Annotated in this window: 99 protein-coding genes and 2 pseudogenes (2 of these 101 running past the window's edge); 65 read left to right on the top strand and 36 right to left on the bottom strand. The window is 64.5% G+C overall.

The window, feature by feature from the left end:
* Both AC1DVS_RS15290 and AC1DVS_RS15285 read left to right on the top strand, forming a co-directional pair.
* A protein-coding gene (locus AC1DVS_RS15290; protein ID WP_478024370.1) for a mechanosensitive ion channel family protein crosses the window boundary here: on the top strand, window positions 1-482 show its end. It extends 784 nt beyond the left edge of the window; only the last 482 of its 1,266 coding nucleotides appear in the window; its start codon lies off the left edge, out of view; the stop codon is at window positions 480-482.
* Window positions 483-704: 222 nt separating this feature from the next.
* Window positions 705-1,460 (top strand): TorF family putative porin, encoded by a 756-nt coding sequence (locus AC1DVS_RS15285; RefSeq protein ID WP_478024368.1) that lies wholly within the window; start codon window positions 705-707, stop codon window positions 1,458-1,460.
* A 77-nt stretch (window positions 1,461-1,537) separates the two neighbouring features.
* Here AC1DVS_RS15285 and AC1DVS_RS15280 read toward each other — a convergent pair whose 3' ends face one another.
* Genes AC1DVS_RS15280 through ileS form a run of 6 tightly spaced genes read right to left on the bottom strand, consistent with a single transcriptional unit; the run spans window position 1,538 to window position 8,653 of the window.
* The gene (locus AC1DVS_RS15280) at window positions 1,538-3,079 is read right to left on the bottom strand and encodes an ATP-binding cassette domain-containing protein (protein ID WP_478024366.1); all 1,542 of its coding nucleotides are present in this window, start codon (window positions 3,077-3,079) and stop codon (window positions 1,538-1,540) included.
* Window positions 3,076-3,858, bottom strand: a complete 783-nt coding sequence (locus AC1DVS_RS15275) for an ABC transporter permease (protein ID WP_478024364.1) — start codon at window positions 3,856-3,858, stop codon at window positions 3,076-3,078. Before AC1DVS_RS15275 ends, AC1DVS_RS15280 begins: the two co-directional genes overlap by 4 nt.
* Window positions 3,855-4,769 carry an ABC transporter permease gene (locus AC1DVS_RS15270; protein ID WP_478024363.1) on the bottom strand — a complete coding sequence of 305 codons (915 nt, stop codon included), beginning with the start codon at window positions 4,767-4,769 and terminating at the stop codon, window positions 3,855-3,857. The genes AC1DVS_RS15275 and AC1DVS_RS15270 overlap by 4 nt, the downstream gene beginning before the upstream one ends.
* 23 nt (window positions 4,770-4,792) lie before the next feature.
* The gene (locus tag AC1DVS_RS15265) at window positions 4,793-5,203 is read right to left on the bottom strand and encodes a DUF3035 domain-containing protein (RefSeq protein WP_478024361.1); all 411 of its coding nucleotides are present in this window, start codon (window positions 5,201-5,203) and stop codon (window positions 4,793-4,795) included.
* Window positions 5,196-5,714 (bottom strand): signal peptidase II, encoded by a 519-nt coding sequence (gene lspA, locus AC1DVS_RS15260; RefSeq protein WP_478024360.1) that lies wholly within the window; start codon window positions 5,712-5,714, stop codon window positions 5,196-5,198. Before lspA ends, AC1DVS_RS15265 begins: the two co-directional genes overlap by 8 nt.
* Window positions 5,714-8,653, bottom strand: a complete 2,940-nt coding sequence (ileS, locus tag AC1DVS_RS15255) for an isoleucine--tRNA ligase (protein ID WP_478024359.1) — start codon at window positions 8,651-8,653, stop codon at window positions 5,714-5,716. The genes lspA and ileS overlap by 1 nt, the downstream gene beginning before the upstream one ends.
* Window positions 8,654-8,965: 312 nt before the next feature.
* Between ileS and AC1DVS_RS15250 the strand changes: the two genes are divergently transcribed.
* Entirely contained in the window at window positions 8,966-9,202 is a 237-nt protein-coding gene (locus AC1DVS_RS15250) for a hypothetical protein (protein ID WP_478024357.1), read from the top strand.
* Between the two features lie 15 nt (window positions 9,203-9,217).
* Here AC1DVS_RS15250 and AC1DVS_RS15245 read toward each other — a convergent pair whose 3' ends face one another.
* The 3 genes from AC1DVS_RS15245 to AC1DVS_RS15235 form a co-directional block, all read right to left on the bottom strand.
* Window positions 9,218-9,778, bottom strand: a complete 561-nt coding sequence (locus tag AC1DVS_RS15245) for an N-acetyltransferase family protein (protein ID WP_478024355.1) — start codon at window positions 9,776-9,778, stop codon at window positions 9,218-9,220.
* Entirely contained in the window at window positions 9,775-11,661 is a 1,887-nt protein-coding gene (sppA, locus tag AC1DVS_RS15240) for a signal peptide peptidase SppA (protein ID WP_478024354.1), read from the bottom strand. The genes AC1DVS_RS15245 and sppA overlap by 4 nt, the downstream gene beginning before the upstream one ends.
* Window positions 11,662-11,943: 282 nt before the next feature.
* Entirely contained in the window at window positions 11,944-13,194 is a 1,251-nt protein-coding gene (locus tag AC1DVS_RS15235; protein WP_478024352.1) for a DUF763 domain-containing protein, read from the bottom strand.
* A 224-nt stretch (window positions 13,195-13,418) separates the two neighbouring features.
* Here AC1DVS_RS15235 and groES point away from each other — a divergent pair, with 224 nt between their 5' ends.
* The 6 genes from groES (at window position 13,419) to pepF (ending at window position 20,481) form a co-directional block, all read left to right on the top strand.
* Window positions 13,419-13,706 carry a co-chaperone GroES gene (gene groES, locus AC1DVS_RS15230; RefSeq protein ID WP_478024350.1) on the top strand — a complete coding sequence of 96 codons (288 nt, stop codon included), beginning with the start codon at window positions 13,419-13,421 and terminating at the stop codon, window positions 13,704-13,706.
* Between the two features lie 83 nt (window positions 13,707-13,789).
* Window positions 13,790-15,436, top strand: coding sequence for a chaperonin GroEL (gene groL, locus AC1DVS_RS15225; RefSeq protein WP_478024349.1), 1,647 nt, complete (start codon window positions 13,790-13,792; stop codon window positions 15,434-15,436).
* A gap of 184 nt (window positions 15,437-15,620) precedes the next feature.
* Window positions 15,621-16,220, top strand: coding sequence for a Uma2 family endonuclease (locus tag AC1DVS_RS15220; protein WP_478024347.1), 600 nt, complete (start codon window positions 15,621-15,623; stop codon window positions 16,218-16,220).
* 14 nt (window positions 16,221-16,234) lie between these two features.
* On the top strand, window positions 16,235-16,819 hold the full coding sequence (locus tag AC1DVS_RS15215; RefSeq protein WP_478024346.1) for a glutathione S-transferase N-terminal domain-containing protein: 585 nt from the start codon (window positions 16,235-16,237) through the stop codon (window positions 16,817-16,819).
* Window positions 16,820-16,838: 19 nt separating this feature from the next.
* Window positions 16,839-18,530, top strand: a complete 1,692-nt coding sequence (locus tag AC1DVS_RS15210; RefSeq protein WP_478024345.1) for a DUF6311 domain-containing protein — start codon at window positions 16,839-16,841, stop codon at window positions 18,528-18,530.
* 79 nt (window positions 18,531-18,609) lie between these two features.
* Complete coding sequence (pepF, locus tag AC1DVS_RS15205; protein WP_478024344.1) at window positions 18,610-20,481, top strand: oligoendopeptidase F; 1,872 nt, start codon at window positions 18,610-18,612, stop codon at window positions 20,479-20,481.
* A 131-nt stretch (window positions 20,482-20,612) separates the two neighbouring features.
* On the opposite strand, the gene AC1DVS_RS15200 is transcribed toward pepF, so the two are convergent.
* Both AC1DVS_RS15200 and AC1DVS_RS15195 read right to left on the bottom strand, forming a co-directional pair.
* Window positions 20,613-21,563 carry a bifunctional helix-turn-helix transcriptional regulator/GNAT family N-acetyltransferase gene (locus AC1DVS_RS15200; RefSeq protein ID WP_478024342.1) on the bottom strand — a complete coding sequence of 317 codons (951 nt, stop codon included), beginning with the start codon at window positions 21,561-21,563 and terminating at the stop codon, window positions 20,613-20,615.
* A 208-nt stretch (window positions 21,564-21,771) separates the two neighbouring features.
* On the bottom strand, window positions 21,772-22,824 hold the full coding sequence (locus AC1DVS_RS15195; protein WP_478024341.1) for a mannose-1-phosphate guanylyltransferase/mannose-6-phosphate isomerase: 1,053 nt from the start codon (window positions 22,822-22,824) through the stop codon (window positions 21,772-21,774).
* Window positions 22,825-23,005: 181 nt separating this feature from the next.
* Between AC1DVS_RS15195 and AC1DVS_RS15190 the strand changes: the two genes are divergently transcribed.
* The 9 genes from AC1DVS_RS15190 to AC1DVS_RS15150 all read left to right on the top strand — a co-directional run bounded on the left by AC1DVS_RS15190 (window position 23,006) and on the right by AC1DVS_RS15150 (window position 36,301).
* Entirely contained in the window at window positions 23,006-24,394 is a 1,389-nt protein-coding gene (locus AC1DVS_RS15190) for a TIGR03013 family XrtA/PEP-CTERM system glycosyltransferase (RefSeq protein ID WP_478024339.1), read from the top strand.
* Window positions 24,395-24,398: 4 nt separating this feature from the next.
* Window positions 24,399-26,459, top strand: a complete 2,061-nt coding sequence (gene prsK, locus AC1DVS_RS15185; protein ID WP_478024337.1) for an XrtA/PEP-CTERM system histidine kinase PrsK — start codon at window positions 24,399-24,401, stop codon at window positions 26,457-26,459.
* A complete protein-coding gene (gene prsR / locus AC1DVS_RS15180) occupies window positions 26,456-27,814 on the top strand; it encodes a PEP-CTERM-box response regulator transcription factor (RefSeq protein WP_478024336.1) in 1,359 nt (452 codons plus the stop codon). Before prsK ends, prsR begins: the two co-directional genes overlap by 4 nt.
* 34 nt (window positions 27,815-27,848) lie before the next feature.
* Window positions 27,849-29,882 (top strand): tetratricopeptide repeat protein, encoded by a 2,034-nt coding sequence (locus tag AC1DVS_RS15175; RefSeq protein ID WP_478024334.1) that lies wholly within the window; start codon window positions 27,849-27,851, stop codon window positions 29,880-29,882.
* A 44-nt stretch (window positions 29,883-29,926) separates the two neighbouring features.
* A complete protein-coding gene (locus AC1DVS_RS15170; protein ID WP_478024332.1) occupies window positions 29,927-30,745 on the top strand; it encodes an ATP-binding protein in 819 nt (272 codons plus the stop codon).
* A 62-nt stretch (window positions 30,746-30,807) separates the two neighbouring features.
* Window positions 30,808-31,821, top strand: coding sequence for a sensor histidine kinase (locus AC1DVS_RS15165; RefSeq protein ID WP_478024331.1), 1,014 nt, complete (start codon window positions 30,808-30,810; stop codon window positions 31,819-31,821).
* A gap of 105 nt (window positions 31,822-31,926) precedes the next feature.
* Window positions 31,927-33,411 (top strand): hypothetical protein, encoded by a 1,485-nt coding sequence (locus tag AC1DVS_RS15160; RefSeq protein ID WP_478024329.1) that lies wholly within the window; start codon window positions 31,927-31,929, stop codon window positions 33,409-33,411.
* On the top strand, window positions 33,408-33,794 hold the full coding sequence (locus AC1DVS_RS15155) for a hypothetical protein (RefSeq protein ID WP_478024328.1): 387 nt from the start codon (window positions 33,408-33,410) through the stop codon (window positions 33,792-33,794). Before AC1DVS_RS15160 ends, AC1DVS_RS15155 begins: the two co-directional genes overlap by 4 nt.
* Entirely contained in the window at window positions 33,794-36,301 is a 2,508-nt protein-coding gene (locus AC1DVS_RS15150; RefSeq protein ID WP_478024326.1) for an Hsp70 family protein, read from the top strand. The genes AC1DVS_RS15155 and AC1DVS_RS15150 overlap by 1 nt, the downstream gene beginning before the upstream one ends.
* On the opposite strand, the gene AC1DVS_RS15145 is transcribed toward AC1DVS_RS15150, so the two are convergent.
* Window positions 36,298-38,079, bottom strand: coding sequence for an ABC-F family ATP-binding cassette domain-containing protein (locus tag AC1DVS_RS15145; protein ID WP_478024325.1), 1,782 nt, complete (start codon window positions 38,077-38,079; stop codon window positions 36,298-36,300). The two genes, AC1DVS_RS15150 and AC1DVS_RS15145, sit on opposite strands and share 4 nt — an antisense overlap.
* A 120-nt stretch (window positions 38,080-38,199) precedes the next feature.
* Between AC1DVS_RS15145 and AC1DVS_RS15140 the strand changes: the two genes are divergently transcribed.
* From AC1DVS_RS15140 to AC1DVS_RS15130, 3 genes are all read left to right on the top strand, one after another.
* Complete coding sequence (locus tag AC1DVS_RS15140) at window positions 38,200-38,505, top strand: PepSY domain-containing protein (protein WP_478024323.1); 306 nt, start codon at window positions 38,200-38,202, stop codon at window positions 38,503-38,505.
* Between the two features lie 38 nt (window positions 38,506-38,543).
* Window positions 38,544-39,209, top strand: a complete 666-nt coding sequence (locus AC1DVS_RS15135; RefSeq protein WP_332720422.1) for a response regulator transcription factor — start codon at window positions 38,544-38,546, stop codon at window positions 39,207-39,209.
* A 149-nt stretch (window positions 39,210-39,358) separates the two neighbouring features.
* Window positions 39,359-40,666 carry a sensor histidine kinase gene (locus AC1DVS_RS15130; RefSeq protein ID WP_478024464.1) on the top strand — a complete coding sequence of 436 codons (1,308 nt, stop codon included), beginning with the start codon at window positions 39,359-39,361 and terminating at the stop codon, window positions 40,664-40,666.
* Window positions 40,667-40,830: 164 nt separating this feature from the next.
* Here the strand turns inward: AC1DVS_RS15130 and AC1DVS_RS15125 are convergent, their stop codons facing one another.
* Together AC1DVS_RS15125 and AC1DVS_RS15120 are read right to left on the bottom strand one after the other, a co-directional pair.
* Complete coding sequence (locus tag AC1DVS_RS15125) at window positions 40,831-41,829, bottom strand: LLM class flavin-dependent oxidoreductase (RefSeq protein WP_478024322.1); 999 nt, start codon at window positions 41,827-41,829, stop codon at window positions 40,831-40,833.
* Window positions 41,830-41,869: 40 nt separating this feature from the next.
* On the bottom strand, window positions 41,870-44,119 hold the full coding sequence (locus AC1DVS_RS15120) for a S8 family peptidase (protein WP_478024320.1): 2,250 nt from the start codon (window positions 44,117-44,119) through the stop codon (window positions 41,870-41,872).
* Between the two features lie 242 nt (window positions 44,120-44,361).
* Between AC1DVS_RS15120 and AC1DVS_RS15115 the strand changes: the two genes are divergently transcribed.
* From AC1DVS_RS15115 to AC1DVS_RS15090, 6 genes are all read left to right on the top strand, one after another.
* On the top strand, window positions 44,362-45,027 hold the full coding sequence (locus AC1DVS_RS15115; RefSeq protein ID WP_478024318.1) for a pyrimidine 5'-nucleotidase: 666 nt from the start codon (window positions 44,362-44,364) through the stop codon (window positions 45,025-45,027).
* Entirely contained in the window at window positions 45,024-45,848 is an 825-nt protein-coding gene (dapD, locus tag AC1DVS_RS15110; protein WP_478024316.1) for a 2,3,4,5-tetrahydropyridine-2,6-dicarboxylate N-succinyltransferase, read from the top strand. Before AC1DVS_RS15115 ends, dapD begins: the two co-directional genes overlap by 4 nt.
* A 99-nt stretch (window positions 45,849-45,947) precedes the next feature.
* A complete protein-coding gene (glpX, locus tag AC1DVS_RS15105; protein ID WP_478024315.1) occupies window positions 45,948-46,916 on the top strand; it encodes a class II fructose-bisphosphatase in 969 nt (322 codons plus the stop codon).
* Window positions 46,917-47,101: 185 nt separating this feature from the next.
* The gene (locus AC1DVS_RS15100) at window positions 47,102-48,418 is read left to right on the top strand and encodes a methyl-accepting chemotaxis protein (RefSeq protein WP_478024313.1); all 1,317 of its coding nucleotides are present in this window, start codon (window positions 47,102-47,104) and stop codon (window positions 48,416-48,418) included.
* 257 nt (window positions 48,419-48,675) lie between these two features.
* Entirely contained in the window at window positions 48,676-50,373 is a 1,698-nt protein-coding gene (locus AC1DVS_RS15095) for a hypothetical protein (protein WP_478024312.1), read from the top strand.
* Between the two features lie 66 nt (window positions 50,374-50,439).
* A complete protein-coding gene (locus AC1DVS_RS15090; RefSeq protein WP_478024310.1) occupies window positions 50,440-50,856 on the top strand; it encodes a hypothetical protein in 417 nt (138 codons plus the stop codon).
* Window positions 50,857-50,859: 3 nt separating this feature from the next.
* Here the strand turns inward: AC1DVS_RS15090 and AC1DVS_RS15085 are convergent, their stop codons facing one another.
* On the bottom strand, window positions 50,860-51,771 hold the full coding sequence (locus AC1DVS_RS15085; protein ID WP_478024462.1) for an MBL fold metallo-hydrolase: 912 nt from the start codon (window positions 51,769-51,771) through the stop codon (window positions 50,860-50,862).
* Between AC1DVS_RS15085 and AC1DVS_RS15080 the strand changes: the two genes are divergently transcribed.
* Together AC1DVS_RS15080 and AC1DVS_RS15075 are read left to right on the top strand one after the other, a co-directional pair.
* The gene (locus AC1DVS_RS15080) at window positions 51,673-51,906 is read left to right on the top strand and encodes a hypothetical protein (RefSeq protein WP_478024470.1); all 234 of its coding nucleotides are present in this window, start codon (window positions 51,673-51,675) and stop codon (window positions 51,904-51,906) included. The genes AC1DVS_RS15085 and AC1DVS_RS15080 overlap by 99 nt on opposite strands.
* A gap of 120 nt (window positions 51,907-52,026) precedes the next feature.
* Window positions 52,027-53,898, top strand: coding sequence for a CocE/NonD family hydrolase (locus tag AC1DVS_RS15075; protein ID WP_478024309.1), 1,872 nt, complete (start codon window positions 52,027-52,029; stop codon window positions 53,896-53,898).
* Here the strand turns inward: AC1DVS_RS15075 and AC1DVS_RS15070 are convergent.
* The 5 genes from AC1DVS_RS15070 to AC1DVS_RS15050 all read right to left on the bottom strand — a co-directional run bounded on the left by AC1DVS_RS15070 (window position 53,895) and on the right by AC1DVS_RS15050 (window position 60,689).
* On the bottom strand, window positions 53,895-54,662 hold the full coding sequence (locus tag AC1DVS_RS15070) for an ABC transporter permease (RefSeq protein ID WP_478024308.1): 768 nt from the start codon (window positions 54,660-54,662) through the stop codon (window positions 53,895-53,897). The two genes, AC1DVS_RS15075 and AC1DVS_RS15070, sit on opposite strands and share 4 nt — an antisense overlap.
* Window positions 54,659-55,600: an ABC transporter ATP-binding protein gene (locus AC1DVS_RS15065; protein ID WP_478024306.1), complete on the bottom strand. Its 942-nt coding sequence runs from the start codon at window positions 55,598-55,600 to the stop codon at window positions 54,659-54,661. The genes AC1DVS_RS15070 and AC1DVS_RS15065 overlap by 4 nt, the downstream gene beginning before the upstream one ends.
* A gap of 66 nt (window positions 55,601-55,666) precedes the next feature.
* Window positions 55,667-56,434, bottom strand: coding sequence for a DsbA family protein (locus tag AC1DVS_RS15060; RefSeq protein WP_478024305.1), 768 nt, complete (start codon window positions 56,432-56,434; stop codon window positions 55,667-55,669).
* On the bottom strand, window positions 56,431-57,786 hold the full coding sequence (locus AC1DVS_RS15055; protein ID WP_478024304.1) for a M48 family metalloprotease: 1,356 nt from the start codon (window positions 57,784-57,786) through the stop codon (window positions 56,431-56,433). Before AC1DVS_RS15055 ends, AC1DVS_RS15060 begins: the two co-directional genes overlap by 4 nt.
* A 155-nt stretch (window positions 57,787-57,941) precedes the next feature.
* Window positions 57,942-60,689, bottom strand: coding sequence for an Rne/Rng family ribonuclease (locus AC1DVS_RS15050; RefSeq protein ID WP_478024303.1), 2,748 nt, complete (start codon window positions 60,687-60,689; stop codon window positions 57,942-57,944).
* A gap of 480 nt (window positions 60,690-61,169) precedes the next feature.
* Between AC1DVS_RS15050 and AC1DVS_RS15045 the strand changes: the two genes are divergently transcribed.
* Window positions 61,170-62,426, top strand: coding sequence for an N-acetylmuramoyl-L-alanine amidase family protein (locus AC1DVS_RS15045; RefSeq protein WP_478024302.1), 1,257 nt, complete (start codon window positions 61,170-61,172; stop codon window positions 62,424-62,426).
* Window positions 62,427-62,635: 209 nt separating this feature from the next.
* Here the strand turns inward: AC1DVS_RS15045 and AC1DVS_RS15040 are convergent, their stop codons facing one another.
* Complete coding sequence (locus AC1DVS_RS15040) at window positions 62,636-63,175, bottom strand: hypothetical protein (RefSeq protein WP_478024300.1); 540 nt, start codon at window positions 63,173-63,175, stop codon at window positions 62,636-62,638.
* Between the two features lie 35 nt (window positions 63,176-63,210).
* Window positions 63,211-63,855 (bottom strand): hypothetical protein, encoded by a 645-nt coding sequence (locus tag AC1DVS_RS15035; RefSeq protein WP_478024299.1) that lies wholly within the window; start codon window positions 63,853-63,855, stop codon window positions 63,211-63,213.
* Window positions 63,856-64,214: 359 nt separating this feature from the next.
* Here AC1DVS_RS15035 and AC1DVS_RS15030 point away from each other — a divergent pair, with 359 nt between their 5' ends.
* The 6 genes from AC1DVS_RS15030 (at window position 64,215) to AC1DVS_RS15005 (ending at window position 69,804) form a co-directional block, all read left to right on the top strand.
* The gene (locus AC1DVS_RS15030; protein ID WP_478024297.1) at window positions 64,215-64,601 is read left to right on the top strand and encodes a BlaI/MecI/CopY family transcriptional regulator; all 387 of its coding nucleotides are present in this window, start codon (window positions 64,215-64,217) and stop codon (window positions 64,599-64,601) included.
* A 13-nt stretch (window positions 64,602-64,614) separates the two neighbouring features.
* Window positions 64,615-66,270 (top strand): M56 family metallopeptidase, encoded by a 1,656-nt coding sequence (locus AC1DVS_RS15025; protein WP_478024296.1) that lies wholly within the window; start codon window positions 64,615-64,617, stop codon window positions 66,268-66,270.
* Window positions 66,271-66,440: 170 nt separating this feature from the next.
* Window positions 66,441-67,745 carry an acetamidase/formamidase family protein gene (locus AC1DVS_RS15020; protein ID WP_478024295.1) on the top strand — a complete coding sequence of 435 codons (1,305 nt, stop codon included), beginning with the start codon at window positions 66,441-66,443 and terminating at the stop codon, window positions 67,743-67,745.
* Window positions 67,742-68,188: a helix-turn-helix domain-containing protein gene (locus AC1DVS_RS15015; RefSeq protein WP_478024293.1), complete on the top strand. Its 447-nt coding sequence runs from the start codon at window positions 67,742-67,744 to the stop codon at window positions 68,186-68,188. The genes AC1DVS_RS15020 and AC1DVS_RS15015 overlap by 4 nt, the downstream gene beginning before the upstream one ends.
* A gap of 311 nt (window positions 68,189-68,499) precedes the next feature.
* Entirely contained in the window at window positions 68,500-69,156 is a 657-nt protein-coding gene (locus AC1DVS_RS15010; RefSeq protein ID WP_478024292.1) for an immunity protein Imm33 domain-containing protein, read from the top strand.
* 180 nt (window positions 69,157-69,336) lie between these two features.
* The gene (locus tag AC1DVS_RS15005) at window positions 69,337-69,804 is read left to right on the top strand and encodes a hypothetical protein (RefSeq protein ID WP_478024290.1); all 468 of its coding nucleotides are present in this window, start codon (window positions 69,337-69,339) and stop codon (window positions 69,802-69,804) included.
* Window positions 69,805-69,921: 117 nt separating this feature from the next.
* Here AC1DVS_RS15005 and AC1DVS_RS15000 read toward each other — a convergent pair whose 3' ends face one another.
* Window positions 69,922-70,875: an amidohydrolase family protein gene (locus AC1DVS_RS15000; protein ID WP_478024288.1), complete on the bottom strand. Its 954-nt coding sequence runs from the start codon at window positions 70,873-70,875 to the stop codon at window positions 69,922-69,924.
* Between the two features lie 470 nt (window positions 70,876-71,345).
* On the opposite strand from AC1DVS_RS15000, the gene AC1DVS_RS14995 reads away from it, so the two are divergent.
* From AC1DVS_RS14995 to AC1DVS_RS14950, 10 genes and pseudogenes are all read left to right on the top strand, one after another.
* Entirely contained in the window at window positions 71,346-73,871 is a 2,526-nt protein-coding gene (locus AC1DVS_RS14995; protein ID WP_478024286.1) for a penicillin-binding protein 1A, read from the top strand.
* A gap of 134 nt (window positions 73,872-74,005) precedes the next feature.
* On the top strand, window positions 74,006-75,133 hold the full coding sequence (gene prfB / locus AC1DVS_RS14990) for a peptide chain release factor 2 (RefSeq protein WP_478024284.1): 1,128 nt from the start codon (window positions 74,006-74,008) through the stop codon (window positions 75,131-75,133).
* 41 nt (window positions 75,134-75,174) lie between these two features.
* Window positions 75,175-75,855, top strand: coding sequence for a class I SAM-dependent methyltransferase (locus AC1DVS_RS14985; RefSeq protein ID WP_478024460.1), 681 nt, complete (start codon window positions 75,175-75,177; stop codon window positions 75,853-75,855).
* The gene (locus tag AC1DVS_RS14980) at window positions 75,855-76,649 is read left to right on the top strand and encodes a thymidylate synthase (protein ID WP_478024283.1); all 795 of its coding nucleotides are present in this window, start codon (window positions 75,855-75,857) and stop codon (window positions 76,647-76,649) included. Before AC1DVS_RS14985 ends, AC1DVS_RS14980 begins: the two co-directional genes overlap by 1 nt.
* Window positions 76,646-77,116: a dihydrofolate reductase gene (locus AC1DVS_RS14975; protein ID WP_478024281.1), complete on the top strand. Its 471-nt coding sequence runs from the start codon at window positions 76,646-76,648 to the stop codon at window positions 77,114-77,116. The genes AC1DVS_RS14980 and AC1DVS_RS14975 overlap by 4 nt, the downstream gene beginning before the upstream one ends.
* A 117-nt stretch (window positions 77,117-77,233) precedes the next feature.
* Window positions 77,234-78,392: pseudogene (locus AC1DVS_RS14970) on the top strand (dipeptidase).
* 33 nt (window positions 78,393-78,425) lie between these two features.
* A complete protein-coding gene (locus AC1DVS_RS14965; RefSeq protein ID WP_478024279.1) occupies window positions 78,426-79,355 on the top strand; it encodes a bifunctional riboflavin kinase/FAD synthetase in 930 nt (309 codons plus the stop codon).
* A 395-nt stretch (window positions 79,356-79,750) separates the two neighbouring features.
* Complete coding sequence (locus tag AC1DVS_RS14960; RefSeq protein WP_478024277.1) at window positions 79,751-80,029, top strand: hypothetical protein; 279 nt, start codon at window positions 79,751-79,753, stop codon at window positions 80,027-80,029.
* Window positions 80,030-80,125: 96 nt separating this feature from the next.
* Window positions 80,126-80,443: a glycine zipper 2TM domain-containing protein gene (locus AC1DVS_RS14955; protein WP_478024276.1), complete on the top strand. Its 318-nt coding sequence runs from the start codon at window positions 80,126-80,128 to the stop codon at window positions 80,441-80,443.
* A gap of 87 nt (window positions 80,444-80,530) precedes the next feature.
* A complete protein-coding gene (locus tag AC1DVS_RS14950) occupies window positions 80,531-80,956 on the top strand; it encodes an OsmC family protein (RefSeq protein ID WP_478024274.1) in 426 nt (141 codons plus the stop codon).
* Window positions 80,957-80,997: 41 nt separating this feature from the next.
* On the opposite strand, the gene AC1DVS_RS14945 is transcribed toward AC1DVS_RS14950, so the two are convergent.
* Entirely contained in the window at window positions 80,998-81,219 is a 222-nt protein-coding gene (locus AC1DVS_RS14945; protein WP_478024273.1) for a hypothetical protein, read from the bottom strand.
* A 139-nt stretch (window positions 81,220-81,358) separates the two neighbouring features.
* On the opposite strand from AC1DVS_RS14945, the gene AC1DVS_RS14940 reads away from it, so the two are divergent.
* The 4 genes from AC1DVS_RS14940 (at window position 81,359) to AC1DVS_RS14925 (ending at window position 86,691) form a co-directional block, all read left to right on the top strand.
* Window positions 81,359-82,147, top strand: coding sequence for a hypothetical protein (locus AC1DVS_RS14940; RefSeq protein WP_478024271.1), 789 nt, complete (start codon window positions 81,359-81,361; stop codon window positions 82,145-82,147).
* A 226-nt stretch (window positions 82,148-82,373) separates the two neighbouring features.
* Window positions 82,374-82,754: a fluoride efflux transporter CrcB gene (gene crcB, locus AC1DVS_RS14935; RefSeq protein ID WP_478024270.1), complete on the top strand. Its 381-nt coding sequence runs from the start codon at window positions 82,374-82,376 to the stop codon at window positions 82,752-82,754.
* A complete protein-coding gene (locus AC1DVS_RS14930) occupies window positions 82,751-83,866 on the top strand; it encodes an RluA family pseudouridine synthase (RefSeq protein WP_478024268.1) in 1,116 nt (371 codons plus the stop codon). Before crcB ends, AC1DVS_RS14930 begins: the two co-directional genes overlap by 4 nt.
* Window positions 83,867-84,417: 551 nt before the next feature.
* A complete protein-coding gene (locus tag AC1DVS_RS14925; RefSeq protein WP_478024266.1) occupies window positions 84,418-86,691 on the top strand; it encodes a M10 family metallopeptidase C-terminal domain-containing protein in 2,274 nt (757 codons plus the stop codon).
* 247 nt (window positions 86,692-86,938) lie between these two features.
* On the opposite strand, the gene AC1DVS_RS14920 is transcribed toward AC1DVS_RS14925, so the two are convergent.
* Window positions 86,939-87,526 carry a TetR/AcrR family transcriptional regulator gene (locus AC1DVS_RS14920; RefSeq protein WP_478024265.1) on the bottom strand — a complete coding sequence of 196 codons (588 nt, stop codon included), beginning with the start codon at window positions 87,524-87,526 and terminating at the stop codon, window positions 86,939-86,941.
* Between the two features lie 104 nt (window positions 87,527-87,630).
* On the opposite strand from AC1DVS_RS14920, the gene AC1DVS_RS14915 reads away from it, so the two are divergent.
* The 5 genes from AC1DVS_RS14915 (at window position 87,631) to AC1DVS_RS14895 (ending at window position 93,472) form a co-directional block, all read left to right on the top strand.
* Window positions 87,631-88,017 carry a nuclear transport factor 2 family protein gene (locus tag AC1DVS_RS14915; protein ID WP_478024459.1) on the top strand — a complete coding sequence of 129 codons (387 nt, stop codon included), beginning with the start codon at window positions 87,631-87,633 and terminating at the stop codon, window positions 88,015-88,017.
* A 94-nt stretch (window positions 88,018-88,111) separates the two neighbouring features.
* A complete protein-coding gene (locus tag AC1DVS_RS14910) occupies window positions 88,112-89,110 on the top strand; it encodes an alpha/beta fold hydrolase (RefSeq protein WP_478024264.1) in 999 nt (332 codons plus the stop codon).
* Window positions 89,111-89,150: 40 nt separating this feature from the next.
* Window positions 89,151-89,798, top strand: a complete 648-nt coding sequence (locus tag AC1DVS_RS14905) for a glutathione S-transferase family protein (protein WP_478024262.1) — start codon at window positions 89,151-89,153, stop codon at window positions 89,796-89,798.
* A 10-nt stretch (window positions 89,799-89,808) separates the two neighbouring features.
* Window positions 89,809-90,225, top strand: coding sequence for an NAD(+)--rifampin ADP-ribosyltransferase (arr, locus tag AC1DVS_RS14900; RefSeq protein WP_478024260.1), 417 nt, complete (start codon window positions 89,809-89,811; stop codon window positions 90,223-90,225).
* A gap of 274 nt (window positions 90,226-90,499) precedes the next feature.
* Window positions 90,500-93,472 (top strand): TonB-dependent receptor plug domain-containing protein, encoded by a 2,973-nt coding sequence (locus AC1DVS_RS14895; protein WP_478024258.1) that lies wholly within the window; start codon window positions 90,500-90,502, stop codon window positions 93,470-93,472.
* 175 nt (window positions 93,473-93,647) lie between these two features.
* On the opposite strand, the gene AC1DVS_RS14890 is transcribed toward AC1DVS_RS14895, so the two are convergent.
* The 4 genes and pseudogenes from AC1DVS_RS14890 to AC1DVS_RS14875 form a co-directional block, all read right to left on the bottom strand.
* The gene (locus AC1DVS_RS14890) at window positions 93,648-94,376 is read right to left on the bottom strand and encodes a carbonic anhydrase family protein (RefSeq protein WP_478024257.1); all 729 of its coding nucleotides are present in this window, start codon (window positions 94,374-94,376) and stop codon (window positions 93,648-93,650) included.
* 158 nt (window positions 94,377-94,534) lie between these two features.
* Window positions 94,535-96,490 carry a sialate O-acetylesterase gene (locus AC1DVS_RS14885; RefSeq protein ID WP_478024255.1) on the bottom strand — a complete coding sequence of 652 codons (1,956 nt, stop codon included), beginning with the start codon at window positions 96,488-96,490 and terminating at the stop codon, window positions 94,535-94,537.
* Between the two features lie 115 nt (window positions 96,491-96,605).
* Window positions 96,606-97,651: pseudogene (locus AC1DVS_RS14880) on the bottom strand (lactonase family protein).
* Window positions 97,651-98,391, bottom strand: a complete 741-nt coding sequence (locus AC1DVS_RS14875; RefSeq protein ID WP_478024254.1) for an SDR family oxidoreductase — start codon at window positions 98,389-98,391, stop codon at window positions 97,651-97,653. Before AC1DVS_RS14875 ends, AC1DVS_RS14880 begins: the two are co-directional and overlap by 1 nt.
* 170 nt (window positions 98,392-98,561) lie before the next feature.
* Here AC1DVS_RS14875 and AC1DVS_RS14870 point away from each other — a divergent pair, with 170 nt between their 5' ends.
* Entirely contained in the window at window positions 98,562-99,314 is a 753-nt protein-coding gene (locus AC1DVS_RS14870) for an SDR family oxidoreductase (protein WP_478024253.1), read from the top strand.
* Here AC1DVS_RS14870 and AC1DVS_RS14865 read toward each other — a convergent pair.
* The 5 genes from AC1DVS_RS14865 to AC1DVS_RS14845 all read right to left on the bottom strand — a co-directional run bounded on the left by AC1DVS_RS14865 (window position 99,308) and on the right by AC1DVS_RS14845 (window position 104,561).
* Window positions 99,308-100,795, bottom strand: a complete 1,488-nt coding sequence (locus AC1DVS_RS14865) for a DUF4403 family protein (RefSeq protein WP_478024251.1) — start codon at window positions 100,793-100,795, stop codon at window positions 99,308-99,310. The two genes, AC1DVS_RS14870 and AC1DVS_RS14865, sit on opposite strands and share 7 nt — an antisense overlap.
* 128 nt (window positions 100,796-100,923) lie before the next feature.
* Window positions 100,924-102,213: a GGDEF domain-containing protein gene (locus tag AC1DVS_RS14860; RefSeq protein WP_478024249.1), complete on the bottom strand. Its 1,290-nt coding sequence runs from the start codon at window positions 102,211-102,213 to the stop codon at window positions 100,924-100,926.
* A 125-nt stretch (window positions 102,214-102,338) separates the two neighbouring features.
* Complete coding sequence (locus tag AC1DVS_RS14855) at window positions 102,339-102,818, bottom strand: SRPBCC domain-containing protein (protein ID WP_478024248.1); 480 nt, start codon at window positions 102,816-102,818, stop codon at window positions 102,339-102,341.
* A gap of 1 nt (window position 102,819) precedes the next feature.
* Window positions 102,820-103,167 carry an ArsR/SmtB family transcription factor gene (locus tag AC1DVS_RS14850; RefSeq protein ID WP_478024247.1) on the bottom strand — a complete coding sequence of 116 codons (348 nt, stop codon included), beginning with the start codon at window positions 103,165-103,167 and terminating at the stop codon, window positions 102,820-102,822.
* A 110-nt stretch (window positions 103,168-103,277) separates the two neighbouring features.
* Window positions 103,278-104,561, bottom strand: a complete 1,284-nt coding sequence (locus AC1DVS_RS14845) for an epoxide hydrolase family protein (RefSeq protein WP_478024245.1) — start codon at window positions 104,559-104,561, stop codon at window positions 103,278-103,280.
* Window positions 104,562-104,750: 189 nt separating this feature from the next.
* On the opposite strand from AC1DVS_RS14845, the gene AC1DVS_RS14840 reads away from it, so the two are divergent.
* Window positions 104,751-105,662, top strand: a complete 912-nt coding sequence (locus AC1DVS_RS14840; protein ID WP_478024244.1) for a helix-turn-helix transcriptional regulator — start codon at window positions 104,751-104,753, stop codon at window positions 105,660-105,662.
* An 84-nt stretch (window positions 105,663-105,746) separates the two neighbouring features.
* Entirely contained in the window at window positions 105,747-107,384 is a 1,638-nt protein-coding gene (locus tag AC1DVS_RS14835; protein WP_478024242.1) for a GMC family oxidoreductase, read from the top strand.
* 70 nt (window positions 107,385-107,454) lie between these two features.
* Here AC1DVS_RS14835 and AC1DVS_RS14830 read toward each other — a convergent pair whose 3' ends face one another.
* A complete protein-coding gene (locus tag AC1DVS_RS14830) occupies window positions 107,455-108,366 on the bottom strand; it encodes an alpha/beta fold hydrolase (protein ID WP_478024240.1) in 912 nt (303 codons plus the stop codon).
* A 152-nt stretch (window positions 108,367-108,518) separates the two neighbouring features.
* On the opposite strand from AC1DVS_RS14830, the gene AC1DVS_RS14825 reads away from it, so the two are divergent.
* From AC1DVS_RS14825 to AC1DVS_RS14810, 4 genes are read left to right on the top strand one after another with little or no spacing between them, the layout of a single operon-like run.
* Entirely contained in the window at window positions 108,519-109,430 is a 912-nt protein-coding gene (locus tag AC1DVS_RS14825) for an ABC transporter ATP-binding protein (RefSeq protein WP_478024238.1), read from the top strand.
* Complete coding sequence (locus tag AC1DVS_RS14820; protein WP_478024236.1) at window positions 109,427-110,176, top strand: ABC transporter permease; 750 nt, start codon at window positions 109,427-109,429, stop codon at window positions 110,174-110,176. Before AC1DVS_RS14825 ends, AC1DVS_RS14820 begins: the two co-directional genes overlap by 4 nt.
* 32 nt (window positions 110,177-110,208) lie before the next feature.
* Complete coding sequence (locus AC1DVS_RS14815) at window positions 110,209-111,303, top strand: sensor histidine kinase (RefSeq protein ID WP_478024234.1); 1,095 nt, start codon at window positions 110,209-110,211, stop codon at window positions 111,301-111,303.
* Window positions 111,300-111,902 carry a response regulator transcription factor gene (locus tag AC1DVS_RS14810; RefSeq protein WP_478024232.1) on the top strand — a complete coding sequence of 201 codons (603 nt, stop codon included), beginning with the start codon at window positions 111,300-111,302 and terminating at the stop codon, window positions 111,900-111,902. The genes AC1DVS_RS14815 and AC1DVS_RS14810 overlap by 4 nt, the downstream gene beginning before the upstream one ends.
* A 43-nt stretch (window positions 111,903-111,945) precedes the next feature.
* On the opposite strand, the gene AC1DVS_RS14805 is transcribed toward AC1DVS_RS14810, so the two are convergent.
* Window positions 111,946-112,689: a hypothetical protein gene (locus AC1DVS_RS14805; RefSeq protein ID WP_478024231.1), complete on the bottom strand. Its 744-nt coding sequence runs from the start codon at window positions 112,687-112,689 to the stop codon at window positions 111,946-111,948.
* Between the two features lie 212 nt (window positions 112,690-112,901).
* Here AC1DVS_RS14805 and AC1DVS_RS14800 point away from each other — a divergent pair, with 212 nt between their 5' ends.
* The 3 genes in view from AC1DVS_RS14800 to AC1DVS_RS14790 are tightly spaced (each overlapping or abutting the next) and all read left to right on the top strand, a layout consistent with a single transcriptional unit that may run on beyond the window.
* Window positions 112,902-113,501, top strand: a complete 600-nt coding sequence (locus AC1DVS_RS14800) for an FMN-binding negative transcriptional regulator (protein WP_478024229.1) — start codon at window positions 112,902-112,904, stop codon at window positions 113,499-113,501.
* Complete coding sequence (locus AC1DVS_RS14795; RefSeq protein WP_478024227.1) at window positions 113,498-114,160, top strand: HAD-IA family hydrolase; 663 nt, start codon at window positions 113,498-113,500, stop codon at window positions 114,158-114,160. Before AC1DVS_RS14800 ends, AC1DVS_RS14795 begins: the two co-directional genes overlap by 4 nt.
* On the top strand, window positions 114,157-114,310 hold the 5' portion of the coding sequence (locus AC1DVS_RS14790; protein WP_478024226.1) for a hypothetical protein. It continues 68 nt past the right edge of the window; 154 of the gene's 222 nt are visible here — the first part of the coding sequence; it begins with the start codon at window positions 114,157-114,159; the stop codon falls past the right edge of the window. Before AC1DVS_RS14795 ends, AC1DVS_RS14790 begins: the two co-directional genes overlap by 4 nt.

Raw genomic sequence — 114,310 nt, 5'->3', positions numbered from 1 at the left:
TGATGGACCGCTCGATCAAACCCGGCGACGTGATCGTGGTCGGCGAGAGCTTCGGCTGGGTCAACCGGATCGGCATCCGCGCCGTCTCGGTCCTGACACGCGACGGCAAGGAACATCTGATTCCGAACGAGAATCTGATGACCAATGAAGTCGAAAACTGGTCCTATACCGATCGCAACGTCCGAATCCGAATTCCGCTGGCGGTCGGCTATGGCTGCGACCTGAAACTTGCTCAGGCATTGATGCTGCGCGCGGCGAGTGAAAGCCCGCGCGTGCTGGACAGCCCCAAGCCGAATGTCTGGCTCACCGCCTTTGGCGAGAGCGGCGTCGAGCATGAGATTCTCGCCTGGATCAGCGATCCCGAGGGCGGTGTCGGCAGCGTCCGCTCGGATGTGCTCAACCGGGTCTGGTGGCTGTTCAAGGAACATGGAATCGAGATCCCGTTCCCGCAGCGTGAAGTGCATATTCGGGCCGAAAAATAGGCGCTGAGTGCGCGTGCCGTAACGGCACAGACTGTTGCGCACGTGCAACATGCTGCGCAAACCATGCGCGGCATGACAGAATTAAGTTGTGCGTTGCAGCGCGTTTCGGCAATCTTAGTTTACCGAACGGATCAAGCGGCGCGGGAAGCTTCGGCTTTCGACAGATGCCCCAGTCCGTCGGCTGCAGGTGGGGACCCGATTTTTCTTTCGAAAGGGACACCCATGCGTTTTTCCACGATCAGCCTCAGTGCGCTGATGCTCGCCGCCACCGCAACGCCGGCTTTCGCCGACGATGGCCCGACGGCGCCGCCGCCAGAGTTCACGGTAACGGGCGGTGCCACCGTCGTTACCGATTACCGTTTCCGCGGTGTTTCGCAGACCAACAAGAAAGTCGCCGTGCAGGGCACTTTCACTGTCACGCATTCTTCCGGGTTTTATGTGAGCGCCTGGGGCTCCACGATCGATGATTATATCGCAGCGGGCAGCGATCAGGAGCTCGATCTGATCGCGGGCTACTCGCATACCTTTGCGAACGGCATCAAACTCGATGGCGGCGTCCTCTATTATTACTATCCGGGCGGCGGCCATGCGAAGACCGATTTCTTCGAGCCTTATGTCGATATCTCGGCGACCATGGGCCCAGTCACGGGTAAACTGACCGCAAACTATGCGCCGAAGTCGAACGCGTTGTCGGTGGGCTTTGGCAAGGAGGACAATCTGTACCTTGCCGGGGACCTGTCGGCAGCCATTCCGAAAACGCCGATCAGCCTCACCGCGCATCTTGGCCACACCTTCGGTCCCAGCTACCTCGTCCCCGACGCCAGCAAGGGTTATACCGACTGGAATCTTGGGGCCAGCGTCACCTGGAACCATCTCACCTTCGGTGTGACCTATGTCGATACGAACAAGGACGTGTTCCTCGGCAACCGTAACCTCACGGGCTCGGGTGTCGTAGGCTCGGTCGGCGTAAGCTTCTAAGCGACTTTCGGCTGGGTCCGACAGGACCCACGCAATCGCGACACGGAAGGGGGTGGCATTGCCGCCCCCTTTTCGTTTCAATTGCTGGCTGCGATCAGCGCACGCGCCGCTGTCGATTCAGGGGCCGCAATCACCTGCAACGACGGCCCCTCCTCTACGATGCGCCCGGCCTCCATCACCGCGATGCGGTGGCAGAGCCGACGCGCGACCGCGATGTCGTGCGTGATCAGCAGGATCGCCAGCCCGCGTTCGCGCTGCAGTCGCTCAAGCAGATCGAGGATGCGCCCGGCGACCAGCACGTCCAGCGCCGATGTCGCCTCGTCCAGGATCAGCAAATCGGGCGCTGCCACCAGCGCTCGGGCGATCGCAACGCGCTGCGCCTGACCGCCCGACAGTTCCGCCGGGCGGCGATCCGCGAATTCCGCGCCGAGCTCGACCGTTTCAAGCGCAGCAATGGCGCGAGCCGCGCGATCTGCCGACGTAAATTCGGGCATCAGATAGCGCAACGGCTCCGCGACACTGTCCGCCGCGCGCCATTGCGGATCGAGGCTCGCAACCGGATCCTGGAACACCGCCTGCATGCCCGCCCGATGCTCGCGGCGCATTCGATGCCTTGGCGGCAGCGCCTCGCCGCGCCACAAAACCACGCCGCTGTCGCACGACCCGATCCGCCCGATCGCCCGCGCCAGGGTCGATTTGCCCGAGCCAGACGCACCGACGATCGCCAGCGCCTCGCCTTCCGCAATCGCCAGCGATGCGCCCGCCACTGCGGCAACGCGACCGCCTCGCCATCCTCGCGCCCGGAAACTCACGCCAATATCGCTCGCCTCGAGCAGCGGACCGCCCGCTGGCGGAAGCTTCGGTGCGGGATCATTGAGCCGCGGGCTTGCCGCAATCAGCGCGCGCGCGGTCTCGCTCGTCGGCTGAGCGAGCAGGGCGGCCGCCTCGCCCATTTCAGCCACACGGCCAGCTTCAAGCACCACGATTCGATCCGCATAGCGCTCGACCAGCGACAGGTCATGGCTCACCAGCAACAGCCCCATGCCCCTGTCGCGCAGCCGCGCCAGCACCTCCATGATCGCGTGGCGTAGATCGGCATCGAGCGCACTGGTCGGCTCGTCGGCGATCACCAGCTCTGGCTCGTGTGCGATGGCCGCCGCGATCAGGACGCGCTGGCGCTCGCCGCCTGACAGCCGATGCGGATAGCTGCGCAGCACGCCTGGCTTGTGCAACCCGACCTGGTCGAGCAGACCTTCAAGCGCGCGCGTGTCTGGACGCGGGCCGCCGGTCTGTGTCGCTGCCTCCAAGAGTTGCTGTCCGATGGTGAGGTGCGGCGTGAGCGACGAGAGCGGGTTCTGGAAAACGAAGCCGACGCGCGCACGCAAGGGACGAAGCGCCGGCTCCGGCAAGCCGACCAGCTCGCTCCCGCCCAGACGCGCCGAACCGCTGGCGATGCCCCTGCTCAGGCCGAAGGGCGCCAGGCAGCTCATGCTCTTGCCCGACCCTGAAGCGCCGACCAGCGCGGTGCATCGACCAGGCTCGACGCTAAAGCTTATATCCTCGACAACGGACTGACCGCCGATCCGAACCCCCAGCCGCTCGACTGAATAAAGCGTCATCGCGCCAGCCGATCGCGCAGCCGCTCGCCGAGCGTCGTCAGCGCGAGGATCAGCCCGACCAGCACCCCGCCGGGCACGAGCAGGGCGAGGGGCGCAACATCCATGTCCTCCGCCCCGTCATGCACAAGAATACCCAGCGACGTCAGCGGCTCCTGCACCCCGAGCCCGAGGAAGGAGAGGAAGCTCTCGACCATCACCACCTGCGGCACCGTCAGCACGAGATAGGCAAGCGCGACGCCGGCCACATTCGGCAGGATGTGGCGCAGGAGGATCGCCCCAGAGGGAGCTCCCGCCACCTCGGCCGCAAGCACATAGGGACGGTGGCGCAGTGCCATCACCTGCCCGCGCACGACCCGCGCCATCGTCAGCCATTCGACCGCACCGATGCCGAGAAAGACGAGCACGATCGACCGCCCGAACGCGACCATCAGCAGAATAACGACGAACATGAAGGGCAGCGCGTAAAGCGCATCGACAACCCGCATCATCGCCTCGTCGACGCGTCCGCCGGCCCAGCCGGCAATCGCACCCCAGGCTGCGCCGATCAGCAAGGCGACCAACGCCGCCGCAGCCGCGACGGCGAGCGTGATGCGCGTGCCGATCATTGTGCGCGCGAGCAAATCTCGCCCGACGCTGTCAGTGCCGAGCAAATGGCCATGGGTGAAGGGCGCCGCGCGAACATGGCCCCAGTCAATCTGGTCATAGCCCCAGGGCAGCATCACGGGCAGCAACAGGGCCGCGAGCGCAACCGTGACGATCGTCCATCCCGCGATCCTCATCCGCGCACGCGGGGATCGAGCCAGCCATAAGCAAGATCGGCGAGCAGGTTGAAGAGCAGGATCAGCGCTGCGTAGAGTATCACCACGCCCAGGACGAGCGGGTAGTCGCGGTTGAGCGCGCCCTGGACGAAGTAGCGGCCGAGGCCGGGCAGTCCGAACACAGTCTCGATAACGACTGCGCCGGTCAGCAAGCCCGCCGCGGCCGGGCCGAGATAACTCACCACCGGCGCCAGCGCCGGGCGTAGCGCATGCCGCAGCAATATGCTGCGCGGCGAAAGCCCGCGTGCCCGGGCGGCCAGCACATGATCCTGCGCCAGGGCGACCGCGAGCCCGGCCCGCGCCAGCCGGGCGATCGCACCCGCCACCGGCAATGCGAGGGCAATAACCGGGAGCACGAGCGAGGTGGCACCGTCCAGCCCAGATACCGGCAGCCATTGCAGCCATAATGCGAAGACGAGCGCCAGTGCTGGCCCGGTGACGAAGGTGGGGATCGCGGTCAGCAATGTCGCCTTGACCATGATGATGCGGTCGACGAGCCCGCCGGCATGAGTCCCCGCCACCACCGCGCCGCCGATCCCGAGGCATAGCGCCAGCACCAGCGCCAGCCCGCCAAGCGTAAGCGAGACCGGCAGGCCCTGCGCGATCAGCGCGCCGACCGTGAAATCCTTATAGACGAGCGAGGGCCCGAAATCCCCGGTCAGCACGCCGCCCAGATAACGCGCCGCCTGTTCGGGCAGCGGCTTGTCGAGGCCGTAAGCGGCGGCAAATGCAGCGCGCGTGGCGGGGTCGAGCGGGCGCTCGGCATCGAACGGGCTGCCCGGCGCCGCGCGCATCAGCACGAACGAGAGGAGGATAACCGCGAGGAGCGTGGGGATCGCCGTCGCGAGCCTGCGAATCAGGATCGCGCGCATGTCCGCCGCCCCTGTTCAGCGGCTCACTTGGCCGTGGTTTTGGCGTCCTGGCCGTCGCCTGGCGGAGCGGCGACGATGTCGCGGGTGGTCGAGCCCTTGTCGACGACATTGGTGCCCGGATCGCCGACAGCCGAGCGAATGCCGGGATCGGCAACGTCAGCGCCTGCCGCGGTGATCGTCGCGCTCTCGGACGCGCTGCGCTGCGACGGGCCGCCGAACAGGGCGTCGAGCGCCTGGGCGTTGGGGCTCACGTCATTGGCGCGCGCGGCGCCGGGCTGGGGCGGGGTCAGCGCGAAATCGGGCGGAATCATCAGGGGCGCCTGACGACCGACCGCGAACTCGTCGGGCCTCGCATGTTCCCGGCCGCCATGGGCGCAGCCGGATAGCAGGACGGCGAGGCCGAGCCCGGTTGCGATCGACACCAACTTACGCATTCATATTCTCCACTGAAGCACGCCCTGCCCGGGGCTTGTCGCGCACAAGAAGCGCTCGCACAAGCAGGATGAGCACGCCTACCGTAATCGCCGCATCCGCGACATTGAAGACCAAAAAGGGCCGCCACTCGCCAAAGTGCAGATCGGCGAAGTCGACCACATAGCCGAACCGCACCCGATCGAGGATATTGCCGATCGCGCCACCGAGCACGAGGCCGAGCCCGACCTGGTCCTGGCGATTGGGTTCGCGGAACATCCACACAAGCACGCCGACCGCGATCGCGGCCGTCAGCGCCACCAGGCCCCAGCGCATCGCCTCGGTATCGGCGTGAAGCATTCCCAGCGACACGCCGTGATTCGCGACGAAGCGCAGCGTGAAGATGGAATTGATCTCCCGCCCCTCGCCCATCTCGTTCAGGCCAAGGCTGTTGGTGATGCCATATTTCGCCGCCTGATCCGCGATGAACAGGATCGCGCCGGTTACCAATCCAACGACAGGAAGCTTACGCATCAGGAAACGACCTTGGTGCAGCGATCGCAAAGGGCACCATCCTGCACGACTTCGGGCAGGAGGCGCCAGCAGCGGCCGCATTTGTGGAACTCAGTGCGGGTAACGGACACGGCATCGCCCGCCCTCACCTTGGCGACAATGAAAATCTCGGCGAGCGCCTCAGGGGTCAAGGCCGATTTCGGGACGGTCACTTCGGCCTCGAGGCTGGAGCGCACAATCTTGTCGCGGCGCAGCGGTTCGATCGCCTCGGTCACTGCCTCGCGCAGGGCCCGCACATCGGACCAACTCGTCGCCACCGCATCGTCGCCGGGCAGCTTGGGCAATTCAGGCCATTCGAGGAAATGGACCGAGCCGTCCTCGCTCGGGAAACGCGCCTGCCACACTTCCTCGGCCGTGAAGCACAGGATCGGCGCTGCGTAGCGGACCAGCGCATGGAACAGCACATCAAGCACCGTGCGATACGCCCGCCGCTTCGGATCGGTCGGCGCGTCGCAATAGAGGCTGTCTTTGCGGATGTCGAAGAAGAAGGACGACAGGTCCTCAGCCGCGAAATCCGTCAGCAGCCGCAAATAGCGGTTGAACTCGTAATTCTCCGTCGCCGCCTTCAGCTCGACATCGAGCTGGCCGAGCAGGTGGAGCACATAAAGTTCGAGCTCGGGCATATGCCGCGTGTCGACCTTCTCTGCGTCGGTGAAGCCATCGAGTGCGCCGAGCATGTAGCGGAAGGTGTTGCGCAGCTTGCGATAGGCGTCGGAGGTGGTGTTCAGCACCTCTTTGCCGATCCGCACATCCTCGAAATAGTCGGTCTGCGCGACCCACATGCGCAGGATATCGGCGCCCGATTCCTCGATGATCTTGAGTGGATCAACGACATTCTTGAGACTCTTCGACATCTTCTTGCCGTTCGAGTCGAGCGCGAAGCCGTGAGTCAGGACAGCATCATAAGGCGCACGGCCGCGGGTGCCGGCGCTTTCGAGCAAGGACGACTGGAACCAGCCGCGATGCTGGTCCGAGCCTTCGAGATACAGGTTCGCGCGCGTGCCCTCGCCGTACCGCGCCTCGATCACAAAGGCGTGAGTCGAGCCGCTGTCGAACCAGACATCGAGAATGTCGTTCTGTGGTTGCCATTCGGCGAGATCGTAGTCGGGCCCGAGCAGTGCCTGATGATCGGCGGTGAACCACGCGTCCGCGCCGCCTTCCTCGAACGCCGCGACGATGCGCGCGTTGACCGCGGGGTCAGCGAGGTAATTTGGGACGGGATCGAACAGCGTCTTCTTTTCGACATAGAGCGCGATCGGTACGCCCCAGGCGCGCTGGCGCGAGATCACCCAGTCGGGCCGCCCCTCGACCATCGCACGGATGCGGTTCTGCGAACGCGCCGGCACCCAGCGCGTCCGCTCGATCGCGTCGAGCGCGATCTCCCGCAGCGTCGGCGCGTTGCCGATGCCGTGCCCGAGAACCGGCGCGAAGCCGACATCGACGCCGAGTTCGATCGGCTCGGCAACCGCCTGGTGCCGCTGCGTCTGGTCCATCGGGATGAACCATTGCGGCGTCGCCCGGAAGATCACTTTCGCCTTGGAGCGCCAGCTATGCGGATAGCTGTGCGCGAAATCGTCCGATGCCGCGAGCAGCGCCCCGGCCTCGCGCAGATCGCTGCAGATCGGCCCGTCCGAGGCGACGAACTTCTTGTTGATGACGCTCCCCTGCCCGCCCAGCCACAGCCAGTCGAGCCGGTACATGCCGGCACCATCGACTGCGAACACCGGATCGATGCCGTGCGCTTTACACAGCAGGAAATCGTCCTCGCCGTGATCGGGGGCCATATGGACCAGACCGGTACCGGCGTCAGTGGTGACAAAATCGCCGGGCAGGAAAGGACGGGGTTTCGCGAAGAAGCCACCAAGCTTGTGCATCGGGTGGCGGGCGATAGCGCCGGCGAGGTCGGAGCCCTTGCCTGTCCAGATAGGCTTGAACGGAGTCTCATCCGGCGTGAAGGAAGTCCTCCCTCGGAAGTCATCGCGCTGACCGCGATCGAAAAGCTCGGCAGCGACGACCACGACGCCTTCCCAAACAGTCTTCAGGTTTTCCGAGGTAGCGGGCAATGCCTTGTCAATCAGCGCATGCTGCCGGCCTTTATAGGCTACGTAATCAATCTCAGGCCCATAGCTCAGCGCCTGGTTCACCGGGATCGTCCACGGCGTCGTCGTCCAGATCACCGCATAAGCGCCGACCAGTTCCGGCGCGTTCGGCGCCTCGACGATCTCGAATGCGACGTCGATCTGCGTCGACACCACATCCTCATATTCCACCTCGGCCTCGGCCAGAGCGGTCTTCTCGACCGGCGACCACATCACCGGCTTGGCGCCGCGATACAGCTGGCCGCTCTCGGCGAACTTGAGCAACTCGCCGACGATCGCCGCCTCGGCGTCGAACTTCATGGTGAGGTACGGGTCTTCCCAATCGCCCATCACCCCGAGCCGCTTGAACTGCTCGCGCTGCACCGCCACCCATTTCTCGGCATAAGCGCGGCATTCGGCGCGGAACTGGGCGACCGGCACCTGATCCTTGTCGAGCTTCTTCTCTTTATACTGCTTCTCGACCTGCCATTCGATCGGCAGACCATGGCAATCCCAGCCGGGTACATAAGGCGCGTCCTTGCCGAGCAGGGACTGGCTGCGGACGATGATGTCCTTCAGCACCTTGTTCATCGCATGGCCCATATGGATGTCGCCATTGGCGTAGGGCGGGCCGTCATGCAGGATGAAGCGCTCGCGGCCCTTCCGCTGCTCGCGCAGGCGATCATACAGGCCAAGCTTTGCCCAATGCTCGAGAATCGCCGGTTCCTTCGCGGCGAGGCCGGCCTTCATGGGAAAGTCGGTCTTCGGCAGGAAGACGGTATCGCGATAATCTTGCGCGGCGGGGGCGGGTGTATCAGTCATAAGTGGCCGGGCTTTAGACGAGAGGATGGTCCGTTGCTAGGTCGCTGGTGGCAACATGGGCCTTGCTCCTTTCGTGCATGGTCGGCTGGAGCGGAAACGGCCGGCACGGGAGATATGGGACGCCAGCGCATCTAATTCCTGGACCTTCGCGCCAACCGTGCAGTGTCTATAATCATTCTGGTACAATTACTTAATGGATTTATCCACTCCGAGGACGAAGGCTCCTGCCGCCCCTAATGTGCGATTAGGTGCGATTCGCGGGAACGACATCGGCGACCCGCACGTATTCGTCTCGGGAGTATAAAATAATCTATGTTAATCGAGGACGACATCGCCATCCTCGCGCGGGTAATGATGGCGCTTGGTGACGGGTGCCAGAAAGCGATCGATGACAACATCACCAGGGCTCTGGGCGCTCACCAGTGGGACGAAATGAGCAAATGGCACCGCGTGCGCGCGCGCGTCGCCCGCATGCAACTGCAAATGACCCGGGAAGACGCGGTGGATTTCGGAAACGCGCGCCCGATCCCCGGCGCTGCGCGGTCGTAACTCCACGCCCCGTTCTCAGTCCCGTACGATCCCGGTTTCGCTGAACGGTTTCGGCTCAACCGGCGGGATCTTCGCCGGGTTCAGCGCGCACTGCCAATAGCCGACGTCGATCCACCGGCCCTGTTTGTAGCCGACTTCGCGCAGCACGCCCGTCCGCCTGAAACCAACCGATTCGTGAAGCCGGATCGAATGATCATTGGGTAGGGCGATCGCGCCGATCGCATGAGTGAAGCCCTGCGCCCGCAGCGTATCGATCAGCGCATCATAGAGCTGGCGGCCATTGCCCTGCCCCTGAGTGCCGCTAGCGAGATAGATCGAAGTCTCGACGACATATTGATAGGCCGGCCGATCGCGGAACTTAGTCGCATAGGCATAGCCGAGCACCCCGCCCTGCTCGTCGCCATTGGTCACCACCAGCCAGGGATAGAGCCCCTCAGACGCGGCCATACGAGTCCGCATCGCCCGGGCATCAGGCGGCTCGAGTTCGAAAGAGACAGTGCCGGTCTCGACATAGGGCGCATAGATCGCCGCAATCGCGGCAGCATCTTCGGGTCGCGCAGCGCGGATCGCAATCATTGCGCCGCCCGTGCCAGGACGAAGTCCATCAACCTGATGTCCGAACGAGATGCGGTCGGGCCACCCAGGCTGGCGCATTCGAGGCACCGCGCCTGAATCGCCGAACCGGTGCCGATCCGCTTCACATCGCCCAGCGCACGCGCGAAGATCGCGCGGCGCTCGGCGGCGATCCGGCTAAAGGCGTCGTCGCCCTCGCTGCTCGCATTGTCGCCATCATCATCCGAGCGCCCGAGGCGCTCGACCAGCTTGCCGAGCCAGTTGGGCTTCTTCTCGAGATATTCGGCATGGACATCCTCAGGCTTGAGGCCAGCCCGCCGGGCCGCTTCGGCGATCGCATCCTTCACCCCACCGAACCGGTCGACCAGCCCGAGCTGGTGCGCGGTGCCGCCGTCCCACACCCGGCCCTGGCCGATCTCGTCGACTCGCGCCAGGCTGAGCTTGCGCGCCTGCGAGACGCGCGTGATGAACTCGCGATAGCCATTCTCGATGCCGGCCTGGAAAATCGCATCGGTCTGGGCATTGGTGCCGCCAACCACGTCCGGCTGGCCGGAGAGCGGCGTTGTCTTCACCCCATCCGTGGTGATGCCGAGCTTCTTTAGTGTGTTCTCGAAGGTCGGGATGATGCCGAAAATACCGATCGATCCGGTGATCGTGGTCGGCTCGGCGAAGATCACATCGCCAGCGGTCGACACCCAATAGCCGCCCGACGCGGCAAGGCTGCCCATCGAGATGACGATCGGCAGCTTCTGCGCCTTCGCCTCGGCAATCGCACGCCGCATGTCTTCGGACGCAAGCGCCGAACCGCCCGGCGAATCGATCCGGACGACCAGGGCCTTCAGCTTCTTGTTGGCGAGGCCATCGAGCAGCAGCTTGTCGACTGTGTCGGCGCCGACATTGCCGCCCTTCGATTTGCCGTCGACGATGTCACCAGCAATCGTCAGCACGCCGATCGCGTCGCCGCCGGTCGGCAGCGGATTGGCCTCGACATAGGATTCATATTTGATCGTGTTGAAGGTGCCGACCGGCTTGCTGCTGTCGGAGCCCGCTATCTCGGCGACACGCTTGCCGAAATCGAGCCGGTTACCGAGCCTGTCAACCAGCCCCGCATCGAAATTGGCTTTGGCGACATCCCCCTGCGCGGCGGCGACGACCTTGTCGGGCTGTGTCAGGAAATCGGCGAACTTCGCCTTGGGCCGCGCCTTGTGGATCGCGTCCTGCCACTGCGCGAACAGCACGCCGTAGAGTTTGACATTTTCTTCCTTGGCTTCGGGCGAGGCTTCGGTGCGGGTATAGGGCTCGACATAGGATTTATATTTGCCGACCCGGTAGATGTGCGCGTTGACGCCGAGCTTGTCGATCAGCCCCTTGTAATAGAGCTGCGATCCGCCCGGGCCCATGAACAGCGTGCCGCCCATCGGATTCATCCAGATCTCGCTGGCATTGGCGGCGAGGCGATAGCCCGAATCAGTATAGGCGGTGGCATAAGCCAGCACCTGCTTGTGGGCGTCACGCACGGCGCGCACCGCATTCGCCACCTCGTCGACCGCCGCCGGATAGCCGCCGCCGAAAGAATCGAGATCCAGCACCACTACCTTCACCCGGTCGTCGGTCTTGGCCTTTTCAAGCGCACGCACCAGGTCGCGCAGTCGGAACTGGTGCCCCGGCGCATTGCCGCTGAGCGTCGCAAAAGGTTCCGCCTCCTCGGGCTGCTCGACGATCTGGCCGTCGAGCTTGAGCAGCAGCGCCCCGTCGCGGATCGTGGCCGGGCTCGGTTTCGCCGAGAGCACGCCGAAGATCAGCCCGAAGAACAGCAGCATCGCGATCAGGACGAGCGCGTCCTTGATGCCGACCAGAATCTTCCAGGCGCCCCGAACCAGTTTCACCGTATAGTCCCCTGCTCACGCAATTGAGCCAGCGACGCTAGAGCATGGGAAGGCATGAGTAAACTTCTGTACTAGGCGGGCAATACAGGTTGGCCTTCTTTCCCCCTCCCGCTTGCGGGAGGGGTCGGGGGTGGGCTCGCGCTATCCGCGAATGCTCCGCTCGTGGAGGTCGGGCGCCCACCCCCAGCCCAGTTTCAGACCGGTCAGGCTCCCAGCCTGACCTGAACGATGCGGGGCATCGTTCACCTGAAACTCGCAAGCGGGAGGGGGAAGAAGATTCGATCACGCGACTTCCGCAGCACCCGAACAAGGCGGCTCCCAACCAAACACGCTCCGCCCGCCATAATCATGCGACCGCCGCCGCTCCTCAGCCAGGAAAGCCGGAAACGAGGGCCCCGTCGCATGCGCCTCGAGCCGCCGCGCCTCGGCATCGAGGCGGCGGATCGCCCCCAGCCTCTCCTCATTCCCCAGCTTCGCCCCGGCAACAGCTGCCTTCATGACGGCAATGGTCTGATCATAGACCTTGATCGGCACCGGATAGGGATGGCGATCCTTGCCGCCATGCGCGAGCGAGAAGCGCGCCGGGTCGGCAAAGCGGCAGGGCGCGCCGTGGACGACCTCAGCCACCATCGCCAGCGATCGCACCGTCCGGGCGCCGACGCCTGGCACCAGCAGCAATTCGGGGAAGTCTTTGGGCCCGCATTCAGCCGCAGCGGCGAGCGTGCCGTGCAGGCGCCGCAGCATCACATCGGCCGGCCGCACGTCATGGTGGCCCGGCATGACGAGGTGCGGCAACTCCGCCTGGGCGGGCGCCGACGCATCCCGGCCATCGATCGCGGCGACTTCGCGTATGATCCGATCCGGACCCAGATCGCGCAGCAGATCGAGCTGAACGCCGCGCGAGGCCCGGGCGCGGACATCCGTGAGGTTGACGATATTGCCCTGCCCCCGCCCCTCGATCGCGGCGTGCGGCGCCTCGACGAAATCGGTCAGCCCTTCGGACGACCAGTGATAGCGGCGCGCCTGGCGGCTATCCTCGTTCATGCCCTGCTGGATGACGACCCATTGGCCGTCATCGGCGATAATGAACCCGTGCAGATACAGCTGGAAACCGTCCTGCACCGCGGCGCTGTCGACCTTCGCGACAAGCCGGCTGGTCCTGGCGAGCCCGGCACCATCGAGCCCGACCCGCTCGCCGATCGCCACCAGTTCCTGCGGCGTCCGGCGCGACTGCTTGCCGCGCCCGCCGCAGACATGCAGGCCGAGCTCGCCCGACAGCGGCGCAAGGCCACGCTTCAGCGCGCCGATCACGCTGGTGGTGATGCCGGACGAATGCCAGTCCATCCCCATCACCGCGCCGAACGACTGGAACCAGAAAGGATGGGCCAGCCGCCGCAACAGCTCGTCGCGGCCATAATGATGGACGATCGCCTCCGAGATGACCGCGCCGAGGCGTGCCATGCGGCTGCTCAGCCAGGGCGGCACATGTCCGCCATGCAGGGGAAGGTCAGCGCTGCCGCCACGTCTGGCCATAGCTGTGGTCCACGGGAACGAATAAGGAACAAGCTGCTACCAGACTGGTGCGCCGGCCGCTATACTGGCGCCGCATCAACCATGTTAGGTTCATTCGGGCGACTTTTATTCGCGCCCAAACCGTTGACGAACGCGGGCCGCAATCGCATATGCGCATCGCTGGCACTCACTTCGGGTGAGTGCTAACAACGATTCACGAACACCATCAGAAGGGACAAGCGCGCATGAATTTTCGTCCGTTGCACGACCGCGTCCTCGTTCGCCGGGTAGAGGCGGAAGAGAAGACTGCAGGCGGGATCATCATCCCGGAAACCGCCAAGGAAAAGCCGCAGGAAGGCGAAGTCGTCGCCGCCGGCTCGGGCGCCCGCGCCGATGACGGCTCGATCACCCCGCTGGACGTCAAGGCCGGCGACAAGATCCTGTTCGGCAAATGGTCCGGCACCGAGGTGAAGATCGACGGTGAAGACCTGCTGATCATGAAGGAATCCGACATCCTTGGGATTGTTGGCTGACGCCAACGGGCTCGGGCATCGTTGCCTAAGCCAGCCCCGAGAACGATTTCTCTCAACCCATTCTATTTCAAGGAATAAACAACATGGCAGCGAAAGACGTCAAGTTTTCGCGTGACGCGCGTGAGCGCATTCTCCGCGGTGTCGACATTCTCGCCGACGCAGTGAAGGTCACGCTTGGCCCCAAGGGCCGCAACGTCGTGATCGACAAGTCGTACGGCGCGCCGCGCATCACCAAGGACGGCGTTACCGTCGCCAAGGAGATCGAGCTCAAGGACAAGTTCGAGAACATGGGTGCGCAGATGCTGCGCGAAGTGGCCTCGAAGACCAACGACGTCGCCGGCGACGGCACCACCACCGCGACCGTTCTCGCTCAGGCGATCGTTCGCGAGGGCATGAAGTCGGTTGCCGCCGGCATGAACCCGATGGATCTGAAGCGCGGCATCGATCTCGCCGTCATCAAGGTCGTCGAGGACCTCAAGGCGCGTTCCAAGCCGGTCGCCGGCACCAAGGAAATCGCCCAGGTCGGCATCATCTCGGCAAACGGCGACACCGTCGTCGGCGAGAAGATCGCTGAAGCGATGGAGCGCGTCGGCAAGGAAGGCGTGATCACCGTCGAGGAAGCCAAGGGTCTCGAGTTCGAGCTCGATGTCGTCGAAGGCATGCAGTTCGACCGCGGCTATCTCTCGCCCTACTTCATCACCAATCCGGAGAAGATGTCGGTCGAGCTCAACGATCCGTACATCCTGATCCACGAGAAGAAGCTGTCGAACCTGCAGGCGATGCTCCCGATCCTGGAAGCCGTCGTTCAGTCGGGCCGTCCGCTCCTGATCATCGCCGAGGACATCGAGGGCGAGGCTCTGGCCACGCTCGTCGTCAACAAGCTGCGCGGCGGCCTCAAGGTCGCAGCCGTCAAGGCGCCTGGCTTCGGCGATCGCCGCAAGGCGATGCTCGAGGACATCGCGATCCTGACCAAGGGCGAGATGATCTCCGAGGATCTCGGCATCAAGCTCGAGAGCGTCACGATCGGCATGCTCGGCACCGCCAAGCGCGTCACGATCGACAAGGACAACACCACCATCGTCGATGGTGCTGGCGACCATGAAGCGATCAAGGGCCGCACCGATGCGATCCGTCAGCAGATCGAGAACACCACCAGCGATTACGACAAGGAGAAGCTCCAGGAGCGTCTTGCCAAGCTCGCCGGCGGCGTTGCCGTGATCAAGGTTGGCGGTTCGACCGAGGTTGAAGTCAAGGAGCGCAAGGACCGCGTCGACGACGCTCTCCACGCAACCCGCGCAGCAGTCGAAGAGGGCATCGTCCCCGGCGGCGGCACGGCTCTCCTCTATGCCACCAAGGCACTTGAGGGCATGAAGGGCGCGAACGACGACCAGACCCGCGGCATCGATATCGTCCGTAAGGCGCTCTACGCGCCGGTTCGCCAGATTGCGGCGAATGCGGGCCATGACGGTGCGGTCATCTCGGGCAAGCTGCTCGACGGCAACGATCCGACGCTCGGCTTCAATGCGCAGACCGACCAGTATGAGAACCTCGTCGAGAGCGGCGTGATCGACCCGACCAAGGTCGTCCGCACCGCCCTCCAGGACGCGGCCTCGGTCTCGGGCCTGCTCATCACGACCGAAGCGGCCGTGTCCGAGCTGCCGGAAGACAAGCCCGCCATGCCCATGGGCGGCGGCGGCGGCATGGGCGGCATGGGCGGAATGGATTTTTGATTTCGGACGGGAGCAGCGAAAGCTGCTCCCGACACGAAATCAAAACGGACGGCGGGTCGGCGGCAATCCGCCGAACCCGTCCGACGAAAGCGCGGGCTTTGCCCGCGCCGGAATTCCAGACCTACTCAGCCAACAAGCTGGAACATCGAAAGGCCGGGGGAGCGATCCCCCGGCCCTTTGTTTGTTGAACCCATCGCGGTATATCGGGGCGAACGAGGTGCCGGTGCGACACAATCCGCTCTATCAGCCCATTACAGTCGATCAGTTCTTCTCGATCGATTTCGGCACGGACCGCAAATTCGAGCTGGTCGATGGCGTCATCCAGATGGTGGCCGACCACACGTCAGCACGCGCGCGGGTCGCCGCGAATATCCTCAGTTTTCTCGGCCAGAAACTTCGCGGGACAGGGTGTCGTCCGTACAGTTCGACTTTGGGCGTGCGGGTGGACGAGACCAATCTCTGCTATCCGGATATCAGCGTTTATGGCGATAATCCGGGCTCTTCTGATAACGATTCCGCTCGCGTGCTGAACAATCCGATCGCTATTTTTGAGGCCCTGCCGACATCCAGCAGCAAGGAAAGTCCGAGCAGGAAAGTCGCGGAATATCGTCAGCTGGAGTCAGTGGACACAATCGTGTTCATCGATCCGCACAATGAATTGACCCGGGTCCTCCAACGGCTAGGGCCAGGTTCATGGCGCAACGACATGTTCGCGCAGCATGACATCGAACTCCCGGCGCTCGGAATCGTCATCCCGCACGCCGAAATCTTCGCCCGCGACTGAACAGGAATACCGCGATGAAGCTCTATTACACCCCCGGCGCCTGCAGCCTGGCCGACCATATCGCGCTCCACGAGGCTGGCCTCTCTTTCGACTGCGAGAAGGTCGATCTCCGAGCCAAGACGACCGAGACCGGTGCGGATTATTGGCAGATCAATCCCAAGGGCTATGTCCCGGCGCTGACGCTCGACAGCGGCGAGACCCTTTCCGAGAATATCGCGATCCTCGACTGGATTGCCGGGCAGGCGCCGCAACTCGCGCCGGGCGGCGCGATGGGGCACACGCATCTGCTCGAGGCGCTGGCCTATATCTCGACCGAGCTCCACAAGAACTACAAGCCGTTCTTCGCCGGCGGTAGCGACGAGGACAAGGCCAGGGCCGGCGAGATCATCACCAAACGTCTGCAGTATCTCGCGGACACCATGGCAGGCGATTATCTGTTCGGCGCCGATATGAGCGTGGCCGACTCCTATCTGTTCGTCATGCTGCTCTGGGCACGCAAGAACGGCATCACCATTCCCGAGGCGCTTGGGCCGTTCCTCGCCCGCATGATGGCGCGCCCGGCGGTGAAGACCGCAATGACGCATGAGGGACTGATCTGAGCCGGCTCGAACGCCGGCAATGATGCCGACCGCAACCTGGCCGCGCTGGCCGGCCAGCTTCCCCCGCGCGCCCAAGTCCCCGCTCGCCCGCCGCCTGCTCTTCTGGGTCGTCCCCTGGCTGGTGCTGAGCCTGACGATCTTCGCGAGCTGGCTATACCTCGCCGTACTCGATCCGACCCGCGTCGGCTGGCTCCTCGATGGCAATGATCACGGCCAGGGAGCGATCGGCCTCGCCGCCTATCTGCGCGCGCCGCCGCCCTGGCCGTCGCTCCATTCCTCGATGCTGATGGCGCCGCAGGGCCTGTCGGTCGCGCTGACCGACAGCAATCCGCTGCTCGCCTTGCTGCTCCGTCCCTTTGCCGCGATCCTGCCGGTCGGCATCCAGTATTTCGGCCTGTGGCTGTTCGCCTGCATCCTCCTCCACACCGGTTTCGCCGCAGCGCTGGTGCGCCGTTACGCACCCAACCCGCTGACGACCTGGATCGGCGCCGCGCTGCTGACTCTGATGCCGGTGCTGCTCGCCCGCTTCGGCCATGTGAATCTCTGCGCCCAGTGGCTGATCCTCTGGGCATTGTGGATCTTCATCGATGACAGGCGGTCGCGGATGCCCGGCTGGTGGGTCGCGATCATCGTCACCGCGGCACTCATCCACCCTTATCTGCTGGTGATGGTCGCTGCCATCTGGGCAAGCGCGATGCTCCGCCAGGTCGTGCAGGCACCGGACATGAAGGCACGCTTCGCGATGATCAGCGACGTCGCCATGGTCGTGGCGCCAATGCTGATCATCCCGCAATTGCTCGGGCTGGTGGGTGAGCCGGTCATGGCGACCGGCTCCTATGGCGGCTTCGCGATGTCGCTCGACGGGCTGTGGAACCCGAACGAGCCCGTCTATTCCGCGCTCATCCCGGCAAAGTCGCTCGATCATTCGCAGGGGCTGGAGGGGATGAACTATCTCGGCGCCGGCCTGCTCGCGCTCGCGCTGGTGGCTTTGGTCTGGCGACTGCGCCACCGCACCGCGCGACCGGACGCCCCATCGCTCCGCTGGTCGATCTGGCTGGTGCCGGCATTCGCCGCGATTACCATCATCGCGGTGATGCCGCATCTCATCTGGCGCGGTCAGATCATCGCGACCCTGCCCATGCCCGACCTGATGCCAAAGCTGCTCGATCCGATCCGCGCCGCTGGCCGCATGTTCTGGCCGGTCGATTATGTCATCGCGCTCGTCGCCATCGCCATCGTCTGCCGGATGCGCTTCGGCATTTTCGTGCTCGGCGCGGCGCTCCTGCTCCAGATCGTCGATCTCGCGCCGCTGTTCGCCTATTCGCGAGGAAGCTCGGTCGCAGCCAACGACCCGCGTGCCTATCGCCGCACGGTCGATCCGCGCTGGGACGCGCTGATCGCCAGCGCCGACATGATCGAGTTCGAGCCACCCCAGCCCTATCGCGACCTCGCGCTGCTCGAGGAGATCACCTGGCGCGCGGTCGTCGCCGGCCGGCCGGTGCGCTATTTCTACGCCTCGCGCGAACCCGTTGCCGTCAAGCACCGCCTCGAGGCCGACAGTTTCGCCTTCGCCACCGGCCAGCGCGATCCGCGCCGCCTCTACGTCCTGCTCGACGGCTGGGCACCGCCGAGCCTCGCCGGCCGGGTAACGAAAATCGACGGCGTCTCGATCATCGCGCCGGGTGGGGCCAATGACTTGAGGCAGAAGTGACCTAGAATCCTGACACACCCCCTTCCCCCGGAGCGGGAAGCGCGACACTATGCTGGCATAACCGCCTTTGGGGAATCACATGACCGACCTCACGCGCCGCGAGACGATCGCAGCCGCAGCCACGCTTGCCACGCTCGCCACGGCAATGCCCGCCTGGGCTCAGGACAAGGCGACCGCCGCCGATGTTGCCGCCTGGGATCTGAGCGACCTTTATCCGAACGACGCCGCCTGGGATGCGGCGCGCAAGAAGATGCTCGCCGATATTCCGGGCCTGCTGAAATACAAGGGCACACTCGGCACCAGCGCAGACGCGCTCGCCGCCGCCCTCGTCGCGCAGTCCGATCTCGGCCGCACCGCCGGCCGCATCTACACCTATATCAGCCTCAAGGCCGATGAGGATGTGCGCGTCGCCGACAGCCAGGAGAAGCAGGCCCAGGCGATCGACATGTACACCGCGTTCGGCGAGGCCACCTCCTGGGTCGCGCCCGAATTGCTCGCGCTCGGCGCCGCGAAGATCGACGGCTTCGTCGCCTCGAACCAGATCCTCAAGACGCGCTTCGATTTCTACCTCGCCGATATCGTCCGCCAGGCCGAGCACACCCTGTCGCCCGAAGGCGAGATATTGCTCGCGGGGACGGGAGCGCCCTTTGCCGGCGCACGCGACATTCGCGAGCAGCTCGTCGCCTCCGACATTCCCTGGCCGACCGTCACGCTGTCGACCGGCAAGAAGGTCAGGCTCGACGATCAGGCCTATACGCTAAACCGCGATGCCCCCAACCGCGCTGACCGCAAGCTCGTCTTCGACACGTTCTGGGCTGAATATGGTGCGTTCAAAAGCTCGCTCGGCGCCGCCTATCTCAGCCATGTGAAAGCCGACATCTTCCGCAAGAAAGCGCGGAAATATCCGACCTCGCTCGCCATGTATCTGTCGGGCAACAATGTGCCGGAAGGCGTGTACCGCACGCTGGTCGCCGAAACCAACACCGGCCTGCCCGAGCTCCACCGTTATTTCGAGCTGCGTCGCAAGATGCTCAAGCTGCCCGACATGGCCTATTACGACATCTATCCGCCGTTGGTTCAGCTCGACAAGAAAGTGACGGTGCCCGAGATGCGCCCGATCGTGATCGAGGCGCTGAAGCCGCTCGGCCCGGAATATGGCGCGATGTTCGCCAAGGCGTCCGCCGGCAAATGGATGGACCCGCTGCCGCGCCCGGGCAAGAAATCAGGCGCCTATATGAATCCCGGCGCCGCCTATGACGTCCACCCCTATCTGCTGCTCAATCTCGGCGAGAATTACGACGGGATGACGACCTATGCGCATGAATGGGGCCATGCGATGCACACTTTGCTGGCGAACAAGAACCAGCTTTACGACAAGTCGGATTATCCGATCTTCCTCGCCGAGATCGCCTCGACCTGCAACGAGCAGCTCCTCGCCGCCTATATGGTCAAGCAGGCCAAGTCGAAGGAGGAGAAGCTCTTCTATCTCGGCCAGCAGCTCGAGGCGATGCGCGGCACTTTCTACCGCCAGGCGATGTTCGCTGAGTTCGAGCTCGAAGTGCATGACAAGGCGGAAGCCGGCGACGGCCTGTCAGGCGAGAAGCTGACGGCGATCTATCTCGATCTGCTCAAGCGCTATCATGGGCCAAAGGTCGCGATCGACCCGGCCTATGCGGCTGAATGGGCCTATATCCCGCATTTCTACACCAGCTTCTATGTCTACCAATATGCGACCTGCATCTCGGCCGCGTCCTATTTCGCCCGCGCGATCCTGAAGGGCGGCGCGAAGGAGCGCGACAATTACCTGACCGTGCTCAAGGCGGGCGGCTCGGACTATCCGGTCGAAATCCTGAAGCGCGCTGGCCTCGATATGGCGGGCCCCGCGCCATACCAGGCGATCATCGCGACCTTCAGGGACACGCTCGACCAGGCGGAAGCGCTGATGGGGTGACCGCGCCCTAACTCCACCGTCACCCCGGACTTGTTCCGGGGTCCATGGCTCCGCGCACACAACGCTTGAAGCTCTTGCGGAAACATGGATGCCGGAACCAGTCCGGCATGACGGTGGGGGACTGGGTCGGCCTAAGCCGGTCGGTACAGCATCGCCACATCGCACCGCTCATAACGCGCGCCATTCTCGCGCATCACGCCATCGTCGTGCACGAAGCCGAGCTTCTCGTAGAGATGAATGGCGGCCGCGCTCTTGCGGTTGCTGAGCAGATACATCGTCTCGGCCCCCATGTCCGCCGCGCGGGCGATCATCGCGCGGAGCAGGAACTCCCCGGCCTTGCGCCCTCGCGCAGATGCCAGCACGCCCATCTTGGTCAGTTCGAACCGCGCAGGGCCGGTCTTCTGCAGCGCGCAGGTGCCGACCACGCCCAGCCCCTCCGCCGCGACGAACAGGATGTCGCCACCCGCATCGATGATCCGCTCGCGCGGATTTTCGAGCACGTCGCGGTCGGTCTGCTCGAGCTTGTACATCGCCTCAATCCACTCGGCATTGATGTCGTGAAAATGATGCGCCAGCGAATCGTCATAGCGCAGGATCGTCAGGCCGAGATCGGCGGCACGCCGATCCAGCGGCTTTTCGTCCAGCGCGCGCTCGATCGCCGCGATCTGCGTGAGCAGCGGTCCCGACAAAGGCTCGCACATCGCGGCCACCGCCATGTCGATGCGGGGCCAGACCTCGCGCTTGGAAATGTCCATCGCCGTCTCGCCGGCTATAGTCAGAGAGACCTTCTTCTGCCGTTGGTCACGGCCTTCCCGCTTCATCTCGACAAGGCCGAGCTCGACCAGGCGCGCGACATTGCGGGTAACGCCCGGCTGGCTGATGGCGAGCGCGTCCGCGATTTCCCCCACCGTGAGAGCACCGCGCCGTGCGACCACGGCGAGGATCGGATATTGGCTGGGCTGGATCGGAAGGCCGGACTGAGTGGCCACGCACAGGACCTCGCTCTGCATCCGCTCGGCCAGGCGTTTCAGCCGCGTCCCGAGAAAGAGATGCCCGAGTTCAGCTACGATATCGCCCGCCACTGCCTGCCTCCATCGATCTACATACCGCGTTATATAACACGGTATGAATGATGCAAGCGCTGTCCGTCGGGGCGAATTATGTCACACAGGCACGAAAGCTCGCCCGGAAAATGGCCGCCCAAGAGATTGATATAATTTCGCTAATTTTTTAGGCCGTGAGAAAAAGGGGGCCTAGGGGTGTGACATAATTCGCCAACAGGAAAGCGCCCTACCCCTTCATCGCCTCGATCAGTTTCTTGACCTCCTGGCTGCGGCCGCGCGGCAAGATCAGCACATCATTGCCGCTCGCCACCACGATCAGGTCCTCCACCCCGACCGTCGCAATGCGGATGCCGTCGGACCGGATCAGGCAGTTCACCGTGTCGATCGCGATCACCTCGCCGTGATGGGCATTGCCGTCGTCATCCACGTCGCTGATCCCGTGCAGCGCATCCCAGCTGCCGACATCGCTCCAGCCCATATCCACAGGCACCACCGCGACATGGTCGGCCTTTTCCATCACAGCGACGTCGATTGATTCGGCGGGCGACGCGGCAAAGGCGTCCATGTCCGGAAACACCCGCCGATTTTCGGTCCGCGCCTTCTCCATCGCCTGCCGGCAGGCGACGAGCATCTCGGGCGCATGCGCCGCAAGGGCACCGAGATAGATATCGGCGCGGAACAGGAAGATGCCGCCATTCCAGGCATGGTCGCCGGCCGCGAGCATTGCCTCGGCCCGGTCGCGCGGCGGCTTCTCGACGAATTTGGCGACGCGGTGGACGCCGTTCGATATCTCGGCCCCGATATGGATCCAGCCATAGCCAGTCTCGGGCGCATGCGGATCGATCCCGAAGGTGACGAGCCAGCCCTCGGCGACCAGCGGCATCGCGGCATGGATGGCATCGTGAAACGCGGAAACATCAGTGATGACATGGTCGGACGGCATCACCAGCAGCGCATCGGAGCCACCGCCCGCCGCAATCGCGGCAAGCGCGATCGCCGGCGCGGTGTTGCGGCCCATCGGCTCGAGTATCAGTGCCTGCGCCGAGGCCTCGACCGCCGCCAGTTGCTCCTCGACCATGTCGGCATGCCGCGCATTGGCGACGACGATCGGTGCGGCGAAGCGCTCGCCAACCGCACGCTTGGCGGTCAGCTGGAGCATGGTTTCCTCGGCGGTCAGCGCCAGCATCTGTTTGGGCCGTTCGGGCGTCGACATCGGCCATAGACGCGTGCCCGATCCGCCCGACAGGATGACAGGGATGATCGGCTTGGAAAGCGGCATGCATAACCTCCTGTGATGGACCATCTCTAGGGGACGAGTGGCGGCATAGAAACCGTCAAAGGATCATTCCGCTCCACGAAGTTCAACCTTCACCCGCGTTCAACCTTTTTTTGTCAATTTCTGCGACAGCCGCCCGGCATGTCGGGAATGTTTACACATGGCCGCTAAGGGCTGAGCTACGATGGTCAGGCTGTTCAAACATTATATTCCGAATGCCGTGCTCCTGCTCGGACTGTTCGATCTCATCCTGCTCCTTGTCGCGGGCGAGTTCGGCTGGACGACGCGCGCACACCAGATCGGCATGGCCATCCCGCCGACCTCGACCCGAATCCCCCAATTGCTGACCTTCGCCGCGACGATCGAGCTCGCGATGATCTCGGTCGGGGTCTATGGCGCCGCGTCGCTCCAGTCGCTGCGCCATGCAACCGCCCGCCTCGTGGTCGCGATCTCGCTCGGCGTGATCTTCCTCAGCGCGATCCTGTTCATCATGCCGGGCATCGCCTTGTGGCGCTCAAACCTGCTCTATTCGATGGGCATCGCGGTCGCCTTGCTGATCGTCCTGCGCATCCTGCTCGGCAAGACGCTGGGCGGCCAGGTGTTCAAGCGCCGCGTGGTCGTGCTCGGTGCAGGCGCCCGCGCCGCGCGACTGAAGGCGCTTGCATCGACTCCAGGCGCCGGCTTCGTCGTGGTCGGCTACGTCTCGATGAGCGAATCCGCCCGCGTCATCCCCGAGGCGATCGCGCGTGACGCGATCTACAATCTTGCTGACCATGTCGTGCTGCTCAACGCCAGCGAAGTGGTGCTCGCGCTCGAAGAACGCCGCAACGCGCTTCCCCTCAAGGATCTGCTGCGGATCAAGACTACCGGCGTCCATGTCAACGAGATATCGAGCTTCCTCGAGCGCGAAACCGGCCGCGTCGACCTGCAGAGCGTCAATCCGAGCTGGCTGATCTTCTCGGACGGCTTCTCGTCCGGCCGAATGCTGTCGAGCCTGTTCAAGCGGCTGTTCGACATCACCGCCAGCCTCGCCCTGCTGACTATCACTTTGCCGCTGATCCTGATCACCGCGCTCGCGGTAAAGCTCGAAAGCAAGGGCCCGGCCTTTTACCGCCAGCGCCGGGTCGGCCTGTACGGCGTCGGCTTCGACGTGATCAAACTGCGCTCGATGCGGCAGGATGCCGAAGTCGACGGCAAGGCGGTCTGGGCCGAGAAGGACGATCCGCGCATCACCCGGATCGGCCGGATCATCCGCAAATGCCGCATCGACGAGCTGCCCCAGACCTGGTCGGTTCTGAAGGGCGAGATGAGCTTTGTCGGCCCGCGCCCCGAGCGCCCGCAATTCGTCGAGGATCTCGAGCAGCAGCTCAATTATTACGCCGAGCGCCATATGGTGAAGCCGGGCATCACCGGCTGGGCGCAGATCAACTATCCCTATGGCGCCTCGATCGACGATTCGCGCCAGAAGCTCGAATATGATCTCTATTACGCCAAGAATTATTCGCCCTTTCTCGACCTGCTGATCCTCCTCCAGACGATCCGCGTCGTACTGTGGCCGGAAGGGGCGCGCTGAGGCGATGCAGGGGACCATCATCCTCTGGAGCCACGCGCTGGTTGCCCTGCTCTTCGCCGGCGTCGCGCTGACCCGGCTGCACGAGGCCGGCACCGCCTTGCCGCGGCTCACCTTCGTCGTCGCGCTCGGCGTCACCGCGCTCTGGGCCCTGGCCGTAGCCGGGATCGGCGCCACTGATCTCGTAACCCATGTCGCCGAAAGCGCCCGAGACCTTGCCTGGCTCGGCTTCATGTTCGCGCTCGTCCGCCGCGACCGCGACGCGCCCGAAACCCGGGCAGTCGCGATCATCTACGGCGTCGTCGGGGTGATCGTCATCGCCGGCGCCGGCCTCGCCGTAGCCGAGGGCACGATCCACCATAGCAGCGTGCCCGCGCTCGCGACCGTCAGCGTGTTGTTGCGGACCATGGTCGCGATCAGCGCGCTCGTACTGGTCAACCATCTCTATTCAGCGGTCGTGCCCAATGATCGTGGTGGTATCCGGCTCGCCGTGATCGGGCTTGCGGCGATGTGGAGCATCGATCTGCTGCTCTACGCGACTGCCTATCTGATCGGGAACCCGCCGACTGCGCTCATCGCCGGGCGCGGCATCGTCATGGCGTTCGCCGCCCCGATCTTCGCGGTCGCGGTGCAGCGCAACGGCGACTGGACGCTGCGGCTCTCACGCACGGTCGCCTGGCAGACCGTCTCCTTCGCCGCGACCCTGCTCTACGCAGTCGCCATGCTCGCCGGGACAAGCGCGATCGCTGCCTTTGGCGGCGGCAGCGCGCGCGTACTGCAGACCGCGTTCGTGTTCGGATCGACCGCTGCGGTGCTGACCGTGCTGTCCTCTCCCTGGCTGCGCGCCTGGGCAAAGGTGAAGCTCGCCAAGCATTTCTTCAGCCACCGCTATGATTACCGCGCTGAATGGACTCGCTTCACCGATACGCTCGGCAAGCCGGGCGAAGGCGCCGCGCCGCTCGATGAGCGGATCGTGAAAGCGGTCGCCGACCTGACCGATTCGCCCGCAGGCCTGTTGCTGGTGCCGGATGGCCCCGGGCTCGGCATCGGCGCGAGCTGGAACTGGGCACGAGAAGGCCTGCCGCAATCAGGCAGCGACGAGACGCTCCCCGCCTATCTCGGCCAGACCGGCCGGATCGTCGAGCTCGATGCAGTGCGCGGCGAAAAGACCAGCGCCGAGGAAATCGCGGTGGTTCCCCTGTGGATGGCCAACGAGGCCAATGCCTGGGCGCTGGTTCCGCTGGTCCATCTCGACCGGCTGCTCGGCGTGATCCTGCTCGCCCGGCCACCGTTCGACCGCGCGCTCGATTGGGAGGATTTCGACCTGCTCCGCATCGCCGGCCGCCAGGTCGCGAGCTATCTCGCCGAGGCGCGAGCGCAGGAAGCGCTTTCCGACGCCCAGCGCTTCGATGAATTCAACCGCCGCTTCGCTTTCATTATGCACGACATCAAGAATCTGGTGAGCCAATTGACCCTCGTAGCCCGCAATGCCGAACGCCATGCCGAAAATCCGGAGTTTCGCGCCGACATGATCGCGACCCTGCAGGATTCGGCCGGGCGCATGAACGATCTGCTCGCCCGCCTGTCGCAACATAATACCGGCAGGCCCGAGGAGCTGCGCGCGATCGAATTGCTGCCTTTGGTCGAGCGCGTCGCAGCGCGGCGCCAGGGCCAGCACCCGATCGCGGTGGTCTGCGACGCGCGGGCGCTGGCGCTCGCCGATCCGACGCGACTGGAGCAATTGCTCGGCCACCTCGTCCAGAATGCGGTTGAGGCAAGCGCCCCGTCCGAGCCGGTATTGATGGTCGTGATGGACGAGGGAAGTCACATGGCGATCGACGTGATCGACCAGGGCTGCGGCATGACGGCGGCCTTTATCCGCGAGAAGCTGTTCAAGCCCTTCGTCTCCTCCAAGCCCGGCGGCTTCGGCATCGGCGCATTCGAGGCGCGCCAGCTCGCCCAGGCGATGGGCGGCGGCGTCGAGGTGACGAGCCGAGAGGGCGAGGGTACCCGCTTCCGGGTGCTGCTTCCCACCCCCGACCATGTTGTGATGGAGCACGCGGCATGAACGGCGAGATCAAGCCAAAACTGCTGATCATCGAGGATGATCTCGGCCTGCAGCGGCAATTGCGCTGGGCCTATGAGGATTATGACGTGGTCGTCGCCGGCGACCGCGCCTCTGCGCTCGACATGATCCGCGCCGAGGAGCCGGCGGTGGTCACGCTCGATCTCGGCCTGCCACCAGATCCCGACGGCGTGACCGAAGGTTTTGCGACCCTCGAGGCGATCCTCGCGCTCAAGCCCGACACCAAGGTGATCGTCGCCTCCGGCCACGGCGCCCGCACCAGCGCGCTGAAGGCGATCGGCGACGGCGCCTGGGATTTCTATGCCAAGCCGATTGATATCGATGCGCTCGGCCTGATCGTGGCGCGCGCTTTCCATGTCCATGCGCTCGAGGCCGAGAATCGCCGTCTCGCCGAGCGCCAGGACGGTGACACGGCGCTCGGCGGCATGATCACCGCGTCCCCTGAGATGCTCAAGGTCACCCGCACGATCGAGCGCGTCGCCGGCGCTGACGTGTCGGTGATGCTGCTTGGCGCGAGCGGGACCGGCAAGGAGCTGCTCGCCCGCGGGCTGCACGACACCAGCCGGCGCAGCAAGGGCGCCTTCGTTGCGATCAACTGCGCAGCGATCCCCGATACGCTGCTCGAAAGCGAGTTGTTCGGTCATGAAAAGGGCGCCTTCACCGGCGCTGTGAAAACAACCGAAGGCAAGATCGAGCAGGCGCATGGCGGCACTTTGTTCCTCGACGAAGTCGGCGATATCCCGCTGCCCTTGCAGGTGAAGCTGCTCCGCTTCCTGCAGGAGCGGGTGATCGAGCGGATCGGCGGCCGCAAGGCGATCCCGGTCGACACCCGGATCGTCTGCGCAACTCACCAGAATATCGATGCAATGGTCGCCGAGGGCCGTTTCCGCGAGGATCTTTATTACCGGCTCGCCGAGATCGTCGTCCGAATCCCCTCGCTTGCCGAGCGGCCCGGCGATGCCGGCCTGCTCGCCCGCCATTTCCTCAAGAAATATGCGCGGACGATGAACCCGGGCGTCACTGGCCTGTCGCCCGAGGCGCGCACGGCAATCGACGGCTGGGGCTGGCCGGGCAATGTCCGCGAACTCGAAAACCGGATGAAGCGAGCCGTCATCATGGCCGAGGGCAAGCTCGTTACCGCCGCCGATCTCGATCTGCCCGGCGAGGCCGACGATATGCCGCTCAATCTGCGCGCCGCCCGCGAAACCGCCGATCGCAAGGCAATCCGCCACGCACTCGCCCGTGCCGAGGGCAATATCTCGAACACCGCCAAGCTGCTCGGGGTGAGCCGCCCCACGCTGTACGATCTGCTCAAGAGCTATGATCTCCATGCGTAGGTCTCGCGAAGCTTTCTTTCAGGCAAGGCGATGGGTGATCGGAGCGGGAGTTTCGATCCTCTCAGCCGTCCTGCTTGTCCTGGCCGTTACCGCGCCCGCTCACGCGGACGCGGACGCCGCCGATGCCCGCACTGAACTCGCGCAAAGCCTCGGCCTGTTCCAGGCCGGCAATATCAGCGCGGCGCGCCTGCATGCGCAGGCAGCGATCAAGGCCGATCCGGGCTGGGGCCTTGCCCATGCGGTGCTCGCCCGGATCTATCTCGCGCTCGGCGACGGCGTTGCCGCCGAGGGCGAGCTTGGCCGCGCCAAGGATGCCGGCTTCGATATCGAACGCGCGCATCAGCTCTATGCCCATGCCTGGTTGCTTCAGGGCGACCCCAAGCGCGCCGTGACCGAAGCGGCAAAGACGCAACCACGCTTTGCCGGCTATGCCATGCGTGTCACCGCCCGCGCGCTCGCTGCCCAGGGCGATCTGCCCGGCGCCCAGCAGATGCTCGCAAAGTTGCTCGCGGTCGCGCCGAACGACGGCCCGGCCTGGTCCGATCTCGGCCGCGTCCGGTATAATTCAGGCGACATCGCCGGCGCGATCGACGCAGCGACCAGGGCGATCAATCTCGACGCCAACAATATCGAAGCGCTGACCCTGCGCGGCGAGCTGGTGCGCGGCCAATATGGCCTCGTCGCGGCCTTGCCCTGGTTCGAGGCGGCGCTGAAGCACGACGCGTATTATTTTCCCGCGCTGATCGAATATGCCGGCACGCTGGGCGATGCCGGCCGCTATTCCGATATGCTCGAGGCGACCCGCAAGGCGCTCGCCGCCCAGCCAAACAACCCCCAGGCCTATTATCTCCAGGCCGTGCTCGCCGCCCGTGCCGGCAAATATGATCTCGCCCAGTCGCTGATGGAGCGCACCGCCGGCAAGCTCGACGGGCTGCCCGGTGCACTGCTGCTCGGCGGCATGCTCTCCTATCAGGCCGGCGCCTATGAACAGGCGATCGGGCAATGGCGCGGCCTGGTCGGCCGCCAGCCCATGAACATCACTGCGCGCCGGCTGCTCGGGGCTGCGCTGCTCCGCTCGGGCGACGCCAAGGGAGCGCTCGATGCCCTGCGCCCGGTGGCACTGCGCGGCGACGCCGACAGCTACACCCTGTCATTGGTCGGCCGCGCCTTCGAACGCACCGGCGAGCGGGACTGGTCGGGCAAGTTCCTCGATCGCGCTGCGTGGCCCGTGCGCGAGGGATCTGCCCCGTTCGGCACTGATGACAGCCTGCCGGTCCTGACCAGCGCAGCCAACCAGTCGCCCGACGACCCGGTGCTGCGGCTTGGCTATCTGCGGGGCTTGGTCGATGCCGGCGACACCAATGCAGCGCTCGCTCAGGCCCAGAAGCTGGCGAGCGACCGTCCCGGCGCGCCCGCCGCCTGGCTCGCGGTCGGTGATGTGCTGATGGCGATGGGGCGCAACGCCGATGCCGCAGCTGCCTATCGCCGCGCCGCCGATATCCATTTCGACCAGCCGACCATGCTCCGCACCGTCGATGCGCTCGATCGCGCCGGCCACCGCCCGGAAGCATCCAACGTGCTCGCGCTGTTCCTGTCGCAGAACCCGCAGGATATCGCCGGCCAGCGGCTCGCGGCGCATTGGCAAATGGCGAATGACGACTGGGATAGCGCGATCGACACGCTGGAAGGGCTGCGCAGCCAGATCGGCAACCGCGACGCGGCTTTGCTGGCCGAGCTCGCTTATGCCTATATCGGCGATGACGATGCCGATACCGGGCTCGTCTATGCCAAGGCGGCTTACCGCCTTGCCCCGATGAGCCCCGCCGCGACCGATGCCTATGGCTGGGCGCTCTACCAGCTGGGCGAGAACGGCCCCTCGCTGCAACTGCTCGAAAAGGCCGCCTCGATCGCACCCGGACATGCCATGCTGCGCTGGCATCTCGGCCAGGCCTATGCCGATCTCGGCCGCAAACCCGAGGCGGTGGCACAGATCAAGGCAGCGCTCGCCGATCCGGCCTTTGACGATCGCGATGCGGCGACAGCGGCGCTGAAGACGCTGGGAGCCTGATTGCCGGCTTGCCAGAACGACGCGCGGCAGTAACAGGCACAGGCATGACCGACCCGCTTGCCCGCATCGCAGACGCGCTGGACCGCCTCGCGCCGCCCGCGCCTGAGTCGGCCGATCCACGCGCGCATCCGGCCTATATCTGGCGCGGCGACACGCTCGTCGCAGCCCGCGATTTCCGGGCACTCCCGCTTGAGCAACTGCGCGAGATTGACCTGCAAAAAGCGGCCCTGCTCGCCAATCTCGAACGCCTCGCCGCAGGCGCCGCAGCTCATGACGTGCTGCTCTGGGGCGCGCGCGGCACCGGCAAGTCGGCGCTGGTGAAGAGCGCTGTGGCCTCAGTCCAGGCGGCTGGCGGCGATCTCGCGCTGATCGAAGTGGTGACGACCCGCCTCGACACCCTCTCCACGCTGTTCGCCGCGATCGCGCCCGTCCCCCGCGCCTTTATCCTGTTCATCGACGATCTCGGCTTCGACGCTGCCGGCGATGCCCGCGCGCTCCGCTCGATGCTCGAAGGCGGCGCCGAGGCGCGGCCGGCCAATGCGCGGCTGGTCGTCACCTCGAACCGTCGCCATCTCGTGCCGCGCGACATCGCCGAGCAGGAAAGCGCGATCAACCCGCGCGACACGATCGACGACAATCTCGCGCTCGCCGATCGCTTCGGGCTCAGCCTTGGCTTCCACGCGATCGATCAGGACACCTATCTCGCCATCGTGCGCGGATATGCGGACGCGCATGACCTCGCCTTCGATCCGCAGGAGGCGATCGGCTGGGCGACCCGGCGGGGCAGCCGATCGGGCCGCGTTGCCTGGCATTATATCGTCGATCTGGCCGGCAAGAGTGGCCGGTCGCTCATATCAGGCTGATTCGACGCAAATCAGTCTCGTGCTGTCTTGACTCGACCACGGCGCGGCGCTGACTCCACCCGATGACCAATATCGGCGACTTCGATCTTTGCGAACGCTTGTCGCCCGCCCTGCCGATCAGGGTAACTCAGGTCATTGTCGGCCTGTTATGCGTCACCGCGGCTTGGGTCGTCCGGATGATTTTCGACATCATCGCGGGCGGCGCTGCGCCCTTCGCACTGATCTATCCCGCGATCATGCTGGCGACGCTGTTCGCCCGCGCCTTTGCCGGCGCCGTTACCGCGATGATCATGATCCTCTATGTCTGGTATGCTCTCTATCCCATCCAGGGCTCGTTCCGCTTCGAGAACGCAGCGGGCGCGTTCGCGGTCGCCGTCGTTGCGATCACCGCGATCATCACGATCGCGATTGCCGAGATGTTCCGGCGCACGGCGCACAAGGCAACACAGGAACGCGACCGCCAGATCGAGGACCGCGACCTTTTCCTCGCCGAGTTCGACCACCGAATGAAGAATAATTTCGCGATCGTCGCCGGCCTGCTCGACATGCAGAAGCGCCGTGCAAGCGACCCCGCAACGGCGGAAGCGCTCGGGGCAGCGCAAAGGCGGGTCGACAGCATCGCCCGCGCTCATCTCCACCTCTATCGTGGCAGCAACCAGCCCGGCAGGGTCGAGATCCGCGATTATCTCGGCGATCTCTGCGCGGCACTATCCGAATCGCTGTTTCTGAAAGGCGGCATCATCCTCACCTGCGACAGCGACGAGGCGGCTGTCCCGCGCGACCGCGCTGTCTCGATCGGGCTGGTCGTCAACGAACTCGTCACCAACGCCGCGAAGCACGCCTTTCCCGGCCGGGATCTCGGCACCATCACCGTCAGCTTCCGTGCGAAAGAGGATGGCTGGATCCTCGAGGTCGCCGATGACGGCGTCGGCATGGCAACGACGGCCGCCGCACCGAGCCCCGATCACGGCCTGGGCGGTCGCCTCATTGAGGCGTTCGCACGCCAGGCCGGCGGCACGATCTCCACCGCAAGCGATGCCAGCGGCACCCGGGTGACGATGGCGCTCGCGGCCTAACACCCAAATCTCACGGCAAATCACTGCGCCCCTAAGCGAATATTTACCCGTGATCGGCATTCTGCGCACGGCATCGACACAGGCGCGAGTGCCGATCGCTCGGGAGTGCGAACTGTGATTTGGCGAACCAGGCGAGCGGCAGTCGCCGACCCTGAAGAAGACCTGCTCGTCTCCGCCCCCGAGACCACGGATCGTCTGCGCCGCATCGTGGCGCGGCAGGAAGCCAGAACCGACGATCGCGCCGAGCCTGGTGCGCCTGGTCAGGCAGGCGGTACCAGCGTGTCGATTGCGTTGAAGAACAACGCCTTCGCCACGCTCGGCATCCCGCTCGACGCCACCGGCGAGCGCATCAGTACCGCCTTCGACGATCTGTCGTTCGAGCCCGGCCAGGATCCGGCGGCGCTCGACGCGGCGCGAGCCCGCCTTTTATCCGCTCGGGACCGGCTCGCCGAGGAGATGGGCTGGCTGCCCGAATGCTCCGCCGACACCCAGGCCAGGGTCGTGACGGCGATCCGCGCGGGAGACGCGGCAACGCTGGAGCGAGTCCGGGATAGCGCCGACGGCCTTGCCAGGTTGAACCTCAGCGTAGCGCTCACCGCCGCCAACCCGACGAATCTGCAAGGCACCGTCTCGATCCTTGCCGATGCCCAGACATGGAATGTCGACAACACCCTTGATCGCATCGACGAGGCCAGGCTCCGTGCGGGCTTCAAGGCGATCGAGCCGGAGCAATGGGAGCGCGCCGTCGAGGATCGGCTGGGCCAGGTCGCAACCGCCCTCGCCCCCTGTTTCGCCGAATCGCAGGACGGGCGCACGGCGCTGACCACGGCAATGCTCAAAGCCTCCGCCCGCAGCGACGGTTATGGTACGATCTTTCTCGAAAAGGTCGCCGCCGCCCATGCGGCGAACATCGACCGCAAGCTCGAACAGCTCAACACGCGGATCATGGAGCAGGTCGATCGGTTGCGCGCGAGGCCCGGCGACCAGGCGATTGCCACGACCTTGCTGTCATCGCTGGACATGTGGTCGCAACTGCGCCGGCCGATCCAGATCCTCGAAGCCGCGCGGGGACTCGACGATCCTTCATCCGCGACCCTGTTGCGGTGCATCCGCGGACTCGCGGTCGATCTCACCAACGATCATGACCAGTTCGAAATCTCGCTCCGACTGGCCCGCGCACTGATCACCTGCTTCTCGCAGGTGCCGAACCTGAAACAGACCATCGAGCGCGAAATGCCGGTCCTGATCACCAACGCCTTGTTCGCGCGGCTCCGCAGCACGTGTGCGCAGATTGTTGCTCGCCACCAAACCTTCGCACAGCAATTGCTGCATTCGGGTATGAGTCCCGAGGCGCCAGGGCTGATCGGGCAGCTCGTCGAGGCGTTCGAGGAATCCTGCCAATCCTCCAATCCACAGGTCGCGGGCCCGTGGATGGCACTCCACAATCTGGCGATCGAACTGCACAACCGCTATCGCCAAAGCCAGGCCGCGCTGATCATCATGACCTGGATGATCAACGAGGTCCCACCGCACGAGGTGCTCGACAAACTGCGCAAGGATGTGCGCGTCCTCCAGCCGCGACCGCGATGAAATCGCGCGACGGCATGGCCTCTACTGAACCGCAGGACGCCTTGAGCGAGATGCCAGCTGCCATGGCCGAGCTGGCGGTCCATTACTGGAAGCTGTGCCACGCCTTCGAGCGCGAGCTCGCTTTCGTCCCGGAAAACCGCGTGCAAAGCGGCGAGGCGATGCTCCGCTTCGCCCGGCGCAAGCTCGAGACCATTCTCGATCGGCACGCGATGCGTGTCGTTACCTTCGACGGCGAGCTTTGGTCCGCAGCCCTGCCCGTCAGCCCGATCAATCCCGGCGATGTGGATACGCCGGAGGCAATCGTCGACGCCACTATCGAACCGACGATCATGGGCACCGATGCGCCCATCATCACGGGAAAAGTCCTGTTGAGGAACGCTTGATGTATCTCGGAATCGATCTCGGCACGTCCAACTCGGCGATCGTCGGCAATCGCGGCGGCGCGCTCGAGCTGTTCAAGGCCGTAAGCGGCGAGGATGTGCTCGCCTCGGTCGTCATGCAGGATCGGCACGGCGGTCGCTATGTCGGCAAGCGCGCTTATGATCAGTTGCGGATCTCGCCCGAAGGCATCGCCGCCCGCTTCAAGCGGCTGCTCGGCACAAGCACCACATTGGCCTTTGGCGATCAGGGCGAAACCATCACGCCCGAGGAAGCCAGCACCGAGGTCCTGCGCCAGTTGCTGAAGCAGGTCCGCGCCAGCATCGGCGACACCGAGATCAAGGGCGCCGTCGTCACCGTGCCGGCCGCCTTCAACCAGATGCAGTCCGAAGCCACGATCCGCGCCGCGCTCGCCGCCGAGCTGGGTCAGGTCGGGTTGTTGCAGGAACCTGTCGCCGCTGCCCTGGCCTGTCTCGAACGTCCGGAATCCCGCACCGGCCTGTTCCTGGTCTATGATCTGGGTGGCGGGACCTTCGACGTGGCCCTGGTCCGCGCTATTGACGGGTCGGTATCGATCGAGGCGCATGAAGGCATCAACATGCTGGGCGGCAGCGATTTCGACCGCATGATCGTCGATTCGATCGTGCGGCCCTGGCTGCAGACCGAATTCCAGCTTCCAGCCGACGCCCAGGAACGCCCGGAATTTCGCCGGCTGATCGCGCTTGCCCTCTCCAATGCCGAACAGGCGAAGATCGAACTGTCATCCTCCAACGAAGCGATGATCTTCGTGTCCGAGCGCGAGGCGCAGGCAACCGATCAGGCAGGCCGTCCCATCTATATCGAAACGATCCTCACCCGCGACGCGCTCGAACAGCTCGTGTCCGACAAGGTCGACCGGTCGATTGAGCTCTGCCGCAAGATGATCTCCGACAATGGCTATACGCCTGACGATATCAGCAAGGTCGTCCTGATCGGCGGACCATCGCGCATGCCCATCGTCCGCCGCCGCGTACCGCTCGAGCTCGGGATCGAGACCGATCTCGACATAGATCCGATGACCGCGGTTGCGCGCGGCGCTGCCGTCTACGCCGAAAGCCGGCAATGGGCGGACGGCGAGACAGTCAGCAAGAAGAGCCGCGTGCAGACGGAAGCGGGCGCGCGTGTCTCCTATGATTTCGAAGCGCGGACGGCGCGCGATCGGGCACGCATCCGGGTCATTGGCGTTGGCGATGCCGAAGGCCTTCGCGTGACCGCTACCGCCAGCGACGGGCGCGATTATGGCGAACGGCTCGTGGCGGAAAGCCCGATCTTCACCGTCCAGCTCGGCGCCGGCGAGACGCGGGTGGCAATGACAGTGGTCGATGGCGCAGGCGCACGGATCGAGGATGCCTGCGCCGATCTGCTCATCACGCGCATTTCAGCGGTTGCGGCCGGCGCGCCCTGCACCAGCACGATCGCGGTCAAGGTCGAGGACAGCGACGGGGTCCGTTCGATCAACATACTCGAGCCGATCGTCCGCAAGGGCGACATGCTTCCTCAGAAAGGTGCCAAGACGCTGCGCTCGGCGCGCCGACTGACTCCGGGCGCGGCCGAGTGGATCGACATCGAGCTTTACGAACAGGCTGAAGGGGTGCTCGAGCCCGAGGCCAATCTGCTGATCGGCTCCTTCCGGCTGAGCGGGGAGGATCTGCCCGCCCATGTCGCGCCGCTGATGCCCGGCGATCAGGTGGTGGTCCATTGGCAGATCGACGACAGCCAGCTGATCCGCTGCTCAGTCGAGATTCCCGAACAGGGCCTGCATCTGCGCGATCATAGTTTCTATGTCGACGATCTGGCGCGGATCGATTTCGGCCGCGACGGCAGGGCGTTCGCAACCGATGCCCTGCTTTCAGTGGACAACAGTTTCGACGCGCTTTCCGATAGTCTGCGCGCCCATTGTCAGCCCGAAATCGCGATGCTGCGTCGTCGCCTCGATCAGCAGCTCGCGCGGCTCCTGACGGTCGATGACGCAGACGGCTATCGGTCCATCACTGAAGAGGCGCGCCTGATCCGCCAGGAAATCTCCCGGCTGCGTCATCGCCCCGATCTTCGCGCCGCCGTGCTCGCCGGCGATCTCGCCGAGACCGAGCAGCGCGCCCGCGAGCTCACTGCTCTTATGAACCCCGAATCGCACGAGCGAACCAGGCAGCATCATGCAACCGCGCAACAGGCTCTGAGCGATAATCAATTCAAGGTAGCCGAGCGCGCCATCGACGCGATGCGTTCGATCCTGCACCAAACGCTCGTTGAGCAGCCCGATTTCCTGATCATGCAATTCGAACATCTCAGTCGCGAACGACACGCGGCCCTCGATCCGGTGCGGTTCGACGCGCTGGTCCTGCGCGGTCAGGCCGCCGTGGCGGCGCGCAGCATGCCCGATCTGCGCCGCACCATCAGCGAGATGTTCGCGATCCGGTCCAACGCGAGCGGTCATACAGCCGACGCAGCAGCGCTGGCCGGCGTCAGGCGCTAACCCAAAGCCTCGACCTGCTCGGCCAGCTCGAGCCAGCGATGTTCCGCCGCCTCCTTTTGCGCCCGCGTCACTTCGATCGCCTTCATCAGCCGGTCGAACGCTGCGGGCTCTTTCGCATAGAGATCGGGGTCCGCGAGCGCCGCCTCGTCCCGGGCAATCGCCGCCTCGAACTGCTCGATCTGCTTGGGCAACAGCTCATAGTCGCGCTGGTCCTTATAGGTCAGCTTGACGCGGGGCGCTGGCGGCGCGGTCGGCTCCACCTTGCGCGGGTTGGCGCGCTTGCCGCCGAGCACGCGCAGCTTGCGGCGCTTCTCCCAATCCTCATAACCGCCCGCCACCACATCGACCGTGCCCGAGCCATCAAGCCCGAGCGTGATCGTTACGGTGCGATCGAGAAAGTCTCGATCATGGCTGACGATCAGGACAGTGCCGTCGTAATCCGAGATCACTTCCTGCAGCAGATCGAGCGTTTCGAGATCGAGGTCGTTGGTCGGCTCGTCGAGCACCAGCAGGTTCGACGGCCGGGCGAATTCGCGCGCCAGCAACAGACGCGAGCGCTCGCCGCCCGAAAGCGTCCCGACCAGCGCATCGACCAGCCCCGGCTCGAACAGGAACTCCTTGAGATAGCCGATCACGTGCTTCTTGACGCCCTGCACCTCGATCCAGTCGCCACCGTCGGCAAGCACCTCGCGCACCGTCTTGTCCGGCGCCATCAGGCTGCGCTGCTGGTCGATCACAATCCGGTCGAGCGTCTTGGCGAGACGGATATGGCCATGGTCGGGCGCCAGCTCGCCGGTCAACAGCTTGAGCAAGGTCGTCTTGCCGGCGCCATTGGCGCCGACGATGCCGATCCGGTCGCCGCGCGTGATGCGCAGCGTCAGGTCGTTGATGATCGGACGATCTCCGAAGCTCTTCGACACACCCTTGACGTCGATCACCACCTTGGTGCGGACATCGTCGCTGCCGATCGACAGGTTCGCGGTGCCCTGCGGCCCCATCATCGCCGCTCGCGTCGCGCGCATCTCATGGAGCTTCGACAGGCGGCCCTGGTTGCGCTTGCGCCGCCCTGTTACGCCCCGCAGCAGCCAATGCTCTTCGAGCTTGAGCTTCGCGTCGAGCTTCTCGGCGTTGCGTGCTTCCTCGGCATAAACCTGCTCGGTCCAGGCCTCGAACCCGCCAAAACCGATCTCGGCGCGCCGCACCGAGCCACGATCGAGCCACAATGTCTGCTTGGTGAGCCTCGTCAGAAAGGTGCGGTCATGGCTGATTGCGATGAATGCGCCGCGAAAGCGCCCGAGCCAATCCTCGAGCCAGTCGATCGCGGCAATGTCGAGATGGTTGGTCGGCTCGTCGAGCAGCAGCACATCGGGATCTTGCGCGAGCGCGCGGACGATCGCCGCCCGGCGCCGCTCGCCGCCCGAAGCGCTCGCCGATTCACGCGACAGGTCGATACCGAGCTGATCGGCGATCGCCTCAGCCTCGTGACGCGCCGGGGCATCGGCGCCCGACAGCACATAATCGAACAGGGTCGGGAAGGTCGCGAGGTCAGGCTCCTGCTCGAGCAGGATGACGCGCGTGCCCGGCACGATCGTCCGCCGGCCCTCGTCAGCCTCGATCTTGCCGGCGATCAGCTTCAGCAAAGTCGTCTTGCCGGCGCCATTGCGCCCGATCAGCGCGAGCCGGTCGCGGGCGCCGATATGGATGTCGAGGCCGCGGAACAGCCACCCCGATCCCTGGATGATGCCGAGATTTTCATAAGCGAGGATTGGTGCTGCCATGGCGGCCACCTAGGGTGCGCCGCGCGCGCGGGCAAGTTGCCGGCGACACGATCGCTACATGAGTGGCACGTGAAGGGCGCATTCACAGGCTGTTCAAGCCGCCCTCCCTATGCGAAGCCGATGAAGATGCTCGTTGCCCTCGCGTTGTCCGCCTTTGCCGCGCTCGGTCCGGTGCCCGCTACAGCGGAGCCCGACCAGAAGCGCGACCAGCAAAGGGCGTTCGACGAACTGCGCAACGGCCGCATCCTGCCGCTGCGCGATATCGAGGCCCGGGTGCTGCCCTCAATGCGCGGCGCCCAATATATCGGCTTCGACTTCGATTCGGAGAGTGGGATTTACACGCTCAAATTCCTGCGCGATGGAAATGTCATCTGGGTTGAAGTGGATGGCCGCTCAGGTCGCCTGCTCGGCCGTACCGGCAATTGAAGCGCCCGTTTTCGCAGCGCTGGCCAAGGGGATAATCAATGCGCGTTCTGATCGTCGAGGACGAGCCCAGCCTGGGCCAGCAGCTCAAGAACACCCTGGAGGGGGCTGGCTACGCCATCGACCTCGCGACCGATGGTGAGGAGGGCCATTTCCTCGGCTCGACAGAGAATTACGATGCCATCGTGCTCGATCTCGGCCTGCCCGAGATTGACGGGCTGACGGTGCTTGACCGCTGGCGCAAGGAAGGCCGCACCGCACCGGTGCTGGTGCTCACCGCGCGTGACAGCTGGTCCGACAAAGTCGCCGGCCTCGATGCCGGCGCTGACGATTATGTCGCCAAGCCCTTCCAGTCCGAGGAGTTGATCGCTCGCCTCCGCGCACTGATCCGCCGCGCCTCGGGCAATGCCTCATCCGAGCTGATGGCCGGCGATGTCCGCCTCGACACCCGCTCAGGCAAGGTCACGCTCGCCGGCGAGCCGGTCAAGCTGACCGCCCAGGAATATAAGCTGCTCAGCTATCTGCTCCATCACAAGGGCAAAGTGGTGAGCCGCACCGAGCTGATCGAGCATATCTACGACCAGGATTTCGATCGCGATTCGAATACCATCGAGGTGTTCGTCACGCGCATCCGCAAGAAACTCGGACAGGACGTGATCACCACCATCCGCGGGCTGGGCTACAGCCTCGAGGATCCGGATGCGTGATCGCACGCCTCTGACGGCCCATGGCTGACGTCGAAGCCCAGCCGGCGGAGGTCGAAAGCCCGGTGGTGCCGGCTCCCGCGGTTGCGGATAGCCGCTCGCCGCCCAATCCCTACGGCAAGGTGCGCACTACCGGATCGCTCAGTCGACGGATGATCTTCACTGCGGCGGCATGGATCATCCTGTTGCTCACCGGCGGCGGCTACGCGCTCGAACGTGTCCTCACCGCCGCCGTCACGCGCAATTTCGACGATCAGCTCGAATATGTGCTGACTGCGCTGGTCGTGTCCTCGGAGATCGGCCCGGACGGCGAAGTCATCTTCAACCGCGAGCCGGCGGACCAGCATTTCCTCGAACCCTATTCCGGAGTTTACTGGCAGGTCAGCGGCCAGGGCCATGAGCCATTTGGCTCGCGCTCGCTCTGGGATCGGCGGCTCGCCTTTGGCAGCAACCATACCGACCTTGTCATCCACGCCTATGACAGCAAGCAGTTCCCGGACGAGACGCTGCGCATCCTCGAACGCGATCTCAAGCTGCCGGGGTCGCCGGTACGCTGGCGCTTCCAGATCGCGCAGAGCCGCGACGGGCTCGACGCTCAGATCGGCACGCTCAGGCGAACCCTGGTGCGAAGCTTCGTCCTGCTTGGGGTCGGCCTGATCGTGATGGCCGCACTTCAGACCTTTTACGGTCTGTGGCCCTTGCGCCGCGTACGCGATGAGATCGCCCGGATGCGCGCGGGCAAATCGCGCCAGGTCGAGCGCGCAATGCCCAATGAGGTCGCGCCGCTGGTCGAGGAGCTGAATGCGCTCATCGAGCATAACGAGAAACAGGCGGAGGAGGCGCGCCGCCATGCCGGCAATCTGGCCCATGCGCTCAAGACGCCGCTTACGGTGATCATGAACGCAGCGACTGCCCAGGCCGATGATCTCGGCGAGACCGTGATCCGCGAGGCCCGGACGATGCGCCGCCAGGTCGACCACCACCTCGCCCGCGCGCGCGCCGTCGGCCGGCGCGGCTCGGCGCACAGCCGCGCTGATGTATGGCCGAGCCTCGAATCGGTCGAGCGCGCGGTCGGGCGGCTGTACCGCCATGTCCGGATCGACGTCACCGGCCCGAAGACGCTGCAGGTCCATGTCGAACGCCAGGATCTCGACGAGATGCTCGGCAATCTGATCGAGAACGCAGCCAAATATGGCGGCGGCAGCGTCTTCGTGACGGTCGGCGCCCATTCCGGCTTCGTCGAATTCCTGATCGAGGATGACGGCGTGGGCATCCCCGAAGAAGAACGCCAACGCATCTTCGATCGCGGCGCGCGGCTCGATACCGGTAAGCCGGGGACTGGGCTCGGGCTGGCGATCGTGCGCGATGTGGCTGAAATTTATGAGGGCACGGTGTCGCTGGAAGAGAGCGAAGATCTTGGTGGCTTGCTGGTGCGCCTGAGGTTGCCCGCAGCAAACTAGTTCCTCCCCGGAACGGGGAGGGGGACCATTCGCTTCTTCAGTGAATGGTGGAGGGGCTTGGAGCGCGGTACATCTGCCCCGCGCTTCAAGCCCCTCCACCACCCGCCTGAAGAAGGCGGGCGGTCCCCCTCCCCGAGCAAGCTCGAGGAGGAACTAAGAGGGAACTAAGCCGCCGCCTTCATCTCCCGCATCACGTCAGCAGTGATCGCCAGGCTCCGCTTGCGCGCCTCATGATCATAGATCGCGCTCGCCACCATCACCTCGTCCACACCAGTCCGCGCGATGAACGCCGCAATCCCTCGCGCCACCGTCGCGGCATTTCCGACTGCGGAACATTCCAGCACATGATCGAGAATCCGCGCGCCCTGCGGTCCAAGGCTCTCGCGATACCCGGGGACCGGGGGCGGCAACTGCCGCGGATTGCCGGTCCGCAGCGCAACGAAGGCCTGTTGCTGCGAACTCGCCAGCAACTCCGCCTCGGCATCTGTTTCGGCCGCAAAGACATTGAAACCGGCCATCACATGCGGCCTGGCAAGCGCCACTGACGGCCGGAAATCACGGCGATAGATCGAGATCGCCTGATCGAGCAGATCAGGCGCAAAATGCGAGGCGAATGCATAGGGCAACCCGAGCGCCGCGGCGAGCTGCGCCCCGAACAGGCTCGATCCCAAGATCCATAGTTCAGGCTTCGCACCCGCGCCGGGAGTCGCGCGGATGCCGGTCTGGCCGTCATCGGCGAAATAGCTTTGCAGCTCCATCACGTCGCGCGGGAAGGCGTTGGGGTCAGTCTCCAGCGTGCGACGGATCGCCCGCGCGACGATCTGGTCCGATCCCGGCGCCCGGCCCAACCCGAGATCGATCCGGCCCGGGAACAGCGCATCGAGCGTGCCGAACTGTTCGGCGATCACCAGCGGCGCATGGTTGGGGAGCATGATGCCACCCGCGCCGATCCGGATCCTGTTCGTCGCCGCGCCGATATGCGCCAGCACCACCGACGTTGCCGCGCTGGCGATGCCCGACATGCCGTGATGCTCGGCACACCAATAGCGGGTGAAGCCGAGCGCTTCGGCATGGCGCGCGAGATCGGCGGCATTGGCAAGCGCCTGCGCCACAGTACCGCCTTCGACGACGGGGACGAGATCGAGCAGGGAATAGGCTGTCATGCCAGCGGAGATGGGGAGGCCGATGCGGTTCCGCTACCCGTCAGAAGTCAGTCGACCAGCGCAAGGCCCCGCCGACATCGTCGGACAGAGAGGCATAATTGCCCGGGTCCTTACGCCAGAAGACATTGGTCTGGAGGCCCCCGCCCCATAAAGGCAATCCGTAGCGGGCCTCCATATCGATCTCGCGCCCGGTCGGGGCCAGATTCAGTCGCTGCGTCGTCCATTCGCTCACGCTGAGCGTGTCATAGTCATAACCGGTCGGAAGTCTCAGATCGATCCCGCCGCTCGCCACCCGCAAAGGTTGCGCAAGCCGCAGGCCGAAGCTGTCGAAGCGCCCGAAAATGCCGGTCTTGCCGATATCGCCGGCAAAGGCACTGGTCCGGATCAACCCGTTGCCGGAAAGCCCACCGCGAACATCAGCCATGGTCCAGCCCTTGCGGAGCGAACCGCCGAGCGTCCAGCCGCTGCCCATCTCCCAGCGCAATCCGGCATCGAGGAACCAGGTCGTCGCCCGCGTCGCCCCCAGCGCATCGCCAAAACGTGCGCCGAGGACGGTATTGCGCTCGGCCAGCCGGGTGCCGGTCACGCCCACATTCAACCCGCCAAACTGCCGGTCGAGCGCGATCGAGGCGCGGTCATAGCCGAAGCGCTGATAGTGACCGAGAAGTGCAGGCATCACATCGGCATTGCGCGTCAGCACATCACCGCTTTCTGCTGAGGCGGCCAGCCCGAAGGACCCGAATTGCTGGCGAAAAGCGGTCGAGGCGCGGGCAGCGCTCTCGAAGCCCTGGCCTTGTACTGGATCGCGCGCCACCAGGAAGGCAGGCTCGGCGCGCCCGGCCATCCGTGCGGTCAGCGCGGCACCGCCCTCGGCAAAGCCGAAGGCAATTTGCGCATCTGATCCCATCCGCTTCGTGATGACCCCAGCGATCGCCCGCGCGCGCTCGGCATCGCCGCCGCTCAGCGTCGTCCGCGACACGCTGGCTCCACCCCGGACAGGGGCGATCGTCATCGCGATCGTCATGCCCTTGATGTTCGCCGATACATTACGCTGCCGTATTTGCAGCACGTTGGCGAGCGTCCGCGCAGGCCCGCTGCGGTCGATCGTACGGGCAAGGTCGATAGCGAAGGCACGATCAAATCCGTCGAGGATCACCGCACCGAGCGCGCCCTGGCGGGCATCACCCATCGGTGGCGACAAGGTGGCGTTGACATTGAACGATACGGCCGAGTTCGTGCCTGCGATGGCGCTGGTACCGAGCGGCTGGAACGCGCGGGTGAGATCGAGCACACCCTGACCGTAAACCGCATCGACCCCCGCGGCGCCGGCATCGCGCGCCGAAGCATAGAGGATGCTGACGATCTGCGCGCCCGTAAGGTTCGGAAAGGCCTGGGCAAGCAACGCAGCGGCGCCCGCGATCTGCGGCGAGGCGAACGACGTGCCCGTCCAAAGGAACGGCGTGTTCATCTGGTCGGGCGCCCGAACATTCTCGCCGACCGCGGCCAGATAATGCGCACTGCTGTTGCCGGCACGATTGGAGAAGTCCGAGATCAGGTCTGCGCCCGGCGTGCGCGAATCATTTGCGCCGACCGACCCGGCAATGATCACCAGCCCGCGCGCCTGCGGGGTATTCGCAACCTGTGCGAAGGGATCAGGGTTCACCGCCGTATCGGGATGCTTCGTGAAATCATTGCCGGCTGAGATCACGATGATCACGCCGGCCGCAGTCGCGCGGTTAATCGCGTCGACAACGGGCGTGCCCGCAGGATCGCCGCCAAGAGAAATATTGATGACCCGGGCACCATTGTTGGTGGCAAGATCAATTCCCCGCGCGATCGCTGAGTCGCTGAACGAGCATCCGCCGTCCGCCGAGGTGTCCGCGCAACTCCCCGGGGTGTCGGCGCGGGCGACGATCAATGTCGCATCGAAGGCGATGCCATGCGTGCCGGCATCGTTGCGGCGTCCTGCGATCGTGAACGCAACCGCGGTGCCATGCCCGCCTTCGTCATCGATCGAGGCATTGCCCGCCACGGACGCCGAGGCGCTTGAGATACGGCTACCGAATTCCTGGCTCTGCAGATCGATGCCGCTGTCGATGACCCCGATCTTGATGCCCAGCCCGGTCGCGGAATGCTGATAGACATTGAGCGCGTTGGCGGAGACCGCACCGACCGTCGCGCGATATTCGGCAGTATCGTAGCCGGTTGGGGTCGGAGTTGGCGTGGGGGTCGGCACCGGCGTCGGTGTGGGGGTCGGCGTGGGCACGGGCGTCGGAGTCGGGGTTGGCACCGGCGTTGGCGTCGGCGTGTTGCCTACCCCGCCGCCACCGCCGCCGCTGCAAGCCGTAGCTCCCAGCAGGACGCAAAACGCCGCGGACCGCAATAGTCGCGGCTTGATCGAAAAATTCACCTTGGTTCCCGCCGTTCGTGGGCCATCGCGCCAGTTGCTCTTCGTTACCTCACTAAAGCCTGGCGCCACCTCCCCGCCCTGCCTTGCCCCGGGCGCAGTCCGCGCCTAGAGCCTCGCCGGCCATGCTCGCGCGTCTAGCCCCCATCCGCAACTGGATTTTCGATCTCGATAATACGTTATATCCCGTAACAGCACGATTATTCGACCAAATCGACACCAGAATGACCGCTTATATCGCTGAGCGTTTCGGCTGCGATCTGATCGAGGCGCGCCGTATCCAAAAGGGGTATTTCATCGGCCATGGCACCACTTTGGCCGGGCTGATGGCCGATCACGGGGTCGATCCGCAGGAGTTTCTCGGCTTCGTCCACGATATCGAGATGGACGTGCTCGAGGAGAATCTCCCCCTCGCCGCCGCAATCGCGAAGCTGCCGGGGCGGAAGATCGTCTTCACCAATGCCGACATGCCTTATGCCAGCCGCGTGCTCGACCGGCTTGGTCTCGGCGCCAGCTTCGAGGCGGTCCACGACATCCATGCGATGGACCTGAAGCCCAAGCCGCAGGAATCGGCCTATGCCGGGCTATGCGCAGCGTTCGATATCAATCCGGCGGAAAGCCTGTTCGTCGAGGACATGGCTCGCAACCTGAAGCCGGCCAAGGCGATCGGCATGACGACAGTCTGGGTCGACAACGGTTCCGAACAGGCGGCCGATCTCGACCGCAGCTATATCGATTTCATCACACACGACATCCGGCACTGGCTGGAAGACATATTGGAGGCGGCATGAGCGACTTGCAGGGCACGATCGAAGCAGCGTGGGACGCGCGCGACACCGTCAGTACCGAGACGAAGGGCGCCGTGCGCGAGGCAGTCGAAGGCGCGCTCACCCTGCTCGATTCAGGCGCTGCCCGCGTCGCGGAGCCTGACGGCGCAGGCGGCTGGCGCGTCAACCAGTGGCTCAAGAAAGCCGTGCTGCTATCCTTCCGCCTCAATGACAATACGCTGGTCGACGGCGGAGCGGCCGGTGCGCCCGCCTTCGACAAGGTGCCATCCAAATTCACTGGCTGGGGCGAGGCCGAGTTCCGCGCTGGCGGCTTCCGGGTCGTCCCCGGCGCAGTTGCCCGTCGCGGCGCCTTTATCGGCAAGGGTGCGATCCTGATGCCGAGCTTCGTCAATATCGGCGCCTATGTCGGCGAGGGAACGATGGTCGACACCTGGGCGACCGTCGGCAGCTGCGCACAGATCGGCCGCAACGTCCATCTCTCGGGCGGCGCCGGCATCGGCGGCGTGCTCGAGCCGCTCCAGGCCGATCCCGTCATCATCGGCGACGGCGCGTTCATCGGCGCCCGCGCGGAAGTAGCTGAGGGCGTCCGCGTCGGCGAGGGCGCGGTGCTGTCGATGGGAGTCTATCTCGGCGCCTCGACCAAGATCGTGGATCGCGCCACCGGTGAGATCTTCCGCGGCGAAGTGCCGCCCTATGCGGTGGTCGTCCCCGGCAGTCTCGGCGGCGGAGATGGCAAGCCGGCGCTCTACTGCGCGGTGATCGTCAAGCGCGTCGACGAGCAGACACGGTCGAAGACGAGCATCAACGAGTTGTTGCGAGACTGATCGCTTCTCCCCTTCCCGCTTGCGCGAGGGGAACTCAGTCTCGACAACGTCACATCCCGCTCCTATCCCGCGCCCAACATCTGAGGGAATCACGCACCAATGACCACCGCCAGCAAGGTCCTCGACCGCGTCCTCGTCCTCGAAATGGTGCGCGTCACCGAGGCCGCCGCCATCGCCGCATCGACGCTCGTCGGCCGCGGCGACGAGAAGGCGGCCGATGCCGCCGCTGTCGAGGCGATGCGGGCCGCCCTCAACGAGCTCTATATGGACGGCACTGTCGTCATAGGCGAAGGGGAGCGCGACGAAGCGCCGATGCTCTATATCGGCGAAAAGGTCGGCTCGGCGATCGGCAAGGGCCCGAAGATCGACATCGCGCTCGATCCGCTCGAAGGCACCACGATCTGCGCAACCGCCGGCCCCAACTCGCTCGCCGTACTGGCGATCGCCGAAGAGGGCGGCCTGCTCAACGCCCCTGATGTCTATATGGACAAGATCGCGATCGGCCCGGGCTATCCCGAAGGGCTGATCGATCTCGACAAGTCTCCGAGCGAGAATGTCATTGCCCTCGCCGCCGCCAAGGGCGTGGCACCTTCGGACATCATCGCCTGTGTGCTCGATCGACCGCGCCACGAGAAGCTGATTGCCGAACTGCGCAGCCTCGGCTGCGGCATCATGCTGATCGGCGATGGCGATGTCGCCGGCGTGATCGCAACCACCAACCCGGACACCACCATCGACATCTATATGGGTGCTGGCGGCGCACCTGAAGGTGTGCTGGCAGCAGCCGCACTCCGGTGCGTCGGCGGGCAGTTCAAGGGCCGGCTCCTGTTCCGCAATGATGACGAGCGCGCCCGCGCCCATAAATGGGGCGTGACCGATCTCGACAAGCAATATGATCTGACCGAGCTCGCCCGCGGCGACTGCATTTTCGCGGCGACCGGGGTGACCGATGGTTCGCTGCTTGCTGGCGTCAAACGCAAGTCGGGCGTGATGACCACCGAAAGCGTCGTGATGCGCGCCAGCTCGGGCACGGTGCGCTGGGTGAAGGGCGAACATCGCATCGGCTGAACCGTTCGAATTCCTTTGCTGCAGTTGCGAAATAAGCAACCAGATCGCCTCTTTCTCTAACCCCTTGTTAACCGACATTCCCTAACCGTTGGCAGCCGGGATGGCAGCACGTGTTTGGGGGTTTCACGGTCTTGGGTGAGCAGGAAAAATCGCGGCACATTCCAGAGCCGGGCAGCATCGCGAATATGCTCGATATCGGAAAGCGCCTGTCGTTGTTCGGCTTCACCGCCGAGGACATTGCGCTGGCGCAAAAGATGTGGACGATCATCGAGCCCGAAGCGCGCTCCGTCTCCGAAACCCACTGGACTCAGTGGGAGCGCTTCTTTGGCGGAACCGATAAGTTCGTCGGGCATGATCATGAGCGCGCGATCCAGCTCGGCATCAATTATCTGCGCCACCGTTTCATGCACCCCGATCAGCACGACTGGGTGCGGTCTGCGGAACGCACTGTCGCCGCCGCCTTTGCCGCCAATGTCTCCCTTACCGCGATCCTCTCGATGACCGGCGCCGGGGCCAGCAAGACGCTCGAGATCCTGTCGAACAGCTACGATTGCTCGAAGGAGGAGCGGCAGCACATCAATGACGTGTTCTCGCGGCTGCGTTCGCTCGAATGCGATGTGTACGCCTCGCTCCATAACAGCTTTTACCGTTTCGACGCACGCCGTCAGCGCGATCATCTCGCCGACGAATTCCGCGACGGCATTGCCCTCACGGTCGAGTCGGCGTCCCAGGAAGGCGCCGAACTTCGTCAGCAGACCGTGCGCAGCTCGAACGCGGCACGCGGCATGCTCGGCAAGGCGACGGAGGTTGCCGCCGCCGCTGAACAATCCGCCATTGCGATGCGTGAGGCAGCGCAAACCGCCGCCGGCCTGATCCGCGCGATCGAGGACGCCCGCGCCGAAGTCGAGACCGCTGCCGTGATCGCCACCCGCGCGTCTGCCCAGGCTGGCGAAGCGGTCGGCATGTCCGAGGCGCTGAGCGGTCACGCCAATTCGATCGAATCGATCCTCAGCCTGATCCGCGATATCGCCGGCCAGACCAACCTGCTCGCCCTAAACGCCACGATTGAGGCCGCGCGCGCAGGCGATGCCGGCCGTGGCTTCGCGGTCGTTGCCCAGGAGGTGAAGAGCCTCGCCAGCCAGACCGCGCGCGCAACCGACGACATCGCCGGCAAAATCGCCGCGATCCAGTCAGCGACAAAGGGCGCGGTCGAGACCAATGCCAGCATCCGCACGATCGTCTCCGAGGTTCAGGAGAGCGCAATGCGAATCCGCGCTGCGATGGAAGCTCAGGCCCAGACGGTGACCGCAATCACCGCTGCGGTCGACGAGACCGCGCTCGCAGCCGATGTCATGTCCACCAATATCGAGCTGATCCTCGAGGATACCGACACCGTGGCCGCGCAAATCGAAGGCGTCGGCCGCGGCTTCGACATCCTCGACAGCCGGCTCGGCAATCTCAAGACCAGTGCAGGCGATTTCGCGGCCAAGGTCGCCGCCTGAGCTATTCGTCACCCCGGACTAGTTCCGGGGTCCACCGACCCGCACACACAAGGCCTGTGATTCCCGCGGAGGCGTGGATGCCGGAACGAGTCCGGCATGAAGGAACAGGCCTCGTTTGCACCAGATCGACTTCGTCTCCGATTGCATAACCGCCCCCGAGGCATATCGTTTCGCCTCCAGCTCCTGCCTTGTGCGGCACGGGCCGAGCGCCGGCGACAGCGTATTCGTTGCCGATTCGATCAGGTCGGAGAGGCAATATGAAACTATCGCACACATTCGGCAGACGTGGCGCGGCCGCGGCGATTGCGGCCGTGGCTGGCATCGGCCTGCTCGCAGCCGCCAACGGCGCCAAGCCCAAGCCGCCAACCCGCCCGGCCTATCTCGCCGCCTTCCCGAATTTCGCGCCCAACGTGACGCCGCAATTCCCCGGCGATGTCGATATCGCGCTCAAGACAGCGCTCGAAAAGGTCCAGAAATTCCCCCAGGTGCAGCGCGAGTTCGATCTCTATTCCTGGCAGATGTTCTTCGCGCTCAACTGGCCGACCAACAACCAGGGCAAAGCCGCACCGTCGCTCACCAACACCGCTTTCGGCGCGCCGCACTGGACGCTCTGGCATAACAGCAGCTCGATCTTCCAGCCGGACGGCGCCACGCCCGCTGCCTGCGGGTTCAAGGCCGGCGCTCGCCCCCTTCTTCTGCGCCGCGATCTCAGTAAGCCGGTCAGCCGCGGCCTCAAGGCCTTCTCGGCGGCCGCCACCGCCAATGCCGATCCGCGTGCGACGCGGTTCCTCGGCGTCATCTCGGCGGTCGGCGAGCTCAACGCCTCCAATCTCAGCGACATCAAACAGGCGTTCAGCGGTCCGCTGGTCGATCAATATGGCGAATTCGTCTATTACGAGATCATGATCGATCCGCAGGAGGTCGATTATCTCTGCGCAAACAATCTCTACAACATCAACGGCCAGGTCGCTTTCAGCCAGGGCGGCGGCAAGGTGAACATGCCGTTCGGCACCCCGCACCTCGACTGGAGCGGATCGACCGAGCTGAAATTCGCGTGGCGCATCCTGCAAAAGGGCAAGGATGATTTCAGCCGCTTCTACACGACACCGGCGGTCGTGATCGATCTCGGCCCCGATGGCCAGCAGGTCGAGCGCAAGGTGACGGTCGGCCTTGTTGGCATGCATATCGCGCACAAGAGCTCGACCTCGCCGCAATGGATCTGGTCGACCTTCGAGCAGGTCGACAATCTCGATGTCGATCCCGTCGCCCACCCCAATCTCAAGCCGAACTTCACGGATCCGAGCTGCCCGATCTGCACCGTCAACCTGCAGCCCGCGAAAAGCGACAGCGGCGTTTATTCGCGCATCCCGACCCAGGCGTGGCGCGCCATCCCGATCCCGGGCGACAAGAAGGCGCTCAATGCCCAGGTCCAGGCGTCGCTCCACCGGATGGGCAGCGTCTGGCAATATTATGAGCTGATCGACACCCAGTGGCCGACCGAGCCGAACGCGCCGCCCTCGCCATGGGATGGCGGCCTGCCCGATGCGGTCACCAACAAGCCCGGCGGCCACCCGACGCCGGTGATGCTCACCAACATCACGATGGAAACCTATTTCCAGAAGGGCAACCAGCCCGCGTGCAATGGCGAGGAGACGCCCAGCTCCTACAAGGGCTGCGGAACCGACAAGGCCGCGCCGCCGGTCTGGGATGTCAAACTCAACAATCTCGGCCATCCGGTGAAGCCGGGGACCAACACCTCGGCCTTCATGACCGAGAGCTGCACCGGCTGCCATTCGTCTGCCGGCATCTACACCAGCTACGATCCCAAAACCGGCGACAACACGCAATCGGGCCAGCTCACCGGGGACTTCTCCTGGCTGATGGCCCAGAAGGCGAGCTACGCCAACGGCGCTCCACCGGTCGCGCCGCTGAAGGCAAAGGCACGAGCTGATTAGAACCGTCTCTTCCCCTCTCCTGCGCGCGGGAGAGGGGAAGCCTGCGCTTCTCCCGAAGGAAAACCCATGCACGATAACCCGCTCACCGGCAGCTGGACCTATCGCAGCTTCCTCAACGATCCCGATATCAGCAAGGCGTTCAACGATCTCGAATTCGGCCGCGGCACGATCGTCATCGCCGAGGCGCCGATGGCAGTGCTCCGCGGTACGATCGGTGGCCCCGGCTGGTCGCTCGCGCTCAAGGGCTCGCGCGCATATGGCAGCCCGATGCAGGTCCGCTTCCAGGGCGTGGGGGTCGTCGGCGGCGCGCAATGGATCTATGATTATGAGGGCTGGCTGGTGCCTGACTGGCCCAATGGCGTCGGCCAGGTGTCGGCGATCGTCGGCTCGGTCATCCGCACCATCCCGCATCCCGGCAGCGGCCCGGGCGTGGTCAATCCAGCGGGCGTGGTGTGTTCCTTCTACGCCGTGAAGGACGCCTGAGACTTAACCCAACTTCCATTCGTCGATGAAGCCGGAGTTGGGAAAGATGGCGCGGGCGCATTCGCACATCCTGATCCATTCATCGGGACTGTAGCGCCGCGAAAGGTGGAGGAGCGTGTAGCGCCCGACCTTCGCCAGCCGGGCCAGCTCGGCAATCTGGTCGATCGTCGAATGATGGTATTTGCGGGCCAGTGCATCGTCTTCAACCGCATATTGCGCCTCGGCATAAAGCGTATCGATGCCCGCCAATCGCGGCGCGATGCGTTGGCGTTGCTCCTCATCGGCCAGGAAATCGGTCAGATACGCAAAGCTCTCACCTTTCTCGGTGCGCATGAGCTGCTGGCGAAGGTCCGCCGCGTCGCGCACCAGACCGTCGATGACGACCGAGCTGTTATCCGGATTCTTGAGTTCGGCAATCCAGGCGCCGGGCTTCAATCCCGAAGCGGCGAGCGCGGCGGTATCGATCGTCTGCCTGTCCGGTTCGCGCACTGCATAGCCTAGGCACAAGCCGTGGTGGACAAGCGGGATCGCGTCCACACGCACCTCAGCTGTCTCCAGGATCGTCCCGTCATGGCTGCACGTTCCCCCATCGTGCATGGTCGCGAATGCCTCTCCGGCTTCGAAACGGTAATCGTGGATGGTGGCGGCGTCGACATCATGGACGAACCATGTGCCTGAAAGCTCGGCTGCATGGCTCCACCAGAAGCCCTGGAAGCGATGGTGCAGGATCCTTGCCGTGCCCGTAGGTCCCCAGATGTGATTTTCCATGTTCAATCGCTGGAAATTCACTCGGAAGAATGCATCGAATCCGCTCACATGATCCATGTGAAGATGGGACAGGAAGAGATGCCCAATCGCCTGGATTTCACCCTGGGAAATGCCAGCCAGCGTGTCCGCGCCGCAGTCGAACAGCATCCGTGTTCGGCTTCGTCCGCTGTCCGCGACAAGCAACAACGCATTGTCGTTGGGCGGGATGCCGAGAATGCGCACGTTCAACATTTCGCAAAGCTTGGCGAGGAAAGCGGCTCCAAGCAAGCGACTTCAAGGTGAGCAAATGCCGGCCTCGCTGATTCAAATCCGCACTCGAAAACCCGCAGTGATGCCTCGTGTCCGCGATTGACTTCCGTCTCACCAACCGCAGGATACGCGGTACTCACCCGGGAGAATCTCGTGCGTCCTTTGAAATCCGCCTGTGCCATCGCCGCGCTTCTCCTTGGCGTTGCTGCCCCGGCTCTTGCCGGCAGGCCCCAGGCGGCAACGGCAGCCGACGCTGCGAACGAATCGCCCTTCACCATTGAAGAAGTGATGGTGCCGATGCGTGACGGCGCGAAGCTGCAGACCGTCATCCTGCGCCCGCGCAACCATCCCGGTCCACTCCCGATCCTGTTTTCGCGCACGCCTTACGGCGTCAACACGACGGCGCCCAAAACCGTGCCGAAGAACTGGGCTGCGTTCGAGAAGGACGGCTATATCTATGTCAGCCAGTCGATGCGCGGGCGCTTCAAGTCGGACGGCGTCTTCACCCTCTCGACCGCGGTCCACCCGAACGATCCCAAGGCGATCGACGAAGCCACCGACGCCTATGATGCGATCGACTGGCTGGTGAAGAATGTACCCAACAACAACGGCAAGGTCGGCATGTGGGGCGTCTCCTATCCCGGCTTCGCCGCAGCGGTCGCGCTCGCGCATCCTCACCCGGCGCTGAAGGCGGTCAGCCCCCAGGCAGCCTGGATCGATTACTGGCAGAATGACGATCTCCACCGCAACGGCGCGCTCCGTCTCAGCTACGCGACTGACTGGGTCTCCTCGCTGCAGCTCGACAAGAACGACAATAAGGAATTCCACTACGACACGTACGACACCTACGACTGGTTCCTGAAGACCGGCCCGGTCGAGAATATCGACAAGCTCTATTTCAAGGGCAAGGTGCCGATGTTCACCTCGCTGCTCGATCACCCCAATCACGACAGCTTCTACACCGGCCAGCGCTGGAGCGATGCGCTCGGCAAGACGGTGGTGCCGACGCTTAACGTTGCCGGCTATTGGGACCAGGAAGATCCCTGGGGCTCGTGGCAGATCTATTTCAAGCAGGCGAAGAACGATCCCGATCACCTCGCCTCGATCGTCGCCGGCCCGTGGAGCCATGGCTATTGGCAGCGCCCGGCCGACAATCTCGGCCCGATCCAATATGGCGTGCAGAGCGGCCAGCAATTCCAGGAGCAGATCCAGGCGCCCTTCTTCGCTTATTGGCTCCACGGCAAGGGCGAGAAGCCCGGCTCGGGCGTGAAGAGCTTCCAGAGCGGCAGCTGGACCTGGCACAGCTACAAAAGCTGGCCGGTTCCCGGCGCCGGCGCCGTCAGCCTCTATCTCCGCACCGACGGCACCCTCTCCTATTTCGCGCCCGCCAGTACCGAGGGCTGCCGCGACTATGTTTCCGATCCGGCCAATCCCGTGCCGTTCCGCCAGCGGCCAATGGCGGGCACTTATCTCAGCCCGGACTGGCAATGGTGGGAAGCCGCCGACCAGCGCTTCCTCGGCGGCCGGCCCGACGTGCTGAGCTATATGGGCGCGCCGCTGACGGAGAATCTCACCGTCACCGGCAGCGTCGCCGCGAAACTGATGGCCTCGACCAGCGGGACCGACAGCGATTTCGTCGTCAAGCTTATCGACGTCTATCCCGATGACGAGGTGAAGGGTCACGCGCCGCTCCAGCCCGGCGACTATGCCAGGTCACTGAACGGCTATCAGCTGCCGATCGCGATGGAGGTTCGCCGCGGCCGTTTCCTCGCCAGCGACACGGCGCCGCAGCCGCTCGTGCCGGGCAAGATCACGGCATGGGACGTGCCGATGCGCGAGCACGACCATGTCTTCCTCAAGGGCCACCGCATCATGATCCAGATCCAGTCGAGCTGGTTCCCGGTCATCGACCGCAATCCCCAGAGCTTCGTACCCAACATCGCCCGCGCCAAGCCGAGCGACTTCATCAAGGCGACTCAGAAGGTCTGCGCAGGCTCGAAGATCGTGCTGCCGGTCATCCGCTAGTTCTTCAGCCGCCAACCGCTCTTGAAGATCCACCCCACCGCAGCCAGGCACACGACCAGGAACAGCGCCGTCACGCCGAGGCTCACCCCGACGCTCACATCGCCCTTGTCGAAGAAGCTCCAGCGGAACCCGCTGACCAGATAGACGACCGGGTTGAACAGGGTCACCGTCCGCCATGGCTGGGGCAGCATGTCGATGGAATAGAAGGCGCCGCCGAGAAAGGTCAGTGGGGTGATGAGCAAGGCAGGCACGAAGGCGAGTTGCTCAAAGCCCTTGGCCCAAATGCCGATGATGAACCCAAACAGGCTGAAGGCAATGCTCGTCAGCACCAGAAACGCCACCATCGCGAAAGGATGCGCGATGTGGAGCGGCACGAACAAGGCCGCGGTCGCGAGGATGATAAGGCCGAGCACGATCGACTTGGTCGCCGCCGCACCGACAAAGCCAACCACCATCTCCATCGCGGTGACCGGCGCGGAGAGCAATTCGAACACGGTACCGGTGAATTTGGGGAAATAGATGCCCATCGAAGCGTTCGAAATGCTCTGGGTCAGCAGCGAGAGCATGATCAGCCCCGGCACGATGAAGCTGCCATAGCCAACCCCGCCGACCGTGCTGATCCTCGAGCCGATCGCGCCGCCGAACACGACGAAATAGAGCGAGGTGGTGATCACCGGCGTGACGAGGCTCTGCCACAAGGTGCGCAGCGCCCGCGCCATCTCGAAGCGGTAGATCGCCCAGATGCCATGGGTGTTGATATTCATGCCGCCACCTCCTTGCGATCGCGGCCGACCAGGTCGACGAAGATGTCCTCGAGCGAGCTTTTCGACGTCTCGAGATCCTTGAAGGCAATGCCAAGATCGCCGAGCTTGCGAAGTAGCGAAGGGATGCCGGTGCGCTCTGCCCGCGCATCGAAGATGTACCGCAGGCGCTTGCCCTCGTCCTCGATCTCGAGATGCCAGTCATCGAGCTCGGCGGGGATCGCGGCCATCGGTTCGATCAGCGAGATGAGCATCTGGCGCTTGCCGAGCCGCTTCATCAGCTCGGTCTTCTCCTCGACCAGGATCAGCCTGCCCTTGTCGATCACGCCGACCCGGTCGGCCATTTCCTCGGCCTCCTCGATATAATGGGTGGTCAGGATGATCGTCGTGCCGTTGTCGCGGAGCCGGTGGATCAGCTTCCACATGTCGCGGCGTAGGGAAACGTCGACGCCGGCGGTCGGCTCGTCGAGGAACAATATGTCTGGCTCGTGGCTCAGCGCCTTCGCGATCAGCACGCGGCGCTTCATCCCGCCCGAGAGCTCCATGATCTTGCTGTTGCGCTTGTCCCATAGCGACAGGTCGCGCAGCACCTGCTCGATATACTCGTCATGCCCCGACCGGCCGAACAGGCGCCGGCTATAGCGCACCGTCGCCATCACCGTCTCGAACATGTCGACTGACAGCTCCTGCGGCACCAGCCCGATCAGCCGGCGCGCCGCCTTGAAGTCGGTCAGCGCGTCATGCCCCATCACCGTGATCGTGCCCGACGAGGGCGTTACGATCCCGCAGATGATGCTGATCAGCGTCGTCTTGCCCGCGCCGTTCGGCCCGAGCAGCGCGAAGATTTCGCCCTTGTTTATCTCCAGATCGATCGGCTCGAGCGCGCGCTGACCGGAGGCGTACGTCTTGGAAACGCCAGCGACAGAAAGGATTTTTGTCATGAGGCCCCTTTGGTTGGGCCTCAGATAGGTTGGGGCCCCCGTCCCCGCAACCACCGCTACAACCGATCAGCCCTTGGCCCGCGCCGCCGCGACCGCTTTCTGCAATTCCTCGAGCGGCAGCGCCGAGGAGATGATCTTGTCGCCGATGATCCAGCTCGGCGTTCCCGTCATCCCCATCTTGCGCGAAAGCTCGAGATTGGACGCGATCTCGGCTTCCGCACGCGGCCCAAGCGCTTTGGCCCGCGCCATATCGAGTCCGACCGACTTCGCCGCCGCCGCCATGCTCTCATTGGTCAGCTGACCGCCGGCATAGAGCGCATCATGGAACGCCCGGAACTTGCCCTGCTCCGCAGCTGCGAGGCTGAGCCTGGCCGCTACACCGCTTTCCTCGCTGAGGATCGGCAGCTCGCGATAGACGATCCTGATCTTGGGATCGCTCGCCAGCAGCTGCGTGATCGCCGGCAGGCTGGCGCGGCAATAACCGCAATTATAGTCGAAATATTCGACCAAGGTGACATCGCCCTTGGGGTTGCCAGCCCAGGCGCTGCCGAACGGCTCGAGGATCGCGCTGGCATTGGCCTTGACGACCTTGCCCGCCTCGCTCTGCTGCTGCGCGGTCTCGCGCTCGCGCAGCACCCGCATCGCCTCAGGCAGCACTTCGGGGTGCGCGAGGATATAGTCGTGGACCACCAGCTCCATCCGCCCGCGATCGACAGCGGTGAGCGGCGAGGGAACGGCACGCTGGAACAGCCAGAAAGCGGCCGCCCCGATCAGCGCGGCAACCAGCGCCAGCCCGGCCAGGCCGAGCGGGTTTTTCGCGATGCGTTCGATCATCGCCGCCGCTTATATTTGTCGGGATTGTCGTCCATGTCGTTCTGCGCGGTCATCGCGATGTCCTGCGCGCGGATCCAGTCGCTGGTATTGGGCGTGATGCCCGCCATCGCGATCTTGGCGCTGTAAGCCGCGGTCCGGGAATCCCCAGTCAGGCTCGCCTGCTCGGCCGTCGCGAGCTGCGCCCGCGGCTCGTCGCCGACCAGGGTATAAGCAGTGCCGAGCTGATACCAGGCAAAGGGGTTGTCGTCATCGCGCGCAACCGCTTGGCGCAGCACCTTCACCGCTTCGGGATAGTTCGCCTTGTCCTCGGTCGCGATCAGCGCATGGCCGAAGGTCGTGGCGATCAGCGGCGCGTTGCGCGACAGCTCGGTCGCTTCGCGCAAAGGTGCCAGTGCCTCTTGCGGCTTGCCCGCCTCGAGCAGGATCTGCCCCTTGATCTCGAGGAAATACGGGTCGTGCGGCATTGCTTTCACCAGCGCCTCAGCCTCTGCATCGGCCTTGTCCGGGTAACCGGCCTTATGCCACGCATAAGCCCGCGCATAATGGGCGTAGATCGACTGATCGCTGTCGGGGAAATGGTTCAGCGTCTGCTGATAGGGCGCGACATAGCCTTCGAGCTTGGCCTTCACCCGCTTGAAGCGATCCTCGAGCGCCGGGTCGGGCGGCGTATTCCATGCCGGCGAGTTCATCACATCGGCGGTCAGGTTGGCGATGCGGTCGCCGCTCAGCGGATGGCTCTGCTCATAGGGATCGATGTTCTTGAGGCCGTACGCATATTCCTCGTTCTGAAGCTTCTTGAAGAAGGTCAGCATGCCGCGCCCGCTGATCCCGCCCTGACGGAGGAACTTGGCGCCCGTCGCGTCCGCCGTGGCTTCCTGGACGCGGCTATAAGCGAGGAACTTGCCCTGCCCCGCTGCCTGCCCGGCCGCGAGAATGCCCGCGCCCGCATCGCCCGCGCCGGCCGCCATCGCGGCGATGCCGAGCACCATGCTGAGCAGGGTAATGCCGATCGCTGGCTTAACGCCGGCGCCTTGCAGGATGACATGGCCGTCAGCGACATGGCCGAGCTCATGCGCGATCACGCCCTGAACCTGATTGGCATTGTCGGCTGCGTGGATCAGCCCCGAATTGACATAGACCGTCTGGCCACCCGCAGTGAACGCGTTGATCGAATCGTCGTTGATCAGCACGACGCGCACATTGTTGGGGGAAAGGCCCGCCGCGAGGATCAGCGGCCGCGACATGTCGTTGAACAGCGCCTCGGTCTCGGCATCGCGCAGGATCGACTGCGCAGCCGCCGGCTGAGTCCAGATCAGCAAGGAAAGCGCGAGTACCGTGACGAGCCGCTTCATGGCCGACATATCGCCGAAATTCCTTCCACAGGCAATTGGAACGGCCTTCCTGCTGGCGGAAACCGCCTGAATGGCGGGTGAAGGTGCCCGGCCCCTCCCGTTACAGGAGGGGCCGGGACCTCATTATGTTGGCTGCCTCTTATTGACCGCCCATCTTACTGGCCAAAGGTGCGCTGCCACCAGCCGCGACGAGCAGAACCCGCCTCGCCCGGATCGGCGGCATCGACGCCGGCAGCGACATCGTCCGCTGGCACGGCACCGTCGAGCTCTTCGACGAGCGCGATGGCGGGCGCCTCGGCCGGCGCGTCGGCCACAGCCTTTGCACCAGCCTTGCGGCGCGGCGCGCGTGCCTTGGGCTTGGCCGCTTCGGCCGGAGCTTCGGCAACGGCTGCCTCGGGCGCCGCGACCTCAGGTGCCACGACCTCAGGCTCAGGCGCTTCGGCCTCGACCGGTGCGGCCTTGGCGCGGCGGGCGCGCTTCGGTTTGGCTGGAGCAGCTTCCTCGGCAGTTACGGCTTCGACCGGCGCAGTCTCGGCGACGGGCTCGGCTGCTGCCGGCTCGGCGACGTCAGTCCGCGCCTTGGGCCGGCGACGGCCCTTTTTCGGCGCTTCGGCTTCAACCGGCGCTTCTTCGGCCGTCTCGACAGGCGCTTCGCTCACCGGCTCGGCATCACCAGCTTCAGCTGGCGCGCCCTCGGCACGGTCACCCTCATTGCGACGACCACCGCGACGACCGCGGCGACCGCGACGACGACGGCCTTCGCCGCTTTCGCCCGCAACCGGCTGTTCGCCGGCGAATTCGCCTTCGGCTGCTTCGATCTCGCCACCGGCGTCCTGCTCGGAACCTTCGTCCTCGCCCCCGCCTTCATTCTCACTGCGCTCGGCCGTGCCTTCCTCGCCCTCGGGACGATTGCGACCCCGGCGGCCACGACGGCGGCGGCGGCGGCGCGCAGTGCCCTCATCGTCGCCGGAGCGTTCGCCCTGGCGCTCGGCCGGCCGTTCGCCACGTTCGCGCGGGCCGCGCGGCTGCTCGATCTCTTCTTCTTCCTCGGCCTCGAACTCCTCCTCGTCCTCGGGAAGATCCTCGTCGAATTCCTCGATCGCGGCTTCGAAGCGCGGCGCGTGGGCCGGCGGCGGACCGGAGACGTCGACCGACATGCGGGCGCCCTCCTGCTCGCCGTCAGGCGCGACCTCGATCGTCACGCCGTAGCGATCCTCGATCTCGGCGAGTTCGGCACGCTTGCGGTTGAGCAGATAGAAAGCGGCTTCCTGGCTGGCGCGCAGCAACAGCTGCGACCCACGGCCGCGCGCTGCCTCGTCCTCGATCAGGCGAAGCGCCGACAGACCGGCCGACGATGCGGTGCGAACCAGTCCGGTGCCCTCGCAATGCGGGCACTGGCGGGTCGATGCCTCGAGCACGCCGGTGCGCAGGCGCTGGCGGCTCATCTCCATCAGGCCGAAGCTCGAAATGCGGCCGACCTGGATGCGGGCGCGATCGTTCTTCAGCGCCTCCTTCATCGCCTTCTCGACCTTCCGGACGTTGGACCCATTGTCCATGTCGATAAAGTCGATGACGACGAGGCCGGCCATGTCGCGCAGCCGCAACTGGCGGGCGATCTCGTGCGCGGCTTCGAGGTTAGTCGCGGTCGCGGTTTGCTCGATGCTGTGCTCGCGGGTCGAACGGCCCGAGTTGATGTCGATCGAGACCAGAGCCTCGGTCGGGTTGATCACCAGATAGCCGCCCGATTTCAGCTGGACGACCGGATGGTACATCGCGGCAAGCTGTTCCTCGACATGGCTGCGCTGGAACAGCGGCACCGGATCGGAATAATGCTTCACCTTGCGGGCATGGCTCGGCATCAGGAGCTTCATGAACTCCTTGGCCTGGCGATAGCCTTCGGCACCTTCGACGATCACCTCGTCGATGTCGCGATTATAGATGTCGCGGATCGCCCGCTTGAGCAGGTCGCTGTCGCCATACACCAGCGCCGGCGCCGAGGACGCAAGCGTCGTCTCGCGGATCCCGTCCCACAGCCGCGCCAGATAATCGAAGTCGCGCTTGATCTCGACCTTGGTGCGCTGGAGGCCCGCGGTGCGGACGATGCAGCCCATCGAGGGCGGCAGCTTCAGATCCGCCATGATCGTCTTCAGCCGCTTGCGGTCACCCGCATTGCTGATCTTCCGGCTGATTCCCCCGCCATGCGACGTGTTGGGCATCAGCACGCAATAACGGCCGGCAAGGCTGAGATAGGTGGTCAGCGCAGCGCCCTTGTTGCCGCGCTCTTCCTTCACGACCTGGACCAGCAGCACCTGACGGCGCCGGATCACGTCCTGGATCTTGTAGCGGCGGCGCAGGTTCATGCGACGCTCGCGCAGATCGTCGACCGCATCGTCGGCGGCGCTGCGCTTGCGGCGGCCACGGCCGCGGCTTTCCTGCTCGCCGCTTATTTCGGGATCGGCACCGCCGTCATCCTCGAAGCGCTCGACTGAATCCTCGTCGCCATCATGGCCCTCGTCATCATGGTCATGGTCATGATGATCCTCGGCCTCGCCGTCCTCATCATGAAGATCCTCTTCGTCGTCATGCTGGGCGCGCAGAGCCGCTTCCTCGGCGGCATGCTCGGCCTCTTCGCGCAACAGCGCTTCGCGATCCTCCTTGGGGATCTGGTAGTAATCGGGATGGATTTCCGAGAAGGCGAGGAAGCCGTGGCGGTTGCCCCCATAATCGATGAACGCCGCCTGGAGCGACGGTTCGACACGGGTAACCTTGGCCAGATAGATATTGCCCTTGAGCTGCTTGCGCTCGGCGGACTCGAAATCAAACTCCTCGATTCGGTTCCCTTTGACGACAGCCACGCGGGTCTCTTCCCGGTGGCGTGCGTCGATCAGCATACGCATGGTCATTTATTGTTCTCCGGGCGCGCGGTCCGGTGCCTGGCGGCGCTGGCCGCGCGCAATTTTTGTGCATCCTCGCGCCGGCGGAATCGCCGCCGGAGCCGGGAGTGCGGATGGTTTCGAAAAATGCCTCTGCTCGCCATGCACGCCGGGCCATCTGGCTCAGGGCACCCCGCACGCCCGCAATCCCGCCGGGCGAAGCCGGGCGGTGCGAGGGATGGGGGAAATGCATCATGCGAACGTCAACCTGAAGAGCCGCGCGCCGAAAAGCCGGTGCGGCTGTGCGGCCGGATCGGCGCAAGATGAAGCGCTTGCCGGTGCAATTTGATGAGTAGCACCGCTGTCACCGCACAGCAACCGGCACGTTCCAGCCCATTTGCCGGCAATTTTATGCTCAAGAGCGCGTTAACCCAATCGGTTCACCGTGTTGGAACGGGCCGGGATTTACCACCTGGGTATCGCTTCCGCCCCTAATGGGACCCCCCGTCCATGGATTTTCGCTGGACCGTTGCCATAGCGGCGCGGCATTACCGTCCCGTGTCCTTCGTCCTAGCCCTTCTGGCCTGCTGGCTTGGCGGTACCCCGAGCCTGGCCGCGACGATTGAACGCGTCGAGATCCGGCACGACCGTATCATCATTCGTTTCGACCAGAGCGTGGCCGATGCGTCGAGCTTCATACTCGCCTCGCCGCAACGGATCGCCGTCGATGTCGGCGGCGCCTCGCCGGGCGCGCGGGTCGGCGGAGCCGGCGTGGTCGCGGCGGTGCGCCAGGCGCCACACGGCAATGACGGCACGCGGATCGTCTTCGATCTCGCCCGGCCGACGATCGTAACCGAAGGCGTGTTCGGCCCCGATGGCCGTGAGCTGACGCTCCAACTCCGCACCGTCGACGATGCGAGCTTCGCCCAGGCAGCGGCCGAGCGCCGGTTGCGCTTCCTGCCGCCTTTCAATCTGGGTGCGGAGAGCCCGGCACGCAAATATGAGGTGTCGGTACCGATCCCGCCCTCGAGCCGCACCCTGGCGCTGCCGCCGGTCTATGGCGAGGACGACAGCCGTCCGCTGGTGGTGATCGATGCCGGCCATGGCGGCGTCGATCCCGGCGCGGTCTCGCCGATCGACGGCCGCCGCGAAAAGGATGTGACGCTCAAGATCGCCAAGGCAATCCGGAACGAGTTGCTGCGGTCGGGCCGGGTCCGGGTCGCCCTGACCCGCGATGACGACCGGTTCCTCGTCCTCCAGGAGCGCTATGGCATTGCCCGCAAGCTCCACGCCAGTCTGTTCATCTCGATCCATTGCGACAGCGTCGGCTCGGGCAACGCGACCGGCGCCTCGGTCTACACGCTGTCCGAAGTCGCCTCGGACAAGGAGTCCGCCAGGCTGGCTGCGCGCGAGAACAAGGCCGACATCATCTCGGGCGTTAACCTTGCCTCGACCTCGGCCGACATCTCCTCGATCCTGATCGACCTCACCCAGCGCGAGACGATGAACAGCTCGGCGAACTTTGCCCGGCTGCTCGGCCGCGAAGCCCAGCCGCTGATGCCGGTGAAGCCCAGTTTCCACCGCATGGCCTCGCTCGTCGTGCTGAAGGCGCCGGACATGCCCTCGATCCTGTTCGAGACCGGCTATATCTCCAACCCGAGCGACGCCGCCTTCATCGATTCCCCCGAAGGCCGCCAGCGCATCGCAGAAAGCGTGCGCCGTGCCGTCGACATTCACTTCGCGAAGCGGCTGGCGTCGAACGACTAGCGGAGCCGTCCGGACCGCGATTTCCTTTGCCGGCAATGAGAAGGACAACGGTTTCCCGCTCTAATCACGCCGGAGAGCGCAGATTTCGATATGGTTGTATCGATCGGCCGAGAGCAAGCCTGACGGCCGCACCTGTTGACAACGTCATGCCGATCGCCGCCTTCCATTATGTACGGGGCATCGCAATGCTGACGAATTGTGATCCGTACCTAACCCTTCGCCGCTGCGATAAATTCGGGATCGGAAAGGACCTTGCGCACCAGCATAGCGTAAAGCGCATTATACTGGAGAAAGGCTTCGTCGATCGCAATTGCACCGATGAAATCGGAATGCCATTTCGCCTCCACGTGATAGCCCTTGGTCAGCACCGGTTTGCCGCCGCGCCAGAGGCTGATCCTGGCACCCAGTGAACCGCCGCCCTTCTTGAAATCATCGTCCGCGCGGCTTTCGGTCAGCACACCATCGAGCCGCAATGGTGACGCCGGATCGAGTTTCCCAGCCGCCTTCAGCTCCGTCTCGAAGCTCGCGCCGAGAAATTGAGCGAAGGTGCGTCCCTTGGGCGCATGCAGAATGCCGAGCCGGATCGAGATCGCATGGTCGATCTCGGGGCTGGCGGCGATGAAAGTACCCAGGGCCATCGGCGGCACACCCTGCACACGCAAGACCTGCATCGTCTCAAGCGATGGCGGCACCTCCTCTACGGACGATGCGCACGCCGTCATCGTCGCGCAGCAGGACGCCACGAACATGGCCGCCGGCAAGCGGCGCCATCGATCCGTTGCGGTCAATGCGGAAAGGCCGGATCGGAGACAATGTTGTTCGCACCGCGATCGAGAACCTGGCGAACAAGGACCTTAATCGCCTCATCCGGCTTCGCGTACAGCGTGCCAGGAATCTCGGCCTGCTTGTTGCCATATTTTGCATAGAGCTCGTGCTTGACCTCGGTATGGATCGGTGTAGCACCGGTCGTCGCGACATAATCGAAGCTGGTTACATAGTGGTCGACCGCGACGACGCCGCCGAAAAGACCGAAGCCAAGACCGGCCCCGAAGGCGTCCTTCTTGGCCTTGTCCATTTCTTCCTTGATTACGACATTGTTGAACTTGATACTGACCACAGCGCCATCGGTGGTCGGTGTTTCGACCACGTCGCTGAAATCACCGGTCTTCTTCAGGTCTTCGATGACCCACGCCTTTACCAGCTTGGTCGCCTTTGCGTTCACCTGGCCGTTGCGCTGGAACTCGAAGATGATCTGCACCGGCTTCGGGCTCGCCGGAGTGACCTTTTCCTCCGGCTTCACCTCGCCGAGCGCGTTGGCGACATAGAATTTCATCGCCTGCACTGCGGTCGATGGCAGGACTGCTGCAAACAAGATTGCGGCCACGATGGCGATCAGCGCGATATAGGGCCTGCGCGAGCGTAGAATCATTTTCCCTCTCCCCCGGACTGCTGATGCTTTTGCCAAGGTGGGTCCTCAGCTACAAGTCGGTTGTCATTGCCCACATAATGGGACTCATTATACGTGCTTGGTCCAAATCTGACTTAATGCCACAAGTGGCGTTGCCGAGAACGATTTGATGTCGACCGAATTTAAGGGCCTGTCGAACTGCTCCGTGCCTTCCCGGACGAGCAGGCGGCGGTCGATCACTTCACATCGCTGCGCTGGCGCAATGAACTACGGCGACGTGGCGCAATTCACCTGTACAGAATATTGTACGGTGCTCCACCGACAGCCACCTACGAAGGTCTTCGTTGACTCCTACGAAGCTCTTCGTATAAACCCCGGTCATGGACAAGCGCGACCTGCCCAAACCCACCGAAGCCGAGCTGGAGCTGCTAGCCGCGCTCTGGGAAAAGGGCTCCGCCACAGTGCGCGAACTCCATGAAAGCCTCAGCCGGGAACGCCCGCGCGGCTATACCTCAATCCTCAAGACGCTTCAGATCATGACCGACAAGGGGCTGGTCGAGCGGACCGAGCTCGGCAAGGCGCATGTCTATCGCGCCGCCGCGACCCAGAGCGACACGCAGAGCCAGTTGCTGCGCGACCTCACCACAAGGCTGTTCGCCGGATCGGCCGCGCAGCTTGCCATGCATGCGCTGTCGATGGAGGCAGTCGATGCCGATGAGCTTCGCGAGATCGAACGCCTGATCGACGCGAAAAGGCGCCCGCGATGAAGAGGGGGGCGCGATGACGCTGCATCCCGACGCGCTCGGCTGGACGCTCCTCCATTTCTGCTGGCAGGCGAGTGCGATCGCGCTGGTCTATGGCGCGATCGACATGGCGTTCCGGAATGCCGGTAGCCGGATGCGCTATGGGCTTGCCGTGGCCGCTCTGCTCGCGATGGTCCTGACAGCGGCGGCTACGCTGATCCATGAATTGACCGCGATCCGCCTCGCCGCTCCCGACATTTCGGTGACCGACGTTTCGGGCAATGTACGGATCAACATCACGGGCGAGGCGCTTGCGAACGTGACTGGCAACGCGCTGGACATCGGTGCGCTGCTGCCCTGGCTCGATCTGGTGTGGCTGGCCGGCGTGCTGTGCCTGACGCTGCGCGCGCTCGGCGGCTATTATGTCCTGCGCCGCTTCGTTCGCGCGACAGATCCCCATGTTCCTGAGCACCTCACCGCATTGGTACATGCGTTGTGCACGCGGCTTGGGATCACCCGCCGGGTAGCCCTGCGCCTCTCGGCCCACGCCTGCGGACCGTTCGTCGTCGGCGTGGTGCGGGCAGTGATCGTGGTGCCGGTATCGGCGCTGACGGCGCTCTCGCCCGCGCAGCTTGAGGCAGTGCTGGCGCATGAACTCGCCCATATCCGCCGCGCCGATTTCCTGTGGAATATCCTGCAAACGATCGTCGAAACGCTGTTCTTCTTTCACCCGGCGGTGTGGTGGATCGGCCGCCGGCTGCGCGCCGAGCGCGAGCTTTGCTGCGACGACATGGCCGTGGCGGTCTGTGGCGATCCGGTGACCTATGCCGCCGCGCTGGTGACGCTCGAACGCGTCCGCCCGGCCCATCGCCTCGCGCCCGCACTTAACGGCCATGATTCGGGCACCGGCCTGCGGGCACGGATCACGCGCATCCTGGGCAGCGAACCGCAACGCCCGCGACGCATTGCGCCACTCCTGGCCGCCGCGGCCGGCATCGCATCGCTGCTGTTGTTTTCGCCGCTGCCGTACGCGCGCGCCGCCGACGGTGTTTCCTCGAAACCTCGGCAACCACCTCGGGCAACGACGGCTCCGCATCGACCCTCGGTATCGGTGCGCTTCGGCGCCCGCACGACCGTGTCGGTGGTCGACAGATCGGCGAACCAACCCGCCCCGCCACCCGCGCCAAAACCATTGGCAAAGGCAGCACCGGCACCCGCCACCTCTCCCGAGCCTGAAGATTATGCCGGGGCGATGCGCAATGCCGGCTATGCGGATGACGACCGCTATCTTCAGTCCATGCAACAGGACGGCGTCCCGCCGGACTATGTGCGGAGCCTCGCCGCTTTCGATCTCGGCACACCGATCGCGCGGCAGATCAGGACCCTATGGACGCGCGGCGTTCGGGCAGCGGATATCCGCGCCCTGCAGGAAGCGGGTGCGGCGCCCAGCGACTGGCGCGATGTGGTCGGCTTCAGCCTGTACGGCGTGACGCCCGCCTTCATCAGGGCGATGCGGGCGGCGGGCTTCGACCGGATCGAGCCGGGCAAGCTGATCATGCTCGGTAAGCTCGGCGTGACGCCCGACTATGCCCGCGCGGCGAAACAGGCCGATCCGACCCTCGACACCTGGCATCTCATTCACCAGCGCCTGGTCGAGACCGCCCGGGCACGCGACGGGAGCGGCACCGGATAACCTCACCCAGGGGGAGCAGGCGCGAACGAGCCGAAGCAAGCCTTCGGAGCGGACGCCACCGGCTTGCCCAATGAAGACGGTTTTTCACCAAGATCTTGAGGGAGCGGCTAATGAGGCAGTATCGGACGAGGCAGTATCGGAGCCTGGCCTGTTATGCGCTTGCATTGGCAGTGCCCCTGTGTCCAACCACGCTGCACGCGGCCAGCGCCGATGAGGCGGCGTCGCAAGCGCCGGTCACGCGACATTATCTGGTCACGACACAGGTCTTCGGTACCACGCGCTATTTCCGCCTCGATCTCGACTGGCGTGGCGAAAAGCTCGGCGGCAGCTGGAACGGTAACAGTCTGGACGGGGCTGTCATGAACAACATCCTCAGCTTCGTCGCCAAGGACAAGTTCGGCGGATCGGACCGGGTTCAGGCGGTCATTAAGGACGGTGTCCTGTCAGGCACCATCGTCTCGATTGAATCCGTGGGTGCGACAATTCCCTATGCTCATGCCTTTACGGCCACCCTCATACCCGAGCGTAGTGCCGCTTCCCCGCGACGCCATGACTTCGTCCCGACCGTTTTCCACCGACAATTTTCAGCGCAAACCGCGCCCGTCCTGACGATCGCGCCGGGCGACACGGTCCATACCATCACGGTCGATGCCGGCGGCGTCGATGCAGCCGGCGTGAAGCGATCGGCCGGCGGCAATCCGCAGACCGGGCCCTTTTATGTCGAGATGGCGATGCCGGGCGACATCCTCGCCGTCCACATCACCCGGCTGCGCCTCAACCGCGACTGGGCGGGAACCGACGATGCGCTCGTCGAAAGCGCGCTCAACAGCCGGCTCGCAGTGATGACGAAGGATAATGGCAAGCCGGTCAAATGGCATCTCGACCTAGCGCGCGGCGTGGCGACGCCGGAAAATCCTGACCCGCATCTCGCCGGCTATACAGTGCCGTTGCGGCCGATGCTGGGCTGTATCGCCGTAGCGCCGGGGCCGTCGGACGCACCCGCCCCGACCGGAGATTCGGGCAGCTGGGGCGGCAACATGGATTTCAACGAGATCGTCGAGGGGACGACAGTCTATCTGCCGGTCCGCAATCCCGGCGCGCTTCTTTATGTCGGGGACGGCCATGCGCTGATGGGTGACGGCGAGATCAACGGCAACGCGCTCGAAACCTCGCTCGATGTGGAGTTCACCGTCGATGTGCTGCCGGGCAGGCGAATGCCCGGCCCCCGCGTCGAATCCGCGAACCACATCATGGCGATGGGGCTGTCCGGTTCGCTCGACGATGCCTTCAAGAGCGCCACCGCCAACATGGCGCTATGGCTGACCGACGATTATGCATTCACCCCGTCCGAGGTAGCCCAGGTGATCGGCACCGCGGCGGAATATCGGATCAGCGAGGTCGCTGACCGCAATTCCGGCATCGTCCTCAAGATCGACAAGGCACGCCTGCAGGGCCTGTCACGGCCGGCGAAATGACCGCGCGCGGCCGCCCCCCGCTGGCGCCCTGGGCAGCGAATCTGGCTGAGGTCCATGAACCGAGCCCCGGCGAGATCGACGCGGCGCGGATGGCGGTGCGCATCCTGACGACGCTCGATCAGGGCGACATGCTGATCAGCGTCGCGCCCGAGCCGTCTGGGCATTCGCGCGCGAGGCCGGAGTCCTTCACCCTGCCGGCAACCCTGTTCCGCACTCTTGTCCGGCTGGTCGAGGAAACCGGCAAGGGCAACGCCGTGGCGATCGTGCCGGTCGGGAGCGAACTGACCACGCAACAGGCAGCCGACCTGCTCGACATCTCGCGGCCCCATCTCGTCAAATTGCTGACGCGCGGCGAGCTGCCGTACCGGATGGTTGGGACTCATCGGAAGATCAGCGCCCGTGAGGTGCTCCGCTATCGTGCCAGGACGGCTGCCCGAGGCTGAGGCTCTCCTTGGGACAAGCGCCTTTCTTCCCCTCTCCTCTTAGGAGAGGGGCAAGCTGCGCAGCAGCGCGGGGTGAGGTTGAGGGCGAGACGCTGATGTTGGTCACCCTCACCCTTCCCATCGCTGCGCGATGGGCCCCTTCCCTCTCCCAATGGGAGAGGGAGAAGTGGCCGGACTCGCCTTCCGACTAGGCCGTAGACTCATAAAGCGGCCATCCCGCTTCCGCCCCATATTACGCCGCTCACGTGTTTGAGACTGGTTCCTGAAAGCAGACGCTTGCCGGGACCGGTTTGCCCGTTACGATTGCCTCCATGACCGAAGATCCATCATACGCCATCCTCGATCCTCGCCCAAATGTGACAAACGCTCGCTATACATTCTTTCTTCCAAGCTCCGCAGAGATTGCCGCTGTCGGAGAGGGCGATCTCGTCAAGCTAACGTTCGAATATACTCACGACATCGAAAAGTGGGCGGTTGAACGGATGTGGGTCATCGTAAAGGACGCGGAGGGCGATACGATTTGGGGTATTCTCGACAATGAACCTTTCGAGCCGACGTCAAAGCTCAAGGTTGGCGATATAATCCGATTTGAGCGACACGACATTCTGTCGATACAATGGGCACGCCCGGAAGCTGCTCCCCGACCAAGCGACTACCGGGAGTATTGGGATCGCTGTCTCGTCGATCAATGTGTTCTCGACGGCACGGAGCCGGTTGAATACCTTTATCGTGAAGAACCGGACATGGCCTCGGAGGGCGACAAACATCCCGATAGTGGTTGGCGCATTCGAGGCCGAATGGGCGATGCCACGGACGAAGAAGCGGAAGCTCGCCAACTGTCGTATGTCGCACTCGGGGCGGTGTTGAATCAGGATGACAGTTGGGTTCATCTAATCGACGAGCCGATCGGCACAGCATTTATGCGTGACTTCGATACCGAAATGTATGTTCGAGAAAACCGGGCCTAGGACTGGTTTCCCGCTCCTTCCGCCGGAAGCTGCCCGAGCGCTTCCCGCCACCTTTCGCCGTTCAGACGCACCCCGCCGCCCGTCACTGCCTGAAAGCCGACCGGCGGGTATTGGGCCGGAAAGCTGCCCGGCGGCAGTCACCCCAGTAGCAGCCGTTCAAAAAGCGCGTTAGCATTCGATATGATTATCTCCCCACGAAACACCGAGGCGACCAAACTTATCGCCGAGCTACCAGCTTGGAATGATGGGAATGGGATTGATGCCGAGAGCTGGGTGGGCTGCGTAGGATCGTTCGAGTTAGCCATCGGATACAGTTTGATATTCTGGCCGTCGTTTGTGCGTATCGGCCAGTATGTTGTGATAGCCGGCGTCGATAAAAGCGCCATAAAAAGCTGGGAAGACGCGAGAAAATACAACCGACGCGAAATCGAGGCCGTCCTGAATCATGTCCATATCGCGGATTTGCACGGGAATGATTCACCATTGTCAGAAGCGCAGGCGCGTTTCATCGGCCGGACGCTGAAATCGATATACGAGGTCAAGCTCGCTTCGGAGTTTCGCGATACGCCCTTTGAAGTAATGTTCAATGACGAGCCATCCCTGGACATCATGGACTACCAACTAACATTTTGGCAGGCCGATGCGTGAAATGGCGAGCGGCAGCTAACCACCAATTTCCGCCGTTCAGCTTGCGCATCGACGGCGGTCCATTTTATGGGTTCACGGCCTAATGCCAGGCATCTTCAGCGATCCCACAGCGAGAAGTCAGGCCCCCAGCTTATAAAAAACCGCCGCGTTGTTGTAGAAGATGTCCCGCTTCTGCTCCTCCGTCAGAAACGCCGCAGCCTCGACATGCTCGACCGCGAGCCCGATGCCGTCGGGCCAATACATATGATCTGACCCGAACATTACCCGCTTGCCGAAGCCGGCCTCGACCAGGCGGTGCAGATAATCATGGAAGGCCGGGCGCGGCAGCAGCCACGAGAGAGCGCCGGTGTCGATGTTGACGTTGTCGTAGAGCATCATCATCGCCTCGGCCTCCTCGATATAGGGCCAGCCGCTGTGCATCAGGTTGATCCGCAATTTGGGATGCTTGTTGAGCGCCCCTTCGACCGTCTCGGGATGGCCGAACGCAGCCCGCGCCGAACGACAGCACGGATCATAGGTGGTGCCCGCCGGCATCGTGCCGAGATGAATCGCGACGGGAATGTCGAACTCCTCGGCGAGCGCGAGATAGGGATCATATTTCGGGTCGCTGATCGACAGGCCGGCATATTGCGCCGTCACCTCGCCGAGCACCTTCAGTTTGCCCGAGGCGAAGGCGGCGCGCAGCGTTTCGAGCGGCGGCAGCGGCGTGTCGTCCGATCCCCGTACGCCGGCGCCCGGCACCACCCGATCGGGCGCGCGATCATGCCAGTCATAGACGGCCTGCAACCGATCACCATCGCCGCCGCTGACCACGCCTTTGACGATGTTGTATTTCTGCATCTGCTCGAGACAGGCAGTAAGATGGTCGGCGCCCGTGAGGATCGGGCTCTTCACGCCGGTGATCGGGTTCACGATCGGAACCGGGAGTTTCATCGTCGCGGGATAGGCGTGCATATGGACGTCGATGATCGGCTTGCGTGGGGCATCTGCCGCGATCACGACGCCCGGGAGCGCGAGCGCCGCTGCGGTGCCGGCGCCCATTTTGAGGAAATCCCTGCGCGCGATCTGCATGTCCAACACTCCGGTTCAAGGGCGCTTCAGCGCGGCCTTCACTGCTACCGCCCGCACATCACCGGCGAAATGACCTCGGAGGTAGTATTCCGGCAAAAGGCCTCGCCTCGGCGAACCCGTAGAAAATGTCAGCGACCCTCATGACATTTCCAACACGCATCGAGCCCCGACACCCCCGATAGGCATGACATAATTCACCGGCGCCAGGACGGGTTTTCGCCGATTCCCTCTCGTGAAAACCTAACATCGGCCCGGAATACGCTCCGAATTATGTCACACTCGGCGCATTCGGACACCGCCGACGAGCCTGATTCAAACCCGCCGCGCTTTCACCTATTCAGCCTTATGTCCCGCCAACACCGTCCACTCCGCATCAGGCCCTCAAGCCTCCAGAATTCGATCATGCGCGCGGCGGTGATGAAAGGACGAAGGCTGGCAAGCCCCGAGAAACTTGCTAGAGCCCGGCCTGTATGAGCCAGACCGAATCCTCCGTAAGTTTTCGCCTCCGCCGCGAAGTGGAAGGGATAAGAGGGTTTTTGCAGCGCACCTGGGGGCGCTGGTGGGTCAAGGTGCTGGCCGTGCTCGCGGTGCTCGCGGCGATCACCTATGCGCTGGTGTGGCTGATCTTCGCCCGCGATCTGCCTTCGGTCGACAAGCTGCGCACCTATGAGCCGCCGATGCCGACCAATGCGCGCGGTGCCGACGGCACGCCGATCCACAGCTATGCCCGCGAACGCCGCGTCGAGCTTAGCTATGAGGAATATCCGCCGCTGCTCGTCCGCGCTTTCCTCGCCGCTGAGGATAAGACGTTTTTCGAGCATCACGGCGTGGATTATCCGGGTCTCGCCGGCGCGGTCATCGATTATGTCACCAAGATCGGCAGCGGCAAGCGCGCCAAGGGCGGCTCGACCATCACTCAGCAGGTCGCCAAGAACCTGCTGATCGGCAACGAATATTCGAAGACGCGCAAGATCAAGGAGGCGATCCTCGCCTATCGGATCGAGGATGCGCTGACCAAGCAGCAGATCCTCGAGCTGTACCTCAACCAGATCGCGCTCGGCCGCAACGCGTTCGGCGTCGAGGCGGCGAGCTATGCCTATTTCAACAAGGAGCTGAAAGAGCTCGATCTCGCTCAGCTCGCCTATCTCGCCATCCTGCCCAAGGGCCCGTCCAACTACGATCCGATCCGCCACCCCGACCGGGCGCTCGAACGGCGCAATTATGTGCTCCGGGAGATGCTCAAGAACGGCTTTATCGATCAGGCCCAGCACGACCAGGCCGCCGCCGAGCCGCTCGGTGCCGTGCTGCGCCAGACGCCGACCACCGAGATCGCCGGCGCCGGCTATTTCGTGGAGGAGGTCCGCCGCCAGCTGATCGACAAGTTCGGCGAGACATCGGAAGGGGGCCGCAACCCGTACAGCGTCTATGATGGCGGCCTGTGGGTTCGCACCTCGCTCGACCCGAAGCTTCAACAATATGCGCAGACCGCCCTTCGTGACGGGCTGGTCCGGTTCGACCGCAACCGCGGCTGGAGCGGCCCCTTGCGCCATGTCGAGATTTCCGGTGACCGCTGGCTGCCGGCCTTGCTCAATACCAATATCACGCTCGATTATTCTGATTGGCGCGCAGCCATTGTCGTCTCGATCAGCGAGGGCGGTGCGACGCTCGGCTTCTCCAACGGCCAGACCGGCCTGCTGCCACGCTATGCCGCGCAGATGCCGGTGCGCGGCGTGGGCGGCAATGCCTTTGACGCGTTCAAGGTCGGCGACGTGCTGGCGGTGGCGCCCGAAGGCGGTAGCTTCAGCCTGCGATCGATCCCCAAGATCTCGGGCGGCTTCGTCGTCGAGGAACCCCAGACCGGCCGCGTGCTTGCGATGCAGGGCGGTTTCGATTCGAGCATCCAGGCCTTCAACCGCGCGACCCAGGCGATGCGGCAGCCCGGCTCGACGATCAAGCCGATCGTCTATTCAGCCGCCCTTGAAGGCGGGATGACGCCGGCCTCGATCATCGTCGACGGCCCGTTCTGCGTGTTCCAGGGCGCAAGGCTCGGGCAGAAATGCTTCAGGAACTTCGGCAACAGCGCTGGCGCCGGACCGCACACGATGCGCTGGGGCCTCGAACAGTCGCGCAACCTCATGACGGTGCGCGCGGCCTCGCAGACGGGCATGGAGCGTGTCGTTTCGCTGATGGACCGGATCGGCGTCGGCAAATATCCGCCCTATCTCTCCTTCGCGCTCGGCGCCGGCGAGACGACGGTATCGCGCATGGTCAATGCCTATGCGATCCTCGCCAACCAGGGCCGCGCCCATCCGGCGACCCTGATCGACTTCGTCCAGGACCGTCACGGCAAAATCGTCTGGCCCGAGAACTGGCGCGCCTGCGATCGCTGCAACGCCTCCGACTGGAACGGCAAGGCAATGCCCCGCCCGCAGATGCGCGGCAAGCAGGTGGTCGACGCGATGAGCGCGTTCCAGATGGTCCATATCGCCGAAGGCGTGATCCAGCGCGGCACCGCGACCGTGCTGCGCGATCTCGACCGCCCGATGTTCGGCAAGACCGGTACCAATTCCGGCCCGACCGACGTGTGGTTCATCGGCGGTACCCCGCAGATGATTGGCGGCGTCTATATCGGCTACGATACGCCGACCAGCCTTGGCGGCGGCGCGCAGGGCGGCACGGTCGCCGCGCCGATCTTCAAGGAATTCGCGGTCAAGGCCTATGAGGGGCTGGAGAAGATCCCGTTCCGCGCGCCGCAGGGCATCCGGATGGTCCGGATCGACCGCGCTTCGGGCAAGCCGGTGTTCGGCGCCTGGCCGACGAGCGACCCCAAGGCGGCGGTGATCTGGGAAGCGTTCAAGCCCGAGAGCGAGCCGCGCCGCAATGCCCGCCACGACCTGGCCGAAGACGCCGACAAGCCGAGGGAAGCGAGACCGACCGAACGCAAGGAGGCGCCCAAGGACAGCGATTTCTTGCAAAGGCAGGGCGGTATCTATTAGCGGCTTTGACGCATACCTATATGAATCATCTCCGTGTCCGCGGGGAACCATCGTCCATATTGCACCTTGATCACGACCACCGCTTTCCGCGCAGATCGATCGAGATGGGATGACGCATAGAGTTGGAGTGAATGATGCGCGCCGAAGCGCAGGCCCATATCGATACGATCAACGATGCCCTCGCGCTGCTGCGCCGTTTCCTTGACTGGGACCGCGCGCTGCGCCGGCTCGACGAGCTAAACGCGCGCGTCGAGGATCAGGCATTGTGGAACGACCCCAAGCTCGCCCAGGAAGTGATGCGCGAGCGTCGCCGCCTCGAAGAGGCGATCAACGCAACGCGCGCGATCCAGAGCGAACTGAGCGACACCGCCGAGCTGATCGAGATGGCCGAGGCCGAGGGCGACGAGGAGATGGCGGCCGAAGGCACCCAGAGCCTCGCTGAACTCGCGGTGCGCGCCGAACATGACAAGATCCAGGCGCTGCTCGCTGGCGAAGCTGACGGCAACGACACCTATATCGAAGTCAATTCGGGCGCGGGCGGGACCGAGAGCCAGGATTGGGCCGGCATGCTGCAGCGTATGTACACCCGCTGGGCCGAGCGGCGCGGCATGAAGGTGGAGCTGGTCGATCAGCATTCGGGCGAGCAGGCCGGCATCAAGTCAGCAACGCTCCTGCTCAAGGGCGAGAACGCGTACGGCTATGCCAAGACCGAGAGCGGCGTTCATCGTCTCGTCCGCATCAGCCCCTATGACAGCGCCGCGCGCCGCCATACCAGCTTCGCCAGCGTCTGGGTCTATCCGGTGATCGACGAGAATATCGATATCGAGATCAACGAGAGCGAGCTGCGGATCGACACCTACCGTGCGTCGGGCGCGGGCGGGCAGCACATCAACACGACCGATTCGGCGGTGCGCATCACGCACATCCCGACCAATATCGTCGTGCAGTGCCAGAATCAGCGGAGCCAGCACAAGAACAAGGCCGAAGCCTATAACCAGCTTCGCGCCAAGCTTTACGAGCGCGAGCTGCAAATCCGCGAAGCCGCCGCCAATGCCGAGAATGCGACCAAGACCGATATCGGCTGGGGCCACCAGATCCGCTCCTACGTCCTCCAGCCCTATCAGCTGGTGAAGGATCTGCGCACCGGCGTGACCTCGACGAGCCCGTCCGACGTGCTCGATGGCGATCTCGATCCGTTCATGGCGGCTGCGTTATCGCAGCGCGTGACCGGCGAGACGGTCGAGGTGGAGGACGTCGAGTGAGAGTAAGGCGCGGTTCGCTTCGCATCGCGGTGTTGTCCGCGCTGGCGCTGGCGGGCTGCCGTGCCGCTCCCGATGACGGGCAGGAAAAGGCCGGTCCCTTCCCGCCCGCCGACCGCCCGGTGGCACAGATCGTCTCGTCGCGCTGGTCGACCGAGGAAGCGCGCGACCGGCTGAACGAAGCGACCGAGGTGATGAACAAGGCCGGCATCAAGCCCGGCATGACCGTCGCCGATATCGGCGCGGGCGAGGGCTATTACACGATCCGTCTCGGCGAGCGGATCGGCAAGAAGGGCCGTGTCGTTGCCGAGGATATCGTGCCCGCCGTCACCGAAGCGCTGAGCCAGCGCGTGTTGCGCGGACCGCAGCTCAGCAATGTCTTCGTGCAGCTCGGCCTGCCGACCAACCCCAAGCTGCCCGATGCGAGCTTCGACCGGGTGTTGATGGTGCACATGTACCATGAGATCGAGCAGCCCTATGAATTCCTGTGGCGGATGCGTCCGGCACTGAAGCCAGACGGGCTGGTGGTGGTGGTCGACGCGAACCGGCTCACCCAGAATCACGGCACGCCCCCGGCTCTGCTCAAGTGCGAATTCGCCGCGGTTGGCTATCAGCTCGTCGAGATGGACGACATGCCTTCCGCTGGCGGCTATCTCGCCACCTTCCGCGCGATCGGGCCACGGCCTGAGCCGAAGGCGATCAAACCCTGCAAGCTGGGCGGCTGATGCGGCAATATCTCGATCTCATGCAGCGTGTGCTCACGACCGGCGCGAAGCAGATGGACCGCACCGGCACCGGTACGCTGTCCGTGTTCGGGCACCAGATGCGCTTCAACCTGGCTGGCGGCTTCCCGGCACTCACCACCAAGAAGCTCCATCTGCGCTCGATCATCGTCGAGCTGCTCTGGTTCCTGCGCGGCGACACCAATGTGCAGTGGCTGCGCGACCGCAAGGTGAGCATCTGGGACGAATGGGCCGACGAAGCCGGCGAGCTCGGGCCGGTGTACGGCAAGCAATGGCGCGACTGGGAGACGGCTGACGGCCGCCACATCGACCAGATCGCCGAGCTGATCGAGCAGATCAAGACCAGCCCCGCCTCGCGGCGCCAGATCGTCTCGGCATGGAATCCGGGCGATCTCCACGCCATGGCGCTCGCCCCGTGCCACTGCCTGTTCCAGACCCATGTCGCGAACGGCCGGCTGAGCCTGCAGCTCTATCAGCGATCGGCCGACATCTTTCTCGGCGTGCCGTTCAACATCGCCAGCTACGCGCTGCTGACTCACCTGCTCGCGCAGCAATGCGGGCTCGAGCCGGGCGAGTTCATCTGGACGGGCGGCGATTGCCATCTCTATTCGAACCATCTCGACCAGGCGCGCGAGCAGCTGTCGCGCGGCCCCGGGCCGCTTCCCCGGCTGGAGATCCTGCGCAAGGCGCCGTCGATCCATGCCTATGAATATGAGGATTTCCGGCTCGTCGATTACGAGGCGCAGCCGCATATCAAGGCGGCGGTCGCTATATGATCACCCTCCATCTCGCCCGGGCCGATAATGGTGTGATCGGGCGCGATGGCGGCCTGCCCTGGCGCCTGCCGGCCGATCTAAAGCGCTTCAAGGCGCAGACCATGGGCAAGCCGATGATCATGGGGCGCAAGACCTTTGAGAGCTTCCCAGCCCCCCTTCCCGGCCGCCGCCATATCGTGCTGACCCGCGATGCCGGCTGGTCCGCGCCCGGCGCCGAGGTGGCGGCCGATATGGATGCGGCGATCGCGCTCGCTGATGCGCCCGAGATCGCCGTGATCGGCGGCGCGCAGATCTTCGCGTTGTTCCTGCCGCATGCCGATCGTGTCGAGCTGACCGAGGTTCATGCGGCTCCCGAGGGGGATGTGATTGTCCCGGCCTTCACCGACTGGCACGAGGTTGCGCGCGAGGATTATCCCGCCGAGGGTGAGCGGCCGGCCTATAGCTTCGTGACGCTGGTGCGACCCTAGCCCACCGTCACCCCGGACTTGTTCCGGGGCACACCGTCCCGCATACCAACCGGGATCGGCTCCAGCGGCGCAGTGGATGCCGGAACGAGTCCGGCATGACGAGGGGTGAGGATCGAAATGCGCAAATGGCTTCTGGGCATCCTCGCCTTCCTTATTCTCGCCGCTATCACCTTCTTCATCGTCGCGCCGGGCTATGTCGAAAACTCGATGAACAAGGTCGAGCCGGTCGCGCTCAAGATAACGCCGCGTGCCCGGACGCTGCACGCGACGCTCCAGATCGCGGACATGCATGCCGACACATTGCTCTGGAAACGCAGCCTCCTCGATCGCAGCGATCGCGGGCAGGTCGATCTACCGCGACTGCTCGAAGGGCCTCCAGATCTTCTCCTCGGTGACGAAGACGCCCAAGGGCCAGAATTACGACGCCAATTCGGCTGAGACCGACAATATCACCAGGCTCGCCATCGCCGATCTCCAACCGGTGCGGACCTGGGGTTCGCTGCTCGAACGATCCTTGTGGCATGCGACCAAGCTGCAGCGCGACGCTGATGCTTCGAAAGGGCAGCTGCGGCTGATCCGAACGCCCGCCGAACTGGAACGGCTGCTCGCGGACCGCGGCGCCGGCAGGAAAGTGGTCGGTGCGATGCTGTCGATCGAGGGGCTGCAGGATCTCGAGGGCAAGCTCGCCAATCTTGACCGGTTGCATGATGCCGGCTTCCGCATGGCGGGGCTGGCGCACTTCTTCGACAATGATGTGTCCGGCTCGATGCACGGCGAGGCCAAGGGCGGGCTGACACCGCTCGGGGTGCAGGTCGTGCGGCGGATGGAGGCGCTCGGCATGGTCGTCGATGTCGCGCATGCGAGCCACAGGACGATCGCCCAGGTGATCGCGATGGCGCATCGCCCGATCGTTTCCAGCCATGGCGGGGTGCAGGCGACCTGCAAGGTCAACCGCAACCTGACCGATGACGAGATCCGCGGCATCGCGGCGACCGGCGGCGTAATCGGCATTGGCGATTGGGATGCAGCGATCTGTACGACCAAACCAGAGGGTGCGGCGACCGCGATCGCCCATGTCCGCGATCTTGTCGGCATCGACCATGTCGGGCTCGGCTCGGATTTCGACGGCGCGGTGACGACCGGCTTCGATTCGAGCAAGCTCGCCGCCGTCACCCAGGCGCTGATCGAGCGCGGCTTTTCCGATGCCGACATCGCCAAGGTGATGGGCGGCAATGTGCTGCGCGTGTTGCGGGCCGGCATCGCACCTCAAGGCTAGCGCCCCCGGTTTCGCCCCCCTATAGCCTCGGCCATGGAGCGACTTGATGGTGGCTCGGTGGTGCCGCCTGAACTTCGGGGCGGGATCGTCGCGCTGGGGAATTTCGACGGGTTCCATTTGGGGCACCAGGCGGTGGTCGGCCATGCGGTCGAGCGCGGTCGCGCAGAGGGGCGCCCGGTGCTGGTCGCGACCTTCGACCCTCATCCGGTCCGTCATTTCAAGCCTGATGCGGCACCCTTCCGCCTGACCACGCTCGACCAGCGCGAGCGACTGTTCGCCGAAGCGGGCGCCGATGCGATGATCGTGTTCCGCTTCGATGCGGCGCTGGCCGGCCAGACCGCGCTCGAGTTCGTCGCTGACCGGCTGCTCGACAAGATCGGCGCGGGCGGTGTGGTGACCGGGGACGACTTCACCTTCGGCAAGGCGCGCGGCGGCAATGTCGATGTGCTGGCCGATCTCGGCGCGAAGAACGGCTTTTCGGTCGATACGATTGCGCCGATCGCGCTTGACGGTGAGCCGGTCTCGTCAAGCCGGATCCGCGAGCTGCTGATCGCCGGCGATCCGCGCGGCGCGGCGCGCCTGCTGACCCGTCCCTTCGCGATCGAAGGCCTGGTGCAGCACGGCGACAAGGTCGGCCGCACGATTGGCTATCCGACCGCCAATATCGATATGGGCAATTATCTGCGTCCGGCTTACGGCATCTATGCGGTGCGCGGGCGGCTGGCCGATGGCAGCATGCTCGAAGGCGCGGCCAATCTGGGCGTGCGGCCGAGCTTCGATCCGCCGCGCGAGCTGCTTGAGCCCTATTTCTTCGACTTCGACGGCGACCTGTACAACCAAACGATCGAAGTCTCGCTGATCGAGTATCTGCGCCCCGAGGCAAAATTCGACGATCTCGATGCCCTGAAGGCACAGATGGCGATTGATTGCGACCGCGCCAGGGAAGCACTCGCCGCCGCCTGACGTGGTCGGTCTGGATTCAGTCCAGGTCGAGGCGAAAATCGTGAGATGCGAGCATCGGAGCGCAGCGTGCTTTCGGCACGTGAGCACCGAAGCGCAGTAGCTCGCGATTTGCAGCCCGGCATGGGCTGAATCCAGGCCGACCGCGACGAAAATGGGGGCCGGCATTGCTGCCGGCCCCCTGTCGCCTCGCCTCGATCTGATCGGACGTTCTCCGAAGAGATCGCCCTCACCTTTCGGTTCAGCGGCTGCTCCACCCGGATCGCGAACGGTCCGGACTTCGCATTTCGGTCACCGGGGCCGAGCGCGATACCCTTGCGAGCCTCAGCGCTGCGGCCTCCGGCGGCCAGCTCGACCGTCAGATCGAAACCCGACAGCCTCGCTTTGGAATATCGTTCATGCTCGCCCGCCTGACCTCGCTTGCGCAACGCCAGACCAGTTTGCACCGATCGATATTCCGCCAGAACACCGAATGGTTTCCTTACGGCACCTGTTCGCCATCCTGGCATAAGGAGTTGATGTTTCTGCGATTTCTCGCTTCGGCATCCCCTTCTTACAGTCATGATGGTGTCACTGAATCCGAGTCGGGCATAGGGGCAAACGACGTTTCGGAACTGTGGATAACGTGGATATCGTGGAGAAGATTTGCTGCGCAGCACGACCCGGACGCCGGATGAACGGGAGGTTGTTTTATGTTCATGAAACTCTTGCGATAACGGAAGCGTTACGGTTCCAGCTTGATTGAGAGCAAGACCGAAGCAAGGGAGATTATCATGCGGAATTTCATTATGGCGCTCAGCGCCGCGTCGCTCGCCATTCCCGCCACCATGGCGGTTCCCGTTTCCGGTGCAGAGGCGCGCCGCCACCACCATTACACGCCGCGCGTCTACACGCGTAACGGCCACACCTATTGCCGCCATTCGGACGGCACGACTGGCCTGATCGTCGGCGGTGTCGGCGGCGCGGTGGTTGGCAGCCAGATCGCGGGCCGCGGCAACGGCACGCTCGGTGCGATCATCGGCGGCGTCGGCGGCGCCCTTGGCGGCCGCGCGATCGACCGGTCGATGACGGCAAGCCGTCGCTGCCGCTAAGCGAAAGCCAGCGAGATCGAACAAAGGGCGCGGCGCAATCCGCGCCCTTTTTTGATATGGGGCCGAATCGGCCAAGGGAGACTGACCATGATTCGCAGCGGATCCGCCAGATATGAAGGTTTCGGCAAGGACGGCCTCGGCCATGTCTCGACCCAGTCGGGCGCGCTCTCCGACCAGCCCTATGGCTTCAAAAGCCGGTTCGAGGACGGCGTCGGCACCAACCCCGAGGAACTGATCGCGGCTGCACATGCGAGCTGCTTCACCATGGCACTGAGCTTCGCGCTCGCCCGCGCCGGCTTCGCGGGCGGAACGCTGGAGACAAAGGTGAAAGTGACGCTGGACAAGGACGGGGATGGCTTCAGCATCACCCGCTCCGACCTCGACCTGACCGCGACGATCGACGGCATCGATCCGGCGCAGTTCGACGCGATCGCGGCGGACGCCAAGGCCAATTGCCCGGTTTCGAAGGTGCTGAAGGCTGAGATCACGCTGACTCACAGGCTTAATGCCTGAGCGTAAGGCAGGGCCCCGGCGCGAGAGCCGGGCTCCAGAGATCAGATGAAGCCGCCGCCCATGAACAGACGGATCGCGCAGATGATGATCAGCACGAGGTTGAGGTTGCGGCCCATGTTGCTCGACGACAGGGCACCGAGTGCGAGGCCGACGATGCCGATCGGAATGGTCAGCCAATTGAGCCATCCGAGGAACGGAATGAATCCGATCATCGTGAGCAGCAGGACCAGCAGGCCGACGAGGATCGAGAAGAGATTCAGCATGGGGTGGAACATGGCGACGCTCTCCTCGTAACGCAAGCGTGATGGTGAATCGTTGCTTTGCCAGTGGTTTTGTCGCCAACGCTTCCTTAACCGCAAATAGGCCATGCGATAGCGCTGAAAGCGGAGGGTTGGTTTTCAAATGATGCGTAGCGGGTTTCGCCGTCAGTTTCGGGGCCTGATCCTGCTCGTCCTGCCGCTGGCACTTGTCGCGTGCGGCAAGCGGAGCGATGGCGAGCGCAACCTCGATACGCTCGACAACGAGCTGGTCGAGAGCAACAGCGCAGCCGCGCGCGACCCCGCGCTGATGAGCGCGCTGCACGACCAGATCATGGTCGACCCGACGCTCGCCCAGCAGGCCAATAACGATGCGGTGCGTCCGCCCGCCCAGCCCTATTCCGGCGCGGTGCCGCCCGACGGGATCGCCGTGCCGCCGGGAGGCACAGCCGCGAGCACCGGTGCTGCCACCAGCGAGACCCTGAAAAAGGCACCCGCGCCGGTGGCCAATTGCCCGCAATGCACCGCCGCGCGCGAATCGCTGACGCTCGGCGCGCTCGCCGCGCGGCAAAAGGACAAGCGCACCAGCAATTGCGCGGGCAGCCTGCGCTATTCGGCGCGCTGGGCGCAGCGGCTTCCGGCCGACCTGCCGCTCTATCCCGACGCTCGCGTTTCCGAGGCGGCTGGCAGCGACCAGGGCGGGTGCGCGATGCGGGCGGTGAGCTTTGCGAGCTCGGCGCCGCTGCAGACCGTGATCGACTGGTATTATACCCGGGCGAGCAAGGCTGGCTATTCGGCCGAGCATCAGGCGGATGGCGACGAGCATGTGCTCGGCGGCACCCGCGACCGCGATGGCGGCGCCTTTGCCCTGTTCCTGACCAGCCGCGCCGATGGCGGGACGGACGTGGATCTGGTGGCAAACAACGGGAATTAGTCGAGCAGAGGCCGGAGCGCCTTTCCCCTCTCCCCCTGTGGGAGAGGGAGGGGCCCATTGCGTAGCAATGGGAGGGTGAGGGGGACACCCGCTCATGTCTCGAGCCTCATCCCCCTCACCCTCCAGTCGCGTGTTCCTCCTTCCCTCTCCCACAGGGGGAGAGGGAGAAAAGACTCTTCCGGCAACAAAGGTTCTATTTCCGGCTGATCCGCGCTAACGCACGCCGATGTTCCAACTTCTTCTCGTGATGATCGGCGGTGCCGTCGGTGCCGGCGCGCGGCATTTGACCGGGCGGGCGACGCTTGCGTTGTTCGGCCCCGGCTTTCCCTATGGCACATTGGCGGTGAACCTGATCGGCGGGTTTGCCATGGGCCTGCTCGTCGGAGCGCTCGCGCGGATGTCTGTCCCCGGCGAGAATTGGCGGCTGCTGCTCGGCGTCGGCGTGCTGGGTGGGTACACGACGTTCTCGGCCTTCTCGCTCGATGTGGTGAACATGATCGAGCGCGGCGATCTGGCGGTGGCGGCTTTGTACACGACCGCCTCGGTGGTCGGCGCGATTGCGGCGCTGTTTGCCGGCCTTGCGCTGGTTCGGGTGACAGCGGCATGAGCGAGAAGAGAACCGAGAGCGCCAAAAAAGACGAGGGCGTCCGCCAGTTCAACGTCGGTGCGGATGACGACGGCATCAGGCTCGATCGCTGGTTCAAGCGGCATTTGCCTGACACCAGCTTCACTACCGTCGCCAAATGGGCGCGGACCGGGCAGCTGCGCGTCGATGGCGCGCGGGCGACGCCGGGCGACCGGATCGCCGCCGGCCAGTCGATCCGTGTGCCGCCGGCCGAGGCCGTGCGCGAGGATGCGCCGAAGAAGCGCGAGCGGCCGCCGCTCAGCGAGGAGCAGACCGACTTCATCCGCGAGACGGTGATCCACCGCGACAAGCAGGCGATCGTCATCAACAAGCCGCCGGGCCTTGCGACCCAGGGCGGGACCAAGACGCATGAGCATGTCGACGGCCTGCTCGACGGGCTGCAGTTCGACGGGGAGAGCCGACCCAAGCTCGTCCACCGGCTCGACAAGGACACCAGTGGCGCGCTGCTGATCGCACGCACCACGCGTGCCGCCGCCTTCTTCGCCAAGGCCTTTTCGTCGCGCAGCGCCAAGAAGGTCTATTGGGCGCTGATCGTCGGCGTGCCCTCGATCGAGGACGGCACGATCGACCTGCCGATCGCCAAGCAGCCCGGCAGCGGCGGCGAGAAGATGCATGTCGACGAGAAGGAAGGCAGCCTCGCCCGCACGCGGTATCGCGTGATCGAGAGCGCGGGCAACACCACCGCCTGGGTGGAGCTGATCCCGCATACCGGCCGCACGCATCAGCTGCGCGTGCATATGGCAGCAATCGGTCACCCGATTGTCGGCGACGGCAAATATGGCGGCCAGGCAGCGTTCCTGACCGGCGGGATCAGCCGCAAGATGCATTTGCATTCGCGGCGCATCGGCGTCGACCATCCCGATGGCGGCAAGATCGAGGTGCAGGCCGAACTGCCCCAGCATTTCGCCGAAAGCCTGAAGCAGCTCGGCTTTGACGAGATGCTGGGCAACACTATGCCCCTCGACACCCCGCCGCCACCGAGCAAGGCGGTGAAGAAACAGCAGGCCAAGCAGCACGCCAAGACGGTGCGCAAGGGCCGACGCGGCGAGCGGCGCTCTCGCGGGAGCGCCTGAGGCGAATCGATCGAACCATTCGGCGACGCCGAAAAATGGCAGTTTCTCCCTGTTATCGGCACGGAACAGGGAAAGAACAGGGAAGAAAAAACTTTTCCGGCCGTTTTGGCCGATTTGTTGGATATATTCTCCTGCCCTATCAGTGGCTTGCATGCCGTTCTCCCTGTTATTCGATAACAGGGAGACCTGTAGGAGATAACAGGGAGGCGTGTTGGAATTAACAGGGAGCGCCATCCGCGGAACAGGGCGGCTTGATTCAACAGCAACGTGAAATCGGCTTTTATGCGGTTCTTCATCGTTGGAGTGCTGACATGAGCGCGCATAAGTTTGAATCGAGCGACGAGACGGACCGTGGCACCGGGCCGGGCAGGCCGCCGTCGCGCATCGCCGGGGGCATGACAACTGATGCGGTGGGCGGTTGAACCGGGAAGGTGTGCGGCCGACCGACGGTGCAGGGCCAGGCGAGCGACCACTAAGTGGCCGGGATACATATATATAGATTGATTATTGCACGGTTCCGTCTAGCCTGACTCTCCTGTTCGGGGGAAATCATGCAGATTCGGTCGGAAATCGACGCGTCCAGCGTCCACACGTCTGCGGCGGCCAGCGCCAGCACGCACATTGGCGGCCTGCCCGGCAATTTCGTGCTGAACGGCGACGCGTCCAAATTGTTTGTCGCCGGGAACGACGGTGTGCTCCGCGTGTTCGACAGTGCGGCGGGAACGCTTCTGGGCGCGACCGCCTTGGGCACGCAGCTCGGCGCCATCGATATTTCTCCGGATGGTACGTATCTGCTGATCACCGAGCAACAGCCGGCCAGCTACAATTACGATCAGTATTGGCCGAGTACGACAACTGAATCACTGGTCTATAAAGTGAGCACCGCCACTTATGGCCTGCAGCAGACCTTTCATTATAACTCGACAGGCTCAAATTACACTTTGGCCGATGTCGCCATAACCACGGCCGGCAAGGCGATCTTCACGGAAAATATTCTGCCCGGCTGGAGTGGCTGGACGCCAATGGTCACGCTCGATCTGACGACGGGAGCGTTCTCCACCGCCGGAACTGGCACATATTATCAGGCAGGTTCGCTGACGGCGTCGCCAGATCGGACGAACGTGTTGTACGGGCAGCTCGCTCTTTCCTCGGCGGAAGCGGGAATTTTTGCGCCTGACCTGACGCGGCTCGCTTATCACGGAGGATATGATTACGACGTATATGGCTATGCCACCGGCGTTGAGGCCTTTTCAGGCAGTGGAGCCAACGGACGGGTGGCGATCTCGACCGGGGGGTCACTACATCTTTGGAACGGCAATCTGGGTTATATCAGCAACCTGACTGCGGCTAACAGCCTCCTTGGCAATATCGTTGGCCTGCACTTCAGCGCGGATGGGCAAACGCTTTACGCCTGGAACGGCTCGACCGGCGATGTCTACGGCATCTCGATGTCCACCTTCGCGATCACCGAAACGCTGAGCGGACCGAGCAATTATTCAACGACGCGCGCATGGGGCGACGAGCTGGTCCTGAGCCCCGACGATGGCGCGATATTCCTGTCGACGACCGATGGCATCGTCAGGCTGGAGCATCCCAACATCGCTTCGGGAACCGAGGGCGACGACAATTTTTCCGGACTGCTGCGCAGCGACGTTTACACCGGGTTGGGCGGGAACGATACAATCCATGGCAACGGAGGTGCTGACGATCTGTCGGGTGGTCTGGGCAATGACTGGATCTACGGCGATGACGGCAACGACACGCTGAGCGGCGGCGCCGGCAATGACAAGCTGTACGGCGGCACCGGCGCGGACATGATGTCCGGCGGCACGAACGACGACAGCTATTCCGTCGATAATGCCGGCGATACGGTGTACGAGGCTGTCGGTGAGGGCAATGATCGGGTCGCCGCCAGCGTAAGCTGGACGATGACGGCCGGCCAGGAGATCGAGCAGCTCAGCACAGCCAACGCGGCGGGCACCGAGGCGATCAGCTTCACCGGCAACGAGTTCGCCAACAAGATCGTCGGTAATGATGGCGCGAACACGCTGAACGGCGGCAACGGCAACGATTCGCTATGGGGCGGCGGCGGCGACGATGTGCTCAACGGCGGCCCCGGCGTGGATTCAATGAATGGCGGCACGGGCAGTGACAGCTATTTTGTCGACGATTCCGCCGACACGGTGATCGAAGCGAGCAGTGGCGGGGTCGATTACGACACCGTGACCACCACGGTCAGCTGGGCGCTGGGTGCGGGACAGGAAGTCGAGCGGCTACGTGCCGCGCCAGGCACCGATCCGATCAACCTGACCGGCAATGACTATGCCCAGAAGATGCAGGGCAATGACGGCGACAACATTATCATCGGCGGTGGCGGCAATGATGTGATCATTGCGGCGGGCGGCGCGGATGTGCTCATCGGCGGCACGGGCCTGGACAAACTCACCGGCGGAGCTGGTGCAGACAGGTTCGTGTTCGAGCATGGCGGCCAGATGGACCAGATCGTCGATTTCACCACGGGCGTCGACAAGGCCGATCTCACCGCGTTCGACATGAACTGGCAACAGGTGCAGGACGCCATGACCGAGAGCAACGGCAATACGTATCTCGCGCTGGGCGGTGGCGATCTCGTCGTCTTCGCCGGGGTGGCGAAAGCGTCGCTGAGCGCGGGCGACTTTCTGCTTGGCGGCGGCGCGCCCCTTGCCATCAATGTCGTGGCCCAATTGTGGGATGGCGGGCCTGCCTATGTGGCGGACACGAATAGCGACTTGCCGATCCATGTGCAGCACGAAGCGCACGCGATATTCGGTTGGCACCTGCTGTAATCCCCGCGCCTTGCGCTGACCGGTGGCTCCCGGCTTTGCGAAACTCGCCAATGCCGGTGTAGACGCACTGTAGCGAAACGGGCGCTCCACCCTGGCTTGAGCAGTCAGTCCCGCCCACGAATGGCCTGACCCGCGAAGTTTCTCCTCACTAGAGCGGCTGGGTTTCGATGGAAACGCGGTCTGCTCCAGCACGGCGATAACGAAGCAAAGGCGCGACGGCCGTTCTGGTCAGATCTTCCCGGCGATCCTACGGCTCCACAACATTGGGTCGCGGTTTCTCCGCACACAGCCCGTCGAGGTAGAAATCGAGGTGCCGATGCGCGAGCGATCGCTCCTCGTCCGGCGGCAAGCCCACGGCCAGGGGCCGCGCGAAACGCGTCAAGCCAAACACGATATCGCGTTCTGACAGATCTTCGCGCAGACAACCGTCCCGTACGGCGCGGCCAACCATCGATTTCATGAGCGTAGCCGCACGGGCGCGGAGGTCGGGCCACTCCGGTTTTTCCAGAAGCGGATGGAGAATGTTCGCCGCCCCAATTCCGTTATCCAGGGCTATGTGCATATATTGGCGGAGTGCATCGACACCGTCCGGTACGGTTTCGATCAGGGCCTCTCCGGCACTGATGCTCTTTTCCAGCACGTGACGCGTAGCAGCGTGAAGGAGCGACTGTTGGTCCGGAAAGTGCCTGTAGAGCGTTCCGATGCCGACACCGGCGCGTTCGGCGACAGCGTCTCGCGCCGGCTCGCCGCCAACTTCCAGAACCAGTTCGACAGCGACTTCGATCAGCCGTTGCCGGTTCTTTCGCGCATCAGCCCGCACCGTGCACCCACGCATGGTCTCCCGCCGATCTCCTTGACGCCCTCATAATCGGAGGATATTCCTCCACTTGATTGACTGTCAAGGCGACCATGCGGCAAGGACCTTACGGAGTGGAACAGATGGAGGCGGCGCACTCGCAAGATGTAGAGGGGCTGACAGGCTTGGCCAAAGCCTATTTCGAAGCTGCGTACACGATGGACGCAGAAAAATTCGCGACGATCTTCGATCCCTCCGCTTCTGTCACTCGGCGGGACGATCAGGGTGGAGCGGTCGTTACTCCCATAGCTGAATGGCTCGACATAGTCCGCGGCATGTCCTCGCCGCGTGATGCCGGCAGCGTGCGAAGGGACGAAATTCTGTCCATCGCCATCACCGGAGACCTGGCGGCGCTTAAGCTCCGCCTGCGGATTCCCCCTCGAGAGGTGACGGATCTGCTATCCTGCTTCTACCTCAACGGCCGCTGGCAGATCGTCCAGAAGGTATTTGCGGCCGAGATGCTGGCGTGAAGGCCTTGCTCGCAACGACAGCGGGCCGCGCGGCTCAAGGACTCAATCGAACGAAATAATCACCCTATCGGATCAACCGCGAAGGGATAGCGCGATGGATCGCAGGCACTTTGTTCAATCGTCTTTGCTCGCCGCAGGAATCCTGGTGTTCCCCCCAGGCGCTTCGGGCCGCGACAGGAAGGGCTTGCCGACCAGATTGGATGCGGCAGCGTATCACGCGTCGCGACGCTATGTTTCAACACGGTTCGGGCGCATCGCCTTTGTCGAACGCGGCCGCGGTCCCGCCGCCCTCTTCATCCACGGCTTCCCGCTCAGCGGCTTTCAGTGGCGCGGTGCCCTGGAACGCCTGGCCAGCCAGCGGCGATGTCTCGCGCCGGACCTGATGGGGCTGGGCTATTCGGAGGTGGCTGAGGAGCAGGATCTCTCCCCTCGTTCACAAGCCAACATGCTCGTGGCGTTTCTCGACCGGCTCTCCATCCCGGCCGCCGACCTGATCGCCAACGATAGCGGCGGCACCGTGGCGCAGCTTCTCATGGCGCAACATCCCCGCAGAGTTCGCACCGTCATTCTGACCGACTGCGACGTCGATGAGAACAGTCCGCCGCCGCAAATGCGCAAGTCGATCCAGCAGGCTCGCGACGGCGTATACGACAGGAAGATCGAGCGGCACCTGGCCGATCGGTCCTATGCAAGGTCTCCGCAAGGCATTGGAGGCGGTGCCTATGCCGACCCCGCCAATTTCAGCGACGAGGCGATCGAATACAGCTTACCTCCTCTCATCGCCTCACCCCTGAGAAGAACCCAGCTTAACCGCTACCTGGCGGCGTTCGAACCGAATCCGCTTGTGGCGATCAAGCCGTTGCTCGAACGCTGTGACGCGCCAACGAGGATGGTTTGGGGGACGGCCGACCCATTGTTCGCGCCTGTATGGGCGGAGTGGCTCGATCGCACGCTGCCCAGATCGCGCGGTGTTCGCCTCGTCGACGGCGGCCGATTGTTCTGGCCGGAGGAGCACGCCGATCTCCTCGCTGAGGAAGCGCGGGCCCTGTGGTCGACGCGGCAATCGCGCTCGGATCGCTTGACGACGACATAAACGGAGCATATTACTCCGTTTATGTCCTTTGGAGACAGCAATGAGCGAACTCATCCTCACGACATATGACTGGGTCCCCGAACTTCCGCGCGGTCTTGTGCGCGACCTGAGGGTGCGCTGGGCCCTGGAAGAGGCTGAGCTGCCCTATCGGGTGGAAAGCACGCCGTTTCACGATCGCGGCCCCGACCATTTCGCAGCGCAGCCGTTCGGCCAGGTGCCATGGTTGACCGATGGAGACGTGACCATCTTCGAGAGCGGCGCGATCCTGCTGCACCTGGCCGAGAAGAGTCCAGCCCTCATGCCCGAGGATCGGCGCAGCCGGGCTGAGGTCATGTCGTGGGTTATCGCCGCACTCAACTCAGTCGACCTGCCGTGTCAGCCATGGGCCTTGTTCCGTTTCATGGGCTTCCCCGGAGAGGCGCCCGAGGCGAAGTTCGTGGAGGCGTTCCTGAAGGCCCGGCTCGATCGAATGGAAATCATTCTGTCGGACCGGGAGTGGCTGGTGGGCGATCGCTTCTCGGTGGCGGACCTTCTGATGGCGGATGTCCTGCGACAGCTGGAGCGGTTCGACGGGATGGCAAACCACCCCAATTCCCGCGCGTTCGTCGCGCGCGCCACGGCCCGGCCCGCGTTCGCGAAAGCGTATGACGACCAGATGGCCCATTTCGCCGCGGCCGACGCGGCCTGAGGAGGGGCCAATGTACGCCAGGGATGTTCCCCCGGGGACCATATTCTATCACGGCACCAAGGCGGCCCTCGACATCGGCGGTCTGATCAGGCCAGGCTTCGGAAGCAATTTCGTCGAGCGCGGGCTGAAACACGTCTATTTCACAGCGACGGTCGAAGCGGCGACATGGGGCGCGGAGCTCGCCAGGGGCGAAGGCCGGGGCCGCATCTTCATTGTGGAGCCGACCGGCCCATTCGAGGACGATCCGAACCTCACCGACAAGAAGTTCCCGGGCAATATGACCGCATCCTACCGCTCGGTCGATCCACTGCGGATCACCGGTGAGGTCAAGGACTGGGCCGGCCATTCCCCCGAGCGGCTCCAGGAAATGAAGGACAATCTCGCCCGCATGAAGCTGGAGGGCAGCGACACGATCATCGAGGACTGAGAGCGAGACTTGCCGACGGATCGACCCGCCAATCGGCGGCCCGATAGAAGCGGGGTTGCACGGGCGCCGTAAGGCAACGGTAAGGAACAGCATGCGCGACTGACTGCGGGCGGGCGGGATGAACGGCAGCGCTCCCACTGAACCGACTGGGTCCGTCCCGGCTATTTTGTGGTCAAGTTGCAACAGCGCGGATTTATCGCCCTTACCGGCTTGAACATCGTCCTGAAATATCATGGTAGTGGTGAACCGGGGGGTAAAGAAAACAGGGACTCGTATGACCTTCCATCCCGCGCATAGCCGTATGCTCGCCGTGACGACCTCGCTCATTGCTCTCGTGGCGGTTGCCGCTCCAGCCACTGCCCAGACCGCCTCGCCGGGCGATGCGCCCAGCAACATTCCGCAGTCGAGCGTTGAGCCTGAATCAGCCAGGACGCCGGACAAGGAAATCGTCGTTACCGGGTCGCGCATCCGCCGCCCCGACTTCGAGACCGCCAGCCCCATCGTCTCGGTGAGCGGAATCACGCTCCAGCAGTCGGGCACGACCAACGTCACTGATTTCCTGACCGGCTATCCGGCCCTGATCGGGTCATCCACGTCGAACCAGAATTCAGGCGACAGCGCGGGGATTGGCGCCACTGGCCTCAACCTTTTGAATCTGCGTAACTTTGGCACGCAACGCACGCTGATTCTCGTCGATGGCCGACGCCATGTCTCCGGCCTCGAAGGGTCGGAAGACGTCGATATCAACACGATCCCGCAGGATCTGATCGAGCGCGTCGACGTGCTGACCGGCGGCGCCTCCGCAATCTATGGTGCCGATGCCGTGACTGGCGTCGTGAACTTCATCCTCAAGAAAGATTTCGAGGGCATCTCCGCACGCGCGCAGGCAGGAATTTCCGAACAGGGCGATGCCGGGCAGCGGCTGTTCACGATTACCGCCGGCAAGAATTTCGCGGGCGGTCGCGGCAATATCGCGCTCGCCTATGAATATGGCGTCAATGATCGCTACACGACGCAGGATCGCGACTATCTGACCGGAGGGAACCTGGTTACCTTCCGCCGCAACCCCAATTATACCGCGAACACGCCCGGCTCCTATTACGTCATTCCGACGCGCGACGCGCGCTATCTCGACACCGCGCGCAACGGCGCGGTCGACGTTACCTTCGATGGCATCCCGGAGTTCACCGGCACGGGAAAGGTCTATGATCGCGGGACGGTCCTGCCCGGCAACGCCTATTCGGTCGGCGGCGACTCCACGCGCATCGCCGACTATGGCAACGATCTGCTGCCGCAGGTCGAACGCCATGTCGGCAATGTGGTCGGCCATTTCGATGTATCGCCGGCATTGACGATCTTCGCGGAGGGCAAGTACGCCCAGACGAAGTCCTTCTCGCTGGCTCAGCCTACCTTTGATTATTATCTGTATGTCCCGGAGGATAATCCCTTCATCCCCGCGAGCATCAGGGCTGCAATCGATCCTGCCCTTGGCGGCGTGCTGGTCACGCGGGACAATTTCGATCTCGGTCAGCGCGGCGAGAATATCAAGCGTGAGACCTATCGGGGCGTCATCGGTGCGCGCGGCGACATCGCCGACGACCTGCATTACGAAGTTTCGTACGTCTATGGTCAGACGAACGTCACGGCGCATTACGTCAATGACCGCTACACAGATCGCTTTCTGGACGCGATTGATGTCGTAACCGGAACCAATGGTCAGCCCGCTTGCCGCGTGACCGCGCTCGGTGTTGCCTCGGCAGTCGCCGCCGGCGCAAGCGTAGCGCCCGTATCGTTCAGTCCGAACCAGTGCGTTCCGCTCAACATCTTCGGCGAGGGCGTTGCGAGCCAGGCGGCGCTCGATTTCATCCACGCCGACACGACCGACCGCTCACGCATCACGCAACAGGTCGTATCGGGTTCGATCGGTGGTGACTTCCGTCGCTTGTTCCATCTCCCGGGCGGTGAACTGGGCTATTCGATCGGTGGCGAATATCGGCGCGAGACGTCGAGCTTCACCCCCGATGCGATCGCGCAGCAGGGGCAGACTTTCACCAACGCGCTGTCGCCGACCGTGGGCAAGTTCGACGTCAAGGAAGTGTTCGCCGAGCTGGATGCGCCTTTGCTCAAGGACCAGCCGTTCTTCAACGTACTCGATGTGGCGGCGGCGATTCGGTATTCGGATTATTCGACGATCGGTTCGACCACGACCTACAAGGCCGATCTGACCTGGGCACCGGTGCGCGACATCCGCTTCCGCGGCACCTACTCCTATGCTGTGCGGGCGCCCAATATCGGCGAGCTTTTCGGCGGCGCATCGCAAACCTATCAGTTCTTCGACGATCCCTGCGCAGTGAACAATCGTTCGCTCGGCACCGCAACGCGTGCCGCAAACTGCACCGCCGTACTCACGGCGGCTGGCCTGAGCCCAGCGCAGATTGCGGTCTATGAGGATCCACGCTCAGTCAACATTGCCGGCACGCAGACCAGCAACGCCGCCCTGAAGGCGGAGCGTGCGCGCACCTGGACCGCCGGCGTCGTACTTTCGCCGCGCTTCCTGCCTGGCTTCACTGCGTCTTTCGACTGGTACGACATCAAGCTCAAGGACGCGATCAATACGGTCGATCCGCAGCAACTCGCTGAGCTTTGCGTCGACCAGGCGACGACACAGAACCAGTTTTGCGGGTTGATCGTACGTGAGGCAGGCACTGGCCTGATCAGCGATTTCACGATCCAGCCGCAGAATGTGGCGAGCTTCCAGACCGCGGGTATGGACGTCAACCTGAACTATCGGCTGGCCACGGCCAGCCATGGCGTCTTCAACCTGAAGGTGGTCGGCAACTATCTCAACAAGCTGGCTTTCACCGGAACGCCTGGCGCGGACGCGACGGACAATCTGCGGGCGACCTACTCGCCCAAATTCCAGGCGAATATGGACCTGACATGGGCCAAGGGACCCTTCTCGCTGAACTATGGCTTGTCCTGGTTCGACAAGACCTATCGTACTGGCATCACCCCCCTCACCCTGGCTGGCAATGCGAACTACATCGATCCGAAATATGCCTTTTACAAGGATCGTTGGGTGCATGACATCTATGCAAGCGTTGACGTGACCAAGAACTTCCAATTCTATGGTGGCATCAACAATTTCACCAACCAGAAGCCCGATATCGGTTCGTCTTCATATCCGGTTGAATCGGTCGGCCGCTTCTTCTTCGCAGGGGTGCGGGCCAAACTGCCCAAATTCTGATCCTTGCGGACTTTTTCAACCAGGGGCCCCGGCGGAAACGCCGGGGCCTTTTGGTTTGCGCAGGAATGGCCGCGTTCAATCGGGGTGTCGGTGAATTGCCATCGGCCCGTGGCGAGCTACATCCTCGACATTGCCGGCGGCCTCTTCCTCGTCGGTGCTACAGTCCAGCGGCGGCTCAAACCGGCGACAGCACTCCGGTCCCAAGATTGTACAGCGCGCCCGTGATCTTGATCCCACCTGCCTGTTCGCGTGCCGCGATCAGCGGGCTGCGTTCGCGGATGAGCGCTACCGTCGCCTTGACATGATTGGCCGCGACCAGGTTCACGAACTCCGGATTGTGCGAGGTCCGGTCGCCCTCATATCTGGTTTCGGCGATCGTGTTGCGGAAGCGGGCGAGCAGCAATGTCAGGCTGCCGAGCGTCGCATTGTCGATCGCGCCCTTGATAGCCCCGCAATTGGTGTGGCCCATCACCATGATGACCTTGGCGCCCTCGATCTCGATCGCGAATTCCATCGAGCCGATAATGTCTTCGTTGATCGTATTGCCGGCGACCCGGGCGGTGAATCCGTCACCGATGCCGAGATCGCACAGCACTTCCACAGGCGTTCGGGAATCAATGCACGTCAGGAACATGGCTGCCGGATATTGCTTGCCGGCAGTGTTGCGCTGCTCCGCCAGCCAGTCGCGTTTGTGCATCCTGTTGTCTGTGAAGCGCTTGTTTCCATCCATGATTTCCTGGATGATCTCGTCCGGCGAGAGCTTGGCGCGGCGGTCCGGCCCCCAGTTCTGCGCCCGCGCCTCGGTAGGCATGCCGACTGCGGCAAGCCCCGCAATCCCGGCGACCGCGCCGATGGTGAGCATGGATCTGCGGCTGATGTCGCAGGCTTCGTCGCATTCATGCATGGTCGAACTCCTCGTGCTCGGAAGTGCCAACGACATGCAGAGCAGGACGGCCAATGCGTGCCTCGCGGGAGCGGAATATCACGGAAACGCAGCCCAGGAAGGCCAAGTGAAACCGATTCGGCCGCACTATCTCCCGGGCTGGGCTGCCTCTGGTCCGGCTAGGGCTTTACGTCCATCTCGAACGGCACGGCAGGAAGGTCCTCCACGCTGTAGAGATTGACATAGGGCGCGTCAGCCCAGGCATAACGCACCCGCGTGACCTCCGGTTTGCCCGCTCCCTGCAGGACGACCGTGTCGCCCCGCGCGGTGGCGGTCGCATAGCTGCAGTTCTCGCCCGCGCAGGCCTCGAAGCCGATCGCATTGTCCGAACTATAGGTGCGCAGGCCCCCGCCGGTGTTGCGGAAGCTGACGATCAGGTCAGCGCCCAACCGCGCCACTGACACCGCCTCCGGGCCGCCGGGCGTGATCTTCTCGCCATAGACGACCGCGCGTGCCGCCCGTGCCAGCCGCTCGCCGACCACCGTCTTCTGGGTCGGATGAATGTCGGTCCGGTCGCCGACGTCGATCGTCACCGCGAGCCCGGCATGGGCATCATGCTGCACGGACAGCGACTGGGCTTTGCGGAGCTCTGCCCAGCCCGAATGCCCCGGCCTGGTCGCGACCGAACCAAAGGAGGCAAGCTGCGCGATCATGAAGGGCAGTTCCGGCTGGCCGAACTTGTGGCGCCAATCGGCCATCATCAGCGGCAACAGAGTCTCGTACTCCTTGCCGGCATCGCCATTGGCCTCGCCCTGATACCAGGCCACCATGGTGAAGCCATAGTCGCGGATCGGCGCGATCATGCCGTTATAGAGCGTCGTAAGGCTGGTCGGCACCGTCCAGGGCGCTGCCGCGATCGAAAGGCCCCTTGCCTGCATCCCTGCCTGGTAGCGCCACGGAGCGTTCAGCGGAACGAACTCGCCCGATGCCGTCCGGATGCCGCGAAATTGCGGCTGACCCGTCAGCCCGCCGTTCCCGAGCACCCGCAACACGATCACGTTCTTGCCGGGATGGAATATAGTGGCTGGCACCTCATAATCGCGCCACATCCAGCCGATGGTGCCGCTGCCGACATAAGTGCCGTTGATCCAGGCGCTGTCATAGGTGTCGATCGGCCCAAGCTGCAACGCATTGGCGCTCGCCGCCTGCGCGGCTGTGAGTGTCACGCTCGTCCGGTACCAGACGACGCCCTCGAAACTGGCCAGCGCCGGGATGCCGGCGTCCTTCCATGAGCCGGTCGGCGTGATCGAACCCCACGCCGAATCGTCGAAATCGGGTGCGATCCACGCACGCTGGGTCTTGGCGCTGGGATCATGCGCATCCCACCACGCCTCTTCGCGGCGATTCTGCTCGGCCTTTGCTTTCACGGGAGACGTCGCAAGCTGCGCGACCAGCGCCACCCCAGGCTCATAAGCCTTCAGCGTGCGCAACGAGTCTCCGCTGATCCAGCTCTGGATGGTGGTGCCGCCCCAATCCGAATCGATGAAGCCGACCGGGATCTTCAACTTCTGCTGCAGCGACTTCGCCATATAATAGCACACCGCCGAGGCCTCGCCGACCGTATCCGGCCCAACCGGCTTCCACGTAACTGCGGTCTTGAGCTCGTCCCGCGGCGCCGGTGCACTGTCATGCTCGATATTGACGTAGCGCAAATTGGCATTGGCCGATCCCCCCAGGCCCCACGCGCCAGCCGCTATGCGGACGGGGAATTCCATATTGGATTGCCCGCTGCAGAGATAGACATCGCCAATCGCGATATCGCTGAGCGTCGTTGTGCTACCCCCGGCGCTGGCGCTCAGCGTGTAGGATCCGCCCGCTGCCATTTTCGGCAACGTCACTCGCCACCGGCCGCTGCCGTCGGCCACAGCTTTGGCCGCCTGGCCGTTGAGGCTCACCGTCACCTCGGCTTTCGGCGTGGCCGATCCCCACACCGCGATCGGCCGATCGCGCTGCAGCACTGCGTGATCGCCGAAGATGCGCGCGAAGGTCGGCGCCGCGGTCTGCGCCTGCGCGGCGGCGGGCACAGAGAGGGCGATCAGCGCTGCGACGACGGCCTGGTTACGTGGCAATGACATTCTGATCCGCTCCCCTTCGCCATTGGATTCGCAACGGCTGTGCGCTGGAATATGCGCGAGCGGGGCGCCGGTCCAGCGTTGTCATTACAGGAAACGGATCAATGGGCGCCCGCGCCTAAGCCTTCGCGGGGCCCTCGCGAGTACGCAGCAGAAAGGCGGCACCCGGCACGTCGATCGAATGCCCTGTCTCCCGCAGCGTGCCATCCTCCTCCACCGCAAAGGCGACGACATTCTCGCCCTCCTCATTGGCCAGGATCAGCCTGTTCGCATCCTCGACCAGCAGGAAGAACCGCGGCGACGCGCCGCCGCTCGGAAGATACTGAAGCAGCGCGATCTGGCCGTCGGCAGCGTCCAGCGCGAACACTGCGATGCTGTCATGGCCGCGATTGGTGACATAGACGCGGTTTCCCGCCGCGTTCAGCGCCAGGTGGCCGCCCAGGCTCTCGCCGCTGAACCCGTGTGGCAGGGTCGAGTGCTGCGCCCGAAAGCGCAATCCGCCCTCGATCACGTCAAACAAAGTCAGGGTGCTGGCCAGTTCGCTGACCAGCAATGCCATCGCGCCGTCCGGGTGGAACAGCAGGTGACGCGGCCCGGAACCCGCCGGCGCCTGCCATGCGACATCGGACTCGCTGAGGTCGCTGCCATCAAGCCGCAAGCGCAGGATCTGGTCAGTGCCGAGGTCCGCTGCATAGAGCCATCGCCCGTCCGGGCTGAACTGCACGCAATGGATATGCGGCCCTCCTGCCGATCCGCGACGGGGCCGTGGCCCTGGTTGGACCAGTGCGTGCCCGGCCCGATCGGCATCCCATCCGAGCCGATCTCGAACAGCGCCAGGCTGCCGCTGCCGTAATTCGCCACTGCGAGCCGCGCCTCATTCGCGTCCAGCGCCAGATAACAGGGCTCGCTGCCACCGCTCGGCACGTCGCCGGCCGTCCGCCAGCCACTATCAGTCAGGTGGTAGGCGCCGATCGCCCCTTCTGCCTGCTCGTTCACCAGATAATGGATGCCATGCCGCTCGGCGTGGACCCCGAACGACGCATTGAGGGCAATCGGATCGGGGATCCCCAGCGCGAACCCCTCGCCGGCGTCATAACGAAGCGGGTAGAGGCCAAGCCCGCCAGCTTTGCGATAGGTGCCGACATGAAGGTCGATCGCCGCCATCAGGCGGTCTTCTGCAGCCGCGGTTCGATGCGCAACGTCAGCACATCGCAGCGCTCCGACCGGCTAAGCGTGAACAGGATCGCCTCGGCAATCTCCTCGGCATAGAGCATCTCATGCCGCGCGATCGCCTCGCGCTGCTCGTCGACGCTGCACTCCTGCATGTCGGTGCCGACCGATCCCGGCTCGATCACGCTCACCCTGATATTCTTCTCGGCGACTTCTTTGCGGAGCGTCTCCGCAAAGGCGTTGATGCCGCCCTTGGTCGCTGCATAGACGCTCTCACCCGGCGCCTTGATGTGCGTGCTGATCGAGCTGACGAACAGCAGATGGCCGCCGTCCTCTTCCATCCGCCGCATCGCCGCCCGGGCACAGGCGAGATAGCCGACCAGGTTGGTCTCGACGACATAGCGCCACTCATCCTCCTCCATCTCATGGAGCGGATCGGCGGCAAGCGCTGCGCAGGCGACCAGTATGTCGAGGCCGCCGAGCTGCCGGTCGACTGCCTCGAACACAGAAGTGGTGCCCTCGGACGTCGCCGCATCGGCGGTGAGGCCAAGCACCTCACCGCCAGCCTCACGAGCATTTCCCAGCGAGGCGTCGAGCTCGGCCTGATGCCTGCCAAAGGTCAGCACCCGCGCACCGCGCCCGGCAAGCGCCTTCACCGTCGCCCGCCCGATCCCGGTGGTGCCGCCGGTGACCAGCACCCGCTTGCCCTCGAGCGAAATCTCATAGCCTGCCATCTCGCGCTTCCCGAAATCATGGGTAAAATCCGTGCCTACCGAACCGGGCGCGGGCGGTTGCGTTCCACAATTTCGAAGGAAAACAAGTATCTAACACAGGTTAGTATCATGCGTAATCGGGCAACTCCACCGCGCCGCCGGCGTTCCGCCACGGTTGAAGGAGGTAATGCATGGCATCTGTGGAAACTCCCCTGCTCGGAAAACGGGTCCTGATCACCGGCGGGGCCGGGGGCGTCGGCCGCGCGGTCGCCGCGCGCATGATCGGCGCCGGGGCGCGCGTCCTGATCACTGATCGCGAGGAGACTGCGCTTCGCACCCTCGCAAGCTCCTTCGGTACCGACATCCGCGGCGCGGTGGAGACAGTGACGGCGGATCTCTCCAGCCAGCCCGGTCTCACCCGGTTGTTCGACCGCGTCGACGACTGGCTCGGCGGGCTCGACATTCTCGTCGCCTGTGCCGGCGTCGGCTCCGGGGCCCTGTCGGAGATGGACGATGCCGGCTGGCGCTATGTCATCGAGAGCAACCTCGTCAGCTATGTCGCCTGCACCAAGGCCGCGGTCGATCGCATCAAGGCGAGCGGCAGCCGCCAAGGCATGGTCATCCTGATCGGCTCGATCAGCGTCCACATCAAGGCGGTGGGCGAGAGCGTCTACAACGCGGCCAAGGGCGGCGTCGCCAGCTTCGCCGAAACCCTGCGCAAGGAGCTGATCCCCGACGGCATCCGCCTCACCCTGATCGAACCCGGCGCGATCGCCTCGGCCATGCAGCCCTTCTCGCCCGAGGAACGGCAACGCCAGATGGAGGCCTACAAACTCCTGCCTCCGGACGAGGTCGCCGAAGCGATCCTGTTCGCCGCAACCCGCCCGCCCGGCGTCGACGTGGTGACGCTGCGCATCGAGCCGCTCGACCAGAAAATCTACTGACGGCGCCTCACGCTCTGTTCGGGCCGATAAGCGATGGTCGCCTGACCGGTGGCGCGGACCGGCATGAACAAGCCCTTCCCGGTAACGGAGAGGGTGCCGTTCTCCACGCCGGTCAGGTCCGCTGATAATAGAAAGTCCGCCTCTCGCCGCGCGCCGATCGCCTTGCGTGCCGCCACGAGCACTCGCGTATAATCGGGCGCGAAATCATGGCTCAGCCCCTGCGCGATGCTGTCGCGGATCGAGGCGTCGCTGAACAAAGCGATCAGCACATTGGTGATCCGATTGTCGGTGTGCGCCGCGATCCCGACATCGCGTGCCCGCACCAACTGTGAGTTGGGCACGTTATAGGGAACCGCCGTCAGCCAGACCTCGCCCTTGGTCGACAGCAAGGCGTGGCCCTCTGCCTTGGCCCGGGCGACGATCCCCACCGCCAGATGGCCGCCGGTCGTGGCATAGATCGTCACCTTGTCGAACTGGACGTCGACCGGGCCGATGCCGGCAAGCGTGATTCCCTTTTGCGCGCGCTTCTCCAGCACTCGCAGGACCACGGGTTCCAGCTGCGCATAATCGGCCAGCACCGGAATGAAGAAATTGAGCCCATATTTCCCGGTCACCGGCGTGGGTGGCGGCAGCGGCGTTGCGACCGGGTCGGCCGGGCGGTCGCCGACAAAGGTCTCGGTCAGCGCGTCGGCGCGGAGCGTCAGCACCAGCGCGCGACGATCGATATGATAGCGGCCAAAGCCGAGCCGCTTCGGCGTCACGCGCATCCAGGCGGGCGGACGATCCCGGTTCAGCATGATCGACGTAAAGCCGTGCTGCCACGCAGAGGCGAGCCGCGCGTGCAGATCGAGCTTCGCGAGTTCGCGCGGCAGGCTCTTCTCGAGGCCCGCGATCACTGGCTTCAGCCGAGCATCCGCCTTGCTGGCGAATTCGATCCGCTGCCCCAGGAAATCGACGCCCGGCGGCGTGGTCCAGTCATAATCGATCGTCACTTTGGCTGCGGGCGACCAGTTCCCCGCAATCGACAGCCGCGCCACGGCATGGACGACCGCTTCGCCGGTTGCCGTCTTCGACACCACCCCACCGACCTTCTGCGCGGCGATCGTCGCATGAACCGGGATGGTGATCGTCAGCCGATCCCCGCTTCCGCCGAGGATCAGCTTGCCGCGCGTGACAGTGCCGACGACGCGGCAACCGAGGTTCGGCAGGACTTTCACCTTGACGATCCCGAGGTCCACCCGCTTCGCGGCAATGCAGGTGTCGAGCTGCTTGTCGATGCTCCAGAGCCGCCTCGGCATCTCCCGCTCAAGCGCGCGCTGGAGATCGTCTAGCGACCCCGAGATCGGCACGACGATCGTCGATGTCTGCAACGGAAAGTCCGGAGCGTTATCGATCCTGGGCGGGGCGGGCGACCGGACGCTGTGGCTGCAGCCGGTCGCCAGCAGCGCCGCCATCAGCAGCGGGGCAATTCTTCGCGACACCAACCCCTCCCCCCATGGCGCGGATCCGCGTGTCGCGGGGCCGATCCACGCTCGTTGCATAAGCGAAACTGGGTAACCGCCGGTTAAGAGGGAAAGGTCCGTAGTGCCTGCTGTTTTTGTCGCGGCACTCAGCCCGTAACGGCAAGCCGTGGCTGGAGGTCCTCGCGGCCCGCCCGTCGCTCGGCACAGGCCACGCAGTTCTTGCCGAGGCGTTTGGCCTCATAAAGCGCGGCATCGGCCATGGGCACCAGGTCAGCCGCCGAGGTTGAAGTCTCGGGAACCGAGGCGACGCCGAAGGACGCGGAAACCGCCGCGTCATGCGCCTCCGAAAGCCCCGCGATCCGCATGCGCAGCGTGTCGGCCTTGCGCCGGGCTTCTTCGAGCGAGCAATTGGGCAGGATCACCAGCAGCTCCTCGCCCCCATAACGGCAGACGACATCCGATGGTCGCAGGCCGCCGACAAGCTGGGCCGCGACATCGCGCAACACTGCATCGCCCTTGGCATGGCCGTGCTCGTCATTGAGCCGCTTGAAATTGTCGAGATCCACCATCAGCACTGAGGTCGAACCACCGCCACGCTCGGCCAGGCTGATATAGCGCTCCAGCGCGTCTTCCATGTAGCGCCGGTTGTAGAGGCCGGTCAGCGGATCGCGCAGCGACTGGGTCCGCAGCTTTTCGCGCAGCGAGATGTTCGACAGGGCAAGTGACATGGAATCGGCCAGCGCGTGGCAGAGCCGGCTGATCCCTGCGAGTTCGCTTTGAGCCTGCTCACGCCCGGTGGCGAACATCAACAAGCCGTATACCGAACCCCGCGCCATCATCGGCACTTCGAGCGTCGCGACCGCGCCGGCGTGATGCCCGCAGCACAAGGTCCCGTGCGACGGGTCATTGGTGTGGGGCTTGCCGCGCTTCAATGCCCAGCAATTGCTCGGTGCAAGGCTGTCCGACGGCTGATAGTCGGCCGGCATGTTCCAGCTGCCGGTGAGATCGAGCCGGTCGCGGGAATTGTTGAAGATGTAGAGCGCCATGCCGAATTCCGGGAGGAGGCGCAGCGCCGTCGCCATCAGCACCGCGGTGGCATCGTCATAGCCTTCGGCGCTCTGCAGCATATCGGTCATGTCGAAAAGTTCGTCGGTTTGTATCTTCGCGGCCTGCGCGCTGGCGACCAGGTCAGCCCGATTGTGCAGTTCCCGGCGACCATAGATCGCAACGAGCACATTGAGCACCAGCGCTATCCCGATGCCACCGGTCGCGATCGCCAACGGGAGAGAACCCGGTGTCTGCGAGAACATCAGGATGCGCAGCGTCGCCCAGCTGACGGCTATGCAGAAGATCGCGGCGAACGAGCACACGCCGATCATCAAGAGATGGGGCTGCTGGCGGGCAATCGCCCAGGCGGATTCCTTCTGCAAGGACATATGCCCCCGGCTCCTTCAACCCCTCCCCGGTGCCGGAGTAGAGCGCACCCATTGAGATGGTGTTAAGGTTCGGGTGGCCTCCGATCCGCGGCGTTCAAGGCCGATGACGGGTCGCAAGCCAGCGCTCAGGTGAGCGCGCCCGATCGACTCCGCACATAGCCAACGAGATTGTCGAGCGTCTGCGAAGTGCCGGTATCGACCCCCAGTTTCAGATATTGCTCCAGCTGCTCGGCGGATTCGCATTCGATCTCGACAGTCATGTGCGTCTGCCCGGCCGCGTCTTGAAGCATCACCCGGCCCAATGCGCCGATCGCCTCGAATACCAGCCGCTCGGGCGGCGCGATCTCATGATAGGTGCCGCCGAAAATCATGTCCGGATGGCCCCGCGTAACGAACTTGAACGCGCCGCCCGGCCGCAGGTCGATCTCGCAGATCGTGAGCGGCTCGCCGGCGGCATCCCACCAGCAGGTCACATGCTCCGGCTTCGTCCAGGCTTCGAAGATATCGGCGCGGGGCGCATCGAACACCCGCGTCAACCTGATCGTGTGAGCGGTGCGGTCGATTTCGAGGTCGGTCCGGGCACTCGTCTGTGGTTGAGCAGGCATATCAAATCTCCTGTTTCTTGATGGTGCTTAGATGCGCGTCGAGATTGTTGAACCGGCTCTCCCATTGCTGGCGGAACGGCTCGATCCAGTCGGCGATGTCCTTCATGGCGCGCGGCGCGAGCCGGCGCGGCCGCCGCTGCGCATCGCGCCCGCCCTCGATCAGCCCGGCACTTTCGAGCACCTTCAGATGCTTCGAGATGGTCGGCTGGCTGAGCTGAAACGGTGCCATCAGCTGCGAAACACTCGCTTCGCCCAGCGTAAGTCGCGCCAGGATCGCCCGCCGCGTGGGATCGCTCAGCGCATGGAAGGCGCTGCTCAGCTGGTCGCTATGTCGGTTTTCCATTGTCATATGGCTATATAGCCAAATGGCAATTAAAGAGTCAAGCGCCGGCAAAAGAAGAGCGCCGCCCGCTCCGGAAAGAGCGAACGGCGCACCACTTCAGCGTATCGAACGGAAGATCACCGCAGCGAACGGAACGTCGCCCGCAGCTCCTCGGTAAAGGACGCCGGCTGCTCCCAGGCCGCGAAATGCCCGCCCTTCGGCAGCCGACCATAATGGACGAGCTTCGGATAGGCCTTGCGTGCCCAGCTCTCCGGCGCGGTATAGATTTCGTCCGGATAGGCGCTCACGCCCATCGGCAGGTCGACACCCTTGGGTGCGAAGAAGGCCAGCTTGCTCTCCCAATAGAGCCGTGCCGAGGAGACCGCCGTGTTGGTCAGCCAGTAGAGCGTGATATTGTCCAGCACATCGTCCTGCGTCAGGCCCTCCTGCGCGCCGTCGAACACGCGGGTGATGAGCGCCCGGCTGCGATCGTCATGGTCGAGCATCCAGGCCGCAAGACCGATCGGCGAGTCGGCCAGCGCGTAGAGAGTCTGCGGCCGCCCCGCCATCTCCTGCGCATAGCCAAGGCCGTTCTGATAAAAGGTGGAAAGCTGGTCGAACGCATAACGCTCGTCCGCCGACAGCCCAGCCGGCGCCGGCCCGTTCGGCAGCAACGCCGCGATCTCGTCCGGAACGGTCGCCGGCATATTGGTATGCACGCCGATCAACCCCGCCGGCCGAAGCAACGCCATCTGCTCGGTCACCGCATTGCCCCAGTCCCCGCCCTGCGCGACGTACCGCGTATAGCCGAGCCGCTTCATCAGCACCGTCCAGGCGCGGGCGATGCGGATCGGGTCCCAGCCCGTCTCGGTCGGCTTGCCCGAAAAGCCATGCCCCGGCAGTGATGGGATGACGACATCGAAGGCATCCGCCGCAGTGCCGCCATGCGCGGTCGGGTCGGTCAGCGGACCGATCACCTTCATCTGCTCGATGATCGAGCCCGGCCAGCCATGGGTGATGATCACCGGCAGCGCATTCGGATGCCGCGAGCGGACATGGATGAAATGGATATCCACCCCGTCGATAGTGGTGATGAAATTGGGATAGGCGTTCAGCCGCGCCTCGGCCCGCCGCCAGTCATGCTGGTTCGCCCAATACTCGGCGAGCCGCTTCATGGTCGCGAGGTTCACGCCCTGGCTAGCGTCGTTCACTGTCTCGCGCTCAGGCCAGTTGGTGGCGCGGATGCGGGCGCGAAGATCGGCCAGCGCCCGGCTCGAGGCATGGAAGCTGAAGCTGCGGATGCTCTCCGGTCCCGATGAAACCGGAACGTCGGCGCCCGCGAAATTCGGCAGGCTCAGGCCAACGGCGCCGATCAGCGACGAAGCCAGAAGAGTGCGACGGGCAATGTTGGTGCTGGTCATGGTGGTTCTCCTTTGCTGCCGGGGGGTGCGATCAGGTCGCGTCCGGTGATCTGGAGGTAGCCCGCCGCGCAGCCGCCCGCCGTTCGCGGGTTGCGGCGACTATCGCGGGATTGCGGTGTTCGACGCGACTGCGTTACGCTCCGCCCGCGAAACGACTCGTGCGGCCATGCCGGTGGAGGGCGAGAGGCAATGACCGCCGTCAGCGCCATGCGCATTGCGGAAGCCCCGCCCGACCCGTTCGACGCGATGAGCCGCGTGCTGGACCAGCCGCCGATCGCGCTCTCCGAACGCCTCAGCGGCGACACACGCCTGACCGGCAGATGGACTCACGGCCCCCTGCACGACGCGCTCCCCGGCATGCCGGCGCATGTCATCATCGCCCATCACAACCAGGGCACCGAGATCGTCCTGCGCACCGGCGAAGGCCTGCGCGCCCGCGCCGAGACCAGCCCCGGCACGATCGTCATCATCCCCGCCGGGCATGACGGCCGCTGGGACATCAATGGCGGCGTCGATGTCAGCCATGTCTATCTGACCGAGGAACGGCTCCACAAAAGCGCCGAGACGCTGACCGGCGGGCGCGGCATCGAGCTGCTCGACCGGCTATGCTTCGCCGATCCGCAAATCACCCACATCCTCGCGCTGCTGAGCGACGAAAAGCTGACGAGCGACCCCGCGGCCCGGCTGTTCCTGGAACAGGCGATCGACCTGCTCTGCACCCAATTGGTGCGCGGCCATTCAAGCTTCGGCGCGCTGCCCGATCCGGCGCCGAAGCGCGGCCTCGCCGATTGGCAGGTCAGGCGCGTCACCACCTATATGCGTGAGCTGATGGAGCAGGAGATCGGCCTGGACGAGCTCGCCGCGCTGGTGAACCTCAGCCGCTTCCACTTCTGCACCGCCTTCCGCCTGGCCACCGGCAAGACCCCGCACCAATGGCTGACCAACCTCCGCATCGCACGCGCCAAGGAGATGCTGACGGATCCTCTGCTGCCGGTCACGGAGATTGGGCTGTGCGTGGGGTATCAGACGCCGTCGTCCTTCGCGGCGAGCTTTCGGAAACTGGTCGGGGCGACGCCGAGTGAGTTTCGGCGGGCGTTGTAGGCGCTGAGCTGGGGGCAAAACTGCTAGTATGCAGCGGTCCGTCGATTGCCGATGTTCGCCCGATACATGGAGAGGGCGTGATGCATGGGCGCAATCCCGGAGCGCTTTGATTATATCATCATCGGCGCCGGTTCCGCAGGGTGTGTCCTTGCCGAGCGGCTGTCGACTGACCCCCGCAACCGCGTGTTGCTGATCGAAGCGGGCGGGCATGATCGCTCGCCCTTGATCACGATGCCGAAGGGGATCGCCAAGCTGGTCGCGGATCCGCGCTATGTCTGGGCCTATCGGATGGCGCAGCCGCGTCGTGATGGCGAGGACGCACAGGAGATCTGGATCAGGGGCAAGGGCCTTGGCGGTTCGTCGTCGATCAACGGCATGATCTGGAGTCGCGGCGAGGCGCGCGATTATGACGATTGGTCGGCCGCCGGCTGCGCGGGCTGGGACGGCGCGAGCATGACCGCTGCGTTCCGCGCGATCGAGGACCATGGCCTCGGCGGCAGCACCATGCGCGGCAGCGGTGGGCCGGTGCATGTGACAGCCGACACTTTCGTCTACCCGCTGTCCGAACGCCTGGTGAAGGCGGGCGAGCAGATGGGGCTGGTCCGCACCGCGGATCTCAACAGCGTCGCCGGCGGGCGTGTCGGCTATTATTGCCACAATATCCGGCGCGGGCGGCGCGAAAGCGGCGCGAGGGTGTTCCTGCGCCCGGCCCGGAAACGACCCAATTTCCATGTGCTTACCGACACCGTCGTGAACAGCGTCCGGCTGTCCAACGGGCGCGCGGTCGGCGTGTCGATGTCAAGTGACGCGCGGGGCAATTTCAGCGTCGACTGCGATGGCGAGGTCATCCTGTGCGCCGGCACGCTCGAAAGCCCGCAGATCCTGCAACGGTCCGGCATCGGCGATGGCGACGCGCTCTCCGCGGCCGGGGTCGCCGTGCAGCACCACCACCCGCATGTCGGACGGCACATGCTCGAGCATCTGTCCTACACCATGCCCTTTCGGCTAACGCGCGATGTCGGGATCGGCGGTCGCTATGTCGGCCTCGGGCTTTGGGCGTCGGTCGCGCGCTATTATCTGCGCCGCGACGGTCCGATGGCGACGGGGCCGTTCGAAGTGGGCGCCTTCCTCAGCACTGGCGTGACCGGGCCGCGCACTGACCTGCAGCTCTATCTCAGCGGCTATATGTTCGGGCGCGGCGCTGACAATGAGCCGGTGCCGCTTGCCCATATCGACAAGCAGCCGGGGATGACGGTGTCGGGCACGCTGCTGCGCCAGACCAGCGAGGGAAGCATCGTCATCCGTGGCCCGGCGCCCGGTGATGGCGCCGACATCGCCCCCAACTGGCTGGCGACCACCGGAGACCGGGAGGGCGCGGTCGCCGCGATCCGCCTGATGCGCCGCTATGTCGCGCAGGCCGCATTGGCCGAGGATGTCGGGCAGGAACTGACCCCCGGCGCGCAGGTCCAGGACGATGCCGCGCTGCTCGACAGTTTCCGGTCGCTCTCGACCAGCGGGCTGCACGGCGTCGGCACCTGCCGCATGGGCCGCGAAGGCGAGGCCGTGCTCGATCCCTCGCTGCGTGTCCACGGCGTGGAGGGACTGCGCGTCGCTGATTGCTCGGCCATGCCGGGCCTCATCACCGGCAACACCAATGCGCCGGCCATGGCGCTTGGCTGGCGCGCCGCGGAGATCATTCTGGCTGATCGGCGCGCGGGTTGACCGACGGCCCGCTGATTGCGACCTGTTTCACGCTGGCCGGTCAGGTCGGCCCGTTCGGCAATGCCCGCGTTCATGGCCTGGTCTGCAGGAACTGGTCCAGCGCGGCGTCAAATCGTGCCGGCTGATCGTACATGATGAAGTGTTTGGCACCAGGCACCTCGACCAGCGTACCCGCTGGCAACGCTCCATAGCCGGCCTTCACTGTCTCGCCGAGCGCGGTCTCGTAAAGCACTGTCACGGGGATTTGGACGCCGCCAAGACCCGGCCGCAGATCTGCGAGCATGTCGTCGGTCATCGCGGTGCCGACAACTGCCGGGTCGCTCGCTTTCATCCAGCCGACCACCCGGGCAACATCCTGGGGCGCTGTGATCATCTGTGCGCCCATCTGCTGTGCCATCGCTTCGGGCATCGGGCCCGACATCCCCGCTTTCATCGCCATGGCCATCGGCCTTATGCTGTCCGGCGTGGCATTCGGTCCGGCGTAAACCACACCGAAAAAAGGCAGCGTATCCACCAGCATCAGCTTCGAGATCAGCCCGGGATGCCGTTCGGCGATTGCGAGGCCCAGCGTGCCGCCGAGGCTGTGCCCGATCACCGGGACAGGATGGCCGAATTTGCCGAGATAGGTGCTGATCGCTTCGGCCACCGGGTCGAACACCGGGCCGCTGGCATTGGCCTGCGCCGGCTCGCCCGCAAAGCCGTCGACCTGCACAAGGTGTAGCCGGTACCGGGCGCGCAGCCGGTCCGCGGTCTGGTGCCACGTCTCGCGCGACGAGGCGAGCCCGGGGATCAGCACAACGTCCGGCCCGGTTCCGACGATCTCGATGGAGACGCGATCCGTCGATACGAGCTTGCTGTCGGAATAGAGCCGGACCGGGAGTGAGGCCGCAGCCTGGGCGGCTGCGATACCCGGCTGAGCGAAAAGCAACGAGATCGCCGCGCTGGTGGCAACGTTCAGAAATGTGGTGCGAAGTCTGGTCACGGCGTCTCTCCGATAAGCTGTCGATGATGTCCGGACATGGGCCAACTCCAGAGGCCGGGCACAGTGACATGTGTCACCTTCCGCGCATGACATCGCACACTGATGCGGCGGCGCGCGGCGGTGCATCACCCTCGCAAGCAAGGAGAATGCACATGAAGCGAGAAGATCTATCGGTCGTTGCCGCGCTGATCGGTGTCTCGAAGGCGCTCGGGGGCAACGCGGTTCTCGCCAATCTCGATCTCGGCGTTCGCGCAGGGGAGGTGACTGCCCTGCTCGGCGCTAACGGCGCCGGCAAGACCACCTGCGTCAGCCTGCTGACCGGTCGGTTGCGGCCGGACGCCGGTCAGGCACGTCTGTTCGGCCTCGATCCAAGCCGCCCAGCGGCGCGCGGGCGGATGGGCGTGATGCTGCAATCGGCCGGCCTCCCTGATGTGCTGACCATAAGCGAGATCGTCGCCCTGCAATCAGGCTATTATGCTGACCCGCGCTCCGTCGACGAGACGCTGGCGATCGCGGGCCTGACCGACTTGAAAAGCCGTCGCTGCGGCGCCTTGTCGGGAGGGCAGGCGCGGCGAGTACAATATGCGTTGGCGATCTGCGGCCGGCCGGACCTGCTGGTGCTGGACGAGCCGACCGCGGCCATGGACCGTGAGGCGCGCATCGCCTTATGGGCGACGGTGCGCGCCGCGGCGGACAACGGCGCGGCGGTGTTGCTCACGACCCACGATCTTGCCGAAGCCGATGCGCTGGCCGATCGCGTTCTCGTCATGGACGCGGGATCCGTAATCGCCGCCGACACGCCGGCGGCGATCCGCGCGCGGGTTGGAGGATCGACGCTGCGCTGCCGCACCGATCTGGCGCAGGCGAACCTCATGGCGCTGCCTTCGGTTCACAGCGTGGAGCGTGCCGGCGCCGAGGTCGTCATCCGGTCGGGCGACGCGGTTGCGACGGTGCGTTCGCTTGTCGCGGCCGATGCGGGGCTCGCTGACCTGCGGATCAGCGACGCTTCGCTGGACGATGCCCTGGCCGGATTGCTCCACGCCAACATGAAAGTCGCGGCATGAGCGCGATCGCCATGCCCGCCGGCGTCTGGCGCCGGGAATGCATTGCCGAGTTGCGCCGGTCGTGGCGCCTGCCTCAGTTCATGCTGCCGTCAGTGCTGACGCCGGCAGCGTTCTACGCGCTCTTTACGCTCGCGCTCGCCAGGCCGTCGCCTGAGGCGGCAGCTGCCTCGCTGGCGGGATACGGCGTGTTCGCATCGATCGGCCCGGCCTTATTCGGGTTCGGTGCAGGCGTGGCGATGGAGCGCGAGCAAGGCCTGGTCGAGCTCAAGCGCGTCTCGCCGATGCCGCCCGGGGCCTATGTCGCCGCGAAGCTCGCCGCGGCGATAGCCGCGACGGGCGCGGCGATCGCGCTCATCTACGCGCTGTCGCTGGTTGGCGGCGTGCGCCTGTCGCCGGGACGCTGGGCACTGCTCACCGGCCTGCACCTCGTCTCGACCGTGCCTTATGCACTGATCGGCTTCGGGATCGGCATGCGGATGGGCGGCAAGGGCGCCGTCGCGATGGCGAATGCGCTGTTCCTCGGGTCGGCTGTCATCGGCGGACTCTGGATCCCCACGTCGATGCTGCCTGTATGGATGCAGACGATCGGCCAAGTCGTGCCCGCTTATCATCTCGGCCAGATCGCACGCGCTATCGTCGGCGCGCCAGTGATGGGCAATATGGTCGTCCACATCCTGGTGTTGGCCTTGATGACCGCGCTGGCCACTGCATGGGCATGGTCGGGTTGGCGGCGCAGCCCGGCTTGACGCGGCGTCCTGCAACGGGGAACCTCACAATGATGGAAAATAGTCGGCGAGCGATGCGGAACGAGACCGGCAGGCGAAGTTTCCTCAACGGGCCCGTGCCCTGGCTGGCCTATCTGCCGTTCTACGTCCTGCCGTGGCTGTGGCAGGCTCCGACACGCGTCACTGTCATTGCGGCCGTCATCGGTTTGGCGGTCTTCCTCCCTGTCTATCTGACGGGGTACCGTGCGGCCGGGATGCGCCTCCTCGCAGCCTCGTGCATCGTCATGGCGGTGGCCGCGGCGCTCGCCTCGTTCGGCGGCAACTGGACTGTCTACGCGATCTATGCGGCAGCGATGGTCGGTGGCCTGCGAAGTACCCGGCTGGCCGGATCGATGATTGCGGCTTTCGCGCTGCTGACGGTCGCACTCGGCATTGCGCTTTCGCAGCCGTTGCTCTGGTGGCTGCCCGGCGTCCTGCTGCTGGTGACGACCGGGTTCAGCGTGATGCAGCGCGAGGCGATCCATGACCGCAACGAGGCATTGCTGTCGGCGCAGGAGGAAGTGCGGCGGCTCAGCCGCACGGCTGAACGCGAGCGCATCACACGTGACCTGCACGATGTGGTCGGCCGCAGCCTGACGCTCATCGCTCTGAAGTCCGACATCGCCGCGCGACTGTCCGCGGATGACCCGGCCGCCGCCGCCGAGGAAATGCGCAACGTGGCGGGTGTTGCCCGCGAGGGGCTGGGCGAGCTGCGCGCGGCGCTTGCCGGGGTGGCCGGGGGGTCGCTGGCCCGCGAGGCTGAGGTGTCCCGTGGCGTGCTGGCGGCGGCGGGCGTGGCGTCGGAGTTCGAAGGCGACCCCGAGAGTGTGCCGCCGGACGCCGGCGCGGTATTGGCGATGACGTTGCGTGAGGCGGTGACGAACATCATCCGGCACGCCGGCGCGGGGCGTTGCCGCATGGCGATCTCGATCCTCGATGGCGTGGCGCGACTTACGGTCGAGGACGACGGCTGCGGCGGCTCGTTCAGCGAAGGAACCGGCCTCGGCGGCATGCGGCAACGACTGACGGCGGCGGGCGGTAGCCTGTTGCTCGAGCGAGCGGCACCGGGGACACGGCTGTCCGCGATGGTCCCGGCGGGCGCCCTATGATCCGCGTGGTGGTCGCCGAGGATCAGGCGCTGGTGCTCGGCGCGATCGCGACATTGCTCGGCTATGAATCCGACATTGAGGTCGTGGGACGCGCCACCAATGGCGACGAGGCGCTCGAGCTCGTTCGCGCCGTCGCACCCGATGTCCTTTTGTCCGACATCGAGATGCCGCGGCGTTCGGGAATCGAGGTGGCGCAGGCGATCGCTGACGAACGGCTTGCGACCCGCGTCGTCATCGTCACCACCTTTGGCAGGTCGGGATATCTGCGGCGGGCGCAGAACGCCGGCGTGCGTGGCTATCTTCTGAAGGACAGTCCGGTCGAGCAACTCGCCGCCGCTATTCGCACGGTCGCTGGCGGTGGTCGCGCGATAGCGGCCGATCTCGCCGCCGCTGCGTGGGAGGCAAGTGATCCACTCACCGAGCGTGAGCGAGCGTCGCTGCGGCTGGCGGAAGAGGGGCTGTCCAACAAGGAGATCGGGCGCCGGCTGTCCTTGTCGCCGGGGACCGTGCGCAACTATCTGTCCGAAGCGGCAGCAAAGGTCGGCGCGCATAATCGCGTCGAAGCTGGCCGCATCGCCAGGGAGAAAGGGTGGCTCTAGCGCTCCGGACTAAGGGTAGCACGCGGCACCGCAACGCTGTCGCTCAGACGGGGGGATGGCGTTCGGCAAGGGGCGCTCGCGCACGACCGACGACGTCGCCAAGCCGGGTACGCTCGTCGCTGTCGCAATCGGCAACCGGTGCAACGCGGAGCAGCAACCAGGCTTTCACCCGGAAATAGGCCAGGACTGCGAATATGGCGAGCGACGCGTCGCCCAGCCAGTCGAGCCGATACTCGCGAAACGGCGTATAATAGAAGCCTTGCGGGTTTAACGTCACCGCGATCTCGATGAGGAGATGCGGTCCGAGCAGCACAAGGGCCAGCAACTCGGCTATCTTGCGCATTGCCGGCTGACCTTTCGGTGCCCTGGCGACACGAGGCCGGCCGGCCAGACGCGTATCGATTTCGATCGCGGCGGCAACGACCTTCCAGCAATGCCATGCCATGAAGCTGAGCGGCATGGCGGCCGTGTAGAGTATCATCGCAACCTGCGGCGCAGCGGCCTCGAGCGCATCGCTCGCCGCATGCAGCGTCGGTATGTTCCACGCGATCGCCATCAGTGCGATGCCAAAAGGGGTCGTCAGCCAGAGCGCCCAGCGCAGCATCCTTCCGGACCGCAGGGTCAGGTCGCGATAGAGGTGTTGCTGCTCTGCCCATTCGTCGGCGCTCAAACGGATGGCGCCGTGCCCGTGAAAAGGACGGTAGAAGATCGTTCCCGTACCATCGCGCGCGACGCGCTGCTGCAGCAGCGTCGTGGTCAACTTGTCGATCAGAAAAGCATCGATCATGGCACGCTCCAACCTTCGGGCTGAAATGCCGTGCGGCGCATTAAAAACCAGTATCCACTGAGGCATGGATGCATAAGTGATGCTGTTCGACGCCACAGCCCCGGCGCGAATTACCGGGGCCGGTCGTGTTCGAGCTTCCGCTCTAGCGTGCGAATCGCCTTGACCACCCGCAGGCGATTGATTCTCCGGACGGCTGCGCTACGGCCAAAGCCATGCACCCGAACAAGGCCTTCCGTTTCGAAAGCGACGCAGCGATGCTCGGCTGGGCGGTAGCGCGCGGGTTCGCGCATATCCTCGCCGCGACCGCTGAGGGACCGATCGTCGCGCATGCGCCGATCGTGCCGGCTGGTGCGGGCGCGGTGCGCTTCCATCTTGCCCGGTCCAACCGGATCGTGCCGCTGCTCGATGGCGCGCGCGTGGCGCTCAGCATTGCCGGCCCGGACGGGTACATCACGCCAACCTGGTATGCCGATCCGGTCCAGCAGGTGCCGACCTGGAATTATGTCGCGGTCGAGATCGAGGGTATCGCTCGGGCGATCGACGAGGACGCGCTGGTCGCCCTGCTGGACACGCTCGCCGAGATCCACGAACCGCGCGTGGCGCCCGAAAATCCCTGGACTCGCGCCAAGATGGACGATGCCCGCTTCCGCGCCATGCTGCGCGCGATCATCGGCTTTGAGGTAACGATCGACGCGGTGCGCGGCACCAGCAAGCTTGGCCAGAACAAACAAGGCGAAGATCGCGCCGGGACAATTCAGGGCCTTGCGCGCACCGGCAACGCAGCGCTTGCTGATGTGATGAGGACCGCATGAGCAACCGACTCGCCCTGTTCGATTGCGATGGCACGTTGGTCGACAGCCAGGCGAATATCTGCCTGTCGATGGAAGAGGCGTTCGTACTTGGCGGGCTGACGGCCCCTACCCGCCCGGCGATCCGCCGCATCATCGGCCTGAGCGTGGTCGAGGCGATCGCTGCGCTCAGCCCGGAGCTCGACGATTCGCGCCACCGAGCTCTGGCCGAGGATTATAAATCCGCTTTCTTCAGACTGCGTGCCTCCGGTGCGATGAATGAGGAGCCCTTGTTCGACGGGATGATCGCAGCGCTGGATTCGCTCGCCGAGGCCGGCTGGCTGTTCGGCGTTGCCACTGGCAAGTCGGATCGCGGACTGGCGCGCATCCTTGCCCATCACGGCATCGCGGATCGCTTCGTCACGTTGCAGACCGCCGATCGCCATCCGTCCAAGCCCCACCCCTCAATGATCGAGCTGGCGATGGCCGAGGCCGGCGCCTCGCCCGAAACTACGGTGATGATCGGCGACACCAGCTATGACATGTTGATGGCGCGCGCGGCGGGCACGCGAGCGCTGGGCGTCGCCTGGGGCTATCATCCTTCGCACGAACTGACCGCCGCGGGCGCGCATGCCGTTGCCGAGACGGTGGCCGGCCTGCCGGCTCAGATGGAGAGTTTATGACCGACGCCGAGACGATCGCCCGCAAGCGCTGGCTCGCCATCACCCTCACCCGGCTGGCAGCATCCGCCGGCGCGGTTTTGGGCGTGATCCTGATTGCGCGTGCGCCGACGCTCGGGCCCAAGATCCTCGGCACCGCGATCGTCCTCTCGG

This window comes from Sphingomonas sp. P3_C5 (assembly GCF_056402635.1).
The sequence above is the reverse complement of the archived record's forward strand: the minus strand, read 5'-3'. Positions and strand labels throughout refer to the sequence as shown.

What these genes read in the sequence shown, in the direction of transcription:
- AC1DVS_RS15285 (WP_478024368.1), top strand. Translation starts at nt 705, where the DNA reads ATGCGTTTTTCCACGATCAGCCTCAGTGCGCTGATGCTCGCCGCCACC.
- AC1DVS_RS15280 (WP_478024366.1), bottom strand. Translation starts at nt 3,079, where the DNA reads ATGACGCTTTATTCAGTCGAGCGGCTGGGGGTTCGGATCGGCGGTCAG.
- AC1DVS_RS15275 (WP_478024364.1), bottom strand. Translation starts at nt 3,858, where the DNA reads ATGAGGATCGCGGGATGGACGATCGTCACGGTTGCGCTCGCGGCCCTG.
- AC1DVS_RS15270 (WP_478024363.1), bottom strand. Translation starts at nt 4,769, where the DNA reads ATGCGCGCGATCCTGATTCGCAGGCTCGCGACGGCGATCCCCACGCTC.
- AC1DVS_RS15265 (WP_478024361.1), bottom strand. Translation starts at nt 5,203, where the DNA reads ATGCGTAAGTTGGTGTCGATCGCAACCGGGCTCGGCCTCGCCGTCCTG.
- lspA (WP_478024360.1), bottom strand. Translation starts at nt 5,714, where the DNA reads ATGCGTAAGCTTCCTGTCGTTGGATTGGTAACCGGCGCGATCCTGTTC.
- ileS (WP_478024359.1), bottom strand. Translation starts at nt 8,653, where the DNA reads ATGACTGATACACCCGCCCCCGCCGCGCAAGATTATCGCGATACCGTC.
- AC1DVS_RS15250 (WP_478024357.1), top strand. Translation starts at nt 8,966, where the DNA reads ATGTTAATCGAGGACGACATCGCCATCCTCGCGCGGGTAATGATGGCG.
- AC1DVS_RS15245 (WP_478024355.1), bottom strand. Translation starts at nt 9,778, where the DNA reads ATGATTGCGATCCGCGCTGCGCGACCCGAAGATGCTGCCGCGATTGCG.
- AC1DVS_RS15235 (WP_478024352.1), bottom strand. Translation starts at nt 13,194, where the DNA reads ATGGCCAGACGTGGCGGCAGCGCTGACCTTCCCCTGCATGGCGGACAT.
- groES (WP_478024350.1), top strand. Translation starts at nt 13,419, where the DNA reads ATGAATTTTCGTCCGTTGCACGACCGCGTCCTCGTTCGCCGGGTAGAG.
- groL (WP_478024349.1), top strand. Translation starts at nt 13,790, where the DNA reads ATGGCAGCGAAAGACGTCAAGTTTTCGCGTGACGCGCGTGAGCGCATT.
- AC1DVS_RS15215 (WP_478024346.1), top strand. Translation starts at nt 16,235, where the DNA reads ATGAAGCTCTATTACACCCCCGGCGCCTGCAGCCTGGCCGACCATATC.
- AC1DVS_RS15210 (WP_478024345.1), top strand. Translation starts at nt 16,839, where the DNA reads ATGATGCCGACCGCAACCTGGCCGCGCTGGCCGGCCAGCTTCCCCCGC.
- pepF (WP_478024344.1), top strand. Translation starts at nt 18,610, where the DNA reads ATGACCGACCTCACGCGCCGCGAGACGATCGCAGCCGCAGCCACGCTT.
- AC1DVS_RS15195 (WP_478024341.1), bottom strand. Translation starts at nt 22,824, where the DNA reads ATGCCGCTTTCCAAGCCGATCATCCCTGTCATCCTGTCGGGCGGATCG.
- AC1DVS_RS15190 (WP_478024339.1), top strand. Translation starts at nt 23,006, where the DNA reads ATGGTCAGGCTGTTCAAACATTATATTCCGAATGCCGTGCTCCTGCTC.
- prsK (WP_478024337.1), top strand. Translation starts at nt 24,399, where the DNA reads ATGCAGGGGACCATCATCCTCTGGAGCCACGCGCTGGTTGCCCTGCTC.
- prsR (WP_478024336.1), top strand. Translation starts at nt 26,456, where the DNA reads ATGAACGGCGAGATCAAGCCAAAACTGCTGATCATCGAGGATGATCTC.
- AC1DVS_RS15170 (WP_478024332.1), top strand. Translation starts at nt 29,927, where the DNA reads ATGACCGACCCGCTTGCCCGCATCGCAGACGCGCTGGACCGCCTCGCG.
- AC1DVS_RS15165 (WP_478024331.1), top strand. Translation starts at nt 30,808, where the DNA reads ATGACCAATATCGGCGACTTCGATCTTTGCGAACGCTTGTCGCCCGCC.
- AC1DVS_RS15155 (WP_478024328.1), top strand. Translation starts at nt 33,408, where the DNA reads ATGAAATCGCGCGACGGCATGGCCTCTACTGAACCGCAGGACGCCTTG.
- AC1DVS_RS15150 (WP_478024326.1), top strand. Translation starts at nt 33,794, where the DNA reads ATGTATCTCGGAATCGATCTCGGCACGTCCAACTCGGCGATCGTCGGC.
- AC1DVS_RS15145 (WP_478024325.1), bottom strand. Translation starts at nt 38,079, where the DNA reads ATGGCAGCACCAATCCTCGCTTATGAAAATCTCGGCATCATCCAGGGA.
- AC1DVS_RS15140 (WP_478024323.1), top strand. Translation starts at nt 38,200, where the DNA reads ATGAAGATGCTCGTTGCCCTCGCGTTGTCCGCCTTTGCCGCGCTCGGT.
- AC1DVS_RS15135 (WP_332720422.1), top strand. Translation starts at nt 38,544, where the DNA reads ATGCGCGTTCTGATCGTCGAGGACGAGCCCAGCCTGGGCCAGCAGCTC.
- AC1DVS_RS15130 (WP_478024464.1), top strand. Translation starts at nt 39,359, where the DNA reads ATGATCTTCACTGCGGCGGCATGGATCATCCTGTTGCTCACCGGCGGC.
- AC1DVS_RS15125 (WP_478024322.1), bottom strand. Translation starts at nt 41,829, where the DNA reads ATGACAGCCTATTCCCTGCTCGATCTCGTCCCCGTCGTCGAAGGCGGT.
- AC1DVS_RS15115 (WP_478024318.1), top strand. Translation starts at nt 44,362, where the DNA reads ATGCTCGCGCGTCTAGCCCCCATCCGCAACTGGATTTTCGATCTCGAT.
- dapD (WP_478024316.1), top strand. Translation starts at nt 45,024, where the DNA reads ATGAGCGACTTGCAGGGCACGATCGAAGCAGCGTGGGACGCGCGCGAC.
- glpX (WP_478024315.1), top strand. Translation starts at nt 45,948, where the DNA reads ATGACCACCGCCAGCAAGGTCCTCGACCGCGTCCTCGTCCTCGAAATG.
- AC1DVS_RS15100 (WP_478024313.1), top strand. Translation starts at nt 47,102, where the DNA reads ATGCTCGATATCGGAAAGCGCCTGTCGTTGTTCGGCTTCACCGCCGAG.
- AC1DVS_RS15095 (WP_478024312.1), top strand. Translation starts at nt 48,676, where the DNA reads ATGAAACTATCGCACACATTCGGCAGACGTGGCGCGGCCGCGGCGATT.
- AC1DVS_RS15090 (WP_478024310.1), top strand. Translation starts at nt 50,440, where the DNA reads ATGCACGATAACCCGCTCACCGGCAGCTGGACCTATCGCAGCTTCCTC.
- AC1DVS_RS15080 (WP_478024470.1), top strand. Translation starts at nt 51,673, where the DNA reads ATGATCCATGTGAAGATGGGACAGGAAGAGATGCCCAATCGCCTGGAT.
- AC1DVS_RS15085 (WP_478024462.1), bottom strand. Translation starts at nt 51,771, where the DNA reads ATGCTGTTCGACTGCGGCGCGGACACGCTGGCTGGCATTTCCCAGGGT.
- AC1DVS_RS15070 (WP_478024308.1), bottom strand. Translation starts at nt 54,662, where the DNA reads ATGAATATCAACACCCATGGCATCTGGGCGATCTACCGCTTCGAGATG.
- AC1DVS_RS15065 (WP_478024306.1), bottom strand. Translation starts at nt 55,600, where the DNA reads ATGACAAAAATCCTTTCTGTCGCTGGCGTTTCCAAGACGTACGCCTCC.
- AC1DVS_RS15060 (WP_478024305.1), bottom strand. Translation starts at nt 56,434, where the DNA reads ATGATCGAACGCATCGCGAAAAACCCGCTCGGCCTGGCCGGGCTGGCG.
- AC1DVS_RS15055 (WP_478024304.1), bottom strand. Translation starts at nt 57,786, where the DNA reads ATGAAGCGGCTCGTCACGGTACTCGCGCTTTCCTTGCTGATCTGGACT.
- AC1DVS_RS15050 (WP_478024303.1), bottom strand. Translation starts at nt 60,689, where the DNA reads ATGACCATGCGTATGCTGATCGACGCACGCCACCGGGAAGAGACCCGC.
- AC1DVS_RS15045 (WP_478024302.1), top strand. Translation starts at nt 61,170, where the DNA reads ATGGATTTTCGCTGGACCGTTGCCATAGCGGCGCGGCATTACCGTCCC.
- AC1DVS_RS15040 (WP_478024300.1), bottom strand. Translation starts at nt 63,175, where the DNA reads ATGTTCGTGGCGTCCTGCTGCGCGACGATGACGGCGTGCGCATCGTCC.
- AC1DVS_RS15035 (WP_478024299.1), bottom strand. Translation starts at nt 63,855, where the DNA reads ATGATTCTACGCTCGCGCAGGCCCTATATCGCGCTGATCGCCATCGTG.
- AC1DVS_RS15030 (WP_478024297.1), top strand. Translation starts at nt 64,215, where the DNA reads ATGGACAAGCGCGACCTGCCCAAACCCACCGAAGCCGAGCTGGAGCTG.
- AC1DVS_RS15025 (WP_478024296.1), top strand. Translation starts at nt 64,615, where the DNA reads ATGACGCTGCATCCCGACGCGCTCGGCTGGACGCTCCTCCATTTCTGC.
- AC1DVS_RS15015 (WP_478024293.1), top strand. Translation starts at nt 67,742, where the DNA reads ATGACCGCGCGCGGCCGCCCCCCGCTGGCGCCCTGGGCAGCGAATCTG.
- AC1DVS_RS15010 (WP_478024292.1), top strand. Translation starts at nt 68,500, where the DNA reads ATGACCGAAGATCCATCATACGCCATCCTCGATCCTCGCCCAAATGTG.
- AC1DVS_RS15005 (WP_478024290.1), top strand. Translation starts at nt 69,337, where the DNA reads ATGATTATCTCCCCACGAAACACCGAGGCGACCAAACTTATCGCCGAG.
- AC1DVS_RS15000 (WP_478024288.1), bottom strand. Translation starts at nt 70,875, where the DNA reads ATGCAGATCGCGCGCAGGGATTTCCTCAAAATGGGCGCCGGCACCGCA.
- AC1DVS_RS14995 (WP_478024286.1), top strand. Translation starts at nt 71,346, where the DNA reads ATGAGCCAGACCGAATCCTCCGTAAGTTTTCGCCTCCGCCGCGAAGTG.
- prfB (WP_478024284.1), top strand. Translation starts at nt 74,006, where the DNA reads ATGCGCGCCGAAGCGCAGGCCCATATCGATACGATCAACGATGCCCTC.
- AC1DVS_RS14980 (WP_478024283.1), top strand. Translation starts at nt 75,855, where the DNA reads ATGCGGCAATATCTCGATCTCATGCAGCGTGTGCTCACGACCGGCGCG.
- AC1DVS_RS14975 (WP_478024281.1), top strand. Translation starts at nt 76,646, where the DNA reads ATGATCACCCTCCATCTCGCCCGGGCCGATAATGGTGTGATCGGGCGC.
- AC1DVS_RS14965 (WP_478024279.1), top strand. Translation starts at nt 78,426, where the DNA reads ATGGAGCGACTTGATGGTGGCTCGGTGGTGCCGCCTGAACTTCGGGGC.
- AC1DVS_RS14960 (WP_478024277.1), top strand. Translation starts at nt 79,751, where the DNA reads ATGCTCGCCCGCCTGACCTCGCTTGCGCAACGCCAGACCAGTTTGCAC.
- AC1DVS_RS14955 (WP_478024276.1), top strand. Translation starts at nt 80,126, where the DNA reads ATGCGGAATTTCATTATGGCGCTCAGCGCCGCGTCGCTCGCCATTCCC.
- AC1DVS_RS14950 (WP_478024274.1), top strand. Translation starts at nt 80,531, where the DNA reads ATGATTCGCAGCGGATCCGCCAGATATGAAGGTTTCGGCAAGGACGGC.
- AC1DVS_RS14945 (WP_478024273.1), bottom strand. Translation starts at nt 81,219, where the DNA reads ATGCTGAATCTCTTCTCGATCCTCGTCGGCCTGCTGGTCCTGCTGCTC.
- AC1DVS_RS14940 (WP_478024271.1), top strand. Translation starts at nt 81,359, where the DNA reads ATGATGCGTAGCGGGTTTCGCCGTCAGTTTCGGGGCCTGATCCTGCTC.
- crcB (WP_478024270.1), top strand. Translation starts at nt 82,374, where the DNA reads ATGTTCCAACTTCTTCTCGTGATGATCGGCGGTGCCGTCGGTGCCGGC.
- AC1DVS_RS14930 (WP_478024268.1), top strand. Translation starts at nt 82,751, where the DNA reads ATGAGCGAGAAGAGAACCGAGAGCGCCAAAAAAGACGAGGGCGTCCGC.
- AC1DVS_RS14925 (WP_478024266.1), top strand. Translation starts at nt 84,418, where the DNA reads ATGCAGATTCGGTCGGAAATCGACGCGTCCAGCGTCCACACGTCTGCG.
- AC1DVS_RS14920 (WP_478024265.1), bottom strand. Translation starts at nt 87,526, where the DNA reads ATGCGTGGGTGCACGGTGCGGGCTGATGCGCGAAAGAACCGGCAACGG.
- AC1DVS_RS14915 (WP_478024459.1), top strand. Translation starts at nt 87,631, where the DNA reads ATGGAGGCGGCGCACTCGCAAGATGTAGAGGGGCTGACAGGCTTGGCC.
- AC1DVS_RS14910 (WP_478024264.1), top strand. Translation starts at nt 88,112, where the DNA reads ATGGATCGCAGGCACTTTGTTCAATCGTCTTTGCTCGCCGCAGGAATC.
- AC1DVS_RS14905 (WP_478024262.1), top strand. Translation starts at nt 89,151, where the DNA reads ATGAGCGAACTCATCCTCACGACATATGACTGGGTCCCCGAACTTCCG.
- arr (WP_478024260.1), top strand. Translation starts at nt 89,809, where the DNA reads ATGTACGCCAGGGATGTTCCCCCGGGGACCATATTCTATCACGGCACC.
- AC1DVS_RS14895 (WP_478024258.1), top strand. Translation starts at nt 90,500, where the DNA reads ATGACCTTCCATCCCGCGCATAGCCGTATGCTCGCCGTGACGACCTCG.
- AC1DVS_RS14890 (WP_478024257.1), bottom strand. Translation starts at nt 94,376, where the DNA reads ATGCATGAATGCGACGAAGCCTGCGACATCAGCCGCAGATCCATGCTC.
- AC1DVS_RS14885 (WP_478024255.1), bottom strand. Translation starts at nt 96,490, where the DNA reads ATGTCATTGCCACGTAACCAGGCCGTCGTCGCAGCGCTGATCGCCCTC.
- AC1DVS_RS14875 (WP_478024254.1), bottom strand. Translation starts at nt 98,391, where the DNA reads ATGGCAGGCTATGAGATTTCGCTCGAGGGCAAGCGGGTGCTGGTCACC.
- AC1DVS_RS14870 (WP_478024253.1), top strand. Translation starts at nt 98,562, where the DNA reads ATGGCATCTGTGGAAACTCCCCTGCTCGGAAAACGGGTCCTGATCACC.
- AC1DVS_RS14860 (WP_478024249.1), bottom strand. Translation starts at nt 102,213, where the DNA reads ATGTCCTTGCAGAAGGAATCCGCCTGGGCGATTGCCCGCCAGCAGCCC.
- AC1DVS_RS14855 (WP_478024248.1), bottom strand. Translation starts at nt 102,818, where the DNA reads ATGCCTGCTCAACCACAGACGAGTGCCCGGACCGACCTCGAAATCGAC.
- AC1DVS_RS14850 (WP_478024247.1), bottom strand. Translation starts at nt 103,167, where the DNA reads ATGACAATGGAAAACCGACATAGCGACCAGCTGAGCAGCGCCTTCCAT.
- AC1DVS_RS14845 (WP_478024245.1), bottom strand. Translation starts at nt 104,561, where the DNA reads ATGACCAGCACCAACATTGCCCGTCGCACTCTTCTGGCTTCGTCGCTG.
- AC1DVS_RS14840 (WP_478024244.1), top strand. Translation starts at nt 104,751, where the DNA reads ATGACCGCCGTCAGCGCCATGCGCATTGCGGAAGCCCCGCCCGACCCG.
- AC1DVS_RS14835 (WP_478024242.1), top strand. Translation starts at nt 105,747, where the DNA reads ATGGGCGCAATCCCGGAGCGCTTTGATTATATCATCATCGGCGCCGGT.
- AC1DVS_RS14825 (WP_478024238.1), top strand. Translation starts at nt 108,519, where the DNA reads ATGAAGCGAGAAGATCTATCGGTCGTTGCCGCGCTGATCGGTGTCTCG.
- AC1DVS_RS14820 (WP_478024236.1), top strand. Translation starts at nt 109,427, where the DNA reads ATGAGCGCGATCGCCATGCCCGCCGGCGTCTGGCGCCGGGAATGCATT.
- AC1DVS_RS14815 (WP_478024234.1), top strand. Translation starts at nt 110,209, where the DNA reads ATGGAAAATAGTCGGCGAGCGATGCGGAACGAGACCGGCAGGCGAAGT.
- AC1DVS_RS14810 (WP_478024232.1), top strand. Translation starts at nt 111,300, where the DNA reads ATGATCCGCGTGGTGGTCGCCGAGGATCAGGCGCTGGTGCTCGGCGCG.
- AC1DVS_RS14805 (WP_478024231.1), bottom strand. Translation starts at nt 112,689, where the DNA reads ATGATCGATGCTTTTCTGATCGACAAGTTGACCACGACGCTGCTGCAG.
- AC1DVS_RS14800 (WP_478024229.1), top strand. Translation starts at nt 112,902, where the DNA reads ATGCACCCGAACAAGGCCTTCCGTTTCGAAAGCGACGCAGCGATGCTC.
- AC1DVS_RS14795 (WP_478024227.1), top strand. Translation starts at nt 113,498, where the DNA reads ATGAGCAACCGACTCGCCCTGTTCGATTGCGATGGCACGTTGGTCGAC.